At 73.7% G+C, this 112,117-nt stretch carries 99 protein-coding genes, 1 pseudogene and 1 riboswitch (2 of these 101 cut by a window edge); of the genes and pseudogenes, 49 read left to right on the top strand and 51 right to left on the bottom strand.

Translation table 11 applies throughout. The annotated features are described in order from the left end of the window. Positions 1-1,410 carry the 5' portion of a hypothetical protein gene (locus CP982_RS19990; protein WP_150511803.1) on the bottom strand. The gene continues 162 nt to the left of window position 1, outside the view, so the window shows 1,410 of its 1,572 coding nt (coding positions 1-1,410); its start codon is at positions 1,408-1,410; its stop codon lies beyond the left edge, outside the window. Between CP982_RS19990 and CP982_RS19985 the strand changes: the two genes are divergently transcribed. Further along, a complete protein-coding gene (locus tag CP982_RS19985; RefSeq protein WP_150511802.1) occupies positions 1,409-1,888 on the top strand; it encodes a GNAT family N-acetyltransferase in 480 nt (159 codons plus the stop codon). The genes CP982_RS19990 and CP982_RS19985 overlap by 2 nt on opposite strands. Here the strand turns inward: CP982_RS19985 and CP982_RS19980 are convergent. The 6 genes from CP982_RS19980 to CP982_RS19955 all read right to left on the bottom strand — a co-directional run bounded on the left by CP982_RS19980 (position 1,885) and on the right by CP982_RS19955 (position 8,129). Continuing rightward, positions 1,885-3,147 carry a GNAT family N-acetyltransferase gene (locus CP982_RS19980; RefSeq protein ID WP_150511801.1) on the bottom strand — a complete coding sequence of 421 codons (1,263 nt, stop codon included), beginning with the start codon at positions 3,145-3,147 and terminating at the stop codon, positions 1,885-1,887. The two genes, CP982_RS19985 and CP982_RS19980, sit on opposite strands and share 4 nt — an antisense overlap. Before the next feature lie 88 nt (positions 3,148-3,235). After that, positions 3,236-4,243: a zinc-binding dehydrogenase gene (locus tag CP982_RS19975; protein ID WP_150511800.1), complete on the bottom strand. Its 1,008-nt coding sequence runs from the start codon at positions 4,241-4,243 to the stop codon at positions 3,236-3,238. A gap of 51 nt (positions 4,244-4,294) precedes the next feature. Next, entirely contained in the window at positions 4,295-5,524 is a 1,230-nt protein-coding gene (locus tag CP982_RS19970; protein ID WP_150511799.1) for an NAD(P)-binding protein, read from the bottom strand. A 125-nt stretch (positions 5,525-5,649) separates the two neighbouring features. After that, positions 5,650-6,150: a hypothetical protein gene (locus CP982_RS19965; protein WP_150511798.1), complete on the bottom strand. Its 501-nt coding sequence runs from the start codon at positions 6,148-6,150 to the stop codon at positions 5,650-5,652. A gap of 64 nt (positions 6,151-6,214) precedes the next feature. Continuing rightward, positions 6,215-6,895, bottom strand: a complete 681-nt coding sequence (locus tag CP982_RS19960) for a response regulator (RefSeq protein WP_150511797.1) — start codon at positions 6,893-6,895, stop codon at positions 6,215-6,217. Next, positions 6,882-8,129, bottom strand: coding sequence for a sensor histidine kinase (locus CP982_RS19955; protein WP_150511796.1), 1,248 nt, complete (start codon positions 8,127-8,129; stop codon positions 6,882-6,884). Before CP982_RS19955 ends, CP982_RS19960 begins: the two co-directional genes overlap by 14 nt. A gap of 232 nt (positions 8,130-8,361) precedes the next feature. On the opposite strand from CP982_RS19955, the gene CP982_RS19950 reads away from it, so the two are divergent. Together CP982_RS19950 and CP982_RS19945 are read left to right on the top strand one after the other, a co-directional pair. Continuing rightward, entirely contained in the window at positions 8,362-8,919 is a 558-nt protein-coding gene (locus CP982_RS19950; RefSeq protein WP_150511795.1) for a GlcG/HbpS family heme-binding protein, read from the top strand. Positions 8,920-8,976: 57 nt separating this feature from the next. Then, positions 8,977-10,434, top strand: coding sequence for a M1 family metallopeptidase (locus tag CP982_RS19945; protein WP_150511794.1), 1,458 nt, complete (start codon positions 8,977-8,979; stop codon positions 10,432-10,434). 99 nt (positions 10,435-10,533) lie between these two features. Here the strand turns inward: CP982_RS19945 and CP982_RS19940 are convergent, their stop codons facing one another. Beyond that, entirely contained in the window at positions 10,534-11,097 is a 564-nt protein-coding gene (locus CP982_RS19940; RefSeq protein ID WP_184925538.1) for a tellurite resistance TerB family protein, read from the bottom strand. Between the two features lie 183 nt (positions 11,098-11,280). Next, on the bottom strand, positions 11,281-11,856 hold the full coding sequence (locus tag CP982_RS19935; protein ID WP_150511793.1) for a TerD family protein: 576 nt from the start codon (positions 11,854-11,856) through the stop codon (positions 11,281-11,283). A 207-nt stretch (positions 11,857-12,063) separates the two neighbouring features. Between CP982_RS19935 and arfB the strand changes: the two genes are divergently transcribed. Then, positions 12,064-12,495: an alternative ribosome rescue aminoacyl-tRNA hydrolase ArfB gene (gene arfB, locus CP982_RS19930; RefSeq protein ID WP_221515580.1), complete on the top strand. Its 432-nt coding sequence runs from the start codon at positions 12,064-12,066 to the stop codon at positions 12,493-12,495. Between the two features lie 17 nt (positions 12,496-12,512). Here arfB and CP982_RS19925 read toward each other — a convergent pair whose 3' ends face one another. Then, positions 12,513-13,097, bottom strand: coding sequence for a flavin reductase family protein (locus CP982_RS19925; protein ID WP_372503385.1), 585 nt, complete (start codon positions 13,095-13,097; stop codon positions 12,513-12,515). 384 nt (positions 13,098-13,481) lie between these two features. Between CP982_RS19925 and cdgB the strand changes: the two genes are divergently transcribed. Both cdgB and CP982_RS19915 read left to right on the top strand, forming a co-directional pair. Further along, the gene (gene cdgB / locus CP982_RS19920) at positions 13,482-15,167 is read left to right on the top strand and encodes a diguanylate cyclase CdgB (protein WP_150511792.1); all 1,686 of its coding nucleotides are present in this window, start codon (positions 13,482-13,484) and stop codon (positions 15,165-15,167) included. 100 nt (positions 15,168-15,267) lie between these two features. Continuing rightward, entirely contained in the window at positions 15,268-16,245 is a 978-nt protein-coding gene (locus CP982_RS19915) for a carbohydrate-binding protein (RefSeq protein ID WP_150511791.1), read from the top strand. A gap of 58 nt (positions 16,246-16,303) precedes the next feature. On the opposite strand, the gene CP982_RS19910 is transcribed toward CP982_RS19915, so the two are convergent. The 5 genes from CP982_RS19910 to CP982_RS19890 all read right to left on the bottom strand — a co-directional run bounded on the left by CP982_RS19910 (position 16,304) and on the right by CP982_RS19890 (position 21,413). Then, positions 16,304-17,152 carry a class II fructose-bisphosphate aldolase gene (locus CP982_RS19910; RefSeq protein WP_150511790.1) on the bottom strand — a complete coding sequence of 283 codons (849 nt, stop codon included), beginning with the start codon at positions 17,150-17,152 and terminating at the stop codon, positions 16,304-16,306. Positions 17,153-17,212: 60 nt separating this feature from the next. Then, complete coding sequence (locus CP982_RS19905) at positions 17,213-18,148, bottom strand: 1-phosphofructokinase (protein ID WP_150511789.1); 936 nt, start codon at positions 18,146-18,148, stop codon at positions 17,213-17,215. 123 nt (positions 18,149-18,271) lie between these two features. Next, on the bottom strand, positions 18,272-19,450 hold the full coding sequence (gene nagA / locus CP982_RS19900; protein WP_150511788.1) for an N-acetylglucosamine-6-phosphate deacetylase: 1,179 nt from the start codon (positions 19,448-19,450) through the stop codon (positions 18,272-18,274). Beyond that, positions 19,450-20,448 carry an ROK family protein gene (locus CP982_RS19895; RefSeq protein WP_229879531.1) on the bottom strand — a complete coding sequence of 333 codons (999 nt, stop codon included), beginning with the start codon at positions 20,446-20,448 and terminating at the stop codon, positions 19,450-19,452. Before CP982_RS19895 ends, nagA begins: the two co-directional genes overlap by 1 nt. Before the next feature lie 71 nt (positions 20,449-20,519). Next, positions 20,520-21,413, bottom strand: coding sequence for an SIS domain-containing protein (locus CP982_RS19890; RefSeq protein WP_150511787.1), 894 nt, complete (start codon positions 21,411-21,413; stop codon positions 20,520-20,522). Between the two features lie 178 nt (positions 21,414-21,591). Between CP982_RS19890 and CP982_RS19885 the strand changes: the two genes are divergently transcribed. From CP982_RS19885 to otsB, 3 genes are read left to right on the top strand one after another with little or no spacing between them, the layout of a single operon-like run. After that, entirely contained in the window at positions 21,592-22,860 is a 1,269-nt protein-coding gene (locus CP982_RS19885; RefSeq protein WP_443744623.1) for an extracellular solute-binding protein, read from the top strand. Positions 22,861-22,900: 40 nt separating this feature from the next. After that, entirely contained in the window at positions 22,901-23,149 is a 249-nt protein-coding gene (locus CP982_RS19880) for a DUF3263 domain-containing protein (RefSeq protein WP_150511786.1), read from the top strand. A 16-nt stretch (positions 23,150-23,165) separates the two neighbouring features. After that, positions 23,166-24,044, top strand: a complete 879-nt coding sequence (gene otsB, locus CP982_RS19875) for a trehalose-phosphatase (protein ID WP_150511785.1) — start codon at positions 23,166-23,168, stop codon at positions 24,042-24,044. 9 nt (positions 24,045-24,053) lie between these two features. On the opposite strand, the gene CP982_RS19870 is transcribed toward otsB, so the two are convergent. After that, positions 24,054-25,442, bottom strand: a complete 1,389-nt coding sequence (locus CP982_RS19870; RefSeq protein WP_150511784.1) for an alpha,alpha-trehalose-phosphate synthase (UDP-forming) — start codon at positions 25,440-25,442, stop codon at positions 24,054-24,056. Between the two features lie 147 nt (positions 25,443-25,589). After that, on the bottom strand, positions 25,590-26,573 hold the full coding sequence (locus tag CP982_RS19865; RefSeq protein ID WP_150511783.1) for a glucosyl-3-phosphoglycerate synthase: 984 nt from the start codon (positions 26,571-26,573) through the stop codon (positions 25,590-25,592). 169 nt (positions 26,574-26,742) lie between these two features. After that, a riboswitch (SAM riboswitch) is annotated at positions 26,743-26,894 on the top strand. Here CP982_RS19865 and thrC point away from each other — a divergent pair. The 4 genes from thrC (at position 26,888) to groL (ending at position 31,648) form a co-directional block, all read left to right on the top strand. Continuing rightward, entirely contained in the window at positions 26,888-28,210 is a 1,323-nt protein-coding gene (gene thrC, locus CP982_RS19860) for a threonine synthase (RefSeq protein WP_150511782.1), read from the top strand. Its footprint overlaps the riboswitch before it by 7 nt. A 131-nt stretch (positions 28,211-28,341) precedes the next feature. After that, positions 28,342-28,617: a MoaD/ThiS family protein gene (locus CP982_RS19855; protein ID WP_150511781.1), complete on the top strand. Its 276-nt coding sequence runs from the start codon at positions 28,342-28,344 to the stop codon at positions 28,615-28,617. Between the two features lie 464 nt (positions 28,618-29,081). Continuing rightward, on the top strand, positions 29,082-29,285 hold the full coding sequence (locus tag CP982_RS19850; protein WP_005315736.1) for a cold-shock protein: 204 nt from the start codon (positions 29,082-29,084) through the stop codon (positions 29,283-29,285). Between the two features lie 740 nt (positions 29,286-30,025). Further along, complete coding sequence (groL, locus tag CP982_RS19845; protein WP_030682188.1) at positions 30,026-31,648, top strand: chaperonin GroEL; 1,623 nt, start codon at positions 30,026-30,028, stop codon at positions 31,646-31,648. Positions 31,649-31,747: 99 nt separating this feature from the next. Here the strand turns inward: groL and CP982_RS19840 are convergent, their stop codons facing one another. The 4 genes from CP982_RS19840 to CP982_RS19825 all read right to left on the bottom strand — a co-directional run bounded on the left by CP982_RS19840 (position 31,748) and on the right by CP982_RS19825 (position 34,634). Beyond that, on the bottom strand, positions 31,748-32,428 hold the full coding sequence (locus CP982_RS19840; RefSeq protein ID WP_229879532.1) for a Uma2 family endonuclease: 681 nt from the start codon (positions 32,426-32,428) through the stop codon (positions 31,748-31,750). A 59-nt stretch (positions 32,429-32,487) separates the two neighbouring features. Then, positions 32,488-33,357 carry a hypothetical protein gene (locus CP982_RS19835; protein WP_229879534.1) on the bottom strand — a complete coding sequence of 290 codons (870 nt, stop codon included), beginning with the start codon at positions 33,355-33,357 and terminating at the stop codon, positions 32,488-32,490. 232 nt (positions 33,358-33,589) lie between these two features. Further along, on the bottom strand, positions 33,590-33,811 hold the full coding sequence (locus tag CP982_RS19830) for a DUF397 domain-containing protein (RefSeq protein ID WP_150511780.1): 222 nt from the start codon (positions 33,809-33,811) through the stop codon (positions 33,590-33,592). Beyond that, complete coding sequence (locus tag CP982_RS19825; RefSeq protein ID WP_150511779.1) at positions 33,795-34,634, bottom strand: helix-turn-helix domain-containing protein; 840 nt, start codon at positions 34,632-34,634, stop codon at positions 33,795-33,797. The genes CP982_RS19830 and CP982_RS19825 overlap by 17 nt, the downstream gene beginning before the upstream one ends. Before the next feature lie 115 nt (positions 34,635-34,749). On the opposite strand from CP982_RS19825, the gene CP982_RS19820 reads away from it, so the two are divergent. The 3 genes from CP982_RS19820 to CP982_RS19810 are packed head-to-tail and all read left to right on the top strand — an operon-like array spanning position 34,750 to position 35,810. Further along, entirely contained in the window at positions 34,750-34,965 is a 216-nt protein-coding gene (locus tag CP982_RS19820; protein ID WP_150511778.1) for a hypothetical protein, read from the top strand. Next, positions 34,962-35,165 carry a hypothetical protein gene (locus tag CP982_RS19815; RefSeq protein ID WP_150511777.1) on the top strand — a complete coding sequence of 68 codons (204 nt, stop codon included), beginning with the start codon at positions 34,962-34,964 and terminating at the stop codon, positions 35,163-35,165. The genes CP982_RS19820 and CP982_RS19815 overlap by 4 nt, the downstream gene beginning before the upstream one ends. Positions 35,166-35,201: 36 nt before the next feature. Then, positions 35,202-35,810 (top strand): hypothetical protein, encoded by a 609-nt coding sequence (locus tag CP982_RS19810; RefSeq protein WP_229879536.1) that lies wholly within the window; start codon positions 35,202-35,204, stop codon positions 35,808-35,810. Here CP982_RS19810 and CP982_RS19805 read toward each other — a convergent pair. From CP982_RS19805 to CP982_RS19795, 3 genes are all read right to left on the bottom strand, one after another. After that, positions 35,807-37,054, bottom strand: coding sequence for an esterase/lipase family protein (locus CP982_RS19805; RefSeq protein WP_150511776.1), 1,248 nt, complete (start codon positions 37,052-37,054; stop codon positions 35,807-35,809). The genes CP982_RS19810 and CP982_RS19805 overlap by 4 nt on opposite strands. 150 nt (positions 37,055-37,204) lie before the next feature. Next, complete coding sequence (murQ, locus tag CP982_RS19800; RefSeq protein ID WP_150511775.1) at positions 37,205-38,149, bottom strand: N-acetylmuramic acid 6-phosphate etherase; 945 nt, start codon at positions 38,147-38,149, stop codon at positions 37,205-37,207. A gap of 82 nt (positions 38,150-38,231) precedes the next feature. Continuing rightward, the gene (locus CP982_RS19795) at positions 38,232-39,143 is read right to left on the bottom strand and encodes a MurR/RpiR family transcriptional regulator (protein WP_144004097.1); all 912 of its coding nucleotides are present in this window, start codon (positions 39,141-39,143) and stop codon (positions 38,232-38,234) included. 110 nt (positions 39,144-39,253) lie between these two features. On the opposite strand from CP982_RS19795, the gene CP982_RS19790 reads away from it, so the two are divergent. Beyond that, positions 39,254-39,610 carry a hypothetical protein gene (locus CP982_RS19790; protein WP_150511774.1) on the top strand — a complete coding sequence of 119 codons (357 nt, stop codon included), beginning with the start codon at positions 39,254-39,256 and terminating at the stop codon, positions 39,608-39,610. Then, complete coding sequence (locus CP982_RS19785; protein ID WP_150511773.1) at positions 39,607-39,873, top strand: DUF4031 domain-containing protein; 267 nt, start codon at positions 39,607-39,609, stop codon at positions 39,871-39,873. Before CP982_RS19790 ends, CP982_RS19785 begins: the two co-directional genes overlap by 4 nt. 72 nt (positions 39,874-39,945) lie before the next feature. Here the strand turns inward: CP982_RS19785 and CP982_RS19780 are convergent, their stop codons facing one another. After that, entirely contained in the window at positions 39,946-41,067 is a 1,122-nt protein-coding gene (locus CP982_RS19780) for a GNAT family N-acetyltransferase (protein WP_150511772.1), read from the bottom strand. A 10-nt stretch (positions 41,068-41,077) separates the two neighbouring features. Then, a complete protein-coding gene (locus CP982_RS19775) occupies positions 41,078-41,722 on the bottom strand; it encodes an HD domain-containing protein (RefSeq protein ID WP_150511771.1) in 645 nt (214 codons plus the stop codon). Positions 41,723-43,036: 1,314 nt separating this feature from the next. Between CP982_RS19775 and CP982_RS19770 the strand changes: the two genes are divergently transcribed. Further along, positions 43,037-43,714, top strand: a complete 678-nt coding sequence (locus CP982_RS19770) for a maleylpyruvate isomerase family mycothiol-dependent enzyme (protein ID WP_150511770.1) — start codon at positions 43,037-43,039, stop codon at positions 43,712-43,714. A gap of 11 nt (positions 43,715-43,725) precedes the next feature. Here the strand turns inward: CP982_RS19770 and CP982_RS19765 are convergent, their stop codons facing one another. Next, on the bottom strand, positions 43,726-44,655 hold the full coding sequence (locus CP982_RS19765) for a hypothetical protein (protein ID WP_150511769.1): 930 nt from the start codon (positions 44,653-44,655) through the stop codon (positions 43,726-43,728). A 155-nt stretch (positions 44,656-44,810) separates the two neighbouring features. Here CP982_RS19765 and CP982_RS19760 point away from each other — a divergent pair, with 155 nt between their 5' ends. Next, entirely contained in the window at positions 44,811-47,063 is a 2,253-nt protein-coding gene (locus CP982_RS19760; RefSeq protein ID WP_150511768.1) for a heavy metal translocating P-type ATPase, read from the top strand. A gap of 155 nt (positions 47,064-47,218) precedes the next feature. Further along, positions 47,219-47,908: a copper homeostasis protein CutC gene (locus tag CP982_RS19755; protein WP_150511767.1), complete on the top strand. Its 690-nt coding sequence runs from the start codon at positions 47,219-47,221 to the stop codon at positions 47,906-47,908. Between the two features lie 233 nt (positions 47,909-48,141). Here CP982_RS19755 and CP982_RS19750 read toward each other — a convergent pair whose 3' ends face one another. Further along, complete coding sequence (locus CP982_RS19750) at positions 48,142-50,115, bottom strand: HelD family protein (protein ID WP_150515581.1); 1,974 nt, start codon at positions 50,113-50,115, stop codon at positions 48,142-48,144. Between the two features lie 415 nt (positions 50,116-50,530). Here CP982_RS19750 and CP982_RS19745 point away from each other — a divergent pair, with 415 nt between their 5' ends. Further along, entirely contained in the window at positions 50,531-50,743 is a 213-nt protein-coding gene (locus CP982_RS19745) for a hypothetical protein (RefSeq protein ID WP_150511766.1), read from the top strand. A gap of 16 nt (positions 50,744-50,759) precedes the next feature. On the opposite strand, the gene CP982_RS19740 is transcribed toward CP982_RS19745, so the two are convergent. After that, complete coding sequence (locus CP982_RS19740) at positions 50,760-51,557, bottom strand: SDR family oxidoreductase (protein ID WP_150511765.1); 798 nt, start codon at positions 51,555-51,557, stop codon at positions 50,760-50,762. 159 nt (positions 51,558-51,716) lie between these two features. Between CP982_RS19740 and CP982_RS19735 the strand changes: the two genes are divergently transcribed. After that, positions 51,717-52,622, top strand: coding sequence for a helix-turn-helix transcriptional regulator (locus CP982_RS19735; RefSeq protein ID WP_150511764.1), 906 nt, complete (start codon positions 51,717-51,719; stop codon positions 52,620-52,622). Here the strand turns inward: CP982_RS19735 and CP982_RS19730 are convergent. After that, positions 52,580-54,223: a DNA repair helicase XPB gene (locus tag CP982_RS19730; protein WP_150511763.1), complete on the bottom strand. Its 1,644-nt coding sequence runs from the start codon at positions 54,221-54,223 to the stop codon at positions 52,580-52,582. The genes CP982_RS19735 and CP982_RS19730 overlap by 43 nt on opposite strands. Positions 54,224-54,246: 23 nt before the next feature. Further along, on the bottom strand, positions 54,247-55,194 hold the full coding sequence (locus CP982_RS19725; protein ID WP_212669192.1) for a GDSL-type esterase/lipase family protein: 948 nt from the start codon (positions 55,192-55,194) through the stop codon (positions 54,247-54,249). Between the two features lie 158 nt (positions 55,195-55,352). On the opposite strand from CP982_RS19725, the gene CP982_RS19720 reads away from it, so the two are divergent. Together CP982_RS19720 and CP982_RS19715 are read left to right on the top strand one after the other, a co-directional pair. Next, positions 55,353-57,788 (top strand): helicase-associated domain-containing protein, encoded by a 2,436-nt coding sequence (locus CP982_RS19720; RefSeq protein ID WP_150511761.1) that lies wholly within the window; start codon positions 55,353-55,355, stop codon positions 57,786-57,788. A 102-nt stretch (positions 57,789-57,890) separates the two neighbouring features. Beyond that, entirely contained in the window at positions 57,891-58,967 is a 1,077-nt protein-coding gene (locus tag CP982_RS19715; protein WP_150511760.1) for a hypothetical protein, read from the top strand. A 17-nt stretch (positions 58,968-58,984) separates the two neighbouring features. Here the strand turns inward: CP982_RS19715 and CP982_RS19710 are convergent, their stop codons facing one another. From CP982_RS19710 to CP982_RS19695, 4 genes are read right to left on the bottom strand one after another with little or no spacing between them, the layout of a single operon-like run. Continuing rightward, positions 58,985-59,965: an ABC transporter substrate-binding protein gene (locus tag CP982_RS19710; RefSeq protein ID WP_150511759.1), complete on the bottom strand. Its 981-nt coding sequence runs from the start codon at positions 59,963-59,965 to the stop codon at positions 58,985-58,987. Continuing rightward, a complete protein-coding gene (locus CP982_RS19705) occupies positions 59,962-60,831 on the bottom strand; it encodes an ABC transporter ATP-binding protein (RefSeq protein ID WP_150511758.1) in 870 nt (289 codons plus the stop codon). The genes CP982_RS19710 and CP982_RS19705 overlap by 4 nt, the downstream gene beginning before the upstream one ends. Continuing rightward, positions 60,828-61,922 carry a FecCD family ABC transporter permease gene (locus CP982_RS19700; protein WP_150511757.1) on the bottom strand — a complete coding sequence of 365 codons (1,095 nt, stop codon included), beginning with the start codon at positions 61,920-61,922 and terminating at the stop codon, positions 60,828-60,830. The genes CP982_RS19705 and CP982_RS19700 overlap by 4 nt, the downstream gene beginning before the upstream one ends. Then, positions 61,919-62,917: a FecCD family ABC transporter permease gene (locus CP982_RS19695; RefSeq protein WP_229879422.1), complete on the bottom strand. Its 999-nt coding sequence runs from the start codon at positions 62,915-62,917 to the stop codon at positions 61,919-61,921. Before CP982_RS19695 ends, CP982_RS19700 begins: the two co-directional genes overlap by 4 nt. A gap of 102 nt (positions 62,918-63,019) precedes the next feature. On the opposite strand from CP982_RS19695, the gene CP982_RS19690 reads away from it, so the two are divergent. Next, a complete protein-coding gene (locus tag CP982_RS19690) occupies positions 63,020-63,685 on the top strand; it encodes an HAD family hydrolase (protein WP_150511756.1) in 666 nt (221 codons plus the stop codon). Here CP982_RS19690 and CP982_RS19685 read toward each other — a convergent pair. Further along, complete coding sequence (locus tag CP982_RS19685) at positions 63,649-63,912, bottom strand: hypothetical protein (protein ID WP_150511755.1); 264 nt, start codon at positions 63,910-63,912, stop codon at positions 63,649-63,651. The genes CP982_RS19690 and CP982_RS19685 overlap by 37 nt on opposite strands. Before the next feature lie 210 nt (positions 63,913-64,122). Between CP982_RS19685 and CP982_RS42975 the strand changes: the two genes are divergently transcribed. Continuing rightward, positions 64,123-64,506, top strand: a complete 384-nt coding sequence (locus CP982_RS42975) for a cold-shock protein (protein ID WP_030363393.1) — start codon at positions 64,123-64,125, stop codon at positions 64,504-64,506. Between the two features lie 148 nt (positions 64,507-64,654). Here the strand turns inward: CP982_RS42975 and CP982_RS19675 are convergent, their stop codons facing one another. The 4 genes from CP982_RS19675 to CP982_RS19660 all read right to left on the bottom strand — a co-directional run bounded on the left by CP982_RS19675 (position 64,655) and on the right by CP982_RS19660 (position 68,291). Next, positions 64,655-65,512, bottom strand: coding sequence for a 1,4-dihydroxy-6-naphtoate synthase (locus tag CP982_RS19675; RefSeq protein ID WP_150511754.1), 858 nt, complete (start codon positions 65,510-65,512; stop codon positions 64,655-64,657). Continuing rightward, positions 65,505-66,251: a futalosine hydrolase gene (locus CP982_RS19670; RefSeq protein WP_150511753.1), complete on the bottom strand. Its 747-nt coding sequence runs from the start codon at positions 66,249-66,251 to the stop codon at positions 65,505-65,507. The genes CP982_RS19675 and CP982_RS19670 overlap by 8 nt, the downstream gene beginning before the upstream one ends. Next, entirely contained in the window at positions 66,215-66,718 is a 504-nt protein-coding gene (locus CP982_RS19665) for a hypothetical protein (protein ID WP_030687053.1), read from the bottom strand. The genes CP982_RS19670 and CP982_RS19665 overlap by 37 nt, the downstream gene beginning before the upstream one ends. A 196-nt stretch (positions 66,719-66,914) precedes the next feature. Continuing rightward, positions 66,915-68,291 (bottom strand): MFS transporter, encoded by a 1,377-nt coding sequence (locus CP982_RS19660; RefSeq protein WP_150515579.1) that lies wholly within the window; start codon positions 68,289-68,291, stop codon positions 66,915-66,917. A 388-nt stretch (positions 68,292-68,679) separates the two neighbouring features. On the opposite strand from CP982_RS19660, the gene CP982_RS19650 reads away from it, so the two are divergent. The 4 genes from CP982_RS19650 (at position 68,680) to CP982_RS19635 (ending at position 74,767) form a co-directional block, all read left to right on the top strand. Beyond that, positions 68,680-69,630 (top strand): DUF3027 domain-containing protein, encoded by a 951-nt coding sequence (locus CP982_RS19650; protein ID WP_150511752.1) that lies wholly within the window; start codon positions 68,680-68,682, stop codon positions 69,628-69,630. 239 nt (positions 69,631-69,869) lie between these two features. Next, entirely contained in the window at positions 69,870-73,025 is a 3,156-nt protein-coding gene (locus tag CP982_RS19645; RefSeq protein WP_150511751.1) for a sacsin N-terminal ATP-binding-like domain-containing protein, read from the top strand. A 144-nt stretch (positions 73,026-73,169) separates the two neighbouring features. Further along, positions 73,170-73,946 (top strand): calcium-binding protein, encoded by a 777-nt coding sequence (locus CP982_RS19640; RefSeq protein WP_150511750.1) that lies wholly within the window; start codon positions 73,170-73,172, stop codon positions 73,944-73,946. Between the two features lie 41 nt (positions 73,947-73,987). Continuing rightward, a complete protein-coding gene (locus CP982_RS19635; RefSeq protein WP_150511749.1) occupies positions 73,988-74,767 on the top strand; it encodes a calcium-binding protein in 780 nt (259 codons plus the stop codon). 4 nt (positions 74,768-74,771) lie between these two features. Here CP982_RS19635 and CP982_RS19630 read toward each other — a convergent pair whose 3' ends face one another. Both CP982_RS19630 and CP982_RS19625 read right to left on the bottom strand, forming a co-directional pair. Beyond that, positions 74,772-77,174 carry a cation-translocating P-type ATPase gene (locus CP982_RS19630; RefSeq protein ID WP_150511748.1) on the bottom strand — a complete coding sequence of 801 codons (2,403 nt, stop codon included), beginning with the start codon at positions 77,172-77,174 and terminating at the stop codon, positions 74,772-74,774. Positions 77,175-77,255: 81 nt separating this feature from the next. Continuing rightward, positions 77,256-77,531 (bottom strand): DUF2530 domain-containing protein, encoded by a 276-nt coding sequence (locus CP982_RS19625; protein WP_150511747.1) that lies wholly within the window; start codon positions 77,529-77,531, stop codon positions 77,256-77,258. Positions 77,532-77,756: 225 nt separating this feature from the next. Here CP982_RS19625 and CP982_RS19620 point away from each other — a divergent pair, with 225 nt between their 5' ends. Continuing rightward, positions 77,757-79,205 carry an NCS2 family permease gene (locus tag CP982_RS19620; protein WP_150511746.1) on the top strand — a complete coding sequence of 483 codons (1,449 nt, stop codon included), beginning with the start codon at positions 77,757-77,759 and terminating at the stop codon, positions 79,203-79,205. A gap of 70 nt (positions 79,206-79,275) precedes the next feature. Here the strand turns inward: CP982_RS19620 and CP982_RS19615 are convergent, their stop codons facing one another. After that, on the bottom strand, positions 79,276-79,452 hold the full coding sequence (locus CP982_RS19615; protein WP_150511745.1) for a ribbon-helix-helix protein, CopG family: 177 nt from the start codon (positions 79,450-79,452) through the stop codon (positions 79,276-79,278). Positions 79,453-79,618: 166 nt separating this feature from the next. Between CP982_RS19615 and CP982_RS19610 the strand changes: the two genes are divergently transcribed. Both CP982_RS19610 and CP982_RS19605 read left to right on the top strand, forming a co-directional pair. After that, positions 79,619-80,056, top strand: coding sequence for a MarR family winged helix-turn-helix transcriptional regulator (locus CP982_RS19610; protein ID WP_144004064.1), 438 nt, complete (start codon positions 79,619-79,621; stop codon positions 80,054-80,056). Positions 80,057-80,144: 88 nt separating this feature from the next. Further along, the gene (locus tag CP982_RS19605) at positions 80,145-81,491 is read left to right on the top strand and encodes an MFS transporter (RefSeq protein ID WP_150511744.1); all 1,347 of its coding nucleotides are present in this window, start codon (positions 80,145-80,147) and stop codon (positions 81,489-81,491) included. A gap of 40 nt (positions 81,492-81,531) precedes the next feature. Here CP982_RS19605 and CP982_RS19600 read toward each other — a convergent pair whose 3' ends face one another. Then, positions 81,532-82,071: a GNAT family N-acetyltransferase gene (locus CP982_RS19600; RefSeq protein WP_150511743.1), complete on the bottom strand. Its 540-nt coding sequence runs from the start codon at positions 82,069-82,071 to the stop codon at positions 81,532-81,534. 17 nt (positions 82,072-82,088) lie between these two features. Here CP982_RS19600 and thpR point away from each other — a divergent pair, with 17 nt between their 5' ends. Together thpR and CP982_RS42555 are read left to right on the top strand one after the other, a co-directional pair. Beyond that, entirely contained in the window at positions 82,089-82,652 is a 564-nt protein-coding gene (gene thpR / locus CP982_RS19595; protein ID WP_150511742.1) for an RNA 2',3'-cyclic phosphodiesterase, read from the top strand. Between the two features lie 638 nt (positions 82,653-83,290). Further along, positions 83,291-84,667 (top strand): annotated as a pseudogene (locus CP982_RS42555) (AfsR/SARP family transcriptional regulator); the annotation flags it as partial. A gap of 2,096 nt (positions 84,668-86,763) precedes the next feature. Here CP982_RS42555 and CP982_RS42550 read toward each other — a convergent pair. Continuing rightward, positions 86,764-88,131 (bottom strand): DUF418 domain-containing protein, encoded by a 1,368-nt coding sequence (locus CP982_RS42550; protein ID WP_150511740.1) that lies wholly within the window; start codon positions 88,129-88,131, stop codon positions 86,764-86,766. A 131-nt stretch (positions 88,132-88,262) separates the two neighbouring features. Then, positions 88,263-88,940, bottom strand: coding sequence for a GDSL-type esterase/lipase family protein (locus CP982_RS19580; protein WP_150511739.1), 678 nt, complete (start codon positions 88,938-88,940; stop codon positions 88,263-88,265). 85 nt (positions 88,941-89,025) lie between these two features. Here CP982_RS19580 and CP982_RS19575 point away from each other — a divergent pair, with 85 nt between their 5' ends. After that, positions 89,026-90,015, top strand: a complete 990-nt coding sequence (locus tag CP982_RS19575) for a TolB-like translocation protein (protein WP_150511738.1) — start codon at positions 89,026-89,028, stop codon at positions 90,013-90,015. 15 nt (positions 90,016-90,030) lie between these two features. On the opposite strand, the gene CP982_RS19570 is transcribed toward CP982_RS19575, so the two are convergent. Next, positions 90,031-90,462 (bottom strand): PPOX class F420-dependent oxidoreductase, encoded by a 432-nt coding sequence (locus tag CP982_RS19570; RefSeq protein WP_150511737.1) that lies wholly within the window; start codon positions 90,460-90,462, stop codon positions 90,031-90,033. 102 nt (positions 90,463-90,564) lie between these two features. After that, positions 90,565-91,326 carry a TetR/AcrR family transcriptional regulator gene (locus tag CP982_RS19565; RefSeq protein WP_150511736.1) on the bottom strand — a complete coding sequence of 254 codons (762 nt, stop codon included), beginning with the start codon at positions 91,324-91,326 and terminating at the stop codon, positions 90,565-90,567. Between the two features lie 105 nt (positions 91,327-91,431). Here CP982_RS19565 and CP982_RS19560 point away from each other — a divergent pair, with 105 nt between their 5' ends. Beyond that, positions 91,432-92,418, top strand: coding sequence for an ATP-binding cassette domain-containing protein (locus CP982_RS19560; RefSeq protein ID WP_150511735.1), 987 nt, complete (start codon positions 91,432-91,434; stop codon positions 92,416-92,418). Then, positions 92,415-93,269: an ABC transporter permease gene (locus tag CP982_RS19555; RefSeq protein WP_150511734.1), complete on the top strand. Its 855-nt coding sequence runs from the start codon at positions 92,415-92,417 to the stop codon at positions 93,267-93,269. Before CP982_RS19560 ends, CP982_RS19555 begins: the two co-directional genes overlap by 4 nt. Before the next feature lie 100 nt (positions 93,270-93,369). On the opposite strand, the gene serC is transcribed toward CP982_RS19555, so the two are convergent. After that, positions 93,370-94,488, bottom strand: a complete 1,119-nt coding sequence (serC, locus tag CP982_RS19550) for a phosphoserine transaminase (RefSeq protein WP_150511733.1) — start codon at positions 94,486-94,488, stop codon at positions 93,370-93,372. 1,210 nt (positions 94,489-95,698) lie between these two features. Here serC and CP982_RS19545 point away from each other — a divergent pair. From CP982_RS19545 to CP982_RS19505, 9 genes are all read left to right on the top strand, one after another. After that, on the top strand, positions 95,699-98,530 hold the full coding sequence (locus CP982_RS19545; protein ID WP_150511732.1) for an FAD-binding and (Fe-S)-binding domain-containing protein: 2,832 nt from the start codon (positions 95,699-95,701) through the stop codon (positions 98,528-98,530). Positions 98,531-98,693: 163 nt separating this feature from the next. Further along, entirely contained in the window at positions 98,694-99,746 is a 1,053-nt protein-coding gene (locus CP982_RS19540) for an EamA family transporter (RefSeq protein WP_372503383.1), read from the top strand. Between the two features lie 77 nt (positions 99,747-99,823). Continuing rightward, positions 99,824-100,627, top strand: a complete 804-nt coding sequence (locus CP982_RS19535) for a TIGR03084 family metal-binding protein (RefSeq protein ID WP_184925544.1) — start codon at positions 99,824-99,826, stop codon at positions 100,625-100,627. After that, complete coding sequence (locus tag CP982_RS19530) at positions 100,624-102,327, top strand: acyclic terpene utilization AtuA family protein (protein WP_150511731.1); 1,704 nt, start codon at positions 100,624-100,626, stop codon at positions 102,325-102,327. Before CP982_RS19535 ends, CP982_RS19530 begins: the two co-directional genes overlap by 4 nt. Then, complete coding sequence (locus tag CP982_RS19525) at positions 102,324-103,922, top strand: acyl-CoA carboxylase subunit beta (protein WP_150511730.1); 1,599 nt, start codon at positions 102,324-102,326, stop codon at positions 103,920-103,922. The genes CP982_RS19530 and CP982_RS19525 overlap by 4 nt, the downstream gene beginning before the upstream one ends. Before the next feature lie 10 nt (positions 103,923-103,932). After that, entirely contained in the window at positions 103,933-105,930 is a 1,998-nt protein-coding gene (locus CP982_RS19520) for an acetyl/propionyl/methylcrotonyl-CoA carboxylase subunit alpha (RefSeq protein WP_150511729.1), read from the top strand. A 5-nt stretch (positions 105,931-105,935) separates the two neighbouring features. Beyond that, positions 105,936-107,102 (top strand): acyl-CoA dehydrogenase family protein, encoded by a 1,167-nt coding sequence (locus tag CP982_RS19515; protein ID WP_150511728.1) that lies wholly within the window; start codon positions 105,936-105,938, stop codon positions 107,100-107,102. A 40-nt stretch (positions 107,103-107,142) separates the two neighbouring features. Continuing rightward, positions 107,143-107,880, top strand: coding sequence for an enoyl-CoA hydratase family protein (locus CP982_RS19510; RefSeq protein ID WP_150511727.1), 738 nt, complete (start codon positions 107,143-107,145; stop codon positions 107,878-107,880). Further along, positions 107,868-108,473 (top strand): TetR/AcrR family transcriptional regulator, encoded by a 606-nt coding sequence (locus CP982_RS19505; RefSeq protein WP_150511726.1) that lies wholly within the window; start codon positions 107,868-107,870, stop codon positions 108,471-108,473. Before CP982_RS19510 ends, CP982_RS19505 begins: the two co-directional genes overlap by 13 nt. 26 nt (positions 108,474-108,499) lie before the next feature. Here the strand turns inward: CP982_RS19505 and CP982_RS19500 are convergent, their stop codons facing one another. Continuing rightward, positions 108,500-109,600 (bottom strand): citrate synthase 2, encoded by a 1,101-nt coding sequence (locus CP982_RS19500; protein WP_184925547.1) that lies wholly within the window; start codon positions 109,598-109,600, stop codon positions 108,500-108,502. 300 nt (positions 109,601-109,900) lie between these two features. On the opposite strand from CP982_RS19500, the gene pdxH reads away from it, so the two are divergent. Continuing rightward, complete coding sequence (gene pdxH, locus CP982_RS19495; protein ID WP_372503517.1) at positions 109,901-110,581, top strand: pyridoxamine 5'-phosphate oxidase; 681 nt, start codon at positions 109,901-109,903, stop codon at positions 110,579-110,581. A 1,040-nt stretch (positions 110,582-111,621) separates the two neighbouring features. Here the strand turns inward: pdxH and CP982_RS19490 are convergent. Beyond that, positions 111,622-112,117 carry the 3' portion of an alpha/beta fold hydrolase gene (locus CP982_RS19490; RefSeq protein WP_150511724.1) on the bottom strand. Its footprint extends 371 nt past the window's final position, so only the last 496 of its 867 coding nucleotides appear in the window; its start codon lies beyond the right edge, outside the window — the gene reads right to left on this strand; its stop codon occupies positions 111,622-111,624.

The raw sequence follows: 112,117 nt of genomic DNA, 5'->3' as shown, positions 1-112,117 counted from the left end.
GTCGTCCTTGTCGAAGGCCCAGTAGAACCGGGACGTGTCCTCGTTCCAGTAGCCCAGCTCGCCCAGGCCGACGCGCCGGCCGGGGAAGTCGGCCGCGAGCCGCGTCATCACCTGGTCGAAGGCGAGGCCGAGCGGGGCGTCCTCGATCCAGCTGGACAGGAGCACGACGTCGATGTCCTCGCGGACCGCGCGCGGCAGGTTCGCGCGCGGCCAGGTGAAGGCCGACCAGCGGGCCGCGTCCGTGCCGAGCTGCCAGTACAGGGTGAGGACGACGGAGGCCTCCGGCCGCTTCTTCCGCACGTACGCCGCCGCGTCCGCGATCTTGTGCTGCATGCGGTCGCGCGGCGGCAGGAGCCGGTCCGTGCAGTCGCCGTCGGCGGTGGTGCGGGAGTCCGTCCAGCAGCCGTTGACCTCGTTGCCGATCTCCCAGGCCTCGATGTCGGGGAACGCGTCGACGTACCGCTTGACCCGGGCCAGATAGCCCGCGCGGGTGCCGAGACCGGGGTGCTCGGAGCCGTTGGCGTACGCGGAGTCGACCGGCTGGCCGAGGACCTTCAGACCGGCCGCGTGGGCGGCGGCGACCGCCTCGCGGTAGCGCCGGGGCACGGGTGCGCGCGGGTCGTCGGTGTCCTCGTCGGGGTCGAAGACGATCCGGACCCAGCCGTGCGGGCGGGTGAGCCGCCCGGCGAGCGGCGCCCACCGCTTCGGATCGGCGTCGTCGGCGGCGGTCACGCCCGTCCAGGGCGCGTGCGTGCGGCGGGCGCGCGGCCCGTACTCCTCCAGGAGCCGCCCGTACGCCGCGTCGACCGCGCTCAGGGCCCGCTGGCCGTGCCTGCCCCGGCCCGCGTCGGAGTCCGCGGCGTCCGCGCGGGCCAGCTCGCGCGCGGCCGTGCGGTAGGCGGTGGTGAAGCGCGCCGAGCGGCGGTGGTCGGGGCGCAGGTCGAGGGCCGCGTCCAGCCGGCGCTTGGCGTCCTTAGCGGCGGCGTGGTTGAAGACGATCGTGGCGCCGCGGGTGAAGCCCTCGCCGCCGTTGTCGACGACGACGGTGGAGAAGCCCTGGTCGGTGGGCCAGTTCAGGGCGAGGGCCGCGGGCCCGCCGCGGCCGGGCAGATCGAAGCGGAGCCGCCGCCCGGCCTCGTACAGCGGGAAGTCGTCGAGGACGCGCAGGGTGCGCGGGTCGACGAGGGCGTCGCTGTCGGAGCCGCCGCTGCCGTGCGTGACGGCGCGGGCCCCGCGGGGCGACAGGAGCGTGCCGTGGCCCTGGGCGTCGTAGAACTTCAGGGTCACGGCCCGCCCCGCGCGGGCGGGGGGTTCGGCGGAGGTGCAGCCCGCGAGGAGGCCGAGGGCGAGCAGCGCGGCCGGGGCCCTTCGGTTGACCCGCGGGCGTCGTCCGTGGCTTGCTGCGCTCATGATTCGTACCGCCGCACCGGCCGACGTCCCTCTCATCCACACCCTGATCCGTGAGCTCGCAGAGTACGAGAAGGAGCCGCAGGAGGCGCGCGCCACCGAGGAGCAGCTCCGCGAGGCGCTGTTCGGCGAGCGGCCCGCCGCGTACGCCCACATCGCCGAGGACGACGCGACGGGCGAGCCCGTCGGCTTCTCCCTGTGGTTCCTCAACTTCTCCACCTGGCGCGGAGTGCACGGGATCTACCTGGAGGACCTGTACGTCCGCCCCGACGCGCGCGGCGGCGGCCACGGCAAGGCGCTCCTCAAGGAGCTGGCCCGCATCTGCGTCGAGCGCGGCTACGAACGCCTGGAGTGGTCCGTTTTGAACTGGAACACCCCGTCGATCGGCTTCTACGAGTCCCTCGGTGCGAGGCCGCAGGACGAGTGGACGGTGTACCGGCTGACCGACGGGGCGCTGGCGGCGCTCGGCGCGGACGCCTAGAACGTGTCGACCGTGTGCGGCAGCAGCGCGGTCGCGAGGGCCGCGTCCAGGGCGGCGGCCGCGCCCGGCGTGTGCTCGGTGACGACCCCCGCCCGGACGAAGGACACGAGCGGCGCGCCGCCGAGGTAGGCCGAGCCCAGCTCCCGCACGTCGAGGGTGAGGTCGGCGGGCGCGTCGGTCGGCTCGTACGCCGCTCCTCCGGCCCCGGTGACCGTCAGGCGGAAGCGGCCCTCGTTGCCCGGGAGCCGGGGGTCGCGGACCTCCAGGACCAGGTCGGCGGGGGCCGCCCAGGAGCGGGCGAGCAGCGCGGCGCGCACATCGACGAGCCGGACCCGCAGGCCCGGGTACTGGCCCGTCACACGGACCTGGTCGCGGTCCCCGGCGAACAGGAGCAGCGGGTCGTCGAGCGGGCGGCCCCACGCCTGGATCAGGCCCGTCAGGTCGATCGACGCCAGATACCGCCACAGCGCGGCCTCGGCCTGCGGCGTGTCCGCCTCCAGCTCGTCTAGGCGGACCAGGCCGGGCGCGTCGTCGCGGCCCTTGGTGCGGTAGATGGCGTACCCGGTGACGCGGCCGGGGTCGTCCGCGGCGCCGAGGACCACGACGCGCGGCGGCGACAGGTCGTCGTCTTCCTCGTCCTCCGTGGCCATCCACTCCTCGCGCCACCAGGCCTCGGTGCGGTCGATGCGGCCCGCGCGGGCGGCGCGCGTACGGTCGTAGTACGCGGCGAGCAGCTCGGGGGCCGCCGCCGGGTCCACCAGGCGCAGGGGGCCTTCGGACGGGACGATCCGCAGGTCGAGGGGGCGCTCGGACTTCACCTCGACGGTGTTGTTGTACGTGGCGGGGCCGAAGCCGAAGCGGCCGTAGATCGCGTCTTCCGACGCCCACAGCGCCGCCAGCGGACGGTCGCTCGCGCCGCACCTCTCGAACAGCGCCGCGATCATGCCGGAGAGCACGCCGCGGCGGCGGTGCGTGGGGGCGACGGAGACGAACGTGACGCTGGGGCACGGCAGTTCGCCGCCCGGCACGGACATGGTGAAGCGGAAGGCGGCGAGGAGGCCGACCAGCGTCCGGCCGTCGTACGCCCCGACGCGCTCGCAGCCGCGCAGCAGGTCGTGGTGGTGCTTGCGCTTCTCGTCCTCCGGGGTCTCGTGGAAGGCGAGGTAGACCAGGTCGAGGGCGCGGTCCAGGTCGGTGTCGGGGAGGTCGCGGAAGGCGATGGCGGTGGACGGGGCCGGGCTGGGGGGTGCGGAGTCCATAAACCGGACGGTAGTTCGCGAATGTGGTACTGGCATCTGATTTTTCCCCGGCGCAGCGGGGAACCAGGCGCAGCAGGGAACCAGGCGCTCAGGGGATCAGGACCACCTTGCCCGTCGTGGCGCGGGATTCCAGGGCGCGGTGCGCCGCGGCCGCGTCGGCGAGCGGGAAGGTCTGCACGGCGGGCGTGAAGTACCCGCCCTCGTGGGCGTGCAGGGCGGCCAGCTCCAGGGTGCGGACGGGGTTGTCGCCGCCCGCCTTCTCCAGCATGGCCGCGCCGAGCGGGCTGATCTGCGTGATGCCGCGCGCGGCGAGCTCCTCCTCGGTGAGGGTCACCGGGCCCTTCTTCTCCGACCAGCCGAAGACGAGGTGCGTACCGCCGGGTCCGAGCAGGTCCACGGCGGCCCGGCCCGCGTCGCCGCCCACCCCGTCGAAGACCGCGGTCGCGGTGCGGCCGCCGTCGCCGAGGCCCTTCAGATACGCGCGGACCTCGTCGGGCCAGGCCGGGTCGGTGTAGTCGACGGCCAGGTCGGCGCCGTTCTCCGTGACGCGGGCCGTCTTGGCGGGGCCGCCCGCGAGCCCGATCACCGTGGCCCCGGCGTGCTTGGCGTACTGCACGAGCAGCGTGCCGATGCCGCCCGCGGCGGCGGGCACGACGACGACGGACTCGGCGTCGAGCTCCGCGAACTGCAGGATGCCCATCGTCGTGCGCCCCGTGCCGATGAGCCCCACGGCCTCGGGGAAGCCGAGCCCGTCGGGCAGTTCGTGCAGCCGGTCGGCCTCGGTCACGGTCAGCTCGGCGTAGCCGCCGGGCGCGAAGCCGATGTGCGCGACGACGCGCCGTCCTGCCCAGGCGGTGTCCACGCCCTCGCCGACGGACTCCACGGTGCCCGCGACCTCGCGGCCCGGCACCGTCGGCAGCGTGGGCAGCTGCGGCAGCGGGCCCTGCTCGCCCTCCCGGATCGAGGTGTCGAGCAGGTGCACCCCGGCCGCGGCGACGGCGATCCGCACCTGGCCGGGGCCAGGGCGCGGGTCCTCGACGGTCTCGTACGTGAGGTTCTCGGCGGGGCCGAAGGCGTGCAGACGGACGGCGTGCATGGCGGGCTCCTCAGAAGTGCGGGCTTGCCGGTCACCACTCACCCTCCAACCTCAAGCAGACTTGAGGTCAACCCAGGGCGTGGTGGTGGCCAGCCGGCCCGTGCCGGTCAGGGCGAGCGACACCGCCTCGATGGCGCTGTTGAAGGAGACTTCGCTGAGCAGCCCCGGCGCCGCCACCTGGTCGCCCACCAGGAAGACGCCGTCGCCCCGGTCCACCGCGGGCCGGTCGCGCCAGGTGGTGCCCGGCCGGTCGACGGCGCCCGTGCGGCCGTTCGCCACCGCCGAGCGGCGCCAGGTCACGCGCTCGCGCCAGTCACGGAAGCCCAGGTCGAGCAGTTCCTCCGCGCCCCTGACGCCGTCCGCCTTCGACTCGTGCGGGGCGAGCGGGAGCTGGCCCTGGATCAGCTGCTGCCCCTCGGGGGCGAGCGTGCGGTCCTGGGCGGTGAAGCGCTCCACCCAGCCCGTGCCGTCCAGGTCCGAGAGCGCGAACAGATCGCCCCTGCGCGAGCGCAGCGCCACGTCCACCAGGGCCGTGCGCCCGCTCTGCCACGTCAGCCCCTCGTCCTTCAGGAGCCGCCGCGCGGCGTCGAGCGAGGTGGCGACGATGACGGGGCCGCGCCGCGCCTGCTCCGCGATGTCGTCGACGCGGGCCAGGGTCTCCACCCGGACGCCCAGGTTCCAGGCGCGGGCGGCCATCCGGTCGACGACCGCGCCCCAGCCGCCCAGCGGGTAGTGGGCCTCCGGGGGCAGCTTGGCGGCCCGGCGGAGCCGGGTGTGCACGAAGCGGGCGGACAGCGCGCCCGGGTCGTGGTGGAAGAGGGCCACGGCGGTGTAGTGGGCGGCGGCGCGGGCGGCGTCCTGCCCCACCTCGCGGCTCGCCCAGGTCAGGAAGTCCTCGTCGACCGGGGCCTGTTCCGGCGCCCGGCGCAGCAGCCGCAGCATCCCCAGGGGCGGGGTGCGGCGCAGCGCGCCCCGGTGGCGAAGGCGCAGCCGGGTGCCTTCCAGGGGCGGCAGCGGCGCCAGCTCGCCGATCAGGTCGCGCTGCTTGAGCCAGGTCCAGTGCGGGCCGCCGTTGTAGAGCGCGTGCGGGCCCTCGTTCGTCCTGTACGTGCCCTCCGAGGTGCGGGCGCGGCCGCCGAGGGTGTGGTGCGCCTCGTGCACGGTGACCCGGGCTCCGCCCTCGGCGGCGGCGATGGCGGCGGTGAGTCCCGCGAAGCCGCCGCCGACGACGGTGACGGTGGGGGAGGCCGGACGAGTACGGGAGCTGGTGGCGCGGGCCATGGGTGGGGTCCGTTTCTGTCGTGGGCCGTACGGGCCTGCACGGGCCCGTACGGGTACGACGAACCGGACCCCCGAGAATGTGACATCGCCGGGCCGCGATTCTCCGGTACCTCGCGGGGCGGGCCCTAGGGCACCCGGGGGAAACGGGCGAGGAGGGTCCACATCGCCGGGTTCTCGCCCAGGTCCTCGTGCAGATCGGTCAGGTCGGCCACCACGTCGTGCAGGAAGTCCCGTGCCTCGCGGCGCAGTTCGGCGTGCGAGAAGGTGAGGGGCGGCTCGCCCGGGTCCAGCCAGTCGGCGTCGATGTCGACCCACCCGAAGCGCCGCTCGAACAGCATCCGGTCCGTGGACTCGGTGAAGTCCAGCTCGGCGTGCTGGGGCCGCGCCGCCCTGCTGCCCATCGGGTCCTGGTCGAGCCGCTCCACGATGTCGCACAGCGCCCACGCGAAGTCGAGCACCGGCACCCATCCCCAGGCTGTGGACAGCTCCCGGTCCGCCTTGGTGTCGGCCAGGTACACGTCCCCGCAGAACAGGTCGTGCCGCAGGGTGCGGACGTCCGCGGTGCGGTAGTCCGCCTGCGGCGGATCGGGAAAACGGCGGGAAAGGGCGTAGCCGATGTCAAGCACGCCTCGATGGTGCCATGCCCCCGCCAGCTGCCCTCCACGGCCGCGCTCGGCCCCGGCCAGAGGGCTAGAGGAGGCGCTGTTCCTTGGCCACGGCCACCGCCCCCGCGCGGGTCTCGACGCCGAGCTTGTCGTAGATGCGCCCCAGGTGCGTCTTCACCGTGGCCTCGCTGATGAACAGCGCCCGGGCGATCTCCCGGTTGCCGAGCCCCCGGGCCAGCTGGCCCAGGATGTCGCGCTCGCGCGGGGTGAGCCCCGCCCGGGGCTCCCGCATGCGGGCCATCACGCGGGACGCGACCGGCGGCGAGAGCGCGGTGCGCCCGCACGCGGCGGCGCGGATCGCCGAGAACAGTTCGTCGGGCCGCTCGGCCTTGAGCAGATAGCCGGTGGCGCCCGCCTCGATCGCGCGGGTGATGTCGGCGTCGGTGTCGTACGTGGTGAGCACGAGGACGTGCGGCCGCCCGCCCCCGGCCGCCGCCGTGATCCGCCGCGTCGCCTCCACGCCGTCCATTCCGGGGCCGAGCTGGAGGTCCATGAGGACGACATCCGGCCGCAGTTTCGCGGCGAGGGCCACGGCCTCCTCGCCGGAACCCGCCTCGCCGACCACCTCGACGGCCGGGGCGCTGCCGAGCAGGGCGAGCAGGCCCGCCCGGACGACGGCGTGGTCGTCGCAGACCAGGAGCCGCACCGGCGCGGTGCCGCCCGGGTCGTCCGGGGCCGGGCCCTCAGGGCCCTCAGTCGCGTTCATCGTGGCTCCCTCCAGCCGCGCCGTCCCCCAGCGGAACCACCACCGAGAGCACCGTCCCCTCACCGGGTGCCGACTCCACCGTCAGCGTCCCGCCCAGCCGCGCCGCCCGTGCGCGGATCGCGGGGAGGCCGTGCCCGCGCCCGGCCCGCCCGCCGCCGGGCGCCGGTGGCGAGAACCCGCGGCCGTCGTCCGCCACGTCGAGCACCACCTGGTCGTCGAGGTACGTCAGGGTCAGCGCGGCCGTCCCCGCCCCGGCGTGCTCCCGTACGTTCGCGAGGGCGCCCTGCGCGATCCGCAGCAGCGCCGAGCGGGCCTGCGCCGTCAGCGGGACCGGGGTGCCCTCGGGGTGGAAGCGCACCGCCAGGCCCGCCCCCGACTCCCGCCCCGCCAGTGCCCGGAGCGCCGCGGGCAGCGCGTACGCCGGATCGGGGCCCGCCTCCGCCAGGTCCACCGGTGCCAGGTCGTGGACGAGGCGGCGGGCCTCGGCGAGGCCGCGGTCGGCGATGGACTCGGCGGTGCGGACGTGGGTGCGGGCAGCCGCCGCGTCCGTGTCCCACACCCGGTCCGCCGCCTGGAGCAGCATCCGCTGGCTGGACAGGCCCTGGGCCAGCGTGTCGTGGATCTCCATGGACAGGCGCTGCCGCTCGGCGAGCGTGCCCTCGCGCCGCTCGGTGGCGGCGAGCTCGCGCCGGGTGCGCAGCAGGTCGTCGATGAGGGCGCGCTGCCGCGCGGTCTGCCGCTGCATGTGGACGAAGACCGCCGTCGCCACGGCCGCCACGGCGGGCGGCGCGAACGCCAGGTTCGGGTCGAAGCCGTCCGCGAGCCGCAGCTGGGCCGCGACCACGAGGGCCGTGAGGACGGTGACGAGGGCGAGGGCCGCGCGCGTCGGCAGCGTCCGCAGGCCCGTGTAGAACAGCGGCACCGCGCACCACGCGTAGCTCGGCGCGAGGATCACGAGCACCACCCAGACGCCGACGACCGCGCCGAGCCACAGCAGGCGCCGCGGGTTCGGCGTGGCCCCCAGGACCGGGCCGAGTACGTACAGCAGGGCGAGCACGGCCGAGAGGGCGATGATCCACGGTGTACGGGGCTCGCCGGGGTGGCGCAACAGGAACCGGCTGAGCGAGGCGGCGAGCAGCAGGAAGAACGCGGCGTGCATGACGGCCGCGAGCCACCGCTCCTCCGGCCCGGCGACTCCTGGACGGGCGGCCCGGGCGCCGTCGCCTCCGTGCATCCCCGGCCTCCTGCCGTACGCGTGAACTGGGCAAACACCCTCATTGTGGCCTGCTGGGCGGGGACCGGGGTCAACCGATCGGCTGACCCGGGTGTCGGCCGAAGCGCGCGCGACCCGCAGCCGGAGCGCCGACGGGGCGGGCCGCGATCCGCCCGCAGGATCGAAGCACAGGGCCCACCAGCGGACCCGTACCGCCGCACGGATCGTGCCGGCCGACCCAAGGAGTTCCCCCATGAAGCAGCTCTCGCCGCGTGCCCGCGTCCTCACCGCCGCCGCCGTCCTCGGCGTGGTCGGCGCCGGCACGTTCGGTGCCGTGTCCGCCAGCGCCGACGCCCCTGAGGCCGCCGCGAAGGCCGCCGTCACCGCCGACGCGGGCAATCGCGACCTGACGCAGACCACGCACCTCACCGTGGCCGCCGCCACGAAGGCCGCACAGGCCACCCTGGACGCGGCGAAGAAGGAGAACCAGCGCGTCACGGTCGCCGTCGTTGACCGCAACGGCAACACGATCGTCACCCTGCGCGGCGACGGCGCGGGCCCGCAGTCGTACGAGTCCGCCGAGCGCAAGGCCTACACCGCCGTCTCCTGGAACGCGCCCACCTCCGAGCTGGCCAAGCGCCTGGCGCAGGCGCCGAACCTCAAGGACATCCCCGGCACGCTGTTCCTCGCGGGCGGCGCCCCGGTCACCGCGAAGGGCGGCCCCGTCGCGGGCATCGGCGTCGCGGGCGCGCCCAGCGGCGACCTGGACGAGAAGTTCGCGAAGGCGGGCGTGGCCGCGCTCGGCCGCTGACCCCCGGCGCGCGGGGGCCCCGTGGCGGGCGGGTGCGGTGGCCATAGGATCACCGGGGTGATCTACCGAGCCACCGCCCCCCTGACCAAGGGGCCCCGCCGCACGCCCCTCGCGCTGCTCTGCGCCACCGCCCTCGCGACCGCGCTCACCGCGTGCACGAGCAGTGGTGTCGGGGGCACTCCCGGTGCCGCGGGCGTCCGCGACCCGTACTTCCCGAAGCTCGGCAACGGCGGCTACGACGTGGCTCATTACGGCCTGAAGATCGGCTACGACCCGGAGTCGCGCCACCTCACCGGCACCGCCGACATCACGGCCCGCGCCACCAAGACGCTCAGCGCCTTCAACCTCGACCTCAAGGGCCTGGACGTCGAGTCCGTGACCGTCGAGGGCAAGGAGGCCCGCTTCCAGCGCGCGGGCAGCGAGCTGACCGTCCGCCCCCGCGACGACCTCGACCGCGGTGAGACCTTCCGGGCCACCGTCCGCTACTCCGGCACCCCGCAGACCATCACGGACGTGGACGGTGCCAAGGAGGGCTGGCTGACCGGGGAGGAGAGCGCGCTCGCGACGGGGCAGCCCGCGGGCTCGATGGCGTGGTTCCCGGGCAACCACCACCCCGTCGACAAGGCCTCGTACGACATAGAGGTCACCGTCCCCAAGGGCCTGAAGGCCATCTCCAACGGCGAGTTGACGAAGGAGACCACCGCCAACGGCCGGACCACCTTCGCCTGGCACAGCGCCGAGCCGATGGCCAGCTATCTGGCGACGGTCGTCGTCGGCACGTACGACACCAGGACGGCGATGACCGAGAGCGGCATCCCCGTCTTCACGGCGATCGACCGGACGCTGCCCGCGGCCAAGCGCAAGAAGGTCCAGAAGGTCCTCGCCGACATCCCCGACATCGTGGACTGGGCGGAGTACAACTTCGGCGACTACCCCTTCTCGTCCACCGGCGCCGTCGTCGACGGCCGCGCGGACCTCGGCTACGCCCTGGAGACCCAGACCAAGCCGCTGTTCCCCGTCCAGGACGCCGACACCACGACCCTCGTGCACGAACTGGCCCACCAGTGGTTCGGCGACTCGGTCTCGCCGAAGAGCTGGCAGGACATGTGGCTCAACGAGGGCCTGGCGACGTACGCCGAGTGGCTGTACGAGGAGGACAACGACGGCGACACCGTCGAGGAGACCGTCGACGCGATCTACGAGGACGAGGACGACGAGTACGACTCCGTCTGGGACTTCCCGCCCGCCAAGCAGCCGGACGCGGAGAGCATCTCCGACGACCCCGTCTACTACCGGGGTGCCATGGTCATCCAGAAGATCCGCGAGACCGTCGGCGACGAGACCTTCTACGAGATCCTCAAGGGCTGGACGAAGAAGTACCGCCACGCCAACGCGGACACCGAGGACTTCACCACGTACGTCGAGAAGCACGCGGGCGACGACGAGGCGCGCGAGGAGCTGAAGCGCGTGTGGTCGGACTGGCTGTACGGCGACGGCAAGCCGGACGAGCGCTGACGCGCTCCGCCGGGCTGCGGCGCTCTGCCGTCGCTCGGCTGCGGGCGCGTTGGGGCTGGGCGCACCCGGGCCGCCGCGGCCCGGGTGCTGGACGGCCTCTCAGAGGCCGAACTCCTGGGGGGACACGCCGAGTGCCGCGCAGGCCTCGCGCAGGACCTGCTCCTCGGCCGGGGCCACATAGCCGTCCGCGCCGGCGATGACGAAGCCGGTCTGCACGACCGCACGGGCCTCCGCGGGCTTCTTCGCGGCCTTGGCGATCTCCTGCATCACCGCCGCCTTGCCCTGCTGGAAGTTGAACGACAGCTGGTCCGCGTGCTTGTTGAAGCGCTGGCGGAGCTGGTCCGGGGGGAAGTTCTGCAACACGTCGTTCTGCAGGATGAGGGATTCGACGTGCTGGCGCTCGGCCGGGTCGACGGTGCCGTCGGCGGCGGCCACCAGGGCGCACATGGCCATGCTCGCGTCGCGGTAGGCGCCGCTCTTCAGCTCCGACTTCAGCGAGGTGAGCTGGGTCTTGAGCAGGCCCACGAGCTGGGCCTTGGAGCTCTTGGACCCGCTGCCGTGCGCCCCGTGCCCGCCGGGGGCACCGGGAGCACCGGGGGTGCGTCCGCCCTGCGTCTGCTGCAGGTTCTTGGCCTGGTCTTTGATCCGGTCCCACATAGCCATTCCGCGCCACCTCGGCTTCTGCCCGTGTCGTACCCGTCGGCCGCGCGCGCAGTGCGCACGTCGTCCTGGCAACGCCGTCCCGCGCCCCGAAGTTCCCCGCGCGGCCCGCGCCTTGGACGCGCGTACGCGACGGGCCCCGGCCGGAAGCGCTCCGGCCGGGGCCCGTGGTCAGGCGGTGCGGACTCAGACGTTGACGCCGAAGTCCTGGGCGATGCCCACCAGGCCCGAGGCGTAGCCCTGGCCGACGGCGCGGAACTTCCACTCCGCGCCGTTGCGGTAGAGCTCGCCGAAGACCATGGCGGTCTCGGTGGCCGCGTCCTCGGAGAGGTCGTAGCGGGCGATCTCGGCGCCGCCGGCCTGGTTCACGATGCGGATGAACGCGTTGCGGACCTGGCCGAAGTTCTGCGAGCGGTTCTCGGCGTCGTAGATCGAGACCGGGAAGACGATCTTCTCGATGTCGGCGGGCAGGCCCGCGAGGTTGACGTTGATCTGCTCGTCGTCGCCCTCGCCCTGGCCCGTGACGTTGTCACCGGTGTGGACGATGGTCTGGTCCGGCGTCGCCTTGTTGTTGAAGAAGACGAAGTGGCCGTCCGAGTAGACCTTGCCCTGGGTGTTCACCGCGATCGCGGAGGCGTCCAGGTCGAAGTCGGTACCCGTGGTGGTGCGGACGTCCCAGCCGAGGCCGACCGTGACGGCGGTCAGGCCCGGTGCCTCCTTGGTGAGCGAGACGTTGCCGCCCTTGGACAGGCTTACAGCCATTGTTGGGAGTCCCTTCCCTAGTCGCCTATGTGCGGGCTTCACTCTGAGGGCGAAGCTACCGGCACCCCTATGAACGCCGCGGGGGGTACCCAAGGTTCCATATGCGGACTCGCTTCTTTACTTTCTTTGCCGAAGGTGCGCAGGGAAGAGGCCACGGCGGCGGAAAACAGGTGTCGTACGGCGGACGGACGCGGGATCATAGGAGACATGTCTGGTCGGGAACACGTCATCCGCGGCTCGGTCGTCCTGCCGGAGGCCGAGCTCATGTGGCGTTTCTCGCGCTCCTCGGGGCCCGGCGGCCAGCACGTCAACACCAGCGACTCGCAGGTCGAGCTCCGCTTCGACCTGGAGCGCACCGACGCGCTGCCCGAGGTGTGGAAGCAGCGGGCCCTGGAGCGGCTCGCGTCCCGGCTCGTCGACGGCGTCGTGAGCGTACGGGCGAGCGAGCACCGCTCCCAGTGGCGCAACCGGGAGGCCGCGGCCGTCCGCCTCGCCTCGCTGCTCGCGGAGGCCACCGCGCCGCCCCCCAAGCCCCGGCGCGCGACCCGCATCCCGCGCGGGATCAACGAACGGCGGCTGCGGGAGAAGAAGCGGCGCGCGGAGACGAAGCAGGGCCGCACGGGCAAGGGCTGGCAGTAGCCCCGGCGCGCGGGGCCTCAGCCCAGCTGCCGGTACCGCCCCCGGAAGTACAGCAGCGGCCCGCCGTCCGCGCTCGGCAGCTCCGCCGTCAGGACGCGGCCGATCACCAGGGTGTGGTCGCCCGCGGCCACCGTCTGCTCGGTGCGGCACTCCAGGGTGGCGAGCGCGCCGCCCACCAGGGGCGCGCCGCTGGCCCGGCCGCGCGCGTAGGCGATGTCGTCGAAGAGCAGCCGGTCGCTGATGCGGCCCTTCATGGCGAAGCGGCCCGCGATGTGCCGCTGGCTCTCGGTCAGGACCGACACGGCCCACAGCGGCTGCTCGGCGAGCAGGTCGTCCATGCGGGAGCCCGTGCGCAGGCTGACCATGACCAGGGGCGGCTCCAGGGAGACCGAGAGGAACGCGGTGGCCGTCATGCCGACGTCCTCACCGGCCGGTGCCATCGGGTCGTCCGGGTCCAGCGGGGGCTCCTGCGCGGTCACCAGGACCACGCCCGCGGCCAGGCGGGACATGGCGGCCCGGAACTCGTCGTTGCTCACCCCCACAGGATGAGGGGTGGACGGGGCGGGAGGGGGCTGTGTGTTCAAGGTCAGATCGGCAACCACACGACTGACGCTAGTCCCGGACCGGAGCGCGGCGCATCGGACCCGGGGCCGATACCGGTCCTAGGTCTCGCCCTAGGACCGCGCTACTCCCGCGCCGTTCCCGCCGCCCGCGCCCCCGACGCCGCAACCACCCACTCCCACCTGTGACTTGAGTCACAGGGCCGATATTTTGTTGACCCTGTGTACCGGGTGGGCAGCTCGCTGTGATTCAGTGACCGTGGCAATCAGACAGACGCTGAGGGCACGGAAGCACAGCACTGTACGTAGAGGTACGAAGAAGTACACACCGTACGAAGCCAGAAGAGTCACGAAGAGTCAGAGATTACGGACACTGAGGACGCTGCGGATCCTGGAGTTGCTGTCGAGGTCTCGGGGAGAGCGAGCATGGAGACCGAGTCGGAGCCGTACGTCCGTCTTGCGACCCTGCGGCAGCTGCACCAGGTGGTGGCGGAGCTCAACACGGCCCGCAGCCTCGCGGACACGCTGCAGACCGTCGCCGACGGCGTGGTGAACGGCCTGGGCTATGAGCTGGCGTGCGTCAATCTCGTGCGCCCGGACGGCGACCTCGTCGTCGCCGCCTTCGCCGGCAACCCCGCGGCCGAGGCGCTCATCACCGGCCGCGTCGGCTCCCGCGAGTCCTGGGACCGCCGCCTCGCCATGGGCGAGGCCTGGGGCGCCCTGCGCTTCATCCCGCACACCGAGGGCTGGGTCCTCGACGAGGACGACGTGCCGCAGTGGTACACCGAGGGCCCCGAGCCCCGCTTCGAGGACGAGTGGCACCCCTCCGACCGGCTCTTCGCCCCCATGTACGCGACCGGCGGCTCCGGCGGCGAACTGCTCGGCGTGATCTCCGTGGACCGGCCGCGCAACGGCCGCAGGCCCGGCGCCTGGGGCCGCGAAGCCCTCCAGATGTACGCCTTCCAGGCCGCGATCGCCATCAGCAACGCCCGGCTGCGGGCCAACATGCAGCGGGCCCTGGTCCGCCTGGAGCGCGAGCAGCAGGCGCTGCGGGCCAGCGAGGAGTCCTTCCGGCAGGCCTTCGAGTACGCGCCGAGCGGCATGGCCATCGCCGAGATGGGCGGTGACCAGCACGGCCGCATCCTGCGCACCAACGACGCGCTGTGCCGCCTGCTCGGCCGCCCCGCCTCCGCGATGCGGCGCCACTCCTTCTCCGACCTGGTCCACCCCGAGGACATCGGCACCCTCCTGCGCACCTCCGCCGAGGGCGGCCGCGCCGAGCTGCGCTTCGGCCGCCGCGACGGCACGTACGTCTGGGTGTCGCTGCGCAACTCCGTCGTCGCGGACGCCGCGGACGGGCCCCGGTTTCTGCTCACGCACGTCGAGGACATCGAGGAGCGCAAGCGGCGCGAGCTCCAGCTCGCGCACCGCGCCTCGCACGACTCGCTCACCGGCCTGCCGAACTCCGCCGAGCTGCGCGCCCGGCTGAGCGCCCGGCTCTGTCGCAGGCCGCACGCGGGCCAGCCGAGCACGGTGGACTCGCTCGACGCGGCGTACGACAACAGCGGCCTGTACGGCGGCGTGCACGCGGCCGCGCACGGACACGAACACGGGCACGCCGCACCGCCCGGCGCGCAGCACGGCGCGCACGGGGAGTTCGACCACCACGTGCACACCGTCGCCCCGCCCGAGGAGAGCGAGGCCGACGACGGTACGAAGGGGCTCGCCGTCCTCTTCTGCGACCTCGACGGCTTCAAGTCGATCAACGACCGCTTCGGGCACCACACGGGCGACGCCGTCCTCATCGAGGTCGCACGCCGTCTGACCAGCGGTGTCCGCGACGGCGACACGGTGGCGCGGCTCGGCGGCGACGAGTTCGTGGTCCTCGCCGACGGGCTCGGCAGGGCCGACGCGCAGGACCTCGCGGTCCGGCTGCGGAACGCCATCATCCCGCCGATCAGGGTCGACGGCCGGGCCGTCCGCGTGGGCGCCAGCTTCGGCATCGGCTGGGCGCACTGCGGCATGTCGGCGGACGAGGTGTTGCACTCCGCCGACCAGCGGATGTACGTCGAGAAACGTTCCCGTGCCAAGCAGCACCGGCGGGCCGGATAGGCCCCGCGCCGGGAACGGGATTGAGGCCAACGACACCTTGGGCGGTCGCGTGGAGCGGGTAGGCTCGCCCGCATCCGCGATGCGAGGGAGTGACCTGCGAATGACGCCCGGCAACAACGGCGAGCAGACGCCGAACGCGCCACAGGGCGACGACGACCCGTTCGGCTATCTGTACGCCGACGGCCAGGCGGCCGGTGCCACCCCGCCCCCCGGGGGCGGCGGTTACGGCTACCCCGGGCCCCGGTCCTCGTACCACCAGGTGCGCCCGGTGGGCGAGCGGCAGTACGGGCAGCAGGCGCACCAGCCCCCGGCGCAGGGCGGCTACGGCTACCCCCCGCAGCAGCCCCACGGCCAGCCCAGCGCGCACTACACGGCCCCCGAGGCCCAGCCCGGCGCCACGGCCCCCATCCGCCAGGCGCCGCCCGCGCCCCCGGCCGGGCGCGGCCGCGGGCCCAACACCAAGGGCCTGCTGATCGGCGCGATCGCGGTCGTCGCCGTGGTGTCGCTCGGCATCGGCGCGGCCATGCTCACCGGCGGCGACGACGAGGGCGGCGACAACAAGGCCGGTCCCTCGCAGCGGCAGAGCGAGTCGAGCGACCCGAGCCCCAGCGCGTCCAAGGACAAGGACAAGCCGGACAAGAAGGCCGAGCTGCCCGAAGCCGACGCCAAGGCCCTCAAGCTGGAGGGCGGCACCACCACCGCGTCCGACATCGAAGGCGCCAAGTCCGCGGGCGGCGTGTACGTGGCCGGGCTCAACAAGGTCGGCGCGCAGGTGACCTGGACCGTCAACGGCGTCCCCAAGGACGGCGCGTACACGGTCTTCGTCGGCTACGGCGTGCCCGGCAAGGCGGCCGAGACCACGCTCGTGATCAACGGCACGGCGTCCGAGCGCAAGCTCAACATGGACAACTTCGCGCACGCCGAGGAAGGTGCCTGGGACAAGGGCTGGACGAAAACGTTCGCGTTCGTGCAGCTGAACAAGGGCACGAACACGATCTCCGTGTCCTGTCAGCAGGGCGACAAGTGCGACGCGAACCTCGACCAGATGTGGCTGAAGGCGGGCCACGTCAAGGACTGACCCTTTACGGCGCTTCGCGCCTCGTCCTCAAGCGCCGGACGGGCTGATCGGCTTGCTGTCAGCCGGTCAGCTGGAGGAAGTGGGTGACTACCTCCGCCATCGCTTCCCGGGCAGGGGTCAGGTACTTGCGGGGGTCCACCGTTGCCGTGTCCTCCGTCAGGAAGTGGCGCACCGCCCCGGTGAAGCCGGTGTTCAGGGCCGTGCCCACGTTCACCTTGACCACGCCCGCGGCCAGCGCCGCGCGGATCTCCGCGTCGGGCACGCCGCTCGACCCGTGCAGGACCAGCGGCACGGGCACCCGCGCGCGCAGGGCGCGGATCAACTCGTGGTCCAGGGACGCCGTGCGCGACGTCATGGCGTGACTGGAGCCGACCGCGACGGCGAGCGAGTCGACCCCGGTGTCGGCGACGTACGCGGCGGCCTCGTCCGGGTCCGTGCGCACCCCGGGCGCGTGCGCGTCGAGGGGTGCCTCGCCCTCCTTGCCGCCGACCCGGCCCAGCTCGGCCTCGACCCAGATGTCCCGCTCGTGGCCCCAACGCACCGCGTCCGCGGTGGCCTTGACGTTCTCCGCGTACGGCAGATTCGACGCGTCGAACATGACGGAGCTGAAGCCCTCGGGGTGCGCGGCCCGCAGCAGGTCCACGTCCGTGACGTGGTCCAGGTGCAGGGACAGGGGCGCCGCCGAGGCGCGGGCGACGGCCGCCGCGGCCTGGGCGATCGGGGTGAGGTCACCGCCGTGGAAGCGCACCGCGTTCTCGGATATCTGGAGCACGGCCGCGCGGCCCGCGCGCTCCGCGCCGAGTGCGACGGCCTCCGCGTGCTCCAGGGTGATGACGTTGAAGGCGGCGAGGCCGCGCCCCTCGGCGCGGGCCCGGCCGATCAGTTCGCCGGTGGTGATCAGTGGCATGGTGCCCTCATTCCCGGGCACGCGCGGCCCGTATCGCCCAACCCGGTGTCGCCGACCCCGTTACGCGGCCGACGCCTTGCCGCTCACCGTGACCTTCGGCAGTACGTCGTCGTACACCGACCGGTCGAACTCGCCCGCGGCCGGGGCCGCCACGGTCGCCGCCGAGAGGGCCACCGCGCGGGCGAGCCGGTCCGGCCAGTGGAGGCCCTCCACGAGCCCGGAGAGCAGGCCCGCGACCGCCGAGTCGCCCGCGCCCGTCGGGTTGCCGCGCACGGCGGCGGGCGGCGTCGCCCGCCAGGTGCCCTCGGGGGTGACGGCGAGCAGGCCTTCGGCGCCGAGCGAGGCGACGACCGCGTGCGCGCCCCTGCGGCGGGCGTCACGGGTGGCCCGGGACGGCTCGTGGGCGCCGGTGAGTTCGGCGAGTTCCTCGGCGTTCGGCTTGACGAGGTCGGGGCGGGCGGCGACACCGCGGCGCAGGGGTTCGCCGCTGGTGTCGAGCAGCACCGGGACGCGCGCGGCCCGTGCCGCGCGCACGAGCAGGGCGTACGCGCCGACCGGGACGCCCGGCGGCAGGCTGCCGCACAGGGCCACCGCCGTGACGCCGGAGCCGCCCACCAACTCCTCGTACGCGGCGAGGAATCCGGACCACTCGGCGGACGACACGGACGGGCCCGGCTCGTTGAGCTGTGTCGTGTCGCCAGTACGGGCGTCGACGACGGCCAGGGTGCGGCGGGTCGCGCCCTCGACGGGGCGCAGCGCGTCCACCAGGCCGGAGGTGCGGGTGAGGTGCTCGCGCAGGGTGCGCCCGGTGGCGCCGCCCGCGAAGCCGGTCACCGTCACCGTGTGGCCGAGTGCGGCGAGCACCCGCGCCACGTTCACGCCCTTGCCGCCCGCGCGTTCGGACACCTCGGTGACGCGGTGGGTGGTGTGGGGCGTGAGGGACGGGACGCGATAGGTGAGGTCGAGGGCGGCGTTGAGCGTGACCGTGACGATCACTGCTTCACCCCCGAGGTCCGCCTATGGCTTTCGGGGCCTGATCATGCCAAAAAGAAGGCGGTTGGCCCAGACCTCGGGGCCAACCGCCTCACTGCGAAGGGATCGCGCGCGACCGCGCGCGCCTCACCTCGGGTCGACGATCCACTCGCCCTTGCGGAGCACGCCCTTGAGCGCGAAGTCCGCGTCCAGGACCACGAGATCGGCGTCCTTGCCGGGCTCCAGGGAGCCGACCCGGTCGTAGAGGCCGAGCACCTTCGCCGGGGTCACGGAGATCGCGGTGACGACGTCCTCGACGGGCAGCCCGTCCACAGTCACCGCGCGTTGGAACGCTCTATCCAGAGTCAGAGTAGAACCCGCGATGGCGCCGCCCTCGGCGAGCCGCGCGACGCCGTCCGACACCACGACCTCCAGCGGGCCGAGGTGGTAGGTGCCGTCGCCGAAGCCCGCCGCGTCCATCGCGTCCGTGATGAGCGCGACGCGGTCGGCGCCCGCGCGGTGGAAGGCCAGCTGGAAGGCGGCGGGGTGCAGATGCGTGCCGTCGTCGATCAGCTCGACGGTGACCCGCTCGTCCTCCAGGAGCGCGGCGATGGGCCCCGGCGCGCGGTGGCCGAGCCCCGGCATCGCGTTGTACAGGTGCGTGGCCACGGTGGCGCCCGCGTCGACGGCCGCCGCGGTCTGCTCGTACGTCGCGTCGGTGTGGCCGATCGCGGCGATCACGCCGTGCTCGGCGAGGAGGCGCACGGAGTCGATGCCGCCGGGCAGTTCGGTGGCGAGGGTGACCATCTTGGCCTGGCCGCGGGCCGCGTCGAGCAGCTTGCGGACCTCCGCCGGGTCCGGGTGGCGCAGCAGGGACTCGCTGTGGGCGCCCTTGCGGCACGGCGAGATGAACGGTCCCTCGAAGTGGACGCCCGCGATCTCGCCCTGCTCGGCCAGCTCGCTGAGCAGGCCCGCGCGCTGCGCGAGGGCGTCCATCTCGCCGGTGACCGTGGAGGCGACGAGGGTGGTGGTGCCGTGCAGGCGGTGGGTGTGGATGCCGTGCAGGATGTCCTCGACGGTGCCGTTGGTGAAGGAGGCGCCGCCGCCGCCGTGGTTGTGCATGTCCACGAAGCCGGGGACCAGCCAGTGGCCGGCCAGATCGAGTGTCTCCGCGTCCGCGGGAGCTCCCCCAAGCTCTCGGCTTCGCTCGAGCAGGGAGGTGCCCCCTTCGGCGATGCGCGTGCCGTCCACGATGACGCGGCCGCCGGACACGGTCCCGGTGGGCAGGACCACCCGGGCACCGGCGAGAACCTTGCTAGTGGCCATCAGGTGGATACCTCCGGGGGTGCGTCGGTGGGGGAGTGGGTCGGGGTGGTGATCGGTGTATCGGTACGCGGGCCCTCGGGCGTGAGCAGGTCCCACGCGAGCAGGCCCGCGCCGAGGCAGCCCGCGGCGTCGCCGAGCACCGCGGGGACGATCTCGGGCAGCGTCTGGAACTGCACCACGCGGTCCGCGACCGCCTCGCGCAGCGGGGTGAACAGGGTGTCTCCGGCCTCCGCGAGGCCGCCGCCGACGATGAGCGTGTCGGGGTCCAGGAGGGTGAGGGCCGTCAACAGGCCGTCGGCGAGCGCGTCCACGGCGTGCTGCCACACCTCGACCGCGCGCGGGTCGCCGGAGCGCACCGCCTTGGCGCAGTCCGCGGCGTCCGCGCCCGGGTCGCCGCTCGCCTCGGCCCACGCCTTGCTGACGGCGGACGCGGAGGCGAGCCGCTCCAGACAGCCGCGCTGGCCGCAGCCGCAGGGCGGGCCGCCGGGCCGGACGACGATGTGGCCGATCTCGCCCGCCGAGCCGTGCGCGCCGGGCTCGATGACGCCGTTGATGCCGATGGCGCCCGCGATGCCGGTGCCGAGCGGCACGAACAGGAAGCGCGCCGCGCTCCGGCCCGCGCCGAGGCGGCCTTCGGCGAGGCCGCCGGTGCGCACGTCGTGGCCGAGCGTCACGGGGATGGAGCCGAGCCGGGCGCTGAGCAGGTCGCGCAGGGGCACGTCGGACCAGCCGAGGTTCGCCGCGTAGACGGCGACGCCGCGCTCGGCGTCGACGATGCCGGGGACCGCGACGCCCGCCGCGGCGGCGCTCTCGCCGAGGTGGGCCGCGCCGTGGGCGCGCAGCTCCGCCGCGAAGTCCAGGATCGACTCGACCACGGCGTCCGGGCCGCGCTCACGCCCCGTGGGACGGCGCGCCTCGTGCAGCAGCGTGCCGTCCGCCCCGACCAGGGCGGCCTTCATTCCGGTGCCGCCCACGTCCAGGGCGATGACATGTCTCACGGGGACAGTGTCGCGTGTGACCCCACAAGAGGTCTAGTCCAGTGTGCGCACCGTCCCCGACCGGACCCCGGCTACTTCAGGACCACGCTCCGGGTCAGATTGCGCGGGCGGTCCGGGTCCTGCCCCCGGTCCTCGGCGAGACGCACGGCCAGGCGCTGGGCGCGGATCAGGTCGGCGAGCGGGTCGACGTCGGTGCGCGCCACGAGCTCGCCGCCGACGCGGGCGACGTCCTCCGCGAGGCCGTCCGGCAGCGCCCCGAACATCCACGCGACGCGGGCAGGGGCCGTGATGGAGATCGGCCCGTGCCGGTACTCCATGGCCGGATACGCCTCCGTCCACGCCCCCGCGGCCTCCCGCATCTTCAGGCCCGCCTCCAGGGCGAGCCCGTACGTCCAGCCGCGGCCGAGGAAGGTCCACTGCTCGGCCGCGACCACCGCATCCGGCAGCGGCTCGGCGACGGTGCGCTCGGCGTCGGCCGCCGCCTCCGCGACCGGCTTGACGCCCGGGACCGCGCCGAGCCCGGCCCGCAGGAAGGCGAGCGCGGTGGTCGCGAACCGGGTCTGCACGACCGACTCCTCGTCCGCCCAGTCCAGGACGGCCACCGCGGCGGCGGCGTCCATGACGGGCGTCTTCGGGTCGGCGGTCAGGGCCAGCGTCGGCACGGCGGACCGCACCTGCCGGAGCAGGTCGAGCACCTCCGTCGTCGTGCCGGACCGGGTGATCGCCACCACCCGGTCGTAGCGCCGCCCGGTGGGGAACTCCGACGCCGCGAACGCGTCCGTCTCGCCCTGCCCGGCGGCCTCCCGCAGCGCCGCGTACGCGAGCGCCATGAACCACGAGGTGCCGCACCCGGTCACGGCGACCCGCTCGCCCGGCTCGGGAAGTCCCGCGAAGGCCGCGGCGCCCTCGGCGGCCCGCCGCCAGCAGTCGGGCTGGGTGGCTATCTCATTTGCGGTACGCGACATGTGCCAAGGCTCCTTGCCGGTGCGGGAGTTGTGCCGGAGCAGTGCTTAGCAGCAGGACCACCGGCCCGGCAATGGGTGACCGCCGTTGCAGAAGTGATACTCGGGTGGTGTAGACCTGGTGTGTTGACGCGGGGGAGACTCGCGTTCCGGTACGTCTCGGCAAGGGTGGGAAAAAGCGGTGCAGCGGCGCGTGACAGGCCTTACGGCGGCGGTGGCCGCACTGAGCATGGCGGCGCTGCTCGCCGGGTGCGGCGAATCGGGCGGATCGGGCGATGTGACCCTCAAGCTCGTGGCCGCCGACTACGGCGACTCCTCGGCGAACAGCTCCAAGAAATACTGGGACGCGCTTGCCGAGAAGTTCGAGGACGAACACCCGGGCATCAAGGTCGACGTGGCCGTGTACTCCTGGACGGACGTCGACCGCAAGGTCAAGGAGATGGTCGCGGACGGCGAGGCCCCCGACCTCGCGCAGATCGGCGCCTACGCGGACTACGCGGCGCAGGACAAGCTCTACAGCGCCGACGACGTGCTCTCCATCCCCACCCAGGCCGACTTCCTCGCGCCGCTGGCGAAGGCGGGCGTCGTCAACCGCGTTCAGTACGGCATGCCGTTCGCCGCGTCCACGCGCCTGCTGTTCTTCAACGAGAAGCTCTTCAAGAGCGCCGGCGTCACCCCGCCGGAGAGCTGGAGCGAGCTCCAGGCCGCCGCGAAGAAGCTCAAGGCGCGCGGCGTGAAGATCCCGTACGCGCTGCCGCTCGGCCCGGAGGAGGCGCAGGCCGAGACCTACCAGTGGCTGCTCAGCGGAGGCGGCGGCTACACCGACAACGTCGGCACGTACGACTTCGACTCCAAGCAGAACGTCGCCACGTTCAACTGGCTGAAGAACGAGCTGGTCGGCAAGGGTCTGACCGGGCCGACGCCGCCCGGCAAGCTCAACCGCGCCGAGGCCTTCGCCGCCTTCACGCGCGGCGAGGTCGGCATGCTCAACGGCCACCCGACGCTGATGCAGATGGCCGCCAAGAAGCACCTGAAGTACGGCATGGTCCCCATGCCCGGCGTCAACGGCAAGGCCCAGTCCACGATGGGCGTCGCCGACTGGATGATGGCCTTCAAGGAGAACGGCCACCGCAAGGAGATCCGCCAGTTCCTCGACTTCGCCTACTCCAAGAAGAACGTCCTGGAGTTCTCGCGCGAGTACGACCTGCTGCCGGTGACCACCTCGGCGTCCCAGGAGATGTCCGACGACAAGGCCGACGCGAAGAAGCTCGGCGGCTTCCTGGAGGAGCTGCCCGCCTCCCAGCTCTACCCGGTCGGCAAGACGTCGTGGGCGCAGGTCTCCGTGCAGATCAAGAAGTACATCGGCAAGACCGTCGACCCGAACGGCGACCCGCAGGCGACCCTGGCCCAGCTCGACGCGAAGGCGGCGGCGGAGGAGAACGCGAGCTAGCGTGGGCCGGGTGAACGGTGTGCCTGAGGCGGAGCCTCCCGTGCCCGAGCCCTCCGAGGCCGAGGGCGGCCTGTCCGCGCGGGCCCGCGCCGTGCTCGCCCTGGAGCGGCGGGGCTGGAGCAGTCCCGGCGCCAAGGAGCGGGCCATACGCGAAGAGCTGGGCCTCGCCCCGGTCCGCTACTACCAGCTCCTCAACGCCCTGCTCGACGACGAGCGCGCCCTCGCCCACGACCCGGTCACCGTGAACCGCCTGCGCCGGGTACGCGACGCGCGCCGCGCCGAGCGCTGACGCTAGGGTCGTGGCCATGGGTGACGACCGCACGCACTCCCCGTCCGAGCTGTCACAGCCGTCAGGGCTGCCCGAGCCGCTGACCCCCGCGGGCCGCGACGGCCTCGCCGCGATCCTGGCCCGGCCCGAACGCGCCGTGATCGCCCTGGACTTCGACGGCACGCTCGCGCGGATCGTGCCGGACCCCGAACTGGCCCGGGCGCACCCGGACGCCGTGCCCGCGCTCGCCGCGCTCGCCCCGAAGGTCCGCTCCGTCGCGGTCGTCACCGGCCGCCCCGCGGGCGTGGCCGTCCGCCACGGCGGGTTCGCGGGCGTCCCCGGCCTGGAGCACCTCGTCGTGCTCGGGCACTACGGCGCGGAGCGCTGGGACGCCCGCACCGGCACCGTGCGCGCGGCCGAGCCGCACCCCGGCGTCGCCGCCGTCCGGGCCGAGCTGCCCGGCTTCCTCGACGGCATCGGGGCCTGGCGGGGCTCCTGGATCGAGGAGAAGGGGCGCGCCGTCGCGGTGCACACGCGCCGGGCCGAGGACCCCCAGGCCGCCTTCGACGCGCTGCGCGGCCCCCTCGGGGAGCTCGCCGCGCGCCACGGACTGATCGTCGAGCCCGGCCGCATGGTCCTGGAACTGCGGCCGCCCGGCGTGGACAAGGGCGTGGCGCTCACCGAGTACCTGCGCGAAGCGGGCGCCGACGCGGTCCTCTACGCCGGGGACGACCTCGGAGACCTGCCCGCCTTCGCCGCCGTGGACAAGCTGCGGGCGGACGGCGAGGTGCGGGGCCTGCTCGTGTGCAGCGGCAGCGCGGAGGTCACGGACCTTGCGTCCCGCGCCGACCTGGTGGTCGAAGGACCGGCGGGCGTGGTCGCCCTCCTGGCCGGTCTTGCGGCGGGCGTCGCATAGGCCCGGAGGTCACGCCTCCAGGGCCGCGAGCTGGTCCAGGAACCAGCGCGCCGGCGGCAGGGCCGTGGCCGCGACGGCCAGGCGCTTGGTCCGCTCGGCCCGCTCCGCCGCGGGCAGCAGGAGCGCCTCGTGCAGCGCGGCGGCCGTCCCCGTCACGTCGTACGGATTCACCCCGATCGCGTCCTCGCCCAGCTCCTCGTACGCCCCGGCCTCCCGGGACAGGACGAGCGCGCAGCCCTCGTCGGAGACGACCGGGACCTCCTTGGCGACCAGGTTCATGCCGTCCCGGATGGGGTTGACCAGGGCCACGTCGGCGAGCCTGTACGCGGCGAGGGAGCGCGCGAAGTCGTCCTTGACGTGCAGCACCACCGGCGTCCAACCGGCCGTCCCGAAGCGGGCGTTGATGGCGTCGGCGACGCGCGAGACCTCCGCGGTGTAGTCGCGGTAGACGGCGAGGTCCTGCCGCGAGGGGTAGGCGAACGCGACGTGCACCACCCGCTCGTGCCACTCGGGGTGCTCGTCGAGAAGGAGCTCGTACGCCCGTAGGCCGCGGACGATGTTCTTCGACAGCTCGGTGCGGTCCACGCGGACGATGACCTGACGGCCGGGACCCACCTGCTCGCGCAGCGCCGCGAGCCGCTCCTCGACGTCCGCGCGCCGCGACCGCTCCCGCAGGAAGTCCGCGTCCGCGCCGAGCCCGTGCACCCCCACGCGCGTCCCCGACGTGCCGCCGAGCAGCCGCACACAGCACTCCGTGAACGCGTCCGCCCACCGCCCGGTGAGGAAGCCGAGCCGGTCCGCTCCCAGCATGCCGCGCAGAAGCTGCTCGGCGACGTCGTCGGGCAGCATCCGGAAGTAGTCCACGGGCGCCCACGGGGTGTGCGAGAAGTGCCCGATCCGCAGATCGCCGCGGAGCTCGCGGAGCATCCCGGGCACAAGGGCGAGGTGGTAGTCCTGCACGAGGACCGTCGCGCCGGGCGCCGCGCTGTCGGCGAGCGCCTGCGCGAAGGCCTGGTTGTACTGCTCGTAGGCGGCCCACTGGGTGCGGAACTCGGGGCCGAACTCCGGCTCCAGAGGCGTCTGGTACAGCATGTGGTGCACGAACCACAGCACCGAGTTCGCGATGCCGTTGTACGCCGCCGCGTGGGTCTTCGCGTCGATGTCGAGCATGCGCACGCCCGGCTCGGAGACCCCGCGCCGCACCGCCTCGCGGTCGCCGTCGCCGAGCGCGGAGCACACCCACAGCGCGTCCGCCTCGTCCCCGATGGCGCTGAGCCCGGACACGAGCCCGCCGCCCCCGCGCGCGGCGGTCAGCTCGCCGTCGTCCCCGACGGCGTACGAGACGGGGCCGCGGTTGGACGCGACGAGGACCCGGGCGGCGGCGTGAACGGAGACCATGTTGGCGAACCTAGCCCGCCCTGGATCCGCGTAAACGCGCATCCGTGCGAGTGGCCCCTCACTTGGCGAAGTAGCGCCCCAAAGGGGCGCGGGGAACTGCGCGACCAGCCAGTGACGGCCCGCAGACGAAACCCAGCGAACCGCCGGTCAGGCCACGCGCCGCTTCGCGTACTCGTCGATCTCCACCATCGGCGGCCGCTCCTCCGTGTCCACCGGGTACGTACGCGGCTCGAAGCCGGACGCCCCCCGCACGAACTGCGTCAGCTCGGGCCGCACGAGGTGCCCGCGGGCGAGCCGCAGCTGCGCCGTGCGGTAGATCGACGCGGCCATCCGGCCGAGCGCCTGCCCGTCCTGGTGCCGGTGCCTGCGCACCCCGACGTCGACCTGCGCGAGCGCGTCCAGACCGACGGTGTGCAGGGCGTCCACGAGCAGCCCGAGCTCCACGCCGTACCCGACCGGGAACGGCAGGCGTTCCAGGAGCGACCTGCGGGCCGCGTACTCGCCGCCGAGGGGCTGTACGAAGCCCGCGAGCTGGGGCCAGTGCATGTTGAGCAGGGGCCGCGCCATCAGCTCGGTGACCCGGCCGCCCTGGCCCGCCGTGGCGCTCGACGCGTCGCCGGGGTCGCCCGGGCCGTCCATCACCGTCATCGGGCGGTCGTACATCGCCTTCACGAAGTGCACGTCCGGCTCGGTGAGCAGCGGGCCCACGATGCCGGTCACGAAGTCGGCCGAGAACTCCTTCAGGTCGGCGTCCACGAACGCGATCACGTCACCGTGCGTCACCAGGAGCGACCGCCACAGGACCTCGCCCTTGCCGGGCACCGCCGGGACGCGCGGCAGGACGTCGTCCCGGCGCACGACCCGGGCGCCCGCGGCGCGCGCCACCTCCGCGGTGCGATCCCGCGAGCCGGAGTCCACCACCACGAGCTCGTCGACCAGGGGGACCTTCTCGATCAGCTCGCGGCGGATCTCCGCGACGATCTCCCCGACCGTCCGCTCCTCGTCGAGCGCGGGCAGCACGACGCTCACCGTGGTGCCCGAGGCCCGCTTCGCGGCCGTGAGACGGTCCAGCGGGCGGTCGGTCACGGACCAGGAACGCCTGCTCAGCCAGCGCTCGACCTCTTCCAGCACGCGGGTTCCTCCCGTTGGTGGCCTCATGTGATCCATCTCGCGGTTCGGACGACTATCTCAACTGTCCTGGCCGTCGGTTACAGTCTTGAACAAGGCCGGTGACCATCGCATGTCGGGGGTCGCCGCCCGCACGCGTGCCACTGGCACCCTGCGTACAACAACCGAATACCGCTCATCCAGAGGGGCAGAGGGATACGGCCCGTTGAAGCCCCGGCAACCCTCCAGCCGGTCTCGTAGCGCCACAGGCGCACCGCGAGGCTCCCGGCTCGGGAAGGTGCCAATTCCGTCTCGTGGCGAGATGCGCCGCGAGGAAGATGAGGAGAAAGGGCCTCGCCTCCATGGCTGTGCAGACTGTCGACACCACCTCCCCCACGGGCACCGCGGTCGACCTGGGACCCGCGTCGGGTCTCTCCTGCCGCGAGTGCGGCACCGTCTTCCCGCTCGGTCCGATCTTCGCCTGTGCCGAGTGTTTCGGTCCGCTCGAAGTCGCGTACGACCTGCCGCTCGGCGACCCCGAGGCGCTCCGGGCGAAGATCGAGTCCGGCCCGGCCAACATCTGGCGGTACGCCCCGCTGCTGCCCGTCCCCGCCGACGTCGCCGACAAGCCGAACCTCAACCCCGGCTGGACCAAGCTCGTCAAGGCCGACAACCTGGCCCGTGAACTGGGCGTCGACCAGGGCAAGTTGTTCGTCAAGGACGACTCCGGCAACCCCACGCACTCCTTCAAGGACCGTGTCGTCGCGCAGGCCCTGGAAGCCGCGCGCGCCTTCGGCTTCACCACGCTCTCCTGCTCCTCCACGGGCAACCTCGCCGGGGCCGTCGGCGCCGCCGCCGCCCGCGCGGGCTTCCGCTCCTGCGTGTTCATCCCGCACGACCTGGAGCAGGGCAAGGTCGTCATGGCCGCGGTCTACGGCGGCGAGCTCGTCGGCATCGAGGGCAACTACGACGACGTGAACCGCTTCTGCTCCGAGCTCATCGGCGACCCGCTCGGCGAGGGCTGGGGCTTCGTCAACGTGAACCTGCGGCCGTACTACGGCGAGGGCTCCAAGACCCTCGCGTACGAGATCTGCGAGCAGCTCGGCTGGGAGCTGCCGGACCAGCTGGTGATCCCGATCGCCTCGGGTTCGCAGCTCACGAAGATCGACAAGGGTCTGAAGGAACTCATCGAGCTGGGCCTCGTCGCGGACAAGCCGTACAAGATCTTCGGCGCCCAGGCGGAGGGCTGCTCGCCGGTCTCCGCCGCCTTCAAGGCGGGCCAGGACGTCGTCCGCCCGCAGAAGCCGAACACCATCGCCAAGTCGCTCGCGATCGGCAACCCGGCCGACGGTCCGTACGTCCTCGACATCGCCCGGCGCACGGGCGGCGCGGTGGAGGACGTGAACGACGAGCAGGTCGTCGACGCGATCAAGCTCCTTGCGCGCACGGAGGGCATCTTCGCGGAGACCGCGGGTGGCGTGACCGTCGGGGTCACGCGCAAGCTGATCGAGGAGGGGCTCCTCGACACCTCCCTGACCACGGTCGTCCTCAACACGGGCGACGGCCTCAAGACCCTCGACGCGGTCGCCGCGACGTCTCAGGCGACCGCGACCATCCGGCCGAGCCTGGAGGCGTTCCGCTCCGCGGGGCTTGCGGGTTAGCGCCCCGGGGCTCGCTGTCCGTTCTCCGTCTGCGGGCCGGTCGTGGCTGGCCGCGCCCACGCGGCGGAGCCGCACATTCGATACAGTCCTGCGCCCCTGAAGGGGCACCCCGATCCACCGAGGTGAAGAGTATGAGCGTCAACGTTCGCATCCCGACCATCCTTCGTACGTACACCGGGGGGAAGGCCGAGGTGAGCGCCGAGGGGGCCACCCTCGCCGAGGTAATCGCCGACCTGGAGAAGAACCACACCGGCATCGGCGCCCGCGTCCTGGACGACCAGGGCAAGCTGCGCCGCTTCGTGAACGTGTACGTCAACGACGACGACGTGCGCTTCGAGCAGGGCCTGGAGACGGCGACGCCCGACGGCGCGGGCGTCTCGATCATTCCGGCGGTCGCCGGCGGCTGATCCGCCGCGCCCGCGGAGCCGTTTCGTATACAACGGCTCTTGTTTCTACGCAGAGTTACCTCGATTGCCCCCTCCGCAAGAGAAGCGGAGGGGGCAATTCTGCATGGTTGAGCGCGGTACAGTTGGGAATACAGCTCCGCTTTTGGCGTCGAGTGGCGTCAGCCGCCCGGATGAAGTCGGCCTCGGAGCCGACAAGAAGTAGCCAAAGTGCCCTGCCTATTTGAGCCGAACGTGGCTTTTGTCTGGCCCGACTTGCCCTGAACAACGGTGAATTCTCCGGATATCGGCGATCGGTCGTGCCCAGAATTCTCGTCCGATTGACCTGTTGCAGACGGCAGTTGGGCAGATACATTCAGCCGCGGTCGACGCGTTCCGGCGCACACCCCCAACCCATGGGGGGTGAGGTCTGACCCGGGTCCGCGAAGTGCGGGTCTGCGCAAGGGCCAGTAATAGGGGAGTTAGGCATGGCTCAGGGCACCGTCAAGTGGTTCAACGCGGAGAAGGGATACGGCTTCATCGCGGTCGACGGTGGTGCGGATGTTTTCGTCCACTACAGCGCGATTCAGATGGACGGCTACCGCACCCTTGAAGAAGGTCAGCGGGTCGAGTTCGAGATCTCGCAGGGCCAGAAGGGTCCGCAGGCGGACATGGTCAAGCTCGCCGTCTGATCGGCTTGGCGCGATCGGCCACCAGCGACGCGTGGGCCCGCCTCCCGGTTCGGGAGGCGGGCCCTTCTGCGCTCCCGCCCCGCTCCGCCGGGGCCCGGCCCCCCTTGCCGGGGGCTTTCCGCTTCCGCTTGCCGTCTTCCGGGTGCCGCTTGTCGCCCATGGCGCCGGCTGTCGCCCATGGCGCCGGCGCTGCCGCGCCGGGTGTTTCCCGCCCACCCGCCCCTTTGGTCGGCGGTGCGCTGTGCGGGCAGGGAAGGGCCGCCACCCGCGCGGCGAAACCGCCTGGCCATGGGCGGGTGGGTGGGAGAGATCCGGCGCGCCAGCGCCGGCGTCGTGGGCGACGGCCCGCAGCCGGGGCACGGGCGGGCGGTAGCGGCGGCGTTGGGGGCGATGGCCTGCGGCCGGGGGCGGGCGGTGGTGGCGGCGCTGAGGGGGACGGCCCGCAGATGGGAGGCGGGCGGGCGGTGGTGGCGGCGCTGTGGGGGAGCCCGCAGTCGAGGGGCGAGCGGCAGTCGGGCTGGGGTAGCCGGACCGCGGACTGTGGGGGCGACCTTGCACTCGGAGGGGGCGAGTGCTAATCATTGGCGTTAGCACTCTACGAGTGAGAGTGACAGAACTTGGATCGGGCCGGTGAGGTCCGCAGGCCGGGTGGGGCAAGGAACCACAAGGACTGCAGGCCGTCCGTCGCGGGCACCAGTGCGGTCCGGATTTTCCACCCCTGTCCGGGAGGACCACTTCACATGGCCAAGATCATCGCGTTCGACGAGGAGGCACGGCGCGGCCTCGAGCGCGGCATGAACCAGCTCGCCGACGCCGTCAAGGTGACCCTGGGCCCCAAGGGTCGCAACGTCGTCCTCGAGAAGAAGTGGGGCGCCCCCACGATCACCAACGATGGTGTGTCCATCGCCAAGGAGATCGAGCTCGAGGACCCGTACGAGAAGATCGGCGCCGAGCTGGTCAAGGAGGTCGCGAAGAAGACGGACGACGTCGCCGGTGACGGCACGACGACCGCGACCGTCCTGGCCCAGGCGCTGGTCCGCGAGGGCCTGCGCAACGTGGCCGCGGGTGCCAACCCGATGGCCCTGAAGCGCGGCATCGAGAAGGCCGTCGAGGCCGTCTCGGGCGCCCTGCTCGACCAGGCCAAGGAGGTCGAGACCAAGGAGCAGATCGCCTCCACGGCCTCCATCTCCGCCGCCGACACCCAGATCGGCGAGCTGATCGCCGAGGCCATGGACAAGGTCGGCAAGGAAGGCGTCATCACCGTCGAGGAGTCCCAGACCTTCGGTCTGGAGCTGGAGCTCACCGAGGGTATGCGCTTCGACAAGGGCTACATCTCGGCGTACTTCGCGACCGACATGGAGCGCATGGAGGCGGCGCTCGAGGACCCGTACATCCTCATCGTCAACTCCAAGATCTCCAACGTGAAGGACCTCCTTCCGCTCCTGGAGAAGGTCATGCAGTCGGGCAAGCCGCTGCTGATCATCGCCGAGGACGTCGAGGGCGAGGCCCTGTCCACGCTGGTCGTCAACAAGATCCGTGGCACCTTCAAGTCCGTCGCCGTCAAGGCCCCGGGCTTCGGCGACCGCCGCAAGGCCATGCTCGGTGACATCGCCATCCTCACGGGCGGCACGGTCATCTCCGAGGAGGTCGGCCTCAAGCTGGAGAACGCCGGTCTCGACCTGCTCGGCCGCGCCCGCAAGGTCGTCATCACCAAGGACGAGACCACGATCGTCGACGGTGCCGGTGACTCCGAGGCCGTCCAGGGCCGCGTGAACCAGATCCGCGCCGAGATCGAGAACAGCGACTCGGACTACGACCGCGAGAAGCTCCAGGAGCGCCTGGCGAAGCTCGCGGGCGGCGTGGCCGTCATCAAGGCCGGTGCCGCGACCGAGGTCGAGCTCAAGGAGCGCAAGCACCGCATCGAGGACGCCGTTCGCAACGCGAAGGCGGCCGTCGAGGAGGGCATCGTCGCCGGTGGTGGCGTGGCCCTGCTGCAGGCCTCCTCGGTCTTCGAGAAGCTGGAGCTCGAGGGCGACGAGGCCACCGGTGCCGCCGCCGTCAAGCTGGCGCTCGAGGCCCCGCTGAAGCAGATCTCCGTGAACGCCGGCCTCGAGGGTGGCGTCATCGTGGAGAAGGTCCGCAACCTCACCCCGGGTCACGGCCTGAACGCCGCGAACGGCGAGTACGTGGACATGATCGCCGAGGGCATCATCGACCCGGCGAAGGTCACGCGCTCCGCGCTGCAGAACGCCGCGTCGATCGCCGCGCTGTTCCTCACCACCGAGGCCGTCATCGCCGACAAGCCGGAGAAGGCCGCCCCGGCCGCTCCGGGCGGCATGCCCGGCGGTGACATGGACTTCTGAGCCGTCTGACGGTTCAGGCTCGTCCTTTCCGAGGGCGGCACCCCTTGCCTCTGGCAGGGGGTGCCGCCCTCGGGCGTTTCTGTGTGCGTGGCAGGGGTGTCAGTCCGCGTAGTCCTTGAGCTTCTCGGTTTCGAGGGTGAGGGCGACGGGGGCGGGGATGCGGACGGTGGAGCCGTAGGGGTATGGGCGGCGGCTCTGGTAGGCGCCGTTCTCGGGGGAGCTGTACACGACGACGGTGTGCTCGTCGCGGTCGACGAGGAGATAGACGGGGATACCGGCGTGGGCGGAGGCGCGCGGTTTGTCGTGGCGGTCGCGGCGGTCGGTGTCGCTGTCGCGGGACGTGACCTCGACGGTCATCAGGACGCCGTCGGGGGACGCCCACTCGCCCTGCCCGGCGAAGTAGTCGATCGGGGCCAGGGCGCCGTCCGGCCTGATGCAGCCCTTCCGATACGTGTCGATCCGCAGACCCTGCTCCACGTACAGGCCCAGCTCGGGGCGTTGCATCATGCACTGGCGGAGCACCCACATGATGATCTCGCCGTGGTCGCCGTCCGGCACGGGCTTGACCTCTAGCTTTCCGTCGATCAGTTCCAGCGTCACCGTCTCGGGGGCGACGCGGGCCAGTTCTTCGAAGTCGTCGACGTCGATGGGGCCGTGCCGTACGAGCAGCCGCCCGTCGAGGAATTCGAGCTTGTTCCGTACGGTCTCCGGGGCCCTGCGGACCAGTTCCTCGAAGTCCTCGACGGACATCTGCGGGCGTTCGGCGGTGCCAGGGGTCATGGTGGTGCCTCCTCCCTTCCATGGTGCCCCGGAGCCGTGCGGCCGGACCGTTTGAGCGGTCATGCGGGTGTCCCTTCGGGCAGTGGACGCGCACGGCCGAGTGCCGCGCGGGCCACGGCGGCGTGCGCCCGGACCGCCAGGGCGGTGAGAGGGGCTGGGGGCCGGGTGCGGGCGGACTCTCCCCGGCAGGGCCCGCAGGCACCTCCCGGCAGTTCCTCCGGGCGACCCGGAGCGCCGCAGTGTGCGCACTCCAGTACGCGTAGGGCGGGCCGGTCGGCGATCGGCTCGGGCGGCAGCTTCGCGGTCAGGCGGCTGCGTACGAGGGCCGCCGGGCTGTGGATCGGGGTGGGCAGGCCGGTGGTCAGGGCGCGCAGGATCGCCTCCTCCGTGGCGCCCCTCGCGAACCACCGCTCCGCGAGGGGGACGAGCGCGGCGCAGTCCGCCGCCGAAAGCGACAGCGCGGGGGCCGTCCGGCCCAGGGCCGCCAGGAGGATGAACGCCCGGCTGCGCGTGGGGCGTTGGCGCTCCCTCGGTAACTCGCCCCGCGTGAACTCCGCCCACCACGTGTCGTCCCTCGCCGTTCGTGAGAACCACGTCCGGGTGATCCAGCGGGCGCTCCCGCTGCCGTGCACATGTTCGCGGCCTCGGCGCAGATGGCCCGCCGCCTGGAGCGCGTTGAGGGCCGTCCGCAGCGCGCACTGCCCGTACGGGAGGGTCTTGGCCAGCGTCTTCACGGAGATGTCCGTGCCGTCGGGCAGCCGGTCGACGTACGCCGCGATGGCCGCTTCGCGGGGCGGCAGGTGCGGGAAGTCGTCCCCGGTGCGGGGGAGTTGGTCCGGAGCGGAGCGCTTTCCGTAACCCGGATTGGCCATCGGGTGCGGGGCCGCGTGCGCGGAGCGGGCGGCATCGGTAAACTTGGCATCAGCCATGAGATCGGTTCCTTAGTCGTCGATCTTGTTGGTTAAACCCCCGCAGGTGTTCCAGCACCGGGCGGGGGTTGTTCGTTATGCGGGCACGTTAAGGCGTCGCTACGTTGCGTGGCAAGTCGGTTGCGGGAAGCGAGGCTTCCGCCAACTCGCGGGAGGGTGGGCGGGTTGAGGCCCACCGCCCGTTCCTTGGAAAGAGGGCTCGGGGCTGAGGGCTTGAGCTTCGGGCTCGTCCTCAAGCGCCGGACGGGCTGGAGCTGTGCTTGAGGTCCTCTATGAAGGCGCGCCAGGCCGCAGCCTGGAACACGAGCTTCGGGCCGTGGGGGTTCTTGGAGTCGCGGACGGGAGTGACATCCGGGTAGCAGTCGGCGACCTCCAGGCAGTCGTTGGCGCCGGCGCTGTGGCTCGACTTGTGCCAGGCGGCTGTGCTCAGGTCGTAGTCAGGGATGTTCCTCATGGGTGTAATCCTGGGCCAACGCCTCGATCAGGGCCAGGGACTTCTCCGGCGAGAGCGCGTCGGCCGCTAGGAGGTCGAACACGAACCTCAGTTGGTCGACCATGGCCGGGTCATCCTCCAGCCGCCCGTTGCGCACCCCCTCGAAATAGACCAGCGGAGGTGCGTCCTCGAACTCCATCAGCTTCAGGGCGCCCTGCGCTGCTGCGTGTGCTCCCGCGCTGAGCGGTAGGACTTGCACGATGGCTCGGCTTCGGCGGGCCAGTCCCGCGATATGGCGCAGGGCCTCAGCCATGACTGCCCGGCCACCGGTCTCCCGACGTAGCGCTGACTCGTCAAGCACCACCCACAACAACGGTTTCGTTGGATGGTCGAGCAGCCGGGCCCGTTCCATCCGGCCGTCCACCCATTCGTCGACGGTTTCTTCCGGTGTCGTCGGGTCGTATGCGCGGTTCACGGCCCGTGCGTAGGCGGGCGTCTGGAGCAGCCCGGGGATCAGGAGCGGGGCGTACTGCCTGATCGCGGTGGCGTGACCCTCGGCCTCCGCTGCCTCCGCGAAGTGCTCGTCGTACTTCGACTTGGCCGCCGCCTTGCAGTTGCGGGCGAAGAAGCCCCCTGTCCCCAGCGCCTCATCGAGCATCCGGGCATGGTCCGGCTGCATGCGGCGCGTACCGGCCTCCAACTGGCCGATGAACGAGCCGCTGACGAAGATGCGGCAGCCCAGCTCTTCCTGGCTGAAGCCGGACTTCTCGCGAGCGTGGCGCAGCTCCGCGCCCAGTAACGCACGGGGGTTCGAGGACGGGTCGAGGTCTTTGGGGCGGGTCATCGGCGAGCGGCTCCTCGGACACCGGGGACTGTTGGGTGGCCTGCGCTTTTCAGGGTAGGCGCGGGTGAACACCCTGGGTGAGGAACGTTGAACACTCAGTAGAAAGGCGTAGGCGATGGCGATGACACCGGAGGAGCGCGGCCGAGCGGCCGAGGACGTCGTGGCGGCGCTGCGGGCGGAGCTGGCCCGCCTGGGGGTGACCCTGCCGTCGCTGCGCGTGGACCCCCTCACCATGGCGGCCGAAGCCCCGTACCCGCTCGTGGAGTTGGGGCGCTGCAACCTCGACACGGCGATGCGGCTCGTGGCGGTGCTGCGCGGGGCCGCCGGGTGAACCCGGGGGAGTACGCCGTCGACGTACGGGACGGCAGCGTCGGGCAGGTGATGGGCCGCGAGGGCGGCTACGTACAGCTGCGGCCGGTGGGTGGCGGCCGCGAGTGGGACTGCCCGCCGGAGGCGACGGAGCCCGCGTCGACGGCGGAGGTGCTGCGGGCGCGGGTACGCCAGGTGAACCGGGAGGGGCGGCTGCCGTGAGGGGCGCTGTCAGTGGCCGGTGGGACGGTGGGGCGCATGGGACTTTCGATCCGGTGCCACCGTGACGATCTGACCGGCCTGTGGACCGCGACCGGTGGCGACGGGGGCCGCATGGTGACCATCACGGCAGGGACGGCGGACGAGGCCGGCGCGCTCGTTCAGGAGGCGTTCGGCTTGGTCGCGCGCCGTCCTCCGCCGCCGTTGCCACCCGGGTGGCACCGCTTCAAGCTGATCCACTGCCCGGCCGGGCGGCCTCCCGGGTTCGAGGACCCGCTGTACGACGCGGTCAAGGCGCAGCCGCCGGAGGGCTGCGCGGTGGAGGACTTCGGCGGGTACTTCGGTCTGAGGTGCGAGCGACCGGGTGTGACCCTGCTCGACGCGGTCGGTGAGCTGTGTGCCGAGATCCGGGCCGGGCACGGCCTGTTGATGACGGACCTCGGCATCGAGAAGCTCTGGGAGTGGAGCTCGGACGGGACCGACGGCTGGGGCGCCGAGATCGTGGGCCAGCTGCTCCTCATGGCCGCCGAGCGCGGGCCGGAGCTGGGGTACAGCCAGGAGGATCTGGTGCGGTTCCTGCGGAAGGCGGGCGGCGCGTCGGGGGTTGGGGGCGTCGCCCGCCCTTCTGCGTCAGGGGGCCGTGGCTAGTCGGGCAGGCGGTCCAGGATCCAGGTGCAGAGTTCCTCGGTGATGCGGGTGTGGCCCTCGTTCTGGGAGGCGCAGCGGAATTCGTTGAGCTCGCTGTCCTCGGGGGAGAGGGTGCTGATGTTCGCGTACAGCTTCTCGTCGGTGTCGAGGTCGCGGATGGCGACGGCGCTCACGGCGGGCACGAAGCTGTGGGACTTGATGTGTGCCTCGGAGCGGAAGCCGAGGATCGGGGGCAGCGCGTTGAAGCGGTCCGCGAGGATCTCGAAGCTGTTGAGGGTGCCGCCGGGGGCGCCGTCGATGCGCGGCAGGCCCGAGGTGTAGACCTCCTTGGCGGGCGGCGGCGTCACCACGCGCAGCTTCGCGACGAGTTGGCGCTCGCCCGGCGACTGCGTGAGCAGCCTGCTACCGAGGACGGACAGGCCCTTGCCCTCGAAGGCGAGCTGCCCCGGCTCCACGCCGTTGCCGGTGCCGTCCGCGACGCCGTTGGCGACGCCGATCAGGAGGGGCATGCGCGGCCAGTTGCCGACCTCCTCAAGCGCCGCGAGGAACTCGGTGCGCAGCTTGCTGGTCGCGGGCGTGTCCTGCCACTCGGCGATGTGCTGCCACAGGAGCTGCTGCGCCGCCGGGCTGTTCATCTGGTCCGAGAAGGCGCTGTTGAGTTTGCGGATGTAGTGCGCGAACGACTGGAGCGCGATCGGAATCCAGGCGCCCCGGTGCGGGCTGTCGTACGAGACGTACAGGGCGGTCCGGTGGTCCATGTCCCGCGTCTCCATGCGGGCCAGCGCGTAGCGGGTGACGAGGCCGCCCATGCTGAAGCCGCCCACGGTCAGGCGCGCGTCGTTCTGTAGCTGGGCGTTGGCCCGCATGATGGCGGCCTCCGCCGCCTGCGCGTTGTCCAGGATCGAGGCGCTGCGCTCGTTGAAGCCGAGGAGGACCACGTCCCGGCCGCGCCGCCGCAGCTCGGTGAGGAACGCGAAGTCCTTGCGGTCCAGATGGTCCCAGAGGTCGTTCAGGCTGCTGGGGCCCGAGTTGAAGCCGTCCGCCAGGATGACGGGGCGGGTCAGGCCCTGGTTGCCCTCGCCGTGGTACACCCAGGCCGTGCCGTTCGGCAGCGGCCACACCTCGCTGGGCGCGGGCGCGGCGGTGGTGACGGGCTCGGCGGGGCCCGAGCCGATCGTGATGGGCGGCGCCGCCCGTAAGGCTTCCTGGACCTGCTCCTCGCTCGGCGGCTGCTCTTCAGGCATGGGGTCCCCTCTCGATGTACGCGTAGGCATGCCATCGCGATGACATGTGGTGACATCCTTGGGACACGGGGTGATCGCAGGAACCCGTCATTCGCGCCATTCACGTCACGTCCGAAGAAATTCGCACATGACCGGAAAGGTGCTCTTGCGTCAGGCGTTCGGGTCCGCGTCCGCGAGGGCCGCGCGCAGATGGCCCTTCGACTCGGCGAGGAGGCGGGCCGCCGTGGGGCCGTCGACCTGGCCGAGAATCGTGAGGATCGCGTTCTTCACCTCGCCGTTGGTGGCGGTGAGGGCGCGGGCGATCTCCTCGTCGGGGGCTCCGGTCGCCAGGGCGACGATGCGGTGGGAGCGGGCGCGCAGCTTCTCGTTGGAGGCGCGGACGTCGACCATCAGGTTCCCGTACGTCTTGCCCAGGCGGATCATCGTGATCGTCGAGATCATGTTGAGGACGAGCTTCTGGGCCGTGCCCGCCTTCAAGCGCGTGGAGCCGGTGAGGAGTTCGGGCCCCACGACGACCTCGATGCCGTGCTCGGCGGCCGCCGCGAGCGCGCTGCCCGCGTTGCAGGACAGGCCGATCGTCAGGGCGCCGAGGGCGCGCGCGTGCTCGACGGCACCGATCGCGTACGGGGTGCGGCCTGACGCAGAGATGCCGACGACCGTGTCCTCGGGGGTGAGCGCGAGCGCCTCCAGGTCCGCGGTGGCCAGGGCCCTGCTGTCCTCGGCGCCCTCGACCGCCGTGACCATCGCGGGCGGGCCGCCCGCGATCAGGCCGATCACGTCGCCGGGGTCGGTGTTGAAGGTCGGCGGGCACTCGGACGCGTCCAGGACGCCGAGGCGCCCGGCGGTGCCCGCGCCCGCGTAGACCAGGCGGCCGCCGCGCGCCATGCGCTCCGCCGTGGCGTCGATGGCCGCGGCGATGCGGGGCAGCTGCGCGGCGACGGCGGTGGGGACGGTCGCGTCCTCGCCGTTCATGATGCGGGCGATGTCCTCGGTGGGCAGTTGGTCGATCTCGGCCAGCTCGGGCCGGAAGGCCTCGGTGGTGAGGGAGGCGAGCTGGGCACGGAGTGCGTCGTGGCCGTCGGAGGTGGAGGTCATGGAAGCGGCGGCTCTTTCGGTGACGGAGGGATTCTTGAGCCCGTCCGGCGTTTGAGGACGAGCGCGGAGCGCGATGGGCCGCTCAGCCGTTGCGGTGCCGATGGGCCAGGGCTTCGTACGATGCCGCGAGGGCCGGCGCGGCCGTCTCGTACGTGCGCTGGGCCACGCCCACGAACAGGCAGTCCACGACCAGGAGTTGGCTCGTACGGGACGACATGGCCGCCGGGCGCAGCTCGCTCTCGCGGGCGGTGGAGGTGGTCAGTATGTGGTCGGCGTACTGCGAGACGGGGCTCTCGGGGCGGCCGGTGACAGCGATCGTCGTGGCGCCGTGCTCGAAGGCCACCCGCAGCGGTTCGATGACGTCGCCCGTGGAGCCGGAGTGGGTGATCGCGATGGCCACGTCCTTCGCGCGCAGCGTCACCGCGTTGGTGACGGCCAGGTGCGGGTCCGAGTGCGCGTGCGCGACCTGGCCGATGCGCAGGAGCTTCTGCGCCAGGTCCTGGGCGACGAGCCCGGACGCGGCCACGCCGTAGATCTCCGTGCGCCGTGCCGCGGCCAGGGCGGCGACGGCCGCCCCGAGCTGCACGGTGTCGAGCCCGGCGGCCGTGTCGGCGAGGGTCTGCTGCTCGTCGTACGCCAGCTTGGCCACGACGTCGGCGATCGGGTCGTCCACGGCGATGTCGGCGGTGACGGCCGGGGCGCGGCCCGACTGCTGCTGGGCGGCGAGTCCGGCGAGGGCCAGCCTGAGGTCGCGGTAGCCGGGGTAACCGAGGAGACGGGCGGTGCGGACGACCGTCGCCTCGCTGGTGCCGGTGAGCTCGGCGAGGCCGGTGACCGTGAGGGCGGCGCAGCCCGCCGGATCGCCCGCGACGGCCTCGGCGACGCGCTGCATGGAGCGGGTCATCGACGGCGCGAGCGTGCGCACCTTCGCCGCGAGGGCGGCGGGCGCGGGCGGAGCCCCGCCCGCGAAAATTTCCTTCACGTCAGAGGTCACCCTTGGAAGATATTTTCAGCGTCGCGACCGGGTCAAGGCCCTTGCCGACCGCACCGTGGGGCGCGCGGGTGCTGACCGCACCGTGGGGCGCGCGGGGCGACAATGGCTGCATGGACACGATTGACCCCCTGGAGCAGGCGTTGCACGCGGCCCGCGCGCTGGTCCTCGCCGACCTCGCCGCGCGCGAGGTGGCGCAGGCCGACGTGGTCTCCTTCGTCGAGGAGTCCGTGGTGCACCGCCGCTGGTGGGTCGAGCAGTGGCCCGAGGGCGCCGCGTACGTCGCCGGGCTCGTCGCCCAGGACGTACAGGACAAGATCCTGGAGCGGTACGGCCGCTGGCCGCTGTGCCCGGTGTGCGGCTCCGGGGAACCGCACGCCCTGGACGTGGAGCCGGAGCTGGGGCCCGATCCGCACTGGGTGTGCGGCAAGGCGGGGGTAGTCGTGGCGCCGGTCGGGGGCCTGACGTGACCGTCTACATAGACCCGCCCGTCTGGCCCGGGCACGGACGGCTCTGGTCCCACCTGGTCAGTGACGTCTCGTACGAGGAACTGCACGCGTTCGCCGCGCGGATCGGGGCGCCGGAGCGGGCCTTCGAGCGCGACCACTACGACATTCCCGCGCACCGGTACGCGGACGCGGTGGCGGCGGGGGCCGTGGAGGTGGGGTCGAAGGAGCTGGTGCGGAGGCTCACGGAGGCCGGGCTCCGGCGGCGCAAGGGGGCCGTGGGCTAGGCACTGCTGCCCGTGTCGGCCCCGTTGCCCGTGGCGGCGCTGCTGCCCTCGTCGGCGCTGCGCGCCTCGGCCTCAAACGTCGGACGGGCTGGACGGTTCGCCGGGGTGGGCTGGGTGGGCTGACAACGTGTAGGTCCGTTGGTTCTCCCGGTCCGCGTCCCGCTGGAAGCCCGCTCGGGTGAGGACCGCCTCCGAGGCCGCGTTGCCCTCGTCGACCACCGCGCGGATGCCCCGGACCCCGGGCAGGGCCAGGGCCCACGTCGCGAGCGCGCGCAGCGCTTCCGTGGCGTAGCCGTTGCCGCGGGCCGCGGGGGCCAGGTCGTAGCCGACCTCCGCCCAGCCCTCGTGGTCGGGGGCGCCGTGGAAGCCCATGGCGCCGACCGCGAGCCCGTCGGCGGTCCGCCGGATCGCGTACGAACCCCACTCGGGGCGGTGCGTGCCCGCCGCGTACGCCTTCGCGATCATCCCGGCGCCGATCCGGGTGCCCTCGCACGGGCCGCCCTCGATCCAGTCGAAGCCGCCGGTGCCGCCCGCGGCGAGGTCGGCGAGCGCCGGGGGCGCCACCTCCAGGAGCGCCACGCGCTCCGCGGGCAGATGGATCTGGTTGTGCCACCGCCAGCGCTCCGGCCGTGACCGCCCCGGCAGGGTGCCGCGCCCTGTCGCCCACAGCAGCGTCCGCCACTGCGAGGCGCCGTCCCTGGCAGGCGGCACATGCGGGAACTGCCAGGCAAGCAGCGCCTCGCAGAGCCGTTCCGGGGGCTCGTACGCCACCTCGAACGCGCTCAGCACGTCGTACGTGTGCAGCAGCAGCTCCACGATGCCCATCGCCGCGAAGCCGCGCGCGTCCGCGCTGCCGTACGGGAATGGGTGGTAGCCGCGCACGTCCTTCGGCGTCGTGCGCACCACCGCCGCGAGCAGGCCGGCCGACGCCTCGATCGCGTGCACCGCCGCCGCGGGGTCCGTGCCCTCTTCGAGCCGGATGTCGAGGGGGATGTACGAGTCCTTCGTGCGGCCCGTCAGCTGTGCGGCGTACGCCGTGAAGTCGCTCACGACGTGCTCCGCCGTCGCCAGGCAGCTCCACTCCAGGCCGCCCGCGGGGCGCGTCCAGTCGTACTCCGCCGTCGCCACCGCGCGCAGCGCCCCGCACGCGTGTGCCACCGCCTCGTCGATCTCGTCCGCGCCCATCGTCAGCATGGCCGTGAGGCTACGTGAGCAGTGCCAGCTCGGCCGAGAGGTTTTCGCGCGCCGGGGCCTCCCAGTGCGCGGCCCCGTGCGGGGTGCGGAACAGGCGCGGCAGCGCCAGGAGTTGGCGCAGCACGTCCGCGCGGCCCTGGCGGAACGCCTCGTCCGGCACGAAGGCGTACTCCTCGCGGACCGCCGCCGCGTACGCCGCGTACGCGTCCGGGGGCGCGGCCAGGATCGCCAGGTCCGCGTCGCACAGGACCTCGCCGTCGCGGTCCCCGTCGGCCGGGTCGTGCGTGACGGTCAGCCGGACCAGGCGGGCCACCTCCGCCGTGTCCTCGTCCGTGAGCCCCGCCTCCGGCAGGGCCCGCTCGGCCAGGCGGGCGCTGCGCTCCTCGTTCTCCGAGCGGTCCGGGGCGTACACGGCGTCGTGGAACCAGGCCGCCAGCCGCACCAAGTGCGGGGCGTCCGCGTGCTGTTCCAGGGTGTCGATGTGGTCGAGCACGGCGGTGAGGTGGGTGGTCGTGTGGTAGCGGCGGTGTGGCTCCGACCAGCGGGTGAGGAGGTTGTCCGCGTAGGGCCCGGGGGGCGGGGGGTTGGGTTTGTGGCGGGCTGTGGTGAGGGTGGTTTGCCAGCGGGTGCGGAGCTCTTCACGCGGGTCGGCCATACCTCCGACCCTACGCGGCTCCATGGCTTGGCCCCGCCTCGGCCGGGGGCGGCCTCTCCCACCCCCCACCCGTACCCGCGCGGCTTCCTGGCTGGGCCCCGCCCTGGCGGCTCCCGCCCCGCCGCGCCCGTGGCGGCCCCTCCCACCCGCCCACCCGTGCCTGCCCAACTCTCCGGCCCGGCCCCGACCTGGCGGCTCCCGGCCCGTCGTCCGGCCGCCCCACCGCTACCGCGGCGGGATCTCTCCCACCCGCCCGCCCGTGTCACCCCAGCTTCCCGGTCTGGCCCCGACCTGGCGGCTCCCGGCCCGTCGTGCGTCTGCCCACCGCTGCCGCGGCGGGTTTCCCACCCACCCACCCGTGCCACCCCGGCTTCCCGGTCTGGCCCCGACCTGGCGGCTCGCGGCTCGTCGTCCGGCCGCCCCGCCGCTGCCGCGGCGGGATCTCTCCCACCCCCCACCCGTGCCACCCCGGCTTCCCGGCCGGACCCCGACCTGGCGGCTCGCGGCCCGTCGTGCGTCTGCCCGCCGCTGCCGCGGCGGTTTCTCCACCCACCGTGCCACCCCAGCTTCCCGGTGCTGGCCCCGGGCCTAGCGGCTCGATGCCCGTCGTTCGGCTGGCCCGTCGCTGCTGCCGTGGTGGGGGCGGGTGGGTGGGACTGCCCGTGCCATGTCGGTTTTCTGGTCGGGCCTCGGTCTGGCGGTTTGTGGGCTGTGGTCTGGTTGGCCTGCTGGTGCTTGGCGTGGGGTGGGTGGGGCTGCCCGTGCAACCCCGGCTTTCTGGTCGGGCCCCGGTCTGGCGGCTCGCGGGCCGTTGTCCGGTTGGCCCGCCGCTGCTGTGGTGTGGGGCTTCCGTTCCGCGTCGTGGTGGGGGTGGGTGGGTGGGACTGCCCGTGCCGTTTCGGCTTTCTGGCCGGGGCTCGGCCTGGCAGTTCGGGGGCCGGCGGCCGGTTGCTTCGCCGCTGCTGCGGCGCGGGCTCGTGGCTACGCCATGGTGGGGGCGGGTGGGTGGGACTGCCCGTTCCTGCCTGGCGGCAAGGGCCCGGTGGAGTTCGGCTGTTCCGGCGGTGCCCGGGGCGGAATCCAGCCCGTCCGGCGTTTGAGGACGAGGCCGGAGGCCGATGGGCGGGCGGGTGGGGGAAAGCCGGTCCGGTGGGTGTGGGCGAGGCCGGAGGCCGATGGGCGGGTGGAGGGGAAAAGCCGGGCCGGTGGGTGGGGGAAGGGCTTGGTCGGAGGGTGTGGGGAGGGCGGGTGGGTGGGGGAGAGGCCAGGGGTGGGGCGTTGCCAAGCGGCGCCCGGGGCGGTTGGGTGGCCGGCATGACGAGCGAGCCCTCAACGCCCGGCGCGGCGTTGGAATCCGACCGCCCCGGCCGACTCCTGCGTACCGAACGAGACGCCCTCATCCCCCTCCTGCGCACCGCGGACCCCTCCGCCTTCGCCGCGCCCACCTGCTGCCCGGGCTGGACGGTCCGCCACGTGCTCGCCCACTGCGCCGCCGCGCTGACCCGCGTGGTCGAGAGCCGGTTCGAGGAGGGCGTGTTCACCGCCGAGGGCAACGACCGGGACATCGCCGAGCGCGCGGACTGGCCCGTCTCGCGCATCGTGGACGAGCTGGAGCACGGCATGACGAACGCGGGCGCCGCCATCGCCGCGTCCAAGGGCCTGTTCGACGGGGTCGCGCTCGGCGAGTGGGTGCACGCGGGTGACGTACGGGACGCGTGGGACCTTCCCGGCGCCTACGGGGGCGCGGGACTCGGGGACGCGCTTCCGCTGCTCGCGGAGTTCAGCAGGCAGCGCTCGGCGCTTCCGCTGCACGCCGACGTCGACGGTCTGGACGAGCCGCTGATCCTCGGCGTGAACGACGGCCGCCGCCCGCCCGCGCGGTACATCGGCGACGCGCCGACGCTGGTGCGGCTCTACGCGGGCCGCCCGCTGGGCAACACCCCGTTCGAGCTGGCGGGCGCGACGGAGGACGAGCTGACCATCTTCGGCTGAGCCTCAGGCCGTCAGTGGCCGTGGCTGCCGCCGTCGGTGGGCGTCTCGTGCGCGGCGCCCCCGCCCTCGCCCACCCGCAGGGTGAAGGGCGCCGTCCGCACCTTTCCCTCGTGCCGGAAGTCCAGGAACAGCCGGTACGTGCCCGCGCTCGGTGCCGTCGCCGTGAAGGAGACCTCGGGGCCCGGCTCCGTCCCGGCGTCGCCGGGTTCACCGCCCGGGTGAACGTGGAGGTAGGCCAGGTCTCCGGAGCGCAGCGCGACCAGGTGGCCGTACGCGCCCAGATACGGCTGGAGGTCGGTGACGGGCTTGCCCCGGCGCGTGACGCGCAGGGTCAGTTCGCCCGGCTCGCCGGGCATCAGGGCGCCGTCCAGGCGCACCTCGTAACCGCCCGGGAGCTTCGCCGTGGCGGCGGGCGCGAGCGTGGGCGCGGGGGCGTACGCGCCCGTCACCGCCAGGTCCGCGCCCAGGGTCACCTTCTCCTTCGCCCGCTCGGGCCTGAAGTCCGCGAAGACGCGGTAGTCCCCGGCCTTGGGCAGGGTCGCCGGGACCGACCAGGTGCCGTCGGCGGACCGGGTGGGGTGCAGATGGCGGTACGTCGTCAGGTCGCGTGAGGCGACGATCAGGTGCAGCTCCTTGCCGTGGTCCCGCGCGTACGCGGTCACGGCCCGGCCCGAGTCCGACTTCAGGATCCTGAAGTGCAGGTCGGTGCGGTCGCCCGCCTCGGCGCGCGGGGTCCGCAGGTCGAGGGCGTAGCCGTCGGCCGCGATCTGGAGGCCGCCGGGGGTGTGGTCCCCGCGCCCGCCCCGGTCCCGCGCGCCGTGTTCCTCGCTGTGGGCGACCGGCTCGCCCACCGTGTCCACGCTCGCGCCCACGGCGTACGTGGTGCCGAACGTCGCCGCGACGGCTGCTGCGAAGGCGGTGATTTTGAGTCCGGTGTTCATGGCGGCGGCTCCTCGTGAGGGGAATGTATGCCGTTGACGATACCCCTGGGGGGTATGAAGTCAAGCGCGGGCCTCCCTTGCGTTCGATACCCCCTGGGGGTATAAATGATCCTCGTTGACAGGCATACCGGATCGCGGCGTGAGGAGCAGAGGGCATGTCCACTACGCAGGTAGAACTCTCCATCGGCGGCATGACCTGCGCCTCCTGCGCGGCCCGCATCGAGAAGAAGCTGAACCGCATGGACGGCGTCGAGGCGACCGTCAACTACGCCACGGAGAAGGCGAAGGTGAGCTTCGAGGGCGACGGCGTCGCCGTCGCGGATCTGATCGCCACCGTGGAGGCCACCGGGTACACCGCCCAGGAACCCGCGCCGCCCCGCGCGGAGAAGGGGGGCGGGGGAGAAGCGGACGGTGAGGGCGAGGGTGCCGAGCTGCGGCCGCTGCGGCAGCGCCTCGTCACCGCCGTGCTCCTGTCCGTGCCCGTCATCGCGATGGCGATGGTCCCCGCGCTCCAGTTCGAGTACTGGCAGTGGCTGTCCCTGACCCTGGCCGCGCCCGTGGTGACGTACGCCGCCTGGCCCTTCCACCGGGCGGCGGTCACCAACGCGCGGCACGGCGCGGCCACGATGGACACGCTGATCTCGGTCGGTACGTCTGCGGCGTTCCTGTGGTCGCTGTGGGCGCTGTTCTTCGGCTCGGCAGGGGAGCCGGGCATGACGCACGCCTTCGAGCTGACCATCGCGCGCACCGACGGCGCCGGGAACATCTATCTGGAGGCCGCGGCCGGTGTCACCGCGTTCATCCTCGCCGGGCGGTACTTCGAGGCCCGCTCGAAGCGGAAGGCGGGCGCGGCGCTGCGCGCGCTGCTGGAGCTGGGCGCCAAGGACGTCACGGTACTTCGTCATGGCACTGAAAAGAACGTTCTAGTCAGTGAGTTGATGACCGGGGACCGGTTCCTGGTGCGGCCCGGGGAGAAGATCGCCACCGACGGGCGCGTCGTCGAGGGGGCCTCCGCCGTGGACGCCTCCATGCTGACCGGCGAGTCCGTGCCCGTGGAGGTCGGCGAGGGCGACGCCGTCACCGGCGCGACCCTGAACGTCGGCGGGCGGCTCGTGGTCGAGGCGACCCGCGTGGGCGCCGACACCCAGCTGGCCCGCATGGCCCGGCTCGTCGAGGACGCCCAGAACGGCAAGGCCGCCGCGCAGCGCCTGGCCGACCGCATCTCCGGGGTCTTCGTCCCCGTCGTCATCGCGCTCGCCGTGGCCACGCTCGGCTTCTGGCTCGGCAACGGGGCGGGTCTGACCGCCGCGTTCACGGCCGCCGTGGCCGTCCTGATCATCGCCTGCCCGTGCGCCCTCGGGCTCGCCACCCCGACCGCGCTCATGGTCGGCACCGGACGCGGCGCCCAGCTCGGCATCCTCATCAAGGGCCCCGAGGTCCTGGAGTCCACGAAGCGCGTCGACACGATCGTCCTGGACAAGACCGGCACCGTCACCACCGGCAAGATGACCCTGCTCGGCACGGTCGTCGCCGACGGCACCGACGAGACGGACGTGCTGCGGCTCGCGGGCGCCCTGGAGCACGCTTCCGAGCACCCGATCGCGCAGGCCGTGGCCGCCGGGGCGGCCGCGAAGGTGGGCGCGCTGCCCACGCCCGAGGACTTCGCGAACGTCCCCGGGCTCGGTGTGCAGGGCGTCATCGAGGGGCATGCGGTGCTCGTGGGGCGTGAGCAGCTGCTCGCCGAGTGGGTGATCCCCCTGCCCGAGGGCCTGAAGAAGGCCAAGGACGAGGCCGAGGCGGCGGGCCGCACCGCCATCGCCGTCGCCTGGGACGGCGAGGCGCGGGCCGTGCTCGAAGTGGCCGACGCGGTGAAGGAGACCAGCGCCGAGGCCGTTCGGCGACTGCGCGACCTCGGCCTCACCCCGATCCTCCTGACCGGTGACAACAAGGCCGTGGCCGCGTCCGTGGCCGCCGAGGTGGGCATCGCGCCCGAGCACGTCATCGCCGAGGTCCTGCCCCAGGACAAGGTCGACGTCGTCAAGCGGCTCCAGGGCGAAGGGCGTTCGGTGGCCATGGTCGGCGACGGCGTCAACGACGCGGCCGCCCTCGCCCAGGCCGACCTGGGGCTCGCGATGGGCACCGGCACGGACGCCGCGATCGAGGCGGGCGACCTGACCCTCGTCCGCGGTGACCTGCGCGCCGCCGCCGACGCGATCCGGCTCTCGCGCAAGACCCTCGGCACCATCAAGTCCAACCTCTTCTGGGCCTTCGCCTACAATGTGGCGGCGCTTCCGCTGGCCGCCGCGGGGCTGCTCAACCCGATGATCGCGGGTGCGGCCATGGCCTTCTCCTCGGTGTTCGTGGTCGGCAACAGCCTGCGGCTGCGCGGTTTCCAGCCACTGAGCTGAGGTATCCGAGCCCTTCTGGCTTGATCACCCCGGTGCGTCCTCCCTGCGCGCCGGGGTGATCTGCGCGTACCCTGGTAATTGGACTAGACCTGTGTTTCTGTGGTGCGGCCGCCGATACGACGTCGGCTCCGCAGAAGGCCCGAAGGAAGGCACCCATGAGCAAGCGCGCACTCCTGGAGGTGATCGCCCTCGACGCCGAGGACGCGATCGCCGCCCAGGCCGGAGGTGCGGACCGGCTGGAACTGGTCACCGACATGGCCGCCGACGGCCTCACGCCGTCCCGCGCGGACTTCGCCGCGATCCGGGCCGCCGTGGACATCCCCCTGCGCGTGATGCTGCGCGTCGCCGACGGCTTCGCCGCGGGTGACGTCAGCGAGCTGGTGCGCAGTGCGCGCGAGCTGCGCGCCGAGGGCGCCGACGAGTTCGTCCTCGGCTTCCTCGACGAGGCGGGCGGGCCCGACCTGGCCGCCGTCGAGGCCATCGTCGACGCGCTCGACGGCTGCCGCTGGACCTTCCACCGCGCCATCGACCGGGCCGCCGACCGGGACGCCCTGCGCAAGCAGCTCGCGGAGCTGCCCGGGCTCGACACGTATCTCACGGCGGGGGCCGCGGGCGGGGTCGACGAGGGGCTGCCCACCCTCGTGGGCGAGGCCGCGCGGTCCGGGGAGCCCGGCTACGAGCCGCGGCTGCTCGTCGGCGGCGGGCTCCGCCTCGAACACCTCGCGCGGCTGAAGGCGGCTGGGCTCGACGCCTTCCACATCGGCGGCGCCGCCAGGCCCCACGGGTGGGGCCGGGCCCTCTCGGCCGAAGCCGTGGCCACGTGGCGCGGGGCCGTCGACGCCTGAGCCGTTTTCGGGTGCGGGCCGCCCCCCACGGCGCCGCCGCTCCGCGGCGGATGCTTTCCCGCCCACCCGCCCATGACCACCCCGGCGACCCAGCGCGGGCGGCCGTGCCCGGCAAGGCCGCCGAGTGACGGGTGGGTGGGTGGGAGACACCCGCCGCGGCGCGGCGGCGTCGTGCGTCGCTGCGCGCGCGGAAGAACGGGCGGACGGCAGGGGCCCGGGCCGGGCCCGGCGGGTCAGGCCAGCGCCGGGGGCAGTGGGGCCGAGTGGAGGACCGTGAGGCCTGAGACCGCTCGGGTCAGGGCCACGTACAGGCGCCGCAGGCCGGTGCGTTCGTCGGGCTCGCCGTCCACCACGGCGGCGGGCTCGTCCAGGACCACGTAGTCGTACTCCAGGCCCTTGGCGAGCGAGGCGGGCACGAGGGTGAGGCGGGCCTCGGCGGTGGTCTCCTCACCGGGGGAGAGGTACGGGACGCCCGCCGCGTCCAGGGCCGCGGCGAGCGCGGGCACCCGCGCGTCCGCCGCGATGAGCCCGATCGACCCCTCGCGCCGCAGCGACTCGGCGCAGGCGTCGAGCACCGCCGCGTCCAGGCCGCCGGGCCCGACCTCGCGCACCGCGAGCGAACCGGGCGACTCGCGCACCGACGCCACCTCGGTCAGGCCCGGCGCGATCGCGGGCAGCAGCCGCGACGCGTACGCGATGACCTCGCGCGGCACGCGGAAACCGGCGGTCAGCTCCTCCACCACCGCCTCCTCCTTGCCCAGGTGCCCGAGCGCCTCGGCCCAGGTCGGCGTCGCCCACGGCGTGGTGCCCTGCGCCAGGTCGCCGAGGACGGTGACCGAGCCGGTCGTGCAGCGGCGCCCCACCGCGCGGTACTGCATGGGCGACAGGTCCTGCGCCTCGTCGAGCACGACGTGGCCGAGGGAGTGGGTGCGGGTGACGAGGTCGTGCGCCTCGTCGATCAACACCGCGTCCGCGGCGGACCACTTGGTGCTCTTCGGCGTCCGCGCGGGCTTCGCCCACAGGACCGTCTTCTGCTCCTCGTCGGTCAGGACGCCCTCGGCGTGCGCGGCGAGGAACTCCGCGTCGGAGAGCAGCCGGTGCACCAGCTTCGCCGGGTCGACCGGCGGCCAGACCGCCTTGACCGCGGCCTTCACCGCCGCGTTGCGGGCCACCGCGTCCTGCACGCGGTCGTCGGGCGCCTCCCCCGACCGCTCCATCTGGACGAGCACGGCGTGCGCGATCCGCTGCGGCAGCGCCTCGCGCGCGGCGCCGTAGCGCATGTCGCGGGCCTGCAACTCCCGCACGATGTCGTCGAGTTCGTACGACGGTACGCGCCAGCGCCGGGAACCGCGCACGACCACGACGCCTTCGGTGGGCGGCGTGACGTGCGAGCGCACCGCCCGCCGCAGCACCTCGGCCATGCGGGCGTCGCCCTTGACGAGGGCGGCGGCCGCGTCGTCCGTGCCCCGCACCTCCACGTGCGCCACCAGGTCGTCGACCGTGGCCTGCTTCACCTCCAACTCGCCGAGGGCGGGCAGGACCTGCTCGATGTAGTGCAGGAAGGAGCGGTTCGGCCCGATGACGAGGGTGCCCGTGCGGGCGAGCCGCTCGCGGTGGGCGTAGAGGAGGTACGCGACGCGGTGCAGGCCGACGGCCGTCTTCCCGGTGCCGGGGCCGCCCTGCACGCACACCGAACCGGCGAGCCCGCTGCGGACGATCTCGTCCTGCTCCGGCTGGATCGTCGCCACGATGTCGCGCATGGGGCCCACGCGCGGCCGCTCGATCTCCTGCTGGAGCAGCTTGCTGACCTGCTCGGCCTCCGTCGCGTCGGTGAGGTGCTCGTCCTCGTACGCGGTCAGGTCGCCGCCGGTGTACCCGAACCGGCGGCGCAGCGTGACGTCCATCGGGTCCTTCTTGGACGCCCGGTAGAACGGCTGCGAGACGGGCGCGCGCCAGTCGATGACCATGGGGTCGCCCGCGGCGTCGTGCACGTGCCGCCGTCCGATGTAGAACCGCTCGCCCTCGGCGCCCTCCGCCTCCTCGGCGCCCGGCGCGTGCGCGTAGTCGAGCCGGCCGAAGAACAGCGGCGTGTGCGCGAGGTCCGCGAGGGCCTTGATCCGGTCGTCGATCTGCCCCTGGAGGACTTCGGCGTTGACCCAGTTCGCGGTGACGTCGCGGATGTCCAGGGCCTCGACGTCCTCCCGCATGGCGCGCAGCGCGGCGCGGGACGAGGTCAGATGGGCCCGCTCGCGGGCGAGGGGGTCGGCGGATACGGCGTTCACGGGGCTGCCTCCGGGTACGGACGTTCTCGGTGCGTGACTCAGGGCCGCCGGTTTCCGACCGGGCGGCGGCGCTCCGTGGCGGGAGGCGGGGGTGTCGCGAGGAAAGAGGCATCCTAGGTGAGCCGCCCGTGGCGGCACCAACGATTTTCCCGGCCGTTCCGTCGTCCCCCCGCCCTGTCCCTGGTCCGGAAGCCGAACCCCGAGTCATCCCTGAGAAGGGCCTCAGGGTCGCCGTCCGTCCGAAGGCGTAGAGCGCCCGGTCCCGGAGTCCTACGGCGGACACGGGCGGTTGGACCCGCAGGCCGATGTGCGCGGACGCCCGGGATCCGACCATGGAGACATGAGCAGCGCAGTCATCACCCCCGCGTCCCTGTCCGCCCCGACGGCCCCGGCCGGCCTCCGCCGCGCCGACGGCGCGACCGCCGTCTCCGATGCCCACCGGCCGCACCGCGTCGGCGACGCCCTGCGCGCCGCGAAGGTCTTCGTGGGCGCCGTCGTCGGCGTCGTCGTCCTCGGCGAGTACGCCGAGGAAGCAGGCGTCCGCCGCCGCTGACCCCCCTTGGCCGGGCTCACGCCTCGCGCGTCGGCAGGAGGGTGAGCAGCGGCAGGTTCACATGGCGGGGGCGGGTGACGGCGAAGGCGATCAGTTCGGCCACGTCGGTGCCCGTGGGGAGCTGTCCGAGGGAGTCCACGAACCCCTGGACGGCGGCCGTCAGCTCGGGGTCGCCGAGGTGATCGCGCAGTTCGGTGTCGACGGTGCCCGGCTCGATGGTCGTGACGCGTACGTCCTTGGGGCTCAGCTCCGCGCGGAGGTTGCGCAGCAGGTGGCTCACGGCGGCCTTCGACGCGGCGTAGCCGCCGAAGCCCGGCAGGACGGACGTCGCGGCCGCGGAGGAGATGGTGACCAGGTCCGCGTGGTCGCGCTCGGCCGCCGCCGCGACCAGGTCGGGGACGAACGCCTCGGTGACGGCGAAGGCGCCGTTGACGTTCACCTCGATCATGCGCCGCCAGTTGGCGCCGCCCTGGCCGAGCAGGTCCGGCAGGGCGAGGCCCGCGTTGTTGACGAGGAGATCGACCCGGCCGTACCGCTCGCGGACGCGGTCGGCGGCCGCCGTGACCGCGTCCGGCTCTGTGACGTCCGCCGGGACGGCGAACGCCGTGCCGCCCGCCGCCTCGATCGCGGCGACGTGACCGGCGAGGCGGTCGGCGCGCCGGGCGAGCAGGGCGACCCGGGCGCCCCGTGCGGCGAGCAGCCGCGCGGTGGCCGCGCCGATGCCGCTGGAGGCGCCGGTGACGACCGCCACCCGGCCGGTCAGGGGAAGGGCGGAGGCGGCGGGGCCGACGCGGTCCGTGGTGGTCGTGGTCATGGCAGGCTCCAGGAGTCGGTGGGCGGGGCCCCGGCCCCCGGCGGGCCGGGTGGTGCCCGGTGGCTCCGACTCTGCCGCCGTCCGGCCACCTCACCCAGGGCTCCGTTCGACCCTGGGTCCGGCAGAACCAGGCTGGCGGGGGGCGAGGACAATGAGGCCATGGACTTCCGCGCCGAACTCGCCAGCTTCCTGAAGTCGCGCCGGGCGCGGCTGCGCCCGGAGGACCTCGGCGTCCGCCCGTTCAGCGGCCGCCGCCGCGTCCCCGGGCTGCGCCGGGAGGAACTGGCGGAGCTCGCCGGGGTCAGCGTGGACTACTACACGCGCCTGGAGCAGGGCCGGACCCAGAACGTGTCGGACGGCGTGCTCGACGCCGTCGCCAGGGTGCTGCGGCTCGACGAGGCCGAGCGCGCGCACCTCGGCAACCTCGTGCGCGCCCTGCGCGGAGCCGCCGGTTCCGGCCGCACCGCGCGGCCCGAGCCGGTCCGCGAGGGCGTCCGGGTCCTGCTGCGCGCCCTGGGGGACGTGCCCGCGTACGTCGTCGGCCCCCGCCTGGACGTCCTCGCCGCGAATCCGCCGGCCCGCGCCCTGTTCGCCGACTTCGACGCCCTGCCCGCCGCGCGCCGGAACGTGGCCTGGCAGCTCTTCCTCGACCCCGGTGCGCGTGAGCTGTACGCGGACTGGGAGGAGGCGGCGCGCGACACGGTCGTGGCACTCCGCCTGGACCTGGGCCGCTACGCGTGCGACGACCGCCTCTGCACGCTCCTCGGTGAACTCTCCGTACGCAGCGAGGACTTTCGCCGCCTGTGGGCGGAGCACCAGGTGCGGGAGAGCTCCCACGGCACCTGGCGGCTCCGCCACCCGATGGCCGGGGAACTGGTCCTGCACCGGGAGACGCTGCTGCTGCCGGACGCGCCGGAGCAGACCCTGGTGACCTTCGCGGCCGAGCCGGACAGCGCATCGGCGGACGCGCTCGTGCTCCTGTCGATCGCCTCGGCGCGCCCGTCCGCGGCCTCCGGACGGGCTCAGTCCTCCGCGAGCAGGGACTCCGCGTCCATGATCCGGTAGGCGTACCCCTGCTCCGCGAGGAACCGCTGGCGGTGCGCCGCGAAGTCCTGGTCGATGGTGTCGCGGGCGACCACGGAGTAGAAGTGCGCCTGGTGGCCGTCCGCCTTCGGGCGCAGGACGCGGCCGAGGCGCTGCGCCTCCTCCTGCCGCGAGCCGAAGGTGCCCGAGACCTGGATGGCGACGGTCGCCTCCGGCAGGTCGATGGAGAAGTTCGCGACCTTGGACACCACGAGCACGGAGATCTCGCCCTCGCGGAAGGCGTCGAAGAGCTTCTCGCGCTGCGCGTTCGACGTCTCGCCCTTGATGACCGGCGCGTTCAGGTGCTCGCCCAGCTCGTCGAGCTGGTCGATGTACTGGCCGATGACGAGGATCTGCTGGCCCGCGAACTTCCGGACGATCGCCTCCGTCACCTTCCGCTTCGTGGCCGTCGTCGCACAGAAGCGGTACTTCTCCTCGGCCTCGGCGGTGGCGTAGGCGAGCCGCTCGCTGTCGGTGAGGTTGACGCGCACCTCCACGCAGTCGGCGGGCGCGATGTACCCCTGCGCCTCGATCTCCTTCCACGGCGCGTCGAAGCGCTTGGGCCCGATGAGCGAGAACACGTCCGACTCGCGGCCGTCCTCGCGGACCAGGGTCGCGGTGAGCCCGAGCCTGCGCCGCGCCTGGAGGTCGGCGGTGAACTTGAAGACGGGCGCGGGCAGCAGGTGCACCTCGTCGTAGAGGATGAGGCCCCAGTCACGGGAGTCGAAGAGCTCCAGGTGCGGGTAGACGCCCTTCCGCTTGGTCGTCAGGACCTGGTACGTGGCGATCGTGACGGGCCGGATCTCCTTCTTCGTACCGCTGTACTCGCCGATCTCGTCCTCGGTGAGGGAGGTGCGCTTGACCAGCTCGTGCTTCCACTGGCGCGCGGAGACGGTGTTCGTGACCAGGATCAGCGTGGTCGCCTTCGCCTCGGCCATGGCGCCCGCGCCCACCAGGGTCTTGCCCGCGCCGCAGGGCAGCACGACGACGCCGCTGCCGCCGTGCCAGAAGCCCTCGACGGCCTGGCGCTGGTAGGGGCGCAGCGCCCAGCCGTCCTCGTTCAGGTCGATCTTGTGGGCCTCGCCGTCGACGTATCCGGCGAGGTCCTCGGCGGGCCAGCCCAGCTTGAGCAGCGTCTGCTTGATCTGGCCGCGCTCGGAGGGGTGCACGGCGACCGTGTCCGGGTCGACGCGGGCGCCCACGAGCGGCTGGACCTTCTTCGACCGCAGGATCTCTTCCAGGACCGGCCGGTCGGTGCTCGTGAGCACGAGACCGTGCGTCGGGTGCTTGCTCAGCGTGAGGCGGCCGTAGCGGGCCATGGTCTCGGCGACGTCGACGAGCAGCGCGTGCGGCACCGGGTACCGCGAGAACTCCACGAGGGCGTCCACGACCTGCTCGGCGTCGTGCCCCGCCGCCCGCGCGTTCCACAGTCCGAGCGGCGTCACGCGGTACGTGTGGATGTGCTCCGGGGCGCGTTCCAGCTCGGCGAACGACGCGATGGCACGACGGCACGCGTCGGCCCGCTCGTGGTCGACCTCCAACAGGAGTGTCTTGTCCGACTGGACGATGAGGGGTCCATTCACGTTCCGGGCCCTTTCGCTTGCGATCACTGCCGGAGATCAGCCGGGCGGCCAAACCTCCAGTGTGCCGCAGACTCCAGATGTGTGGAGAGGATCTTGTGGCCCTCGGGGTCCGGGTGCAGGCCGTCGGTGAGGAGGTCGGGGCGGTCGCGCAGGGGCTCCCACAGGTCGAGGAAGTCGGCGTGGTGCGCGGCGCACCAGGTGCGGAGGCGCTCGCGCAGGTCGAGGGCGCGGGCCGCGGTGAAGCACAGGCCTTCGTAGTCGGCGGTCCGGCTCTCGTCGAGCCAGGTCGGGCCCGCGACGACGAGCCGGGCGTTGTGGGCGTGGGCCGCGGCGGCCAGCGCGTCGAGGTGGTGCGCGAGCCGGTCGAGGCCGCCGGGCAGGGCGGAGTCGTTGATGCCCGCGGCGACCAGGAGGGTGTCGGGCAGGCGCGGCGGAAGGAGCGCGGGCGTCTGCTCGGCGACGTCGGCGAGGGTGCTGCCGGGGATGGCCAGGTTGAAGACCCGGTGGCCGGTCTCGTCCGCGGCGATGTGGGCGGACGCCAGGTGCCCGGCCCAGCCGCCGTACGGGTCGCAGCGGCCGTAGGCGATGCTGTCGCCGACGATCACGATGCGCGCCGCCGGGCGCAGCGGCCGCGCGTCCAGATACGCCCAGGCGCTCTCCCCGGAGGAGAGCCGCACCCGGCGCCGCACGTAGTCGTCGACCTCGTACGCGTCGGCCGCCGCGAGGTCCGCGTCGGTCAGGCGCAGCACGGCGCCCTCCACCGCGGCGCCGACGCGCCGCTCCAGGGTCAGGTGCACGTCCAGGCCGCTGGTGGCGATGACGTCCGGGGCGGTGATGGTCAGGGGCCGGGTCGTGTGTCCGGCGAGGGCGGCCGGGGAGCTGGGCACGGCCCCGCCGAACAGGGTCGTCTGGACGCGCTCGTCCAGGAGCGTGCCGAAGGAGAACAGGGCGTGCGGGCGGGACTCGGGCACCGGAACAACCATGACCTTTCTAGAAAGAACGTTCTAGCCAGTCTAGTGAGAGGTCGGGCGCCCCGGCCCCCCGCGGGGCGCACCACCCCCCGCCGCCCGCCGGGGCGCGTACGGCACGGCACACCGGCGCCCGCCGGTGACCCGCTACCGTAGCCAGGATGAGCACCCCGGACGCCCCCCGTTCCCTTGCGGAAGCCCTCCGGGCGAGCGACGACGCGACGCTCGTCGCGCTGTTGCGATCCCGGCCCGACCTCGTCAGCCCCGTGCCGAACGACCTGACGCAGCTGGCCACCCGCGCGGGCACGCGGGCCTCGGTGGTACGTGCCCTGGAGCGCCTCGACCGGTTCGCGCAGCAGGTCGCCGAGGCCCTCGCCGTGGCCTCGGACCCGGCGTCGTACGAGGAGTTGGCGCATCTGCTCGCGCCCGCGCCCGGCGAAGCGGTGGACCGGGCCCTGACGACACTGCGCCGACAGGCGCTCGTGTGGGGCGCGGAGGACCGGCTCCGCCTGGTGCGCACCGCGCGCGAGCTGCTCGCGCCGACGCCGCAGCGGCCCTCGCCGACGGGCCTCGGCCCGACGGTCGCCGAGGCCACGGCGGGCATGTCGCCGGGCCGGGTGCAGAGCGTGGTCGCGGCCGCCGGGCTCGCGTCCACGCACGACGCGGTGTCGGCCGTGGAGTCCCTCACGGCGCTCTTCACCGACCAGGAGCGGATGTCCCACCTGCTCGACGGGGCGCCCGCCGACTCCGTCGAGGTCCTGTCCCGGCTCGTGTGGGGCCCGCCGTACGGACAGGTCACCGCCGACCCGGCGCCCCATCTGCGCTGGCTGCTCGACCGGGGCCTGCTGCTCCCGACGGCGCCGGGCACGGTGGTGCTGCCCCGGGAGGCCGCCCTTCACCTGCGCGGGGGCCGTGCCCACCGCGTACTGGAGCCGGCGCCTCCGGCGGTGGAGGCCGCGCGCGAACACCGTCCACAGGTTGTGGACGCGACGGCGGCAGGACAGGCCTACACCGCGCTCGCCACCGTCGAGGAACTGCTCAAGGACTGGGACGAGGGCGGCCCCGCCGTCCTGCGCGCGGGCGGCCTGAGCGTCCGTGACCTCAAGCGGACCGCCGCGGCCCTGGACGTGGCGGAACCGCAGGCCGCGTTCTGGGTCGAACTCGCCTACGCCGCGGGCCTGCTGGCCGCCGACGGCGAGGCCGACGAGCGCTACGCCGCGACCCCCGCCTACGACAGCTGGCAGGAGCTGCCCGCCGCCGAGCGCTGGGCGCGGCTCGCCTCCGCCTGGTACGAGGCCACGCGCACCCCCGGCCTCGTCGGCGGACGCGACAGCAAGGACCGCACCCTGTCCGCGCTCGGCCCCGGCCTCGACCGCTCCGCCGCGCCCGAGGTGCGCCACCGCGTCCTGGCCCTCCTGGCCGCCCTGCCCGAAGGCGCCGCGCCCGCCGAGGAGTCCGTGCTCGACCGGCTGCGCTGGGAGCGCCCCTCCGGCGGCGGCGCATCCGAGCTGCGCGCCCGCCTGGCCCGGTGGACGCTGAGCGAGGCGGAGCTGCTCGGGGTCACCGGGCGCGGGGCGCTCTCCGCGCACGGCCGCGTGCTCCTCGCCGCGGACCACGGGCAGCCGTCCGCCGCCCAGGACGCCACGAGTGCCGCCGAACGCGCCGCGGCCGGTGCCGAGGCCGCCCGCCGCCTCGCCCCGCTCCTGCCCGAACCCCTCGACCACGTCCTGCTCCAGGCCGACCTCACCGCGGTCGCCCCCGGGCCGCTCAAGCGCCCCCTCGCGGACGCCCTCGCCGTGCTCGCCGACGTGGAGTCCAAGGGCGGCGCCACCGTCTACCGGTTCACCCCGGGCTCCGTGCGGCGGGCGCTCGACGCCGGGCAGAGCGCGTCCGACCTGCACGCGTTCCTCGCCGCGCACTCCCGCACGCCCGTCCCGCAGCCCCTCGCGTACCTCATCGACGACGTGGCCCGCAGACACGGCCATCTGCGCGTCGGCGCCGCCTCCGCGTACGTGCGGTGCGACGACGAGGGCGTGCTCGACGAGATCCTCGCGGACAAACGGGCCCAGGGGCTGCGCCTCAGGCGCCTCGCGGGCACCGTGCTCGCCGCGCAGGCCGACCCCGGCACGCTCCTGGAAGGGCTGCGCGCCATGGGCTTCGCGCCCGCCGCCGAGAGCGCCGAGGGCGACGTCCTGATCACCCGTGCCCACAGCCACCGCACCCCGCCGCGCACCGCGCCCGAGCCGGTCCCGGACGGGCCGCCGCTGCCCGACGCCACGCTCATCGGCGCCGCCGTACGCGCCATCCGCGCGGGGGACCTCGCGTCCACCGCGCCGCGCAAGGAGGCGCCCGCCGCCACCGGCGAACTGCCCCGCACCACGTCCGCCGAGACCCTCGCCACCATGCAGGCGGCCGTCCTCACCGGCGAGACCCTGTGGATCGGCTACGTCAACGCCGAAGGGGCCGCGAGCCAGCGCGTCATCGCCCCCGTCCGCGTCGAGGGCGGCTTCGTCACCGCGTACGACCACACGGCGGACGAGGTCCGCACCTACCCGCTGCACCGCGTCACGGGCGTCGCGGAACTCGCCGACGACTGACGGGAAACCCCCAGCTGAGGGGGCGTCATCGGCGAGGTCGCGGCGACGCGGTAACTTCGATGTCCGGGACCACCTCAACACCGCAGCCCCGGAGGGAACTTCGTGGGGATCGAGAGCGACCAGCTCGTCTTCGACTATCTGAGCCGCGTCGGCGACCTCGCGCAGCAACGCCAGCTGCCGTCCGGCGCCCGCATGCGGCTCGTCTCCGAACTCCGGGGCGAGATCGAGCGCCGCCGCGCCAAGGCCGCCGACAGCCCCGCCGCCGTGCGGCGCATCCTGGACCGCATCGGCTCCCCGGACGACCTCGTCACCGCGGCCGCCGCCCCCTCGGCCGACGCCGGGCCCGAGCGCCCGCGCCGCGAGGTGCCGCGCCCGCGCCGTGCGCCCGAGCCGCCCCGCCCCGCCCCGCCGCACCTCGCGGGCACCGACGAACTCGGCGACAGCGCACCGGATCTCGAACCCGACTGGTGGCGGGTGGAGCGCGTCCCGGAGGGGGGCGCGCACACCCTGCACGGGTTCGTGGGCGGGGTGGAGATCCCCGAGATGCTGCGACGGCCGACCGCGGACCTGGAGAAGAAGGGGCCCGGTGAGAAGGGGGAGGAGGACGAGCCCGAGGACGCCGAGGACACCGAGGACGCCGAAGACACCGAGGCCACCGGGGACACTGAGGACGGGGACGGGGACGGGGGCGGCGAGGAAGCGGCCGCGCCGGAGGCGGCGCGCCGCCGCCGCTTCGGCGCCCTCGCGTCCCTGACGAAGAGCGCCCCGCCCGCCCCGGCGGAGGCCCCCGCCCCGGAGGCCCCCGCCGGGGCGGCCGGCGCGCTCGCCGGTGTCCGCTCCCTGAGCAACCCCGTCCTGCTGCTCGCCGCCGCCGCGCTCGTCGTCGGCGCGGTGATCGGCAACTGGTTCGCGCTCGGCGGCGGTTGGGTCGTCGCCTGGTTCTCGCGCAAGCTCAGCCCGGCCGAGAAGAAGGCCGCGGTGATCGCGGTGCCCGCGCTCACCGTCGCGGGCGGCATCGCCTGGCTGTGGGGCCGCTCGCAGGGCAAGTGGGGCGAGCCCATCGTCAAGGGGCAGATGAACGCGGCCGTCGAGGACACCTGGCCGTGGGTGGTCCGGGTGGCGGCCGTGGCCTCCGCCCTGTTCCTCGTGTGGAGGTCGCAGCGGAGCAAGCCCGAGTAGCCCCGAAGGGCTTGCCGCTACTTCTTCGTCAGGGCCGCCTTCATCTCGTCCAGGATCTTGTCGGCGGCCGTGTAGCCGATGCCCTGGATCCACAGCTCGTCGTTCACGACGTGGACGTTGCCGGACTTCACGGCCTTCATGTTCTTCCACAGGCCGCTGTTCACGGTCTGCGTCTGCTTGGCCTTCTTCGGATCGCCGTACGTCGACTGGAAGATGACGTCCGTGTCGGCGAGGTCGATCTTCTCGGGGCTCACGTCGTACGAGAACCCGTCCTTGGCCTTCTTGGAGATGGGCGCGCGGCCCAGGCCGACGTCCTTCAGGAGGGTGGCGATGTACGACTGCTCGCCGTAGATGCGGATGTCGGCGCCCTGGACGAAGCGCACCACGTTGACCTCGGTGGCCTTGGCCTTCGCCGGGCCGCCGAGCGCCGTCGTGACCTCCTTGACGTGCGCGTCGTAGGCGGCGAGGGTCTTCGTCGCCGCCGCCTTCTTGCCGAGCGCGTCCGCGTGCACCTGGAAGTTCTCCTTCCAGGGGTAGCCGGTGGTCTCCGTCATGACGGTCGGCGCGATCTGCTTGAGCTGGTCGTACTTCGCGCCGTGGCGGACCTTGGAGGTGAGGATCAGGTCCGGCTTGAGGCCCGCGATGACCTCCATGTTCGGATTCATCATCTCGCCGACGTCCTTGATGCCCGCGACCTTCTCCTTGGGAAGGTAGCCGGGGAAGCCGGTGGCGGCGTCGGCGTGCGTGGCGCCGACCGGCTTCACGCCGAGCGTGAGCGCGGAGTCCAGCTCGGCGGTGTCGAGCACGACGACCCGCTCGGGCGCCACGGGCACCTTGACCTCGCCCATGGCGGTCTTCACGACGTGCGTCCTGCCCGAACCCGAGCCCGAGTCCTTGTCGTCGTCGGACGAACCGCATCCGGCGAGCGCGGCCGCGAGCGCGCCGGTGACGGCGAGGGCGCCCGCGGTGCGGACACGGCGGCGGGAGCTGAGGGTCATGAGGAGGGCCTTTCGTCGAGGGGAGGCTTCTTGTCTTCGGGAGCCGGACCGTCTTCGGGGACCGGGGGCCGCCACGGCGTGCCCGGCACCACGAGGGGCGATCCCGTCACCGGATCGGGGACGACCACGCACTCCAGGCCGAAGACGTCCCGTACGAGCTCCGCGGTGACGACGTCCCGCGGCGCGCCCTCGGCGACCACCCGCCCCTCCTTCATGGCGACGAGGTGGTCGGCGTACCGGGCGGCCTGGTTCAGATCGTGCAGGACGACGGCGACGGTCCGGCCCCGGTCGTGGTTCAACTGCCGCACCAGGTCGAGGACCTCGACCTGGTGGGAGATGTCCAGATACGTCGTCGGCTCGTCGAGCAGCAGCAGTTCCGTCTCCTGCGCGAGGGCCATCGCGATCCACACGCGCTGCCGCTGCCCGCCCGACAGCTCGTCCACGGCGCGCTCGGCGAGGGCGCTCACGTCGGTGCGCTCCATGGCCTCGGTGACGGCCCGCTCGTCGGCGTCCGACCACTGCTGCCACCACCGCTGGTGCGGCTGGCGGCCGCGCGCCACCAGGTCCGCGACCGTGATGGCCTCGGGCGCGACCGGGGTCTGCGGAAGCAGCCCGATCCGCTGGGCGATGCGCCGCGTCGGCAGCTTCGCGAGCTCGTCGCCGTCGAGCAGGACGGCGCCGCCCTTGGGCTTGAGCAGCCGCCCGAGCGCGCGCAGCGTCGTCGACTTGCCGCAGGCGTTCGGGCCGACGATGACGGTCACCGCCCCGTCGGGGATGGCGAGGTCGAGCGCGTGCACGACCGTACGGTCCTCGTAGGCGAGGGTCAGCTCGCGCGCGGTCAGACGCGCGCCGGCGGGGGCGGTCACGCGGTGCCTCCATTGCGGACGGAACGGCTGCGGACGATCAGCCAGATCAGATAGGGCGCCCCGACGGCGGCCGTGAGCACGCCCACCGGCAGCTCCGTCGGCGAGAAGAGGCGGCGGGCGAGCAGGTCGGCGAGGACGACGACGAGCGCGCCGAGCAGCGCCGAGCAGACCAGCGGGATCTGCGCGGTACGGGTCAGGCGCCGGGCGATCTGCGGGGCGAGCAGGGCCACGAAGTCCACGGGCCCGGCGGCCCCGGTCGCCACCGACGCCAGGACGACGCCGAGCAGCACGAGCCCGGTGCGCACCCGGCCGAGCCGCACGCCGAGCGCCGTCGCGGTGTCGTCGTCCATGGACACGGTGCGCTGGGCGCGGGCCGCCCAGGCCACGAACGGCAGCAGGACGAGCAGGGTCAGGGCGAGCGGTTCGGCCTCGGCCCAGCCACGGCCGTTCAGGGATCCGGTCATCCAGATCTGCGCCTGCTGGGCGACGAGGTAGTCGCCCTTCGTCATGAAAAGCGTGGTGACGGACCGCAGCGCGATCGCGAAGCCGATGCCGATCAGGACGAACCGCGTCGCGTGCAGGCCGCCGCGCCACGCGAACGCGTACACGAGCAGCGCGGCGGCGACGCCGCCCGCCACGGACAGATACGGCAGGACCGTGTACGAGGTGAGCCCGAACGTCATCGCGGCGACCGTCACGGCGCTCGCGCCCTGGCTGATCCCGATGATGTCCGGGCTGGCCAGGGGGTTGCGGGCGACGGTCTGGATGAGCGCGCCCGCGACGCCGAAGGCGGCGCCGACGAGCAGGCCCACGGTCATCCGCGGCTCGCGGAGCGTGCCCACGACCAGCTCGTCGGGCGAGGGCATGCCGAGGACGACCTTGAGGGCCTCTACGGGCTGGACGTAGCTCTCGCCGACGCAGAGGTAGGCGAGGCAGGCGGCGGCGAGGAGCAGCGCGAGGGCGGTGGCGACGGCGGTGGCCCTGCGGTGGGCGAGGAAGGTGGCGCGCTTGAACCGGAGCACGGCGTACCCGGCGGGGCGCACCCGGCGCGGGGCGGCCGGGGCCCGGCGGTCCACGGACGTCCGCGTCATGCCGCCACCGCCTTCCTGCGGACCAGGGTCACCAGGAACGGGACCCCGATCAAGGCCGTCATGACCCCCGCGGGCACCTCGCTCGGCGGGAAGACGATCCGGCCCGCCGTGTCGGAGACGAGCAGCATGACCGGGCCCAGGAGGGCGGCGAGCGGCAGCACCCAGCGGTGGTCGCCGCCGATGAGGGCGCGGGCGATGTGCGGGACCGCGAGGCCGATGAAGGCGATGGGCCCGGCGGCGGCGACGCCGACGCCGGTCAGGACGGTGGCGCCGAGCCCGCCCACCACGCGGACGAGGGCGACGTTCTGGCCGAGCCCCTTGGCCACGTCCTCGCCGAGCGCGAGGGCGTCGAGGCCGCGGGCCACCGCGAGCACGAGCAGCAGCCCGCCGAGCAGGAACGGCCAGGTCTGCCCGACGATCGCGGCCTCGCGCCCGGAGAGTGCGCCGACCTGCCAGAAGCGGTACTCGTCGAGGGCGGCGGCCCGGGTGGTGAGGATGCCCGTGGTGACGGAGACGAGCAACGCGTTGATCGCCGCGCCGCCGAGGGCGAGTTTGACGGGGGTGGCGCCGCCCCGGCCGCTCGCGGCGATCGCGTAGACGGCGACGGCCGCGAGGGCGGCGCCCGCGAAGGCGTACCAGACGTAGCCGGTGAGCGTGTGCGTGCCCGCGTACGCGATGGCGATGACCACGCCCACCGACGCGCCCTGGCTGATGCCGAGGATGCCGGGGTCGGCGATGGGGTTGCGGGTGATGCCCTGGAGCGCGGTGCCCGCCACGGCGAGCGCGGCGCCGACCATGACGCCGAGGACCGTGCGCGGCACGCGCATCTCGCGGACCACTTCGGCGGCGTCGCTGTGCCCGCCGTGCAGCAGGGCGTCGAGGACGGCGGACGGCGCGATCGCGCGGGCGCCGACGGCGAGGCTGAACAGGACGGCGAGCAGCAGGGCCACGACGGCCGCCGTCATCACGACGGCGCGTCTGGCGTTCACACGCATCGGCTGGCTCGTTTCGGGGGGCGATAGGTAAGGCTTGGCTAAGAAGCATAAGGGGGCCCGGCCGCCCCGACCGGGCTCCGGGGCCCCGGCACAATGGGCGCCATGACCTCACGGACTGCACGGACCACCCGGGACGGCGGCACGCTCACCGTCGGCTTCGACCTCGACATGACCCTGATCGACTCCCGGCCCGGCATCCACGCCTGTTACGTGGCGCTGTCCGAGCGGACCGGTACCCACGTGGACGCGGACCTGGCCGTGACCCGCCTCGGGCCGCCCCTCGAACAGGAGTTGGCCCACTGGTTTCCGGCCACCGAGGTCGCGGCGACGGCGGAGCTCTACCGTGAGATGTATCCCACATACGCGATCGCGGCGACGCCCGCGCTGCCCGGCGCCCGCGCGGCGGTCGACGCGGTGCGCGCGGCGGGCGGCCGCGCGATAGTCGTGACCGCCAAGTACGAGCCGAACGCCAAGCTGCACATCGAGCACCTCGGCATCGCGGCGGACGCCGTGGTCGGCAATCTGTGGGCGGAGCGGAAGGCGCAGGCCCTGCACGAGTACGGGGCGTCGGTGTACGTCGGCGACCACACCGGGGACGTACGCGGGGCGCGTACGGCGGGCGCGCTCTCCGTGGCGGTGGCGACCGGGCCGTGCGACGCAGACGAACTGCGCGCGGCGGGCGCCGACGTCGTACTCGACGATCTGAGCCAGTTCCCGGCCTGGCTCGCGGCTCACGTGGCCGATGGGCCCGCCGCTGACCTGGCCTGACGCCGCTGCGCGGCGATGCCCCTGAACACCCCGGCCCCGGCGATGAGGAAACCCACGCCCATCAGCATGCACACCGCATAGGCCACGGGTGGGAAAGGGTCGCCGCCGAGGAACAGCGGAGCCACCGTGACCAGGGTGGCCACGGCGCCGACGAAGAAAACGATCGCGCCAATCCGTACGAGGCCGTCGCCCGGTCCGGTGGAATTCGCTTGGGTTTTGTCACGCACCGGACCAGGGTAGTTCCCAGCGCGAAGGAAGAAACCGGGGACGTCTTGTCACCGGCCCCGGGACCAATAGTCTTGGTGCCGGCGGGTCGTGCGACCCGCTGTAGTGCTATCCAGAGCCGTTTTCGCCCGGCGGACGGGGACCGGAGGGTCCACGCCGATGGCGGCGCGGCGCCGCCGATACGACGACTAGTACGAGGACGAGGACTTCACGTGCCTACCGGCAAGGTCAAGTGGTTCAACAGCGAGAAGGGCTTCGGCTTTCTCTCCCGCGACGACGGCGGCGACGTCTTCGTGCATTCCTCCGTACTGCCCGACGGCGTCGACACACTCAAGCCCGGCCAGCGCGTGGAATTCGGCGTGGTCGCGGGCCAGCGCGGGGACCAGGCCCTTTCGGTGACGCTTCTCGACCCGACGCCGTCGGTCGCCGCGGCCCAGCGCCGCAAGCCGGACGAACTGGCCTCGATCGTCCAGGACCTCACCACTCTCCTGGAGAACATCACCCCCATGCTGGAGAAGGGCCGCTACCCCGACAAGGCCTCCGGCGCGAAGATCGCGGGCCTGCTGCGCGCGGTGGCGGACCAGCTGGACGTGTGACCCCGGGCCCCGGGCGCGGGGCCATCGCGCTGGCGCGCTCGTCCTCAAACGCCGGACGGGCTAGAACCTGCCGGTTGCGGCAAGTACTCAGCCCGTCCGGCGTTTGAGGACGAGGCGCGGAGCGCCGTTGCGTGGCGCACCGCGAGGGTCAGGGGAAGGTCAGGGCGCCGGGGGCCAGGGGCGGTACCAGGCCCTCGGCGGCGGCGCGGGTCAGAAGCCCGCGCACCGCGGCGTAGCCGTCCTCGCCCAGGTCCGCGGTGAACTCGTTGACGTACAGGCCGATGTGCTGGTCGGCCACGCGCGGATCCATCTCCTGGGCGTGCTCCAGGACGTAGGGCCGCGAGGCCTCGGGGTCGTCCCACGCCCTGCGCACGGACGCGCGCGCCGCGTCCGCGAGGCCCCGCAGCACGTCGTCGCCGAGGGACCGCTTCGCGATGATCGCGCCGAGCGGGATCGGCAGGCCCGTCGTGGCCTCCCAGTGCTCGCCCATGTCGGCGAGCTTGTGCAGACCGTAGTTCTGGTAGGTGAAGCGCGCCTCGTGGATGACGAGCCCCGCGTCGACCTTCCCGTCCCGCACGGCGGGCATGATCCGGTCGAAGGGCAGCACGACGATCTCCCCGACGCCGTCCGCGAGGACGTCCGCGGCCCACAGCCGGAACAGCAGGTACGCCGTCGACCTCTCGCTCGGCACGGCGACCGTCTTGCCGCTGAGGTCGACGCCCGGCTCCCGGGTGAGCACCAGCGGCCCGCAGCCACGGCCGAGGGCGCCGCCGCACGGCAGCAGCGCGTACTCGTCGAGGACGTACGGCAGCACGGCGTACGACACCTTGAGGACGTCGAACTCGCCGCGCTCGGCCATGCCGTTGGTGATGTCGATGTCCGCGAACGTCACGTCGAGCGGGGGCGCGTCCGGCACGCGGCCGTGCGCCCAGGCGTCGAAGACGAAGGTGTCGTTGGGGCAGGGGGAGTAGGCGATGCGCAGCGCCTCGGGGGTGGTGTCAGTCATGCCTGTTCCAACTCTCCAGTACGGGCGCGAACTTCCCGAACGCCCCGGTGAGCGCGGCGAGCGCGTCGCCGATGCGCCAGGCGGCCCGGTCGCGCGGGCCCACCGGGTTCGAGACGGCGCGGACCTCGCACACGGGCAGCCCGTGCGCGGCGGCCGCCTCGGCGACGCCGAAGCCCTCCATCGCCTCCGCGAGAGCACGCGGATGGCGGGCGCGCAGCTCGGCCGCGCGCTCGGCGGAACCGGTGACCGTGGACACCGTCAGGACGGTGCCCGTCGCGGCTCCCGACACGGCGGCGAGCCGTCGTACGACGGCGTCCGGCGGCTCGTACGTGACCCGGCCGAAGCCCAGCTCGGTGACGGGCACGAAGCCGTCCGCCGTCTCGGCCCCCAGGTCGGCCGCGGTGACGGCGTCGGCGACGACCAGCGAGCCCACGGGCGCGTCCGGCACGAAGCCGCCGCCGATCCCGGCGGAGACCACGAGGCCGTACGGCACGCCGCGCGCGGCGGCACCGGCGAGCACGCCCGCGGTGCCCGCGGCGGCGGCCGCGGGCCCGACGCCGACGGCCAGCACGTCAACGCGGCCGACGGACACGACGCCGCCGTCCGCGGGCACCGCTCCCGCGGACAGGCCGGAGGCCACCGCGTCCCGCTCGGCGGGGACCGCGGTGGCCACCAGAACGCGTGGGGCCCGCCCGGTCCCGGTCAGGCGTCCTTGTCCTTCTTCAGCTTGAACGACCACAGGCCCGTGGCCTTCGGCGCGCCGCTCTCGCTCTTGCCGCCCTCGAGCAGGCTGACGGTCGTCGAGGAACCGCCGCCGCCGTACTGCTGGTTGAAGAACACGCTGCCGGGGATGACGACGTACGTCTTCTTGCTGGCCTCGGTCAGCGGCTGGCCGTTCATCAGCAGCGTCCAGCCCTTGTCGGCGATCTCCGGGTCGACGCCGAAGCGGACCTTCTCGTCGGGGTCGACCGTGATGGACTTGATGTCCTTCGTGTCCTTCAGGCAGTCCTGTACGGCGGACTGCGTGAGCTCCTTGCCGTCCTTGTAGCAGGACGCCTCGGAGTGCACGGACTTGCTGCCGACCGTCACGGTGGCCAGCGGCGTCGGCTTGTCACAGGCCGACAGGACGAGCAGTCCTGCGGAGACGGCGCCGAGGGAGGCGACGGCGCGGCGGCTGCGCGCTGAGCGGGGTACCAGGGAGGTCATGGCGAAAGGCTATCTCCTGGCCCCTGCCCCCTCACCGGCCGCCCCGCCTCCGACGCGGCCTTTCCCACCCGCCCACCCGTACACCGTCGTCCGGGGCTCGGCCGAGACCACCCAGCCCGTCCGGCGTTTGAGGACAAGCGCGGTAGCGCGGTTCTTTGAGCCGGACCAGCGACGGCGCGAGGGAGGGCGGCGGCGGTCACGCCAGGACGCGGCGGCTGCCGCCCCGGCGGGCCGCGGCCAGGAGGCCGCGGACCGTCGGCAGCCAGCCGATCGCCACGATCGCCGCCGCGACGGAGAGCCCCAGCGTCCCGTTCAGCGGGAGCGCGATGCCGATGCCGCCGCCCACCACCCAGGCCATCTGCAGCAGCGTCTCGGCGCGCGCGAACGCGGACGTGCGCACCGCCTCCGGCACGTCCCGCTGGATCAGCGCGTCCAGGGACAGCTTCGACAGGGCCTGCGCGAAGCCCGCGACGGCCGCGAGGCAGGCGATGCCCACGGGGCCGTAGAACAGCGCCGCGCACACCGCGACCCCGAGCACCACCGCCACCACGGTCACGATGATCAGCTCGGGCGCGCGCGCCTTCAGCCACGCCCCGACGGCCGTGCCGAGCGCGTTGCCCGTGCCCGCGGCGACCCCGACGATGCCGAGCGACACCGCCGCGCTCTGCCCGCCGAGGGGGTGCTCGCGCAGCAGGAAGGCCAGGAAGAAGATCAGGAAGCCGGAGAGCCCGCGCTGCGCGGCGTTGACGGCCAGGCCGTGGGTCACGGCGGGGCCGACCGTCCGCAGGCCCAGGCGGCTCCTGCGGGTCGAGTCCTCGCGGTCCCGGGCGCGCGCCAGGTGCAGATGCTCCTCGTCCGCCGCGAGCAGCGCCTTGCTCTCGCCCTTCGCCGAGTCCACCTTGCGCGGCAGCGTGAACGAGAGCACGGTCCCGGCGATGAACACCAGGCACGCCGCGTACAGCGGCCAGCGCGCCCCGACCGCCTGGAGCCCGGCCCCGATGGGCGCGGCGATGCCCGTCGCGAGGAGCCCGCTCAACGTCACCCGGGAGTTCGCCTTCACCAGCGAGAAGGCGGGCGGCAGCAGCCGGGGCACGACGGCGCTGCGGACCACGCCGTACGCCTTCGAGGCGACGAGCACGCCGAGCGCGGCCGGGTACAGCTCCAGGCCGCCGGTCGCCACCGCGCTCGACAGGATCAGCGCGAGCAGCGCCCGCGCCAGCATCGCCCCCGCCATCGCGGCGCGGCGGCCGTGCGGGAGCCGGTCCAGGAGGGGGCCGATGACGGGGGCGAGGAGCGTGAACGGCGCCATGGTGATGGCCAGGTACAGCGCGACGCGGCCGCGGGCCTCGTCGGTCGGCACGGAGAAGAACACGGTGGAGGCGAGCGAGACGGTGATCAGCACGTCGCCCGCGCCGTTCACCGCGTGCAGCTCGATCAGCTTGCCGAGGCCGGACTCGCCCGCTCCGTGGGCGTGGGTCGCCTTGCGGATGCCGCGGGCCGTTCCGGTGAACGGCAGGTGCAGCGCGCGGGCCAGCGCACGGGCTGCCCTGTTTGCCGGGCGGGGGGAGCTCAGCCCGTGGGACGACGACGACCTGACGCCAGCCACCCAGTCATAGTGCCCCCTTCCGCGCCCGACTAGTGGCACCTCTTCCACCCGGCCTCCCCTCGCGCCGCCGCCGGACGGGGTGGATCACGGTGCGGAACGGGGGTGACGGAGGGCGCGTCGGCGGGTCGGGGCGGGCGCCGGTGTGGGCGCAGGGGCCAGGAACAGGTAGCGTGCGTAACGCGCCTGCGGCGGAAGCTCTCGGCCGCGCGCCTCATGGCCATCCCGCAGAATGGATGGCGTAGGCGCGCCCGTGACGTCGGGCGCGGACGTCGACGCGGCCCCCTGGTCCGCTCCGTCCGTGCCCCCGCGTAAGGGTGGCGCACCCGTGAGACGGCGTAGGAGAGAAGCGATACCTGTGAGCGCAGCGACAACGCGAAGCCGCACCCAGCGCACCCCGCGTACCCCCGACCGCCTCTGCGCCGAGGCCGTCGGGTTCGCCCGGGCCGCGGCCGAGGAGGCCGCCGCGCCGGGGGTGGTCGGTGAGCATGTCGAGGTCGTCGTGGAGGGCGACCGCGTCGTCACGCACCTCTTCGAGTGCAAGGAACTCGGCTACCGCGGCTGGCGCTGGGCGGTGACCGTGGCCCGCGCCTCCCGCGCGAAGGTCGTCACGCTCGACGAGACCGTGCTGCTGCCGGGCCCGGACGCGCTGCTCGCGCCCGAGTGGGTGCCGTGGAGCGAGCGTCTGCGCCCCGGCGACATGGGCCCGGGCGACCTGCTGCCCACGGACGCCGAGGACCTGCGCCTGGAGCCCGGCTACTCCGGCGACGACGCGCCGCCGCCGAACTCGGTCCTCTCGCAGGAGCTGGCCGAGCGCGTCGAGGTGGAGGACGCGGCCCTCACCGACGTCACCGACGCCGCCCCCGCCGCCGATGCCGCGCCCGCCCGCGGTTCCCTCACGGCGCTCGCCGAGGAGCTCGGGATGCGCCGCGCGCGTGTCCTGTCCCGGTACGGCCTGCACACCTCCGCCGACCGCTGGGACGAGGGGTACGGCGCGAAGACGCCGATGGCGCAGGCCGCGCCCGCGTCCTGTGTGAGCTGCGGCTTCCTGGTGCCCATCGGGGGCTCGCTCGGGCAGGCCTTCGGCGTGTGCGCGAACGAGTTCGGTCCCGCGGACGGCCACGTGGTCTCGCTCGCGTACGGCTGTGGCGGGCACTCCGAGGCCGCGGTCATGCCGAAGCCGTCGCGTCCCGCGCCGCCGGTCCTGGACGAGACGAAGGTCGACGCGCTGCCGCTGCGGCCCGCCCCCGACTCGGGCTCGGTCCCGGTCGCGGACACCGGGGCGAACGAGGACCTGGGCCACTCCTAGCCTCCACGGTTCCTGAGACCCGGGGCGCGGCCCCGGTGTCGCTCGCCGGGCCGCCTTCCGGCTCCGGACCGGTGCCCGGCCGAGGGCCTGTCCTCCGTGGATCGCCTGCGGGCCGGTCGTGGCTGGTCGCGCAGTTCCCCGCGCCCCTTCGGGGCGCAGGGCGCGGTACCGTTCGGCCCCACAGTCCAAGGCGCCCCCGCCAGCAAAGGGCGTCTCCCGCCACAGAAGGGCGACGTACCGTGAGCAAGACCGTGCGGCCGGCCACCGAGGGCACCGACCCGTTCGGCACCGCCCGTCTGCGCCGCTCCGTACTGGAGTCCTGGGCGGCGAGTCCGGCCCGGTTCCGGGAGGACGCCAACGCCGAGGAGGACCTGGCGCTCGGCGGCTACCGCGACCGCCTGGTCGTCGAGCTCGCGCAGAACGCCTCGGACGCGGCCGCCCGCGCGGGCGTCGAGGGCCGGCTCGCGCTCACCCTCCAGGACGGGGTCCTCGCCGCGGCGAACAGCGGCGCCCCGCTGGACGCGGCGGGCGTGGAGTCCCTGGCGACCCTGCGGGCGTCCGCGAAGCGGGAGGGGGACGCCCGGCGCCGGACCACAGGGCGTTTCGGCGTGGGCTTCGCCGCCGTGCTCGCCGTGTCGGACGAGCCCGCCGTGGTGGGCCGCACCGGCGGCGTCCGCTGGTCCCTCGCGGAGGCCCGCGAACTGGCCGCCGAAACGGCCAGGTTCAGCCCCGGCCTCGGCGACGAGATGCGGCGGCGCGACGGCCACGTACCGCTCCTGAGGCTGCCGCTCGCGGCGGAGGGCAGCGCGCCGGACGGGTACGACACGGTCGTCATCCTGCCGCTGCGGGACGCCGCGGCCGAGGACCTGGTGGCGCGCCTCCTCGACGGCGTCGACGACGCGCTGCTGCTCGCCCTTCCCGGCCTCGCGGAGGTCTCCGTGCGCACCCCGGACGGCACGACCCGGGTCCTGCGCCGTTCCGAGGACGGCGCGGACACGGTCGTGTCGGACACCCGGGACGGCACGACGCGCTGGCGCACCGTCACTCGTGCAGGGGACCTGGAGGCGCGGCTGCTCGCGGACCGTCCCGTGGAGGAGCGGCTTCGTCCCTACTGGCAGCTCACCTGGGCCGTGCCGGTGGGTGAGGACGGCGCGCCGCTCGCGCCCCGCACGAGCCCGGTGCTGCACGCGCCGACCCCCAGCGACGAGCCGCTCGGCGTGCCCGCGCTGCTCATCGGCACGTTCCCGCTGGACACCAGCCGCCGCCACGCCGCGCCGGGGCCGCTCACAAACTTCCTGGTGGAGCGGGCCGCGGACGCGTACGCCGAGCTGCTCGCCGCCTGGCGCCCGGTGACGGAGGCGATCATCGGCCTCGTGCCGGGGCCGCTCGGCAGGGGCGAGCTGGACGGCGCGCTGCGGCAGGCCGTCCTCGACCGGCTGCCGCGCACCGCGTTCCTGCCGCCCGCCGTCGCGCCGGTGCGCGAGCCCGCCGACGAGTGGTCGCAGGCCGAGGCCCCCGAGGCGCTGCGGCCGCGCGACGCGGAGGTCGTCCAGGGCGCGGGCGCGGACACCGTACGGGTCCTCGCCGAGGTCCTGCCGAGCCTGCTGCCCGCGGGCCTGGAGCGCCGGGGCGAGCTGCGCACGCTCGGCGTGGCCCGGGTGGAGCTGACCGACGCGGTCGACCGGCTCGCAGGGCTTGAGCGGGAGCCGTCCTGGTGGCGGCGCCTGTACGACACCCTCGCGGGCGTCGACCCCGACCGGCTCTCGGGCCTTCCCGTGCCGCTCGCGAGCGGGCGGACGACGATCGGGCCGCGCCAGGTCCTGCTGCCCGCGCCCGGCGAGGGGGCCGCGCCCGCGGCGCTCGCCCGGCTCGGCCTGAAGGTCGCCCACGCGGACGCCGCGCATCCGCTCCTGGAGAAGCTGGGCGCGCTGCCCGCCACGCCGCGCGCGGTCCTGACGACGCCTCAGGTGCGGGCGGCCGTCGCCGCGTCGCTCGACGACGACTCCTGGTACGACGGCCTCGACGAGGAGGCGGGGCTCGACGCCGAGGAGCTCGCGGACCTCGTGCTCACCCTGGTCCGCGACGCCGACCTCGCGCCCGGCGACGAGCCCTGGCTCGGCGCGCTCGCGCTGCCCGACGAGGACGGCGAGCCGGCGCCCGCCGGTGAGCTGGTGCTGCCCGGCAGCGACTTCGCCGAGGTCATGCGCGAGGGCGAGCTGGCCTTCGTGGACGCGGACGTCGCCGGGCGGTGGGGCGAGCGGCCGCTGGCCGCCTGCGGGGTCCTCGCGTCCTTCACCCTCGTACGCGCCACGGACGTCGTCCTCGACCCGGACGAGCTCGAACCCCGCGACGGGGACTTCGCCGAGCCCGACGACGCGGGTCTGCTCGACGCGGTCGACGTGTGGTGCGAGGACGTGCTCGACCGGCTGCCGGACACGCCGGTGCCGCCGGTGGCGACGGAGCTGGTGGCGGTGCGGGACCTGGACCTCGTGGACGACGACCAGTGGCCGCGCGCGCTCGCGCTGCTCTCCAGGCCGCCGCTGCGGGACGCGCTCACCCAGCCGGTGCGGGTGCTGCTGCCGGACGGCACGACGGAGAGCGTGCGCCCGTACACGGCGTGGTGGCTGCGCGGCCACCCCGTCCTGGACGGCCGCCGCCCGGCCGGTCTGCGGTCCGCGGGCGGCGATCCGCTCCTGGAGGGCCTGTACGACGCCGCGGACGCGACCGGCTTCGACGACGAGCAGGTCCTGCGGGCCCTCGGCGTCCGCACGTCCGTGGCCGCGCTGCTCGCGGAGCCGGGCGGCGCGGCCGAACTCCTCGACCGGCTCGCCGACCCCGAGCGGACCGTTTCCGCGGCGCGGCTGCACACCCTGTACGGGGCGCTCGCGGACCTCGACCCGGAGCGGGTGACGCTGCCCGACGAGCTGCGCGCGGTCGTGGGCGGCGAGGTCGTGGTCGTCGACGCCGCCGACGCGGTGGTCGCGGACGCGCCCGACCTGCTGCCGTACGCCGCCGACGTGCCGCTCCTTCCGGTGTCCCCGGCCCGGGCGGGCGACCTGGCGGACCTCTTCCAGGTGCGCCGCCTCAGCGAGCACGTCCGGGCCGGGGTCGACCCGGCCGCCGGCGTGGAGCACGAGGTCCCGGAGTCCGTGCGCGTCCTCCTCGGGCCCGCGACCCCGGCGACGTACCGCGAGCACGAGGAGCTGCTCGTCGACGGCGTGGACCTGGAGTGGCGCCGCACCCCCGACGGCACGGTGCACGCCGCCACCGTGGAGGGCGTCGCCGCGGGCCTGGCCTGGGCTACCCGGCAGTGGCCCCGCCGCTTCGAGGTGGCGGCGCTCCTGGAGGACCCGTCGCGGACCGCGGAGCTGGCGCGCGACCGCTGGTTCGACTGAACCCCACCGGTGAGGTTCCACGGAACGTACAACCTTTACCCAAAGATGAGGGTCTGATCTCGCGAGTCAACAGACTCCTAGATCAATTGGGCCCCGTGTGACGGCGTACGCACCACGGGGCCCCTTCTCCACCAGGGGAAACACATGCGCATCCGTGCCACCGTGGCCGCCGTGTCCGGCGCCCTGGCCCTGTCCGTGCTCGCCGTGCCCGCCGCGCAGGCGGACGAAGCCGCAGGCGACCTCAAGATCACGAAGTTCAGCGTCAACGGTGGCAAGGACGTCGTGATCGGCACCACCGAGATGAAGAAGTTCACGCTCTCCGTCACCGCCACTGACCCGGCCGGTGTGCGGGGCGCCAGCGGGTTCCTCTGGTTCGGCCCGGACTTCAGCACGTCCAAGGAAGTCATCGCGCCCGTGGTCTACAACGCCGAGTGCGTCGAGGTGGACGCCACCACGAAGACCTGCAGCGACACCGTCATCGCCTTCCCGCAGGACCTCCGCAACGCGCACGCCGGAACCCGCTGGAACGTCTACGCCACCGCGGTCAACAACAACGGCGACAAGCACCGCGAGGAGTACCTCAAGTCGGACGCCCGCCTGAAGCGCAACGCCCGCCTCACCGTGAACGCCTCCCCGGAGCCCGTGAAGAAGGGCAAGACGATCACGGTCACGGGCGCCCTGACCCGCGCCAACTGGGACACCGGCACATACGCGGGCTACACCCAGCAGCCGGTCAAGCTCCAGTTCAAGAAGAAGGGCGCCAGCGCGTACTCCACCGTGAAGACGGTGAAGTCCGACGCCAAGGGCAATCTGAAGACGACGGTGAAGGCCTCTGCCGACGGCACCTTCCGCTACGTCTTCGCGGGCACGTCCACGACCCCCGCGGTCACCTCCGCGGGCGACGCCATCGACGTCCGCTGACGCACCCCGCCTTCTCCGACCCACCCCGAGGAAACACCCCCATGCGCATCCGCACCACCACCGCGGCCGCCGTCTCCGGCGCCGTCGTCCTGTCCGCCCTCGCCGTCCCGGCCGCGCAGGCCTTCGACTCGCAGAAGGGCAACACCAAGATCACGAAGGTCGTCGTCAACGGCGGCAAGGACCTCGTGGTCGGCACCTCCAAGAAGAAGTTCGTGATCACCGTCACGGGCACCGACCCGAAGGGCATCAAGGAGGGCATCGCCCTCGTCTGGCACGGCAAGGCGTACCCGGAGCGCGCCGACGGCGCCATCGCCCCGCAGGTCGAGCCCGAGTGCGTCAAGCTGAGCGCGACCAAGGGCACCTGCAAGGTCGTCGTGGTGGCCGACCCGCGCGGGCTCCGCAACGGCACCGCGGGCCAGTGGAAGGTCCTGGCCGGCCTGCTCGGCAAGGGCAGCGCCGAGAACCACGTCGTCAAGGGCAAGTACACGACGGTCGGCGTCAAGCGTGCCGCCAAGCTGACGGTCAACGCCACCCCCGAGCCGGTGCGGAAGGGCAAGACCCTCACCGTCTCCGGCGCCCTGACCCGTGCCGACTGGGAGAAGCGCACGTACGCGGGCTACACAGGCCAGCCGGTCAAGCTCCAGTTCAAGGCCAAGGGCGCGAGCGCCTACAAGACGCTCAAGACGGTGAAGTCGGACGCCAAGGGGAACCTGAGGACCACCGTGAAGGCGTCCGTGGACGGGTCCTTCCGGTACGTGTTCGGCGGGGCGGGGACGTCCCCGGCCGTGACGGCGGCCGGGGACTTCGTCGACGTGCGGTAGTCGGCTACGCCGCGAAGCGGCGGTCGATCCAGCGGAAGGCGAACTCCGTCGCCGCCGCCGCGACCGCCGCGATCGCGACCGCCGCCCACGGCAGGGTCGTGCCCACCAGCCTCAGGGCGAAGAAGTCCTGGAGGTAGGGGATGGTCAGGACCAGCAGGAAGCCCAGGCCCATGGCCGCCACCAGGCAGATCCGCCACCAGGTGTAGGGGCGGGCGATGATCGCCAGGACCCACAGGGAGACCAGGAAGAGCGTGAGCGTGGCCGCGCTGGTCTCGGCCTCGCGGGCGCCGTCGCCCACGTAGTGGTGGCGGGCGAGCAGATACGTCGCGAAGGTGGCGAGCGCCGCGATGATGCCGCCGGGCAGGGCGTAGCGCATGACCCTGCGGACGAAGTGGGGTTTGGCGCGTTCCTTGTTGGGGGCGAGCGCGAGGAAGAAGGCCGGGACGCCGATCGTCAGCGTGGACAGGAGCGTCAGGTGGCGCGGCAGGAACAGGTACTCCACCTGGGAGCAGACCACGAGCAGGGCAATGACGACGGAGTAGACCGTCTTCACCAGGAAGAGCGTCGCCACGCGCGTGATGTTGCCGATGACGCGGCGGCCCTCGGCCACCACTGAAGGCAGCGTCGCGAAGCTGTTGTTGAGCAGGACGATCTGGGCGACGGCCCGCGTCGCCTCCGAACCCGAGCCCATGGACACGCCGATGTCCGCGTCCTTGAGGGCCAGGACGTCGTTCACGCCGTCGCCCGTCATGGCGACCGTGTGGCCCTTGGACTGGAGGGCACCCACCATGTCCCGCTTCTGCTGCGGGGTCACGCGGCCGAAGACGGAGTTGGCGTCCAGGGCCTCGGCCATCTCGTCCCGGTCCGTGGGCAGCTGCCGCGCGTCCACCGTGTTCTGCGCGCCGGGCAGGCCCAGCTTGCCCGCCACCGCGCCCACGGAGACCGCGTTGTCACCGGAGATGACCTTGGCCTGGACGTTCTGCTCCTCGAAGTAGCGCAGGGTGTCGGCGGCGTCGGGCCGCAGGCGCTGTTCCAGGACGACCAGGGCCGTGGGGCGCGCCCCGGCGGCGAGGTCCGGGGCGTCCAGTTCGCCCGCGGCGCGGGCCAGGAGCAGCACGCGCAGGCCCTGGTGGTTGAGGTGCTCGATCTCGTCGAGCGCCGGGTCCCCGGCGGGCAGCAGCACGTCCGGCGCGCCGAGCAGCCAGGTCGAGCTCTCGCCGTCGCCCTCGCTGAAGCTCGCGCCGCTGTACTTGCGGGCGGAGGAGAACGGCAGCGACTCGGTGCAACGCCACTCCTCGCCCGCCGGGTAGGCGTCGATGATGGCCTGGAGCGAGGCGTTGGGGCGCGGGTCGGACTCCCCGAGGGCGCCGAGGACCTTGCGTACGTAGGGCTCGTCCGAGCCGTTCAGGGGGCGCAGCTCGGTGACGTCCATGCCGCCCTCGGTGAGCGTGCCCGTCTTGTCGAGGCAGACGGTGTCCACGCGCGCGAGGCCCTCGATGGCCGGGAGTTCCTGCACCAGGCACTGCTTGCGGCCGAGGCGGATGACGCCGATGGCGAAGGCGACGGAGGTGAGGAGCACCAGGCCTTCGGGGATCATCGGGACGATGCCGCCGACCGTGTACGCGATCGACTCCTTGAAGTTGTCGTCCTTGACGACGAGCTGGGAGATGATCAGGCCGATCGACGTCGGGATCATCAGCCACGTCACGTACTTGAGGATCGTGGAGATGCCGGAGCGCAGCTCGGAGTGGACGAGGGTGAAGCGGCTCGCCTCCTCCGCGAGCTGGGCGGCGTAGGCCTCGCGGCCCACCTTGGTGGCCGTGAACGCGCCGCCGCCCGCGACCACGAACGAGCCGGACATGAGCTTGTCGCCGGGCTTCTTCAGGACCGGGTCGGCCTCACCGGTCAGCAGGGACTCGTCGACTTCGAGGCTGTCGGACTCGACCGTCTCGCCGTCCACGGCGATCTTGTCGCCGGGCCCCAGCTCCACCAGGTCGCCGAGGACGATCTCGGAGGTGGAGATCTCGGCGGCCACGCCGTCGCGCCGGACCGTCGGCTTGGCCTCGCCTATGACGGCGAGCCCGTCGAGGGTCTTCTTGGCGCGCAGCTCCTGGATGATGCCGATGCCGGTGTTGGCGACGATCACGAAGCCGAAGAGGCTGTCCTGGATCGGCGCGACGAACAGCATGATCACCCAGAGCACGCCGATGATCGCGTTGAAGCGCGTGAAGACGTTGGCGCGGATGATCTCGGTGGTGGAGCGGCTGCTGCGGACCGGTACGTCGTTGACCTCGCCGCGGGCGACCCGCTCGGCGACCTCAGCTGCCGTCAGACCGGTGGCGCGCCCCGTGGGGGGCGCCACCGGATGGACCGGGTCGAGCTCGGCGCCCGCGTCGATATGCGTCATGCCTTCGACGGTAAGGCGGGATCAGGGGCTCCACCCCTTGAATGTCCGAAAGATCCGACCACGGTAGGAGAGGGTCTGCCCTCAGGTCGCATCCCGTACTGCGCCCGTACGAGAGGCCTCCGCGCGCTTGATGGCCGCGTCGCGCCCCCGCACGTACCAGATGCCGATCAGGCCGAGGCCCGCGCCCGCGAGGCAGGTCCACACCCACCACGTGGCGTCGTGGTCGTCGAACCAGCCGTAGAACGGCAGCTGGACCAGGAAGAGGACGAACCAGAGGACCGTGCCGCCGGTGATGGTGGCGACGACGGGCCCCTCCAGGGGCTCCGGTGCCTCGTGCTTCGGTGTCCACTTCGCCATGCCCTCAGCTTAGACGGGGCCTCCGGCGGGCCGGAGGACGCTCCCGGGCCCCCCTTGTGACCCCATGCGACCCCTTGTGCCACAAGGCTCTACGCGCGGAGATGGCCATTTCAGTCTCATGTATTCATACTGAAACGGCTTCTTAATGGCCAGTTGCTTTCGTATGAAGACACAAGTACGCGCAAGTCAGGCCTATCCCGCTCAACAGAGGTCATGAGGTCCCGCATGTCCCCCTCGGCCACCGCTCCGGTCGACGCCAAGCAGCCGCCCCCGAATCCCCCGCAGGGCGGGCTCGACGGGTTCTTCAAGATCACGGAGCGGGGTTCGACCCTGGCGCGCGAGGTGCGCGGCGGCTTCGCCACCTTCTTCGCGATGGCGTACATCATCGTGCTCAACCCGATCATCCTCGGCAGCGCGAAGGACATGTACGGCCATCAGCTGGACAACAAGCAGCTGGTCACCGCCACCGTGCTCACGGCCGCGTTCACCACGCTGCTCATGGGCGTCATCGGCAACGTCCCGATCGCGCTCGCGGCCGGGCTCGGCGTGAACACCGTGGTGGCGCTCCAGCTCGCGCCCCGCATGTCCTGGCCGGACGCCATGGGCATGGTGGTGCTCGCGGGCTTCGTGGTGATGCTGCTCGTCGCCACGGGGCTGCGGGAGCGGGTGATGAGCGCGGTGCCGCTCGGCCTGCGCAAGGGCATCGCGATCGGCATCGGCCTGTTCATCATGCTGATCGGCCTCGTCGACGCGGGCTTCGTCTCGCGCATCCCGGACGCCGCCCACACCACCGTGCCGCTCCAGCTCGGCGGCGACGGCCACCTCAACGGCTGGCCGGTCCTCGTCTTCGTCCTCGGCGTGCTGCTCACCCTGGCGCTCCTGGTGCGCAAGGTGCCGGGCGCGATCCTGCTCTCGATCGTCGTGATGACGGCTCTCGCCATGATCATCCACGCGGTCGCCGATGTGCCCTCCTGGGGCCTGACGACCCCCGAGTGGCCCGGCAACCCGGTCGCGACCCCGGACTTCGGCCTCGTCGGCGAGATCAGCCTGTTCGGCGGCTTCGAGAAGGTCGGCGTCCTCACCGGCGTCCTCTTCGTCTTCACCGTGCTGCTCTCGTGCTTCTTCGACGCGATGGGCACGATCATGGGCGTCGGCGACGAGGCCAAGCTGACCGACGACAAGGGGAACTTCCCCGGCATCAACAAGGTCCTGTTCGTCGACGGCATCGCCGTCGCCGCGGGCGGCGCCTCGTCCTCCTCGGCCACCACCTGCTTCGTGGAGTCCACGGCGGGCGTCGGCGAGGGGGCCCGCACCGGCTTCGCCAACGTCGTCACCGGCGGCCTGTTCACGGTGGCGCTCTTCCTCACCCCGCTCGCCACGATGGTGCCCTCGCAGGCGGCCACGCCCGCGCTGCTCGCGGTCGGCTTCCTGATCCTGTCCGGCTCGATCGGCCAGATCGACTGGAGCGACCACACGATCGCGATCCCGGCGTTCGTGACGATGCTGATGATGCCGTTCACCTACTCGATCACGAACGGCATCGGCATGGGCTTCATCACCTTCACCGTCCTGCGGGTCGCGGCGGGGCGCGGGCGCGAGGTGCCGGTGGCCATGTACGTGGTCTCGGCCGTGTTCGCCTTCTACTACCTGATGCCCGCGCTCGATCTGACGTAGCGGTCGACCGACGCGAGCCCTGAGGCCGCGTACCGCGTCCGGGTCCCGAGCCCGGGCGCGGTACGCGGCCTCAGGCGTAGAACCTCTCTGTCTCTTCGACGGACGACTTGAAGCGTTCGTCGAAGTCATCACGGACGAGCGTCCGGACCACGTAGTCCTGGACGCTCATTCCCCTCTTGGCGGCGTGCTTCCGGAGCCGGTCGAGCAGCTCACCGTCTATCCGCAGGCTGAGCACTGTCGATCCCATGCACGCCAGGGTCGCCGTCCCCGGACGGGCGATGCGTGACTTTCCGAATCCGGCTCACTCGTTCGGGTGAGGAAAGGGTTCCGTGCCCCGCTCCCTGGGCAGGTCTCGCGCCCACGCGCGTAAACGCGGTGGTACTTAGCCTGGGTAATGAGTTACTCTAAAGACCATGCCGGACCTCTCCCATGGCGACGACGCCGCCGCCGTGAACTCACTGCGCTCCGCCGTGATGCGCCTCTCCCGTCGACTCAAGCACCAGCGGGTCGACGAGTCGCTGAGCCCCACAGAGATGTCGGTGCTCGGCACCCTCGCCCGCTGTGGCAACGCCACCCCGGGTGAGCTCGCCCGCAAGGAGCACGTGCAGCCGCCGTCGATGACCCGCATCGTCGCGCTCCTCGAAGCCAAGGGTCTGGTGCGCCTCGAGCCGCACCCCGACGACCGCCGTCAGAAGGTGGTCACCCAGACCGAGCAGGCCGAGACCATGCTCGAGGAGAGCCGCAGAAAGCGGAACGCGTGGCTGGCGCGGATCGCCGAGGAGCTCGACGACGACGAGTGGGCGAAGCTCCGCGACGCCGCGCCCGTCCTGGAGAAGCTGGCACACCTGTGACCGAATGACCACCGGCACGGCCCCCCCCGGGGGGCCGTGCCTTCCCAAGGGCCCCCGGGCCGGGACCCGCCAAAGGAGGCGAACCTTTTTGAGTACGGGATCCGGAGCAGACTCCGCCCCCGCACCAACCACCCTCGACAAACCCGCCCACCCCAAGAACTCGATGTTCAGCTCGCTGCGCATCCGGAACTACCGGCTCTTCGCGGCCGGAGCCGTCGTGTCGAACACCGGCACCTGGATGGCCCGCATCACCCAGGACTGGCTGGTCCTCAGCCTCACCGGGTCCTCCGCCGCCGTCGGCATCACGACGGCCATGCAGTTCCTGCCGATGCTGCTCTTCGGCCTGTACGGCGGTGTGATCGCCGACCGGTTCGCCAAGCGGAACCTGCTCTTCGTGACCCAGGGAGCGATGGGCCTCGGCGGCCTGTTCCTGGCCGCGATGACCCTGACGGGCCACGTCCAGGTCTGGCACGTCTATGTGACGGCCTTCTTCACCGGCCTCGTCACCGTCGTCGACAACCCCACCCGCCAGTCCTTCGTCTCCGAGCTGGTCGGCCCGGACCAGGTGCGCAACGCCGTCAGCCTGAACTCGGCCAACTTCCAGTCCGCCCGCCTGATCGGCCCCGCCGTCGCGGGCGTCGTGACCGCGGCGGTCGGGCCCGGCTACGCCTTCCTGGCGAACGGCCTGTCCTTCCTCGCACCCATCGCCGGTCTGCTGCTCATGCGCACCGGCGAGCTGACCCGCAGCCCGCTCGCCCCGCGCCGCGGCAAGGGCCAGCTGCGCGAGGGCCTGAACCACGTGCGCGAGCACCCGGAGCTGATCTGGCCGATCGTCCTGATCGGGTTCATCGGCACCTTCGGCTTCAACTTCCCGATCTGGCTGAGCGCGTACGCCGACGAGGTCTTCCACGGCGGCTCCGGCATGTACGCGGCGTTCACCACGCTGATGGCGGCCGGTTCGCTGATCGGCGCGCTGCTCGCGGCCCGGCGCCCGGCGTCCAGGCTGCGGATGCTCACGGCCACGGCGGGGCTCTTCGGCGTCGCCCTGATCGCCGTGGCCGCCGTGCCGAACGCGTACGTCTTCGCAGGCCTGCTCGTCCCCGTCGGCGCGATCGGCCTGACCGTCAACGTCACCGCGAACTCCTCGGTGCAGATGGCCACCGACCCCGAGATGCGGGGGCGCGTGATGAGCCTGTTCATGATGGTGTTCGTGGGCGGCACCCCGTTCGGCGGGCCGCTCTTCGGCTGGCTCACCGACACGTACGGGGTCCGGGTGAGCTTCGCGCTCGGCGGTCTTGTCGTCGCGGTGGCCGCGCTCGCCGTCGGCCTGATACTGGCCCGCGCGGCGAACCTGCGCCTGAAGGTGGATCTGCGGCGGGGCCGCCAGCACGTCCGCTTCGTGCCGCGCGAGGCCGAGCTCGCGCCGGCCGCCTGAGCCGGTTCCCGGCCCCGGTCCCGCCGGGGCCGGGCGGGGCTCAGACCCGCATGGTCAGGACCTGGCCCGGCCAGGTGCCGTCCTTCGCCGTGAACGTCTCCGTGCGGACGAAGCCGTTGCTCTCGTAGTACGCGACGAGCTTGCCGCCGTTGCCCGCGTAGCAGTCGACCCGCAGCAGGGACACGCCCTGCGCGCGGGTCTCGGCCACGGCGTGGGCCAGGAGCGCCCTGCCCACGCCCAGGCCCGCGAAGCGGCGGCCGGTGGCGAGGTAGTGCACGTACCGCTCGGGCTCGTCGACCGCGGCCACGTAGTCGGTGGGCCTCTCGGTGAGCAGCAGCATGCCCGCGGGCTCCCCGTCCACCTCGGCGATCCACGGCGTGCCCTCGGCGACGTACTTCTCCACGAGCTCCACGAGCCTCGGCCGCGTCGACAGCGGCTCGGTGCCCCACTGCTTCGTGTAGCCCCGGGAGACCAGCCACTCGGCGGCGCTGTCGAGCAGGTCGAGGAAGACGGGGACGTCGGCGGCGGTGCCCACGCGTACGCGTATGGGGCCGGAGTGAGCTGTGCTGTCGCTGTTCATCAGGGCAGGCTAGCCGCATGAGACTCTTCGTGGCGGTGCTGCCCCCGGAGCCGGTGGTGGCCGAACTCTCCGGGCGCGTGGACGACTTGAAGCGGCTGCCCGGGGCGGACGCGCTGCGCTGGACGGAGCGGGCCGGGTGGCATCTGACCCTGGCGTTCCTCGACGAGGTCGACGACAGGGTCGTGCCCGACCTCACCGCCCGGCTCGCGCGGGCGGCCGGGCGCACCGCGCCCTTCCCGCTCGCGCTGCGCGGGGGCGGGCGGTTCGGGGACCGCGCGCTGTGGGCGGGGGTGGCCGGGGGCGTGGCGGAGCTGCGGCTGCTCGCGGGCCGCGCGGAGGCGGCCGGGCGCCGGGCCGGGGCCGGTCCTGAGGCGGGGCGGGGGTTCCATCCCCATCTGACCCTGGCGCGAGCGCGGGGGGCCGCGGATCTGGTGCCCTTCGTGGAGGGGCTTTCGGGGTTCGAGGGGGTGGAGTGGGAGGTGCGGGAGCTTTCGCTGGTCCGCAGCCACCTGCCCCGGGGCGGGGAGCCTGGAGCGCGGCCTCGCTACGAGCCCTTGGCCGGGTGGGCCTTGCGCGGCTGACGCCGCCCTCGCCTCCCACCCACCCGTACCTGCCCCGGTGACCCGGCCCGGCCCCGGCCTGGCGGCTCTCCCGCCGTCGTTTGCTTTCTCCGCCGCTGCCGCGGCGGGTTTCTCTCCCACCCGCCCACCCATGACACCCGAGCGACCTGGCCGGGCCCCGGCCTGGCGGCTCGCGCGTCGTCGTTCGGCTGGCCCGCCGGGGCGTTTCAGCCCGTCCGGCGTTTGAGGACGAGCGCGGTAGCGCGGTGTTTGAAGCGGTCCAGCGTCTGGGGGCGGGAGCGGGGCGGTTACGCTCGATGGTGTGGATCCCAAGACCAGGAACCGGATCATGGCCGGTGTGCTCGTGCTGATGTTCGTCGTCGTGGCCGTGGCGGCGGCAGCCGGACAGTAGCCGCCGCCGGGCCGCCCCGCCCGGTTCGACGCCGTGCTCGTCGGGCAGGTCCGCGTACTCCTGTACTTGCGGGCGGTGTTGCCGCGTAACGCCCTGGCCTGCGCAAACGGCGGGACCCGCCCAGAATCGGCAGCGAATTGACGCGGGGTGAGGCGCCCGCGTCCAATGGATGCCGTGGCCGGGACGCCGGGCTCGAGGGAGAACGAGCGCGGGGTAGTCCGGCACCAGGGGGGAACACATCCGCCGCGTGGACCGGCGCGGCCGCGTCCCCCTGCGCCGAAGGGGGAACGCTGTGATCGAACTGCGCGTACTGGGGGCGGTGGAGGCGTGGGACGACGGGCGCCGCGCCGATCTGCGCGGGCCGCGCCACCGGGCCGTCCTGGCCCGGCTGCTCATGGCCCGCGGCCGGGTCGTACCGCTCGACCAGCTCATCGACGACCTGTGGCGGGACACCCCGGCCGAGCGGGCGCTCGGCTCCCTGCGCACGCTCGTCTCCACGCTCCGCAAGGCGCTCGAACCGGGCCGCCCGACCCGCACCCCGGCACAGACCCTGGTCACCGCGCCGCCCGGCTACGCGCTGCGCCTGGACCTCGCGTCGGTCGACGCCTGGCGGTTCGAGGACCTCGTACGGCGGGCCGCCGAGCCGTCCGTGCCGGGCCGGGCCGCCGAGACCAGGGACCGGCTGACCGCCGCCCTCGACCTGTGGCGGGGCGGCGCCTACGCGGAGTTCGCGGCGGAGGCCTGGGCCGCGCCCGAGGTGACCCGGCTCAGCGAGCTGCGGCTGCTCGCGGCCGAGCGCCTCGCCGACGCGGAGCTCGCCCTCGGCGCGGCCGCCCGGGTCGTCGCCGACCTGGAGGCCCACACCCGGGCCCACCCGCTGCGCGAGGAGGGCTGGCGGCTCTTCGCCCTCGCCCTGTACCGCACCGGGCGCCAGGCCGACGCCCTCACCGCCCTGCGTACGGCACGCGCCGTGCTCAAGGAGGAACTGGGCATCGACCCGGGGCTCGCGCTGCGGACCCTGGAGGAGGACATCCTCCGCCAGCGCCGCAGCCTCGCCGGGGCCGTGGAGCGGGAGCCCGGGCCGCCCGTCCGGGCCGCGGTCCCCGCCGTGGCCAGCCGTCCCTCCGGGCGGGTGGAGCAGCCCTTGCCCGAGGCCCGAAGACCCCTGCCCGGCAGGGGCCCGGCGCTGGAGCGCCTCGGGCGGGAGGCGCAGCAGGCCGCCGCGCGGGGCGTGCTCCGCGTGGCCCTCGTGGGCGGAGCCCCCGGCACGGGCAAGACCGCGCTCGCCGAGGCGGCCCTGCACGGGCTCGCCCCCGGCTGGACGGCCACCCGCGGCCGCTGCCCGGAGGAGGCGGGCGCCCCGCCCGCGCACGCCTGGGCGGAGCTCCTGCGCACGCTCGGCGGCGCCGGGCAGCCGGCCCCGCCCGACCTCGCCCCGCTCCTCGACCCCGGTGCCGGGGCCGTCCCCGAGTCCCTCCGGTTCCGTACGCACACCGCGGCCACCGCGCACCTCGCCGCCGCGGCCCGCCGCGCCCCGCTCGCCGTCGTCCTGGAGGACCTGCACCACGCCGACGACGACACCCTCACGCTGCTGCGCCGCCTGCCCACGGCCCTGGCGGCGAGCCCCGTGCTGCTCCTTGTCACCTTCCGCACGGAGGAGCTGACCGCCGCGGCCCGCGACACGCTCGCCGCGCTCGCCCGCTGCGAACCGGCCCGGATGGAGCTCCAGGGGCTCGACGCGACCGCCGTCGCCGCCGTGCTCCGCGACCTCGCGGGCCGTACGGACGAGCCCGCCCCGGACCTCGACGAGGACACCGTGCGCCGCCTCACGGAGCGCACCGGCGGCAACCCCTTCTTCGTACGCGAGACCGCACGGCTCCTGACGGCGGAGGGAGCGGATGCCGCCCTGACCCGGGTCCCGCCCGGCGTGGCCGATGTGGTCAGGCATCGCCTCGGCGCGCTGAGCCCCGGTGCGCAGACCGTGCTGCGGCGGGCGGCCGTCGTGGGGACGGAAGTTGACATCGATGTCCTGTTGGAGATGTGCGCGCCGGAGGGCGACGGCGGCCCCGCACCCGATGGGGGCCTCGCACATGACGGGGGCCTCGGACCCGACGGTGGCCCCGCGCACCGAGGCGCCGCCGTCGAGGTCCTGGAGGAGGCCCTGCGCTCCGGGCTCATCGGCGAACCGGGGCCCGGCCGTCTCCGCTTCGCGTCGGCCCTCGTCCGCGACGCCCTCTACCAGGACACCTCCCGGCTGCGCCGCACCAGCTGGCACGCCCGCGCCGCCGCCGCCGTCGAACGGCTGCGCCCGGCCGACACGGGCGCGCTCGCCCACCACTGCCTGGAGTCCGCGGGCCCCCGCGACGTGGACCGCGCCGTGCGGCACGTGCACGCCGCCGCCACCGCCGCCCGGCAGGGCGGTGACCACCAGGAGGCCGCGCGCCTGTGGCGGCGCGCGCTCGCCGTCCACGAACGCCTCGGCACCGCCCCGCTGGTGGCCGCCCCCGACGGCTGCGACCGCGTCGTCGGCCTGGTCCGCAGCCTCACGCTCGCCGGTGATCTCCAGGGTGCGCGGGCCCAGCGCCTCAGCGCCCTGGAACGCTTCCCCGCCGACGGCGAACCGGCCGCCCTCGCGCACCTCGTGGCCTGCGACGACATGCCCACGCTCTGGTACCACCGGGACTACGCGGGCGGGCCTGACCCACGCGTCACCGGCGCCGTGGAGCGGCTGCTCGCCCACGTCCCGGAGGCGGACGACGAGGTGAGGTGCCGGCTGTTCGCCGTCCTCGCCCGCGAACTCGACGGCGTCGGCGGCGAGCGGGCCAAGGGCGCCGCCGCGGAGGCCGAGCGCCTCGCCCGCCGCAGTGGCGACCCGCGGCTGCTCGTGCACGCGCTGAACAGCCGCCTCCTGCAGACACACGGCGCCGCGGGGCTCGCGCCGCGCCGCGCCCGCGTCGCCGAGGAGATGCTGTCGGTCGCCCGGGGCGCGGGCCTCGGCGCGGCCGAGGCGGTGGCCCGCACCGCCCTGCTCCAGGCGCACGCCGCCCGTGCCTCCTTCCGCGAGGCGGACGAGCAGGCGGCGGCCGTGCGGCGGCTCACCGCCGGGCTCGGCGTCCCGGTGCTCGACCTCGTGCCCACGCTGTACGGGGCGCTGCGCCCGGCCGTCGCCCACCGGCACGACGAGGCCGCGCGGCGCTACGCCGCCGCGCGCGACACCTTCGGCGCGCTCGGCCTGTGGGGCGCCGAGCACGCCGTGTACGGGCTCGCGCTGTTCTGTCTGCGCCAGCAGGACGGGCGCCTGGCCGAGCACGTGGACCTGTCGCTGCGCGAGTACGAGACGTGGGGGCGCGGCGCGGGCTGCGGCGCCACCCACGCGCTGACCCTCGCCGCCGCGGGGCACGGCGCGCGGGCCCGCGCGCTGCTGCCCGAACTCCTCACCATGCGCCGGGACTTCCTGTACGAGCTGCGCCTCGTGGCCGCCGGGCTCGCCGCCGTCCGCCTCGGCGAGGACGACATCGCGGAGGCCGCGTACGAGGAACTCCTGCCCGCCGCGGGGGAGTTGGCGGGCGCCGGGTCCGGGATGGCCACGCTCGGCCCGGTCGCCCAGTACCTCGGTGAGATCGCCGAACACCTGGGCCGCGCCGACGACGCCGTCACGCACTACTGCCAGGCCCTGTCCCTGGCGCGCCGGGCCGACGCCCCGCACTGGCGGGACCAGGCTCAGCGGGGGCTGCGCAGACTGGCCCCGGCGTCGGCTTTCCGGGCCCCTTCGGCCCCGGCCCCGATCCCGGTCCCGGCCCCGGCCCCGGCCCCGGCCCCGGCCCCGGCCCCGGTCGAGCCCGCCGTCCGGGCCGAGGCCGTCCGGGCGCCGTAGGCGAGGCGCCGGAGCAACGCCTCGGCCGGGCCCCGCCGTCCGGCCTTCTCCAGCGCGTACGCGCCCGCGACGGTCACCAGCCACACGGCCGTCGCGACGAGGGCCGTCGTCGCGCTGCCCAGCTGCCCGCCGAGGCCCAGGCCCCAGGCCGCGAGCAGCGGGGCGAAGAGCAGGGAGTGGGTGAGGTAGCAGGACATCGACCGCTTGCCGACGGCCGCGACGGCCGTCACGGCCGTGCCGCCCCTGCGCCCGGGCCGGTTGGTCCACCACACGACGAACAGCGCGACCGCGGCCACGTATCCGACGCCGCCCGCGGTGCCCGTGACCTCCCGCAGCACCGTCAGGGCGCCCTCCTCGCTCTGCGCGTCGTCCGGTACGCGGACCGCTCCCACGTGGGCGAGCGCGGCGGGCAGCGCGCCGAGCCAGCCCACCGCGACACCGATCACGGCGGTGCGGCGCAGCAGCGGCAGATGGCGGCCCGGCTCCTCCAGGATCCGCCGCCGCGCCGCCCAGAACCCGAGCAGGAAGACGAGGTACCCGCCGCCGACCAGGGACAGCAGCGCCGCGGACGTCACGAAGAGGCCGGTCACGACCCGCGTCCCGGCGGCGGCCGACCAGCTCTCCTCGTCCGCCCCGTACGCGAGGTAGCCGGGCTCGGCGCCCGCGTCCCCCATCGAGCCCAGGTCCCCGCGCAGCAGCGCGGCGACGAACGGCGCCATCGTGAAGAGCAGCGTCTGCGCCACGCCGATCCAGATCCACCACTTCAGGGCCCGGTCGCTCCTGCGCACGAAGATCCAGCCGAGGAAGAGGCTCAGGACGCCGTAGTAGCCGATGATGTCGCCCGCCATCAGGAGCGTGGCGTGGCTGAGCCCGATGACGACCATCCACAGGCTCCGTCTGCGCAGCACGCCCACGGCGGCGCGCCCTTCGGTGCCGTGGGCGGTCTGGCGCAGATACATCTGCGTCATCCCGTACCCGAAGAGGAACGCGAACAGCGGGTAGATCCGCAGGTCGAGTGTCGTGATCATGGTGAACTGCACGACGTGGTCGAGCCACGACCCGTCCACGGGCTGCCACCCCGACGGCCCGCGCTCGGCCCGCCACAGATGGAAGGCGGTGTTCGACAGGGCGATGAGGAGCAGCATGAGCCCGCGCGCGAGGTCCGGCGCGAGCGCCCGTTCTGCGGTGCGGGTGGGAGGGGTCGTGACCGTCATGCCCCGAACCTAGGAAGCGGGACACCCCCCGCACGTCGGCCTTCCGGCCAGGAGCGGATGCCGAAAGTCGAGGGCCCGGCGCCGAAGGGCGGCCGTCGGGCGGTGGAGCCGGTCCGGACGGCCCGGCCGGGTCAGTGCGGCTCCGGGACCGAGCCCAGGTCCCAGGCCTGGGAGAGGGCCTGGGCGTAGGCGTCGGCCAGTTTCTGTTCGCCGCGTTCGTTGGGGTGGGTGCCGTCGTACGTGTCGTAGTGGATGTCGTACGCCTCGGGGGGCGAGGCCAGGAGGAGGGCGGACGCCGGGGTGTCCAGGTCGGCGACCGTCTTGGCGAGCAGCTCGTTGAAGAGGGCGACTTCGGCGGCGAAGGCGGCGTCGTCGTGCGCGCGGACGTTGGGGATGACGGGGAGCACGGCGATCGCGACGCGCGGGTTGGCGGCGCGGGCCGCCGTCACGAAGGCCCGGACGTTCGCGGCGGTCTGCTCGGCGTTCGTGTAGAAGCCGAGGTCGATCAGGCCGAGCGAGACGAGCAGCACGTCCGCCCGCTCGCGCCGCACGGCGTCGCCGATCAGCGGCGCCATGTGCAGCCAGCCCTCGCCCCAGCCCGCCAAGTGGCGGCGCGGGAAGTCCGGTTGGGCGTACGCGTACGACGTGGGGGCCTCGGCCACCTTGTCGTAGAGGGCCTCGCGGGGGCCGACGACCTTGAAGGGGGCGCCGAGGGTGGCGCACAGGTGGCGCCACATCCAGTAGCGCCAGGTGTGTTCCCCGGCGCTGCCGATGGTCATCGAGTCGCCGACGAACATGAACCTGAGCATCCGCTCATCATCGCGGATCACGCCCGTGCGCAGCGATGTGAGCCTTGACACCTGGCACCGGGCTGCGGGGTGGCAGGCTTGAGCCATGCGTTCTTCGAGGGTGTGTGCGGCCGGGGCCGCTGCGGTGGTGGCTGCGGTCCTGGTGGCGTCCGGCGGTCCCGCCCTGGCCGCGGACGAGGCGGGCAACGACGGGTTCACGATCGAGGACCCGCGCATCACCGAGTCCAGCGGCCTGGTGGCGTCCCGCGCCCACCCCGGCGTCTACTGGACCCACAACGACCAGGACAGCGGCGCGTATCTGTACGCCGTCGACAGCAGGACGGGCAAGACCGTCGCCCGGATCACCATGACCGGCGTCGGCAAGCCGCGCGACGTCGAGGCCATCTCGATGGGTCCCGACGGCAGCCTGTACGTCGGTGACATCGGCGACAACCTCGGCGGCAAGTGGTCGTACGTGTGGGTCTACAAGCTGCCCGAGCCCAAGGAGCTGAAGGACCAGTCCGTGCGGGCCACGCAGTACGTCGTGAAGTACGCCGACGGGCCGCGCGACGCCGAGGCGCTGATGGTCCACCCCAAGACGGGGCGGGTCTACATCGCCGACAAGAAGGAGGACGGCGGCTCCCTCTACGAGGGCCCGGCCCGGATGTCCACCTCGGGCACCAACGTCTTCCGCCGGGTGGCGAGCACCGATCTGTGGGTCACCGACGGCGCCTTCTCGCCCGACGGCAAGCACCTCGCGCTGCGCGGCTACCTCGGCGGCGTCGGCTTCACCTGGCGCGACGGCGGCAGGATCAAGCGCGAGGGCCGGCTGAGCGTCCCGCTCCAGCGCCAGGGCGAGTCCGTGACGTACAGCCCCGACGGCAGCCGGCTCATGTACGGCACGGAGGGCGAGCAGAGCGACGTCGAGGCCGTCGAGGTGAAGGGCGCCGGTGCCGGGGGCGGCTCGTCGTCGGACGGCGGGGGCTCCGGCGACGGGAACGGCGGCTTCTCCGGCGGCGCGACCAAGGGCGCGGTCGTCCTGGGCGCGGTGGTGCTCGCGGTACTCGGCCTGAAACGGCTGTTCCGCCGCGGGTGAGCGCCCCGGTGCCCACTAAGGCGCCGGGGGAGCCTCCTCGGGGACGGGCCGCACCTCGTAGTGCAGCGTCGCGTCCCGGCGGAACTTGTGCCACAGGGGCACGAGGACGCCCTGCTGCACGGGGTACTTGCGGTTGATCAGACGGGCCGCGCGCGCGTACTCGCCGCTGCCGCGCTCCAGCGGCCGCACCCGGGCCCTGAGTCCGGGCCCGGTCGGCCTGCCGCGCAGCGTCGAGGGGGCGATCTCGACCTGGGGGTCCCGGCGCAGCCGCTTGACCTTGCCCGCCCTGCCGAAGGTGCGGAAGTACGCGTGGTCGCCGTCGACCGCGAAGTGGACGGGGGTGCCGACGCCGGTGCCGTCCTTCTTGTGGCTGGTCAGCAGGACCGCCTGCTGCTTCTCGAACCGGGCGAGCTCGGGGCTCGCCGGACGCGCGGGACTCGGCTTCATCCCTCCATACAGACACGGGCGGGCCGGTCTGTCACGCGGGGTGCCGCCGTGCCCCGAGGCCATGCGCCTCTTTGCGCCGCGCACCCGTGGCGCGCCGCGCCCCTAGGCCCGCCCCGCCGCGCGTTCGCGCTGCTCGACGAGGGTGTCGAGGCCGTCCAGGATCCGCTGCAGGCCGAACTCGAAGTGGTCGAAGTCCGAGCCGAACGTGTCGTCCGAGAGACCGGCGACGAGCGGATAGCGGCCGCTGGTCATCACCCGGCCGAGCACGGGCCCCTGCTTCTCCCAGAAGGCCTCCTCGGAGAGCCCGGCGGCGTCGGCCTCCACCGACTGCGCGTGCATGCGCGCGACCCCGGTGACGTACCCCTCGACCAGGATCAGGACCGAGATCAGCTCGGGGTCCCGCAGGCCCATGGGCTTGATGCGGGACAGGACCTTCTCCAGGCCGCCGACGGCGCTCGGGCCGAGCACGGGCCGCGACTGGTTGACCTGGAGCAGCCAGGGGTGCGCGTGGTAGCGGTCCAGGGCCTCGCGGGCGTACGCCTCCACGCCCGCGCGCCAGCCGCCCTCGAAGGCGTCCTCGTCTTCGGTGGGCGCCTGGACGTGGTTGAGCATCAGGTCGAGCAGCTCCGCCTTGCCCGGCAGATAGCGGTACAGCGACATCGTGCCGGTGCCCAGCTCCTGCGACAGACGGCGCATGGAGACGGCGGCGATGCCCTCGGCGTCGGCGAGGGCGACCGCGGCGGTGACGATCCGGTCCAGGGTCAGGGCCGGTTTGGGGCCCCGCGCGCGGCGCTCCCCCTCGCCCCAGAGCAGTTCGAGGCTGCGGGTGATGTCGCCGCTTCCGCTGGTCTCCGTGGTCGTCATGGATCTCACGATAAGCCCTCGGACAGAAACTGGGTACGATGTACTCTCAATTGAGTACGGTGTACTCAGCAGGGCTCGGCGAGGGGAACGGACGGTGGAGCTTCGATGAGTGAGCACACACGCGGGGAGCACGCGGTGGCGGCCCGCGGCCTGGAGAAGCGGTACGGCGAGAAGAAGGCCCTGGACGGCTTCGACCTGACCGTCGCCCACGGCACGGTCCACGGCTTGCTCGGGCCGAACGGCGCGGGCAAGACCACGGCCGTGCGCGTCCTGGCGACCCTGGTCCGCCCCGACGGCGGCCGGGCCGCGGTCGGCGGCGCCGACGTCGTGCGCGACGCGGCCGCCGTGCGCGGCCGCATCGGCCTGACGGGTCAGTACGCGGCCGTGGACGAGATCCTCACCGGGCGGCAGAACCTGGAGATGTTCGGCCGCCTCTTCCACCTCGGCGCGCGCCGGGCCGAGCGCCGGGCCCGGGAGCTGCTCGCCCAGTTCGGCCTCGAAGCCGCCGCGGACAAGGGCGCCGGGCAGTACAGCGGCGGCATGCGCCGCCGTCTCGACCTCGCCGCCTCGATGATCCTCGCCCCGTCCGTGCTGTTCCTCGACGAGCCGACCACCGGCCTCGACCCGCGCGGCCGCAGCGAGGTCTGGGACTCCGTACGGGACCTGGTGGCGAGTGGGACGACCGTTCTACTCACCACGCAGTACCTGGAGGAGGCCGACCGGCTCGCGTCCCGCATCACCGTCATCGACCAGGGCCGCGCCATCGCCGACGACACCCCCGACGGCCTGAAGGCCACCATCGGCGGCAGCCAGCTGGAGGTCGTCGTCAGCGCGGCGGCCGACCTGCCCGCCGCGGTGAAGGCCGTGGCGCGCGTCGCCGACGGCGAACCGGAGACGGTCGACGCCGAGCGGCGCGTGCGGGCCGCGGTCACCGACCGCGTCGGCGCCCTCGCCGACGTCGCCCGCACCCTGCGCGACGAGGGCGTCGCCGTGGAGGACCTGGGTCTGCGGCGGCCGAGCCTCGACGACGTGTTCCTGAAACTGACGGGCACGAAGAGCGCGGAGACCTCACCGGCGGAGGCGGCGGCATGAGCGACGTACTGACACGGGACCTGAGCGGGGACCTGGACCTGGCCGCGGCCCCCGCGCGTGGCCGGGCCCAGTGGGCCGTCGCCGACACCCTGAACATCGCCCGGCGCTATCTGACCCACTTCCGGCGCATGCCCGTCATGATCGCCTGGCAGCTCGGTTTCCCCATCATCAGCGTGCTCCTGTACGGATTCGTCTTCGGCGAGGCGATGAAGGTGCCCGGCGGCGAGGGCGACTACAAGGACTTCCTGATGCCCGGCATGTTCGTGATGACCATGGCCTTCGGCTTCATGAACACCGCGATGGGCGTCGTCACCGACGCCTCCAAGGGCGTCATCGACCGCTTCCGCTCCATGCCGATGGCACCCTCCGCCGTGGCCGCCGGGCGCGGCGTCGCCGACCTCGTCGTGGCCTGCGCCGAGCTGACGATCCTCGCGCTCACGGCCGTGGCCATCGGCTGGCGCCCCGACAACGGCGTGGGCAACGCCCTGACCGCCTTCGCCCTGCTGCTGCTCTTGCGCTTCAGCCTGATCTGGGTCGGCGTGTGGCTCGGCTTCGTCGTGCCGACCCCGGAGGCGGCGGGCGGCCTGTACGCGGTGGCCTTCCCGCTCACGATGATCTCCAGCGTGTTCGTGGCGCCGTCCCTGATGCCCGACTGGCTCGCGCCCGTCGCGGCGTGGAACCCGGTCTCGTCCACGGGCACGGCCGCCCGCGAACTGTTCGGCAACCCAGGCGCGGGCGGCGCCAGTTGGGTCGAGCAGCACGCCGTCCTGATGTCGGTGGCGTGGCCGCTGGCCGTGACCGCGCTGTTCCTGCCGCTGGCCGTACGGAAGTTCAAGGCGCTCAGCCGGTGAGTTCCGCAGGGACGGGGACGCCGAAGGGCCCGGCACGCGCGCTGCGTGCCGGGCCCTTCGGGGTGCTGTGGTGCGGGCGCCGCGTGCGGGGCCCGGGGGGTTACAGCCTCTCGATCACGTAGTCCACGCAGCGCGTCAGCGCCTCGACGTCCGCCGGGTCGACGGCCGGGAACATCGCGACGCGCAGCTGGTTACGGCCCAGCTTGCGGTACGGCTCCGTGTCCACGATGCCGTTCGCGCGCAGCGCCTTCGCGACCGCCGCCGCGTCGATCTCGTCGTCGAAGTCGATCGTGCCGATCACCTGCGAGCGCTTCGCCGGGTCCGTGACGAACGGCGCCGCGTACTTCGACTCCTCCGCCCAGCCGTACAGGGTGCGGGACGAGGTGGCCGTGCGGCGCACCGACCAGTCCAGGCCGCCCTGGCCGTTGATCCAGTCCAGCTGCTCGCCGAGCAGGAACAGGGTGGCGAGCGCGGGCGTGTTGTACGTCTGGTTCTTGCGCGAGTTGTCGATCGCCGTGGGCAGGCTGAAGAACTCCGGCACGTGGCGGCCGCTCGCGTGCACGCGCTGCGCCCGCTCGATCGCCGCCGGGGAGAACGCGGCGAGCCACAGGCCGCCGTCCGACGCGAACGACTTCTGCGGCGCGAAGTAGTACACGTCCGTCTCGGCGATGTCGACCGGCAGGCCGCCCGCGCCCGACGTGGCGTCCACCAGGACCAGCGCGCCCTCGTCGGCGCCCGCGACCCGCGCGATCGGGGCGGCGACGCCGGTGGAGGTCTCGTTGTGCGTGAACGCGTAGACGTCCACGCCCTCTTCGGCCTCGGGGTCCGGGTGCGTGCCCGGGTCCGAGCCGATCACCGTCGGGTCCGCCAGCCACGGGGCGAGCTTCGCCGCCTTCGCGAACTTGGAGGAGAACTCGCCGAACGAGAGGTGCTGCGACTTGTTCTCGATCAACCCGTGCGTCGCGACGTCCCAGAACGCGGTGGAGCCGCCGTTGCCGAGCACCACCTCGTAGCCGTCCGGGAGCTGGAACAGCTCGCGCACGCCCTCGCGCACGCGGCCGACCAGGTTCTTCACCGGCGCCTGGCGGTGCGAGGTGCCGAGCAGGGAGGTGCCGGTCGCGGCCAGGGCCGCCAGCGCCTCCGGTCGCACCTTGGAGGGGCCCGCGCCGAAGCGTCCGTCGGTGGGCCTGATGTCTGCGGGGATCTCGATCTCAGCCACGCCGCGAGCCTATCCGCCCCTCGGGCTCCGGCGGGGCGCCCGTCCACCCCCCGAGACGGGGCGTCCCGTGCGGTGGCCTCCTCGGGGCGGGGCTTGCCCACCCTCCCTTGCCGGGCTCGGGCCGCCACCGCGGCTGCTTTCCCACCCACCCACCCGAATCTCCCCGGCTCCGCCAGGCCGGGCCCCGGCGCGTGGCGCTTGCGAGTGGTGCCTTTCCCTGCGGGCTTGTGTGCGGCCCCGGCGACAAGGGGCTGCGCTGCGCGCCGCCGGGGTGGTCCCACCCACCCGCCCCCACCGGACCGAGCACCCACGTTGCCTCCCGCCCGCCTACCTGAATCGCCCGAGCTTCGCGAAGCCGTTCCAGGTGGGCGTGGTGGGTGGGACTGCGCTGGCTCTGCGTGGTCTCGCTCCGGTGGGACCGCCGCGGTGCTGGGCGGCCTGGGGGGGCGCTGTGGCGCGGGGCGTAGGCGGGTGGTGTCCCAGGGGCCACGGGTTGTCCGTGGCGGGGCCTGGCCTGGCGGGAGGGGGCTTGTGGGGCCCCGGGCCCCTCGTCCTACTAGGTGGGGGCGGGTGGGTGGGACTGCCCCGGTGGTGCGCACCGTGCCCGCTGGGGGCGGTCGCATCGCAGGGCGAAGCGAGGCCGAGAGCTCGGGGAAGGTGGGCACAGCGCCGAGGTGCCGTCGCGCCGTTGGACGGGCCCCACTCCGGCTAGGGCCGGTTGGCGAGGCTCCGCCACGCGCAGGCCAGGCCAGAGCCGGGTTGGACGGGCCGCGCCCGGCGCCCGGCCCTCTGGGCCCCCGAGCCAGAGTCGGGTCCCACAGGCCCAGCCGAGGCCGGAGCCGAGTCCGGGTGTGGGGCGGGCTCAGCCCAGCCAGGGCCAGCGCCGGGCCTTGAGTGGCTCAGGCCAGTCAGGGCCGGGGCCAGGCCCGAGTGTTGGGCGGGTCTAGGTCAGCAAGGGCCCAGGGCAGAGCCGGGTGTTGGCCGGGCCGGGTCAGCCAGGGCCCTGGGCAGGGCCGGGTGTTGGGCGGCCCAGGCCAGACAGGCCAGGGGTAGAGCCAGGGCCAGGCCCGGTGCAGGGCGGGCTCGGGGCAGGCCCGGGCGTTGGGTTGCTCAGGTCAGACGGGCCAGGGCCCAGGGGCAGAGGCGGAGCCAGGCCCGGCCCTGGCAAGGGTGCTGTTATGGGGGCGGGGGGCGGGGCAGGCTTCGGGGCATGGGTGAGGATGCGGAGCTCGTGCGGGCGTTGCGGCGTGCGGTGCGGGGCGCGGTGGACGCCTCGCCCACGGCGAGGGCCCTGGTCACCATGGACGCCTCCAACTACCGCAGGGTCCCGACGGCCGTGGTCGCCCCGCGCGACGCGGCGGACGTGGCGGCGACCCTGGCCGTCTGCCGCGAACGGGGCACACCCGTGGTGGCCCGCGGCGGCGGCACCTCCATCGCGGGCCAGGCGACCGGCACGGGCGTGGTGCTCGACTTCACCGCGTACATGACGCGGATCGTGGACCTGGACCCGGAGGCCCGGACGGCCCGGGTCCAGCCGGGCGTGGTCCTGGACACGCTCAGGGCCGCCGCGGCCGCGCACGGCCTCACCTTCGGCCCCGACCCGTCGACGCACAGCCGCTGCACCCTCGGCGGCATGATCGGCAACAACTCCTGCGGATCGCACTCGGTGGCCTGGGGGACGACGGCGGACAACGTGGCGGAGCTGGCGGTCGTGCGCGGCGACGGCGCCGCCGTCACGCTCGCGCCCGGCACCTGGGACGGGGCCCCGGAGGGACTGCGGGCCCTCGTCGACGCCCACCTCGCCCCGCTGCGGACGGGCTTTCCCGACCTGCCCCGGCGCATCTCCGGCTACGCCCTCGACGCCCTGCTCCCGGAGGGCGGCGGCCCCGACCTGACCCGCGCCTTCTGCGGCAGTGAGGGCACCCTCGGCCTCCTCACGGAGGCCACGGTCCGCCTCGTCGAGGCGCCGCGCGCCCGCGCGCTCGCGGTCCTGGGGTACGCGGACGAGAGCGCGGCGGCCCAGGCGGCCGCGGGACTCCTGCCGTACGGGCCGCTCACGGTCGAGGGCATGGCCGCGGACCTCGTACGGGACGCGGAAGGGCTGCCCAAGGGCGGCGCCTGGCTGTTCGTGGAGACGGGCGGCGAGACCCCGGCCGACGCGCGGGCCCGGGCCGCCGCGATCGCGCGGGCCGCGGACTGCGGCGACGCCGTGGTGGTCACCGAGCAGGCCGCGCAGCGCGCCCTGTGGCGGGTGCGCGAGGACGCGTCGGGCACGGCGACCCGGATGCCCGACGGCAGCGAGGCCTGGCCCGGCTGGGAGGACTGCGCGGTCCCGCCCGCCCGCCTCGGCCCCTATCTCAAGGACTTCCGCGCCCTCCTCGCCGAACACGGCCTCCGCGGCACCCCGTACGGTCACTTCGGTGACGGCTGCATCCACGTCCGCATCGACTTCGACCTGTTGACGCGGCCCGGCGTGGCCCGCTTCCGGCGGTTCTCGGAAGACCTCGCGGACCTCGTCGTCGCGCACGGCGGCTCCCTGTCGGGCGAGCACGGCGACGGGCAGGCCCGCGCGGAGCTGCTGCCCAGGATGTACGGGCCGGACCTGGTGCGGCTCTTCGAGCGCGCCAAGGACCTCTGGGACCCCGCGGGCCTGCTGAACCCGGGCATGCTGGTCCGTCCGGCCCCGCTCGACGCGAACCTCCGTTTCGAGGTCCTGCCGCGCGAGCCGGTGGGCCCGCCCGCCACGGCCTTCGGCTACCGGCACGACAACGGCGACTTCGCCGCCGCCGTGCGCCGCTGCGTGGGCGTCGCCAAGTGCCGTACGACGACGGCGACGGCGGCGACAACGGGCAGCGGCGTCATGTGCCCGTCGTTCCGTGCCACGGGCGAGGAGCGGCACTCCACGCGCGGCCGGGCCCGGCTGCTGCACGAGATGCTCGCGGGCGAGGTGGTCACCGGCGGCTGGCGGTCGACGGAGGTGCGGGACGCCCTCGACCTGTGCCTGTCCTGCAAGGGCTGCGCGTCCGACTGCCCGGTGGGCGTGGACATGGCCACGTACAAGGCGGAGTTCCTGCACCACCACTACGCGGGCCGGGTGCGGCCCGCCGCGCACTACGCCCTCGGCTGGCTGCCGCGCTGGCTGCGCGCCGTCGCGGCCACGCGCACCGCGCGTCTCGTCAACGCCCTGGCCGCGCTGCCCCCGTTCGCGGCCGTGGCCAAGCGCGTCGGCGGTATCGAGCCGCGCCGTGCGCTGCCGCGGGTGGCTCCGGTGACGTTCCGCCGCTGGTGGCGCGGGCGGCCGCGGACGCACGGCGGGGGGCGTGCGGTGGTGCTGTGGCCGGACACGTTCACCGACCATCTGGCGCCGTCCGTGGGGCGGGCCGCCGTGCGCGTCCTTCAGGCCGCGGGCCTGACCGTCCAGCTGCCGCCGGGGGACGTGTGCTGCGGTCTGACGTACGTCTCGACGGGCCAGCTGGACCGGGCGCGTGCCGTGCAGCGGCGCACCCTCGCCCGGATGCGCCCGTTCCTGGAGGCGGGCACCCCGGTCGTCGTCCTGGAGCCGAGCTGCGCGGCGGCCCTCAAGGCGGACCTGGTGGAGCTCGCCGGTGAGACCCCCGACTTCCCGCACGCGCGCGTGCTCGCCGACTCCGTCCGCACCTTCGCCGAGGCGCTTCAGGAGTACGCCCCCGACTGGCGGCCCCCGCGTCTGGACCGGCCCGTGGCGGGCCAGACCCACTGCCACCAGCACGCGGTCCTGGGCGACGCGGCCGACCGCGGGCTGCGGGAGAAGGCGGGCCTGACGGGCGAGTTGAGCGGCGGCTGCTGCGGCCTCGCGGGCAACTTCGGCTTCGAGAAGGGCCACTGGGAGGTGTCGAAGGCCTGCGCCGACGAGCAGCTCCTGCCGTCCGTGGCCGCGGCCGCGCCCGGCACCGCGATCCTGGCGGACGGGTTCTCCTGCCGTACGCAGCTGGAGCAGCTGGCGGGGGTGCGCGGACGCCATCTGGCGGAGGTGCTCGCCGACGCCCTGGACGACGGGGCCTAGCCGGGGCCCCGGCCGACGGGGCGCATCGGCCCCCGCCCGGCTCCGTACGCCGCGAACACCTTCGACATCCCCGGCATGGTCCATTACCTTGTACGAGAGGGTGCAGGAGGATGGACTGTGAGGCGGGCTTGATGTGAACGTATCCCGGACGGATCGGGCGGCCGTGGCCGCCCCTGCCACAGTGGCGCAGCCGGAGGCGGCGGGGGTGGCCGACGCCGCACCCGCGGGCATCGCGCCCGCCGACCAGGGCGGCGCCGCGCGGGGGGCCGGGCTCGGGCCCATCGGGCTGGTGCTCGCGGGCTGCGTCTCCGTGCAGTTCGGCGGGGCCGTCGCGGTCAGTCTGATGCCGCGCGCGGGCGCGCTCGGCATCGTGACGCTGCGGCTCCTCTTCGCCGCCGTGATCCTCCTCGTCGTGTGCCGGCCGCGCGTGCGTGGGCACTCGCGCGCCGACTGGGGCACGGTCCTGGCCTTCGGCGCCACGCTGGCCGCCATGAACGGCCTCTTCTACCAGGCCGTCGCCCGCATCCCGCTCGGCCCGGCCGTCACCCTCGAAGTGCTCGGCCCGCTCGCGCTCTCCGTCCTCGCGTCCCGCCGCCTGGTGAACGTGGTCTGGGCGGGGCTCGCCCTCTGCGGCGTCTTCCTGCTGGGCGGGGGCGGCGGCTTCGGCGGCCTCGACCGGGTCGGCGTCGCCTACGCACTCGCCGCGGGGGCCGCCTGGGCGGTGTACATCGTCTTCAGCGCCCGCACCGGCCGCCGCTTCCCGCAGGCCGACGGGCTCGCCCTGGCCATGGCCGTCGGCGCCGTGCTCGCGCTCCCGCTCGGCATCGCGGAGTCCGGCTCGAAGCTCACCGTGCCCAGCACCCTCGGCCTCGCCGCGGCCGTCGCCCTGATGTCCTCCGTGCTGCCCTACACCCTCGAACTCCTCGCCCTCAGGCGCCTGCCCGCGTCCACCTTCGCGGTCATGATGAGCCTGGAGCCGGCCATCGCCGCGGTGGCCGGGTTCCTCATCCTCGACCAGGGCCTGACCCTCGTCGAGGGCCTGGCCATCACCCTGGTCATCGCCGCGAGCATGGGCGCGGTGCGCACCCAGGTGGGGCGCGGCAGGGCGAAGGGGCTCCCGGAGGAGTCCAAGGGCGGTGCGGCGCGGGCGAGTTCGGCCCCGTCGGAGGCTCCGGTCGAGGAGGGTCCGGCGACCCCGGCGACCCCGGAAAAATAATCCAAGCACGCTTGATTGTTTCTCCGGGCGCTGCCATGCTCCCAGGGCACACCGCCGTGCCCTGAGGGGAGCGCACCGTGTCCGACGCCCGCGCCGTCATCGGCGTACTCGACGATCTGCGCGACGAGAGCGACGAACTCGACCGCCTCGTCGACGCCTTGGAGCCCGAGCGGTGGTCCCTGCCCACGCCCGCGCCCGGCTGGACCGTCGCCCACCAGATCGCGCACCTCGCCTGGACCGACCGGGCCGCGCTGCTCGCCGCGACCGACCCCGACGGGTTCGCCGCGCAGGCGGCCGCCGCCCTGAAGGCGCCGGACACCTTCGTCGACGACGGTGCCCGCGAGGGCGCGGCCAAGGCGCCCGCCGCGCTCCTCAAGAGCTGGCGCACCGGCCGCGACGCGCTCCAGCGGGCCCTGCGCGCCGCCCCGCCCGAGGCCCGCTTCCCCTGGTACGGGCCGCCCATGTCGCCCGCGGCCGTCGCGACCGCGCGGCTCATGGAGACCTGGGCCCACGGCCAGGACCTCGCCGAGGCGCTCGGCGTGACGCGCGCCCCCACGGCCCGTCTGAGGCACGTCGCCCGGATCGGGGTGCGGGCGCGGGACTATGCCCACGCCGTGCGCGGACTCGACGCCCCCGGCGAGGAGTTCCGCGTCGAACTCACCGCCCCGGACGGCTCGCTGTGGACGTACGGGCCGAAGGACGCCGCCCAGCGCGTCACCGGGCCCGCGCTCGACTTCTGCCTCCTGGTCACCCGGCGCGCGCACCGCGACGACCTCGCCGTCCGCGCGGAGGGCGTCGCCGCCGACCGCTGGCTGGACATCGCCCAGGCGTTCGCGGGCCCACCCGGCGCCGGGCGCGCGCCGAAGGGCGGGCGGGGGTGACGGCCCCCGGACCCCTGCGCGTCGGCAACGCCTCCGGCTTCTACGGCGACCGCTTCGACGCCGTGCGCGAGATGCTCACCGGCGGCCCCCTCGACGTCCTGACCGGTGACTACCTCGCCGAGCTGACCATGCTCATCCTGGGCCGCGACCGCCTCAAGGACCCCGACCTCGGCTACGCCAAGACCTTCCTGAAGCAGATGGAGGAGTGCCTGGGCGAGGCCCACGACCGGGGCGTCCGCATCGTCGCCAACGCGGGCGGCCTGAACCCGGCCGGACTCGCCAAGGCCCTGCGCACGGCGGCCGCCCGCTTCGGCCTGCCCACGCGCGTGGCGCACGTGGAGGGCGACGACCTGGGCGCCCGCTTCCCCGGCGCCCTCACCGCCCACGCCTACCTCGGCGGTTTCGGCATCGCCGAGGCCCTGCGCGCGGGCGCCGACGTCGTGGTGACCGGGCGCGTCACCGACGCCGCCCTCGTCACCGGGCCCGCCGCCGCCCACTTCGGCTGGGCCCCGGACGCGTACGACGCACTCGCGGGCGCCGTCGTCGCCGGGCACATCCTGGAGTGCGGCACCCAGGCGACCGGCGGCAACTACGCGTTCTTCACCGAGCACGACCCCGCCGCCCTGCGCCGCCCCGGCTTCCCGCTCGCCGAGGTGCACGCGGACGGCTCCTGCGTCATCACCAAGCACGCCGCCACGGGCGGCGTCGTGGACGTCGGCACGGTCACCGCGCAACTCCTGTACGAGACCTCCGGCGCCCGGTACGCGGGCCCCGACGTCACCGCGCGCCTGGACTCGGTGCGGCTGCGCCAGGAGGGGCCGGACCGCGTCCGGGTCGAGGGGGTCGTCGGCGAGCCGCCGCCCCCCGCCCTCAAGGTCGGCCTGTCCCGCCTGGGCGGCTACCGCAACGAGGTCGTGTTCGTGCTCACGGGACTCGACGTCGACGCCAAGGCCGAGCTGGTCCGCGCCCAGGTCGAGGACGCCCTCGGCAGCGCCAAGTCGCGCCCGGCCGAGGTGCGTTGGGAGCTGGCCCGCACCGACCACCGCGACGCCGCGACCGAGGAGAGCGCGAGCGCCCTGCTCCGCCTCGTCGTCCGCGACCCCGACGCGGCGGCGGTCGGCCGCGCCCTCAGCGGCGCCGCGGTGGAGCTCGCCCTCGGCAGCTACCCGGGCTTCCACGTCACGGCCCCGCCCGGCAAGGGCACGCCGTACGGGGTCTTCGAGGCGGCCTACGTCCCGGCCGGCACCGTACGGCACGTCGCGGTCCTCCCGGACGGGCGGCGCCTGGAGATACCGGCGGCGGCCGGGACCCGCGACCTGGCCGACGCCGAACCGCCGCCCCTGCCCGAGCCGTTGGCGCACGCGGGACCGACCCGCAGGGTTCCGCTCGGGTACGTGGCGGGCGCCCGCAGCGGCGACAAGGGCGGCGACGCGAACGTCGGGGTGTGGGCGCGCACCGACGAGGCGTGGCGGTGGCTGGCCCACCGTCTGACGGCCGACGCCTTCCAGGAGCTGATCCCCGAGAGCGGGCCGCTGAAGGTCACCCGGCACCTGCTGCCGAACCTCCGCGCCCTCAACTTCACCGTCCACGGCATCCTCGGCGAGGGCGTCGCCTCGCGGTCCCGCTTCGACCCCCAGGCCAAGGGCCTCGCCGAATGGCTGCGCTCCCGGTACCTGGACATCCCGGAGGTGCTCCTGTGACCGTCCTCGCGTCCGCGCTCGACACCGCGAGCCCCGAGTACGCCGCCCACCGCGAGGCCATGCTCGCCAAGCTCGCCGAACTCGACGCCGAGCAGGCCAAGGCCCTGGAGGGCGGCGGCGAGAAGTACGTCCGGCGGCACCGCGAGCGGGGCAAGCTCCTCGCCCGGGAGCGGATCGAGCTGCTGCTCGACCCCGACACGCCCTTCCTCGAACTGTCCCCCCTTGCCGCCTGGGGCAGCGAGTACCCCGTCGGCGCCTCGATGGTGACCGGGATCGGCGTCGTCGAGGGCGTCGAGTGCCTCATCACCGCCAACGACCCGACCGTGCGCGGCGGCGCCAGCAACCCCTGGACGCTGAAGAAGGCCTTCCGCGCCCACGAGATCGGGCAGGCGAACCGGCTCCCCTCGATCCACCTCGTGGAGTCCGGCGGCGCCGACCTGCCCTCGCAGAAGGACATCTTCATCCCGGGCGGCGCCCTGTTCAAACACCTCACGCAGGCCTCGGCGGCGGGCGTCCCGACCATCGCCGTCGTCTTCGGCAACTCCACCGCGGGCGGTGCCTACGTACCCGGCATGTGCGACCACGTGATCATGGTCAAGGAGCGGGCGAAGGTGTTCCTCGGCGGCCCGCCCCTGGTGAAGATGGCCACCGGGGAGGAGAGCGACGACGAGTCGCTCGGCGGCGCCGAGATGCACGCCCGCACCTCGGGGCTCGCGGACTACCTCGCGCAGGACGAGCACGACGCGCTCCGCCGCACCCGCCGGGTCGTCGCCCGCCTCAACTGGCGCAAGGCGTACGCCGATCCGCCGCCCGCCGAGCCCCCGAAGTACGACGCCGACGAACTCCTCGGCGTCGTCCCGGGCGATCTGCGCACCCCCTTCGACCCGCGCGAGGTCATCGCCCGGATCGTCGACGGCTCCGACTTCGACGAGTTCAAGCCCTTGTACGGGACTTCGCTCACCACCGGCTGGGCGCGCCTGCACGGCTATCCCGTGGGGATCCTCGCCAACGCCCAGGGCGTGCTGTTCAGCGAGGAGTCGCAGAAGGCCGCGCAGTTCATCCAGCTCGCCAACCAGCGCGACATCCCGCTGCTCTTCCTGCACAACACCACCGGCTACATGGTCGGCAAGGAGTACGAGCAGGGCGGCATCATCAAGCACGGCTCGATGATGATCAACGCGGTGAGCAACTCGAAGGTCCCGCACCTGTCCGTGCTCATGGGCGCCTCCTACGGAGCCGGGCACTACGGCATGTGCGGCCGCGCCTACGACCCCCGCTTCCTCTTCGCCTGGCCCGGCGCCAAGTCGGCCGTCATGGGCCCGCAGCAGCTCGCGGGCGTCCTGTCGATCGTCGCCCGGCAGTCGGCCGCGGCGAAGGGACAGCCCTACGACGAGGAGGCCGACGCGGCCCTGCGCGCCATGGTGGAGCAGCAGATCGAGGCGGAGTCGCTGCCGATGTTCCTCTCCGGGCGGCTCTACGACGACGGCGTGATCGACCCGCGCGACACCCGCACCGTCCTCGGCATCTGCCTCTCGGCCCTGCACACAGCCCCCTACGAAGGCGCGCGCGGCGGCTTCGGCGTCTTCCGGATGTGAGGTGGTCCCCGTGATCTCGAAGCTGCTCGTGGCCAACCGGGGCGAGATCGCCGTCCGGGTCTTCCGCACCTGCCGGGAGCTCGGCATCGCCACCGTCGCCGTGTACTCCGACGCCGATGCCGACGCCCTGCACGTCCGCGCCGCCGACGAGGCCGTACGCCTGCCCGGCGCGGCCCCGGCCGCGACCTATCTGCGCGGCGACCTGATCGTGGCGGCCGCGCGGACCACGGGCACGGACGCGGTCCACCCCGGCTACGGCTTCCTCTCCGAGAACGCCGCGTTCGCCCGCGAGGTCGTCGACGCGGGGCTCACCTGGATCGGGCCGCCCCCGGAGGCCATCGAGGCGATGGCCTCCAAGACCCGGGCGAAGGAGCTGATGGGGATCGCGCCGCTCGCCCCGGCGGATGTCACCGGCGCCGATCTGCCCGTCCTGGTGAAGGCGGCGGCCGGAGGCGGCGGCCGCGGCATGCGCGTCGTACGGGAACTCGCCGACCTCGCGGGCGAGTTGGCTGCCGCGTCGGCGGAGGCGGCGAGCGCCTTCGGTGACGGCGAGGTGTTCGTCGAGCCCTATGTGGAGGGTGGGCGGCACGTGGAGGTGCAGCTCCTCGCCGACGCGCACGGCACCGTGTGGCCCCTCGGGACGCGCGACTGCTCCCTCCAGCGCCGCCACCAGAAGGTCATCGAGGAGGCCCCGGCGCCCGGCCTGCCCGACGCGCTCGTCGAGCGCCTCCACGAACTGGCCACGCGCGCGGCCCACAAGGTCGGCTACCGGGGCGCGGGCACCGTCGAGTTCCTGCTCGCCGCGGACGGCACCCCGCACTTCCTGGAGATGAACACCCGCCTCCAGGTCGAGCACCCCGTGACGGAGGAGGTGTGCGGGGTCGACCTGGTGGCGCTCCAGATCCGCGTCGCCGAGGGCCACGCCCTTCAGGGGCCGCACCCGCCCCGGCCCGTCGGACACGCCGTCGAGGCCCGTCTGTACGCGGAGGACCCGGCGGCCGGGTGGGCCCCGCAGACCGGCACCCTGCACCGCCTCGCCGTGCCCGACGGGGTGCGCCTGGACACGGGCTACGCCGGCGGCGACACCATCGGCGTGCACTACGACGCCATGCTGGCGAAGGTCGTCGCGTACGCGCCCACGCGCGCCGAAGCCGTCCGCAAGCTGGCGGGCGCCCTGGAGCGGACCGTGGTCCACGGGCCCGTCACCAACCGCGAGTTGCTCGTCCGCTCGCTGCGCCACCCCGAGTTCGCCGCCGGGCGCGTGGACACGTCCTTCTACGACCGGCACCTGCCCGAGCTGACAGGGCCCGACGACGCGGGCCCGCAGGTCCGGTACGCCCCGCTGGCCGCCGCCCTTGCCGAATCGCGCGGCCGGTCCCGCTTCGGCGGCTGGCGCAACCTGCGCTCGCAGCCGCAGGTGAAGCGGTACCGCGACGCGGCCGACGGCACCGAGCACGAGGTGCGGTACACGCACACCAGGGACGGCCTCCGGGCGGACGGCGTCCGCGTCCTCGCCGTCGCCCCCGACCGCGTGGTCCTCGAAGTCGACGGCGTACGACGGGAGTTCACGGTCTCCCGCTACGACGACTCCGGCCGGGTCCACGTCGGGAACGTGACCCTCGTGGCGCTGCCCCCGCTCCCGGAGCCCACCGTCCGGCAGGAGCCCGGCTCCCTGCTCGCGCCCATGCCGGGGACGGTCGTCCGGGTGGCCGAGGGGCTTGCGGTGGGCGCCGAGGTCACGGCGGGGCAGCCGCTGATCTGGCTGGAGGCCATGAAGATGGAGCACCGCGTCACCGCCCCCGCGTCCGGCACGCTCACCGCGCTGCACGCGGAGCCGGGCCGACAGGTGGAGATGGGCGCGCTCCTCGCCGTCGTACAGGAGTCAGTACGGGAATCAGCAGAGGAATCAGTAGAGGAATCAGTAGAGGAATCAGCAGAGGAATCAGCGCAGGCATCAGGCCAGGCATCAGGCCAGGAACCCACGTCTCGGGAGGAAGTCTCAGCATGACCGGCATGAGCACAGTCCTGGAATCCGAGGAACACGCCGCGCTGCGCGCCGCCGTCGCCGCGCTCGGCCGCCGCTACGGCCGCGACTACCTGACCCGCGTCGTGAGCGAGGGCGCCCACCCCGACGAGCTGTGGGCGGACGCCGCCAAGCTGGGCTACCTGGGCGTGAACCTGCCGGAGGAGTACGGCGGCGGGGGCGGCGGCATCGCCGAACTCTCCCTCGTCCTGGAGGAGTTGGGTGCGGCGGGCTGTCCGCTGCTCATGATGGTGGTCTCCCCGGCGATCTGCGGCACGGTGATCGCCCGCTTCGGCACCGACGCGCAGAAGCGCGCCTGGCTCCCGGGCCTCGCCGACGGCAGCCGCACCATGGCGTTCGGCATCACCGAGCCGGACGCGGGCTCCAACTCGCACCGCATCACCACGACCGCCCGCAAGGACCCCGGCACCGGCGACTGGCTCCTGACCGGCCGCAAGGTGTTCATATCGGGCGTCGACATCGCGGACGCCACGCTGATCGTGGGCCGCACGGAGGACGCCCGCACCGGCAGCCTGAAGCCGTGCCTGTTCATCGTGGACCGGGACGCGCCGGGCTTCCGGCGGCGCCCCATCGCCATGGAACTCAAGGCGGCGGAGAAGCAGTTCGAGCTGGTCCTCGACGACGTGCGGCTGCCCGCCGACGCGCTCGTCGGCGACGAGGACGCGGGCCTCCTCCAGCTCTTCGCGGGCCTCAACCCCGAGCGGATCATGACGGCCGCGTTCGCACTCGGCATGGGCCGCTTCGCCCTCGCGCGCGCGGTCGAGTACGCGAAGGACCGCACCGTGTGGAAGGCCCCCATCGGCGCGCACCAGGCGATCGCGCACCCGCTCGCGCAGTGCCACGTCGACCTCGAACTCGCGGGCCTGATGACCCGCAAGGCCGCCCACCTGTACGACGCCGGGGACGACGTGGCGGCGGGCGAGGCCGCGAACATGGCGAAGCTCGCCGCCGCCGACGCCTGTGTGAAGGCCGTCGACCAGGCCGTGCACACGCTCGGCGGCAACGGCCTGACGGCCGAGTTCGGCCTGGCCTCGCTGATCGTCGCGTCCCGGGTGGCCCGGATCGCCCCGGTGAGTCGCGAGATGATCCTCAACTACGTCTCGCACCAGACCCTGGGCCTGCCCAAGTCCTACTGAAGTCCCGCCGCCCCCGCACCCCGTGGGAAGGGAAGTGCCCATGACCGTGGTGACCGCCTCGAAGCCCGAACGGGGCGTCGTGACCCTCGCCCTCGACTCGCCCGCCAACCGCAACGCGCTCTCCGCGGCCCTGGTCGCCGAGCTGACGGCCGCCCTGGAGCGGGCCGGGGCGGACGACGGCGTACGGGCCGTGGTGCTCACGCACACGGGCTCGACGTTCTGCTCGGGCGCGGACCTGCGGCAGCCGCCCGACCCCGCGGCCTTCGTGGCGCTGATGCGGCGGATCGTGACCCTGCCGAAGCCCGTGGTGGCGCGGGTGCGCGGCCATGTGCGGGCGGGCGGCCTCGGCCTCCTGGCCGCCTGCGACATCGCCGTCGCCGGTGAGGGCGCTTCCTTCGCCCTGACCGAAGTGCGCATCGGAGTCGTCGCCGCGGTGATCTCGATACCGCTCCTGGCCCGTGTCGACGCGCGCGCCGCCGGCCGCTACTTCCTCACCGGCGAGCGCTTCGAGTCGGCGGAGGCGGCCCGGATCGGCCTGGTCACCGCGTACGACGACGACGTCGACAGGGCCCTCGCGCCCGTCCTGGACGGGCTGCGCGAGGCGGCCCCCGGGGCACTCGCCGACACGAAGAAACTCCTCACGGCTAAGGTTCTCAGCGCATTCGACGAGGAGTCGGACGCTGTCATCGCCCTGTCCGCGGGCCGGTTCCGCTCGGCCGAGGCGCAGGAGGGCATGGCGGCGTTCCTGGAACGACGGGAGCGCCCATGGGTGCTGTGACGGAGGCCGACCGTTCGCCCAAGCAGGACCGCAGCCGGGCCACCCGGCAGCGGCTCCTGGAGGCGGCCGTGGCGTGTCTGGCCGAACACGGCTGGACCGGCTCGACGGTCACCGTCGTGTCCGAGCGCGCCGGGGTGTCGCGGGGCGCGGCCCAGCACCACTTCCCGACCCGCGAGGACCTCTTCACGGCCGCCGTGGAGTACGTCGCCGAGGAGCGCTCCGCGGCGCTGCGGGGCCTGTTCCCCGAGGGCGCCGGTGCCGCCGACCGGGCCGCGGTCGTGCGCGCCCTGGTCGACCTCTACACCGGCCCGCTGTTCCGCGCCGCCCTCCAGCTGTGGGTGGCCGCCTCCAACGAGCCCCAACTGGGGCCGCGCGTCGCCGAGCTGGAGGCCCGCGTCGGCCGCGAGACCCATCGCATAGCCGTCGAGCTCCTCGCCGTCGACGAGTCCCGCCCCGGCGCCCGCGAGACCGTCCAGGGCCTCCTCGACATGGCCCGCGGCCTGGGCCTCGCCAACCTCCTCACGGACGACGCCCACCGCCGCGACCGGGTGGTCCACCAGTGGAGCCACCTGGTCGCGGGGGCGTTGGGTTAGCCCGCTCACGGGGCTGGGCGCCAGGGTCAGCCCGAGATGTCCGCGTACCCCGGGATGTCACGCGGACTGCGGGCCGCGGGCCCCACGTAGCGGGCGGACGGCCGCACCAGGCGCCCCGTCCGCTTCTGCTCGAGGATGTGCGCCGACCAGCCGGCGGTCCGCGCACACGTGAACATGGACGTGAACATGTGCGCCGGCACCTCGGCGAAGTCGAGGACGATCGCCGCCCAGAACTCCACGTTCGTGGCAAGCACCCGGTCGGGCCGCCGCGCGTGCAGCTCGTCGAGCGCCGCCTTCTCCAGCGCCTCGGCCACCTCGAAGCGCGGAGCGCCCAGCTCCCGCGCGGTCCGCCGGAGCACCCGCGCCCGCGGGTCCTCGGCGCGGTAGACCCGGTGCCCGAAGCCCATGAGCCGCTCGCCCCGGTCGAGCGCCTGCTTCACGTACGCCACGGCGTCCCCGGTGCGCTCGATCTCCTCGATCATGCCCAGGACCCGCGAGGGCGCGCCCCCGTGCAGCGGCCCCGACATGGCCCCGACGGCCCCGGAGAGCGCGGCCGCGACGTCGGCGCCGGTGGAGGCGATGACCCGCGCGGTGAACGTGGACGCGTTCATCCCGTGCTCGGCGGCCGACGTCCAGTACGCGTCGACGGCCTGGACGTGCCGCGGGTCGGGCTCGCCGCGCCAGCGCCGCATGAACCGCTCCACGACGGTCTCCGCCTTGTCGATCTCCCGCTGCGGCACCATCGGCAGGCCCTGCCCGCGCGCGGACTGGGCGACGTACGACAGGGCCATCACGGCGGCCCGCGCGAGGTCGTCGCGGGCCTGCGCCTCGTCGATGTCGAGCAGCGGCCGCAGGCCCCACACGGGGGCGAGCATGGCGAGCGCGGACTGCACGTCGACGCGGATGTCGCCGGAGTGGACGGGGATGGGGAACGGCTCGGCGGGCGGCAGGCCCGGGTTGAACGCGCCGTCGACGAGCAGGCCCCACACGTTGCCGAAGGAGACGCCGCCGACCAGGTCCTCGATGTCGACGCCCCGGTAGCGCAGGGCACCGCCCTCCTTGTCCGGTTCGGCGATCTCCGTCTCGAACGCGACGACTCCCTCAAGTCCGGGTACGAAGTCGGACATCAGGCGGCTCCTCATGATGGGTACGAGATGTGTACGACAGCTCTGTGCGACAGATGCGTGCGACCAGTGATCTGGCGATGCTCTGGGGTAACCCGGTGATGCCCCGCGCGGCCGGAGGTCACCCAACCGAAACGGTTTCGGCACGATAACCCTTGGTGCCACCCTTCGCGATGGACTGCGGCACTCAGTGCCACACATCACCTCATGGTGGGGCGCGCCGGGGCCGCGCGCCCGCCGACTGCCGCTGCGCGCCCCGGCATTCGTATACGGCAAGATGACCGCGTGACCGAGTCCCGTGCCATCGCCTCCGAGTCCGCAGCGGCCGTCGACCTGGCCGCCATGCGTGCGCAGTACCGCACCGACGGCATCGCCGAGGCCGACTTCCCCGAGGAGCCGTTCCAGCAGTTCGCGCGCTGGTTCGAGCAGGCGGCCGCGGAGGCGGCGGACCCGGCGGGGGTGCTCGCCGAGCCGAACGCGATGATCGTGTCCACGGTCGACGGCGAGGGGCGGCCCAGCTCGCGCACGGTGCTCCTGAAGGGCGTCGACGAGCGCGGCTTCGTCTTCTTCACCAACTACGAGTCCCGCAAGGCGCGGGACATCGCGGGCAACGCACACGTGTCGCTGCTCTTCCCCTGGCATCCGATGGGGCGTCAGGTGATCGTGACGGGCACGGCGGAGCGGACCGGGCGCGAGGAGACCGTCCGCTACTTCCGCAGCCGCCCGCACGGCTCCCAGCTCGGCGCCTGGGCCAGCGCGCAGTCCTCGGTGATCGCCTCGCGTGACGAACTGGACGCGGCGTACGCGGAGTTGGCCGCGCGCTATCCCGAGGGCGAGCAGGTTCCGGCGCCGCCGCACTGGGGCGGCTTCCGGGTCCTGCCCGACACGGTCGAGTTCTGGCAGGGCCGCACCAACCGCCTCCACGACCGCCTCCGCTACACCCGCGAAGCCTCCACCTGGACCTTGCACCGCCTCAGCCCCTGATCCCCCTCCGCCCCGGCTCAACGGGTGCCCGGCGTCGGGGCGGTCGCTGAGCCGCGGTGCCCGCTGCCGGGGCGGTCCCGCCCACCTGGGCAGGGCCCCCGTAGGCCTCCACCACGGAGCCGCGCCGCCACCGCGGGGCCCGGCCTGGGCATCTGCGACGTCCGGGCCCCTGCTCAACGGTTGCTCGGCGCCTGGGGCTGTGCCCACCCGTCCCGCCCTGCGGGACGATTGCCCACAGCGGGGGGCATGGGGCCCACCCGCAGGGCTCCGTACCGAGACGCGGCTGCGGGGCCGCTACGCGCGGGCGCTCGGCGTCGGGCCGAGGGCGCGGGGTCGCCACCCGCGAGGGCTCAGGGCCGGGGCCTGGCTGCAAGCCGCCGGGACGGTCCCACCCGCCCGCTCCCGCCCGAGGGCACGGGATCGTGGGGCTGCCGCCCGCGAGGCCTCAGCGGCAGGGCCCAGCTGCAAGCCGCCGGGGCAGCCCCGCCTACCCGCTCCCGCCCGAGGGCACGGGGTCGTGGGGCCGCCGCCCGCGAGGGCTCAGGGCCGGGGCCTGGCTGCGCGGTGCCGGGGTAGTCCCGCCCACCCGCCCCCCGCCCCGGGGTGGGGATCCGCAGGGCTCCGCTCCGGGCCGAGTCCGGCGAAGCTCGGGAGATTCGGGCGGGCGGGTGGGAAAGACCGCCGCGGTAGCGGCGGCAGCTGTCCACTCAGCCGCAGCGCTCCGCGTCGGGGCCGAGTCCGGCGAAGCTCGGGAGATTCGGGCGGGCGGGTGGGAGAGACCGCCGCGGTAGCGGCGGCAGCTGTCCACTCAGCCGCAGCGCTCCGCGTCGGGGCCGAGTCCGGCGAAGCTCCGGAGATTCGGGCGGGCGGGTGGGAGAGACCGCCGCGGTAGCGGCGGCAGCTGTCCACTCAGCCGCAGCGCTCCGCGTCGGGGCCGAGTCCGGCGAAGCTCGGGTGAATCGGGTGGGCGGGTGGGAAAGAGCGCCGCGGTAGCGGCGGGAGCGCTCCGTGCCAGGGCCGCGCCTGGCGAAGCCGGGGGGCTAGCCCTCGGCGAGGGCCCGGTCCAGGAAGGGCTCGATGGCTTCGCGCCAGCCCTCGGGGCGGTCGTAGTGCACGAGGTGCCCCGCGTCGGAGACCTCCGCATAGGCCCCTCGCGGCAGCACCCGCACCATCTCCTGGGCCTCCGCCCGCCCCAGCTCCCCGTCGAGGCCGCGCACGACGAGAGCGGGGCACTGGACCTGGACGAGCTCCTCCCAGTGCGCGTCGTACACCCACGTCTCGCGGGACTTGAGCATCTGCGCGGGGTCGAAGACGGGCCGCCAGCCGTCCGGGCCCTCGGCCATGACCTCGGCGAAGAAGGCACCCCGCGAGGGGTTGGGCCGCTCCACCCAGGGATCGTCCTCGCCGAACCACTTGCGCACGTCCGCGAGCGTCGCGAACGGCACCGGCCAGGACTTGAACCACGCCTCCCACTCCCGCTGCGAGGCCGCCCCGAGCGCGGAGGCCCGCATGTCGCAGATGATCAGGCCCCGGACG

This window comes from Streptomyces spectabilis, assembly GCF_008704795.1.
In the GTDB taxonomy this organism is placed as follows: domain Bacteria; phylum Actinomycetota; class Actinomycetes; order Streptomycetales; family Streptomycetaceae; genus Streptomyces; species Streptomyces spectabilis.
This window is presented reverse-complemented; position numbering and strand designations above follow the sequence as displayed.

What these genes read in the sequence shown, in the direction of transcription:
- CP982_RS19985 (WP_150511802.1), top strand. Translation starts at nt 1,409, where the DNA reads ATGATTCGTACCGCCGCACCGGCCGACGTCCCTCTCATCCACACCCTG.
- CP982_RS19980 (WP_150511801.1), bottom strand. Translation starts at nt 3,147, where the DNA reads ATGGACTCCGCACCCCCCAGCCCGGCCCCGTCCACCGCCATCGCCTTC.
- CP982_RS19975 (WP_150511800.1), bottom strand. Translation starts at nt 4,243, where the DNA reads ATGCACGCCGTCCGTCTGCACGCCTTCGGCCCCGCCGAGAACCTCACG.
- CP982_RS19970 (WP_150511799.1), bottom strand. Translation starts at nt 5,524, where the DNA reads ATGGCCCGCGCCACCAGCTCCCGTACTCGTCCGGCCTCCCCCACCGTC.
- CP982_RS19960 (WP_150511797.1), bottom strand. Translation starts at nt 6,895, where the DNA reads ATGAACGCGACTGAGGGCCCTGAGGGCCCGGCCCCGGACGACCCGGGC.
- CP982_RS19955 (WP_150511796.1), bottom strand. Translation starts at nt 8,129, where the DNA reads ATGCACGGAGGCGACGGCGCCCGGGCCGCCCGTCCAGGAGTCGCCGGG.
- CP982_RS19950 (WP_150511795.1), top strand. Translation starts at nt 8,362, where the DNA reads ATGAAGCAGCTCTCGCCGCGTGCCCGCGTCCTCACCGCCGCCGCCGTC.
- CP982_RS19940 (WP_184925538.1), bottom strand. Translation starts at nt 11,097, where the DNA reads ATGGCTATGTGGGACCGGATCAAAGACCAGGCCAAGAACCTGCAGCAG.
- CP982_RS19935 (WP_150511793.1), bottom strand. Translation starts at nt 11,856, where the DNA reads ATGGCTGTAAGCCTGTCCAAGGGCGGCAACGTCTCGCTCACCAAGGAG.
- arfB (WP_221515580.1), top strand. Translation starts at nt 12,064, where the DNA reads ATGTCTGGTCGGGAACACGTCATCCGCGGCTCGGTCGTCCTGCCGGAG.
- cdgB (WP_150511792.1), top strand. Translation starts at nt 13,482, where the DNA reads ATGGAGACCGAGTCGGAGCCGTACGTCCGTCTTGCGACCCTGCGGCAG.
- CP982_RS19915 (WP_150511791.1), top strand. Translation starts at nt 15,268, where the DNA reads ATGACGCCCGGCAACAACGGCGAGCAGACGCCGAACGCGCCACAGGGC.
- CP982_RS19910 (WP_150511790.1), bottom strand. Translation starts at nt 17,152, where the DNA reads ATGCCACTGATCACCACCGGCGAACTGATCGGCCGGGCCCGCGCCGAG.
- nagA (WP_150511788.1), bottom strand. Translation starts at nt 19,450, where the DNA reads ATGGCCACTAGCAAGGTTCTCGCCGGTGCCCGGGTGGTCCTGCCCACC.
- CP982_RS19890 (WP_150511787.1), bottom strand. Translation starts at nt 21,413, where the DNA reads ATGTCGCGTACCGCAAATGAGATAGCCACCCAGCCCGACTGCTGGCGG.
- otsB (WP_150511785.1), top strand. Translation starts at nt 23,166, where the DNA reads ATGGGTGACGACCGCACGCACTCCCCGTCCGAGCTGTCACAGCCGTCA.
- CP982_RS19870 (WP_150511784.1), bottom strand. Translation starts at nt 25,442, where the DNA reads ATGGTCTCCGTTCACGCCGCCGCCCGGGTCCTCGTCGCGTCCAACCGC.
- thrC (WP_150511782.1), top strand. Translation starts at nt 26,888, where the DNA reads ATGAGGAGAAAGGGCCTCGCCTCCATGGCTGTGCAGACTGTCGACACC.
- CP982_RS19855 (WP_150511781.1), top strand. Translation starts at nt 28,342, where the DNA reads ATGAGCGTCAACGTTCGCATCCCGACCATCCTTCGTACGTACACCGGG.
- CP982_RS19850 (WP_005315736.1), top strand. Translation starts at nt 29,082, where the DNA reads ATGGCTCAGGGCACCGTCAAGTGGTTCAACGCGGAGAAGGGATACGGC.
- groL (WP_030682188.1), top strand. Translation starts at nt 30,026, where the DNA reads ATGGCCAAGATCATCGCGTTCGACGAGGAGGCACGGCGCGGCCTCGAG.
- CP982_RS19840 (WP_229879532.1), bottom strand. Translation starts at nt 32,428, where the DNA reads ATGACCCCTGGCACCGCCGAACGCCCGCAGATGTCCGTCGAGGACTTC.
- CP982_RS19835 (WP_229879534.1), bottom strand. Translation starts at nt 33,357, where the DNA reads ATGGCTGATGCCAAGTTTACCGATGCCGCCCGCTCCGCGCACGCGGCC.
- CP982_RS19830 (WP_150511780.1), bottom strand. Translation starts at nt 33,811, where the DNA reads ATGAGGAACATCCCTGACTACGACCTGAGCACAGCCGCCTGGCACAAG.
- CP982_RS19825 (WP_150511779.1), bottom strand. Translation starts at nt 34,634, where the DNA reads ATGACCCGCCCCAAAGACCTCGACCCGTCCTCGAACCCCCGTGCGTTA.
- CP982_RS19820 (WP_150511778.1), top strand. Translation starts at nt 34,750, where the DNA reads ATGGCGATGACACCGGAGGAGCGCGGCCGAGCGGCCGAGGACGTCGTG.
- CP982_RS19810 (WP_229879536.1), top strand. Translation starts at nt 35,202, where the DNA reads ATGGGACTTTCGATCCGGTGCCACCGTGACGATCTGACCGGCCTGTGG.
- CP982_RS19805 (WP_150511776.1), bottom strand. Translation starts at nt 37,054, where the DNA reads ATGCCTGAAGAGCAGCCGCCGAGCGAGGAGCAGGTCCAGGAAGCCTTA.
- murQ (WP_150511775.1), bottom strand. Translation starts at nt 38,149, where the DNA reads ATGACCTCCACCTCCGACGGCCACGACGCACTCCGTGCCCAGCTCGCC.
- CP982_RS19790 (WP_150511774.1), top strand. Translation starts at nt 39,254, where the DNA reads ATGGACACGATTGACCCCCTGGAGCAGGCGTTGCACGCGGCCCGCGCG.
- CP982_RS19780 (WP_150511772.1), bottom strand. Translation starts at nt 41,067, where the DNA reads ATGCTGACGATGGGCGCGGACGAGATCGACGAGGCGGTGGCACACGCG.
- CP982_RS19775 (WP_150511771.1), bottom strand. Translation starts at nt 41,722, where the DNA reads ATGGCCGACCCGCGTGAAGAGCTCCGCACCCGCTGGCAAACCACCCTC.
- CP982_RS19770 (WP_150511770.1), top strand. Translation starts at nt 43,037, where the DNA reads ATGACGAGCGAGCCCTCAACGCCCGGCGCGGCGTTGGAATCCGACCGC.
- CP982_RS19765 (WP_150511769.1), bottom strand. Translation starts at nt 44,655, where the DNA reads ATGAACACCGGACTCAAAATCACCGCCTTCGCAGCAGCCGTCGCGGCG.
- CP982_RS19760 (WP_150511768.1), top strand. Translation starts at nt 44,811, where the DNA reads ATGTCCACTACGCAGGTAGAACTCTCCATCGGCGGCATGACCTGCGCC.
- CP982_RS19755 (WP_150511767.1), top strand. Translation starts at nt 47,219, where the DNA reads ATGAGCAAGCGCGCACTCCTGGAGGTGATCGCCCTCGACGCCGAGGAC.
- CP982_RS19750 (WP_150515581.1), bottom strand. Translation starts at nt 50,115, where the DNA reads ATGCGGGAGGACGTCGAGGCCCTGGACATCCGCGACGTCACCGCGAAC.
- CP982_RS19745 (WP_150511766.1), top strand. Translation starts at nt 50,531, where the DNA reads ATGAGCAGCGCAGTCATCACCCCCGCGTCCCTGTCCGCCCCGACGGCC.
- CP982_RS19740 (WP_150511765.1), bottom strand. Translation starts at nt 51,557, where the DNA reads ATGACCACGACCACCACGGACCGCGTCGGCCCCGCCGCCTCCGCCCTT.
- CP982_RS19735 (WP_150511764.1), top strand. Translation starts at nt 51,717, where the DNA reads ATGGACTTCCGCGCCGAACTCGCCAGCTTCCTGAAGTCGCGCCGGGCG.
- CP982_RS19720 (WP_150511761.1), top strand. Translation starts at nt 55,353, where the DNA reads ATGAGCACCCCGGACGCCCCCCGTTCCCTTGCGGAAGCCCTCCGGGCG.
- CP982_RS19710 (WP_150511759.1), bottom strand. Translation starts at nt 59,965, where the DNA reads ATGACCCTCAGCTCCCGCCGCCGTGTCCGCACCGCGGGCGCCCTCGCC.
- CP982_RS19700 (WP_150511757.1), bottom strand. Translation starts at nt 61,922, where the DNA reads ATGACGCGGACGTCCGTGGACCGCCGGGCCCCGGCCGCCCCGCGCCGG.
- CP982_RS19695 (WP_229879422.1), bottom strand. Translation starts at nt 62,917, where the DNA reads ATGCGTGTGAACGCCAGACGCGCCGTCGTGATGACGGCGGCCGTCGTG.
- CP982_RS19690 (WP_150511756.1), top strand. Translation starts at nt 63,020, where the DNA reads ATGACCTCACGGACTGCACGGACCACCCGGGACGGCGGCACGCTCACC.
- CP982_RS19675 (WP_150511754.1), bottom strand. Translation starts at nt 65,512, where the DNA reads ATGACTGACACCACCCCCGAGGCGCTGCGCATCGCCTACTCCCCCTGC.
- CP982_RS19665 (WP_030687053.1), bottom strand. Translation starts at nt 66,718, where the DNA reads ATGACCTCCCTGGTACCCCGCTCAGCGCGCAGCCGCCGCGCCGTCGCC.
- CP982_RS19640 (WP_150511750.1), top strand. Translation starts at nt 73,170, where the DNA reads ATGCGCATCCGTGCCACCGTGGCCGCCGTGTCCGGCGCCCTGGCCCTG.
- CP982_RS19635 (WP_150511749.1), top strand. Translation starts at nt 73,988, where the DNA reads ATGCGCATCCGCACCACCACCGCGGCCGCCGTCTCCGGCGCCGTCGTC.
- CP982_RS19630 (WP_150511748.1), bottom strand. Translation starts at nt 77,174, where the DNA reads ATGACGCATATCGACGCGGGCGCCGAGCTCGACCCGGTCCATCCGGTG.
- CP982_RS19625 (WP_150511747.1), bottom strand. Translation starts at nt 77,531, where the DNA reads ATGGCGAAGTGGACACCGAAGCACGAGGCACCGGAGCCCCTGGAGGGG.
- CP982_RS19620 (WP_150511746.1), top strand. Translation starts at nt 77,757, where the DNA reads ATGTCCCCCTCGGCCACCGCTCCGGTCGACGCCAAGCAGCCGCCCCCG.
- CP982_RS19615 (WP_150511745.1), bottom strand. Translation starts at nt 79,452, where the DNA reads ATGGGATCGACAGTGCTCAGCCTGCGGATAGACGGTGAGCTGCTCGAC.
- CP982_RS19610 (WP_144004064.1), top strand. Translation starts at nt 79,619, where the DNA reads ATGCCGGACCTCTCCCATGGCGACGACGCCGCCGCCGTGAACTCACTG.
- CP982_RS19600 (WP_150511743.1), bottom strand. Translation starts at nt 82,071, where the DNA reads ATGAACAGCGACAGCACAGCTCACTCCGGCCCCATACGCGTACGCGTG.
- thpR (WP_150511742.1), top strand. Translation starts at nt 82,089, where the DNA reads ATGAGACTCTTCGTGGCGGTGCTGCCCCCGGAGCCGGTGGTGGCCGAA.
- CP982_RS42550 (WP_150511740.1), bottom strand. Translation starts at nt 88,131, where the DNA reads ATGACGGTCACGACCCCTCCCACCCGCACCGCAGAACGGGCGCTCGCG.
- CP982_RS19580 (WP_150511739.1), bottom strand. Translation starts at nt 88,940, where the DNA reads ATGCTCAGGTTCATGTTCGTCGGCGACTCGATGACCATCGGCAGCGCC.
- CP982_RS19575 (WP_150511738.1), top strand. Translation starts at nt 89,026, where the DNA reads ATGCGTTCTTCGAGGGTGTGTGCGGCCGGGGCCGCTGCGGTGGTGGCT.
- CP982_RS19570 (WP_150511737.1), bottom strand. Translation starts at nt 90,462, where the DNA reads ATGAAGCCGAGTCCCGCGCGTCCGGCGAGCCCCGAGCTCGCCCGGTTC.
- CP982_RS19565 (WP_150511736.1), bottom strand. Translation starts at nt 91,326, where the DNA reads ATGACGACCACGGAGACCAGCGGAAGCGGCGACATCACCCGCAGCCTC.
- CP982_RS19560 (WP_150511735.1), top strand. Translation starts at nt 91,432, where the DNA reads ATGAGTGAGCACACACGCGGGGAGCACGCGGTGGCGGCCCGCGGCCTG.
- CP982_RS19555 (WP_150511734.1), top strand. Translation starts at nt 92,415, where the DNA reads ATGAGCGACGTACTGACACGGGACCTGAGCGGGGACCTGGACCTGGCC.
- CP982_RS19545 (WP_150511732.1), top strand. Translation starts at nt 95,699, where the DNA reads ATGGGTGAGGATGCGGAGCTCGTGCGGGCGTTGCGGCGTGCGGTGCGG.
- CP982_RS19515 (WP_150511728.1), top strand. Translation starts at nt 105,936, where the DNA reads ATGAGCACAGTCCTGGAATCCGAGGAACACGCCGCGCTGCGCGCCGCC.
- CP982_RS19510 (WP_150511727.1), top strand. Translation starts at nt 107,143, where the DNA reads ATGACCGTGGTGACCGCCTCGAAGCCCGAACGGGGCGTCGTGACCCTC.
- CP982_RS19505 (WP_150511726.1), top strand. Translation starts at nt 107,868, where the DNA reads ATGGGTGCTGTGACGGAGGCCGACCGTTCGCCCAAGCAGGACCGCAGC.
- CP982_RS19500 (WP_184925547.1), bottom strand. Translation starts at nt 109,600, where the DNA reads ATGTCCGACTTCGTACCCGGACTTGAGGGAGTCGTCGCGTTCGAGACG.